The 114,326-nt window shown below is 68.4% G+C and carries 81 protein-coding genes (1 of these 81 cut by a window edge); 44 read left to right on the top strand and 37 right to left on the bottom strand.

Features of this window, described 5'->3' with window-relative positions; genetic code table 11:
• Together ROJ8625_RS16720 and accB are read right to left on the bottom strand one after the other, a co-directional pair.
• Window positions 1-96 (bottom strand): biotin carboxylase N-terminal domain-containing protein (locus ROJ8625_RS16720; RefSeq protein ID WP_143535158.1); only part of this gene is annotated, 96 nt, incomplete at its 3' end.
• Window positions 97-597 (bottom strand): acetyl-CoA carboxylase biotin carboxyl carrier protein, encoded by a 501-nt coding sequence (accB, locus tag ROJ8625_RS16715; RefSeq protein ID WP_085793077.1) that lies wholly within the window; start codon window positions 595-597, stop codon window positions 97-99. It abuts the gene before it with no gap.
• A gap of 313 nt (window positions 598-910) precedes the next feature.
• Between accB and dctP the strand changes: the two genes are divergently transcribed.
• From dctP to ROJ8625_RS16695, 4 genes are all read left to right on the top strand, one after another.
• Window positions 911-1,885 carry a TRAP transporter substrate-binding protein DctP gene (gene dctP, locus ROJ8625_RS16710; RefSeq protein WP_159456792.1) on the top strand — a complete coding sequence of 325 codons (975 nt, stop codon included), beginning with the start codon at window positions 911-913 and terminating at the stop codon, window positions 1,883-1,885.
• 70 nt (window positions 1,886-1,955) lie between these two features.
• Entirely contained in the window at window positions 1,956-2,447 is a 492-nt protein-coding gene (locus ROJ8625_RS16705; protein ID WP_085793065.1) for a TRAP transporter small permease, read from the top strand.
• Window positions 2,440-3,750: a TRAP transporter large permease gene (locus ROJ8625_RS16700; RefSeq protein ID WP_085793064.1), complete on the top strand. Its 1,311-nt coding sequence runs from the start codon at window positions 2,440-2,442 to the stop codon at window positions 3,748-3,750. Before ROJ8625_RS16705 ends, ROJ8625_RS16700 begins: the two co-directional genes overlap by 8 nt.
• Window positions 3,751-3,778: 28 nt before the next feature.
• The gene (locus tag ROJ8625_RS16695; RefSeq protein ID WP_085793063.1) at window positions 3,779-4,393 is read left to right on the top strand and encodes an isochorismatase family protein; all 615 of its coding nucleotides are present in this window, start codon (window positions 3,779-3,781) and stop codon (window positions 4,391-4,393) included.
• Between the two features lie 221 nt (window positions 4,394-4,614).
• On the opposite strand, the gene ROJ8625_RS16690 is transcribed toward ROJ8625_RS16695, so the two are convergent.
• Both ROJ8625_RS16690 and ROJ8625_RS16685 read right to left on the bottom strand, forming a co-directional pair.
• Window positions 4,615-5,598 carry a 3-hydroxyacyl-CoA dehydrogenase family protein gene (locus ROJ8625_RS16690; protein ID WP_085793062.1) on the bottom strand — a complete coding sequence of 328 codons (984 nt, stop codon included), beginning with the start codon at window positions 5,596-5,598 and terminating at the stop codon, window positions 4,615-4,617.
• A gap of 82 nt (window positions 5,599-5,680) precedes the next feature.
• Window positions 5,681-6,472: an IclR family transcriptional regulator gene (locus ROJ8625_RS16685; protein WP_085793061.1), complete on the bottom strand. Its 792-nt coding sequence runs from the start codon at window positions 6,470-6,472 to the stop codon at window positions 5,681-5,683.
• A 474-nt stretch (window positions 6,473-6,946) separates the two neighbouring features.
• Here ROJ8625_RS16685 and ROJ8625_RS16680 point away from each other — a divergent pair, with 474 nt between their 5' ends.
• Window positions 6,947-8,032 carry a histidine kinase dimerization/phosphoacceptor domain -containing protein gene (locus ROJ8625_RS16680; RefSeq protein WP_085793060.1) on the top strand — a complete coding sequence of 362 codons (1,086 nt, stop codon included), beginning with the start codon at window positions 6,947-6,949 and terminating at the stop codon, window positions 8,030-8,032.
• A 653-nt stretch (window positions 8,033-8,685) separates the two neighbouring features.
• On the opposite strand, the gene yghX is transcribed toward ROJ8625_RS16680, so the two are convergent.
• The 6 genes from yghX to ROJ8625_RS16650 form a co-directional block, all read right to left on the bottom strand.
• On the bottom strand, window positions 8,686-9,600 hold the full coding sequence (gene yghX, locus ROJ8625_RS16675) for a YghX family hydrolase (protein ID WP_085793059.1): 915 nt from the start codon (window positions 9,598-9,600) through the stop codon (window positions 8,686-8,688).
• Window positions 9,601-10,182: 582 nt separating this feature from the next.
• Window positions 10,183-11,781, bottom strand: a complete 1,599-nt coding sequence (locus ROJ8625_RS16670) for an FGGY-family carbohydrate kinase (protein ID WP_143535157.1) — start codon at window positions 11,779-11,781, stop codon at window positions 10,183-10,185.
• Window position 11,782: 1 nt separating this feature from the next.
• A complete protein-coding gene (locus tag ROJ8625_RS16665; protein WP_085793057.1) occupies window positions 11,783-12,505 on the bottom strand; it encodes an SDR family oxidoreductase in 723 nt (240 codons plus the stop codon).
• A 13-nt stretch (window positions 12,506-12,518) separates the two neighbouring features.
• Complete coding sequence (locus tag ROJ8625_RS16660) at window positions 12,519-13,754, bottom strand: sugar ABC transporter permease (RefSeq protein WP_085793056.1); 1,236 nt, start codon at window positions 13,752-13,754, stop codon at window positions 12,519-12,521.
• A complete protein-coding gene (locus ROJ8625_RS16655; RefSeq protein ID WP_085793055.1) occupies window positions 13,751-14,560 on the bottom strand; it encodes an ATP-binding cassette domain-containing protein in 810 nt (269 codons plus the stop codon). Before ROJ8625_RS16655 ends, ROJ8625_RS16660 begins: the two co-directional genes overlap by 4 nt.
• Before the next feature lie 73 nt (window positions 14,561-14,633).
• The gene (locus ROJ8625_RS16650; protein WP_085793054.1) at window positions 14,634-15,683 is read right to left on the bottom strand and encodes an ABC transporter substrate-binding protein; all 1,050 of its coding nucleotides are present in this window, start codon (window positions 15,681-15,683) and stop codon (window positions 14,634-14,636) included.
• On the opposite strand from ROJ8625_RS16650, the gene ROJ8625_RS16645 reads away from it, so the two are divergent.
• The gene (locus ROJ8625_RS16645; protein WP_234984299.1) at window positions 15,583-16,815 is read left to right on the top strand and encodes a substrate-binding domain-containing protein; all 1,233 of its coding nucleotides are present in this window, start codon (window positions 15,583-15,585) and stop codon (window positions 16,813-16,815) included. The genes ROJ8625_RS16650 and ROJ8625_RS16645 overlap by 101 nt on opposite strands.
• 30 nt (window positions 16,816-16,845) lie before the next feature.
• Here the strand turns inward: ROJ8625_RS16645 and ROJ8625_RS16640 are convergent, their stop codons facing one another.
• Window positions 16,846-17,025 carry a hypothetical protein gene (locus ROJ8625_RS16640; RefSeq protein ID WP_085793052.1) on the bottom strand — a complete coding sequence of 60 codons (180 nt, stop codon included), beginning with the start codon at window positions 17,023-17,025 and terminating at the stop codon, window positions 16,846-16,848.
• Window positions 17,026-17,061: 36 nt separating this feature from the next.
• Complete coding sequence (locus ROJ8625_RS16635) at window positions 17,062-17,667, bottom strand: exopolysaccharide biosynthesis protein (protein ID WP_085793051.1); 606 nt, start codon at window positions 17,665-17,667, stop codon at window positions 17,062-17,064.
• 491 nt (window positions 17,668-18,158) lie between these two features.
• Here ROJ8625_RS16635 and ROJ8625_RS16630 point away from each other — a divergent pair, with 491 nt between their 5' ends.
• The 4 genes from ROJ8625_RS16630 to ROJ8625_RS16615 all read left to right on the top strand — a co-directional run bounded on the left by ROJ8625_RS16630 (window position 18,159) and on the right by ROJ8625_RS16615 (window position 21,776).
• Window positions 18,159-18,893 (top strand): hypothetical protein, encoded by a 735-nt coding sequence (locus ROJ8625_RS16630; RefSeq protein ID WP_085793050.1) that lies wholly within the window; start codon window positions 18,159-18,161, stop codon window positions 18,891-18,893.
• A 206-nt stretch (window positions 18,894-19,099) separates the two neighbouring features.
• Window positions 19,100-19,516 carry a ribbon-helix-helix domain-containing protein gene (locus ROJ8625_RS16625; protein ID WP_085793049.1) on the top strand — a complete coding sequence of 139 codons (417 nt, stop codon included), beginning with the start codon at window positions 19,100-19,102 and terminating at the stop codon, window positions 19,514-19,516.
• A gap of 29 nt (window positions 19,517-19,545) precedes the next feature.
• Window positions 19,546-20,643 carry an extracellular catalytic domain type 1 short-chain-length polyhydroxyalkanoate depolymerase gene (locus tag ROJ8625_RS16620; RefSeq protein WP_085793048.1) on the top strand — a complete coding sequence of 366 codons (1,098 nt, stop codon included), beginning with the start codon at window positions 19,546-19,548 and terminating at the stop codon, window positions 20,641-20,643.
• A complete protein-coding gene (locus ROJ8625_RS16615) occupies window positions 20,640-21,776 on the top strand; it encodes a C45 family autoproteolytic acyltransferase/hydrolase (protein ID WP_085793047.1) in 1,137 nt (378 codons plus the stop codon). Before ROJ8625_RS16620 ends, ROJ8625_RS16615 begins: the two co-directional genes overlap by 4 nt.
• A 379-nt stretch (window positions 21,777-22,155) precedes the next feature.
• On the opposite strand, the gene ROJ8625_RS16610 is transcribed toward ROJ8625_RS16615, so the two are convergent.
• The gene (locus tag ROJ8625_RS16610; RefSeq protein ID WP_085793046.1) at window positions 22,156-22,584 is read right to left on the bottom strand and encodes a phasin family protein; all 429 of its coding nucleotides are present in this window, start codon (window positions 22,582-22,584) and stop codon (window positions 22,156-22,158) included.
• 276 nt (window positions 22,585-22,860) lie between these two features.
• Window positions 22,861-23,376, bottom strand: a complete 516-nt coding sequence (locus ROJ8625_RS16605) for a DUF421 domain-containing protein (RefSeq protein ID WP_085793045.1) — start codon at window positions 23,374-23,376, stop codon at window positions 22,861-22,863.
• 246 nt (window positions 23,377-23,622) lie between these two features.
• Between ROJ8625_RS16605 and ROJ8625_RS16600 the strand changes: the two genes are divergently transcribed.
• The 6 genes from ROJ8625_RS16600 (at window position 23,623) to ROJ8625_RS16575 (ending at window position 31,127) form a co-directional block, all read left to right on the top strand.
• Window positions 23,623-24,102: a PRC-barrel domain-containing protein gene (locus ROJ8625_RS16600; RefSeq protein ID WP_159456791.1), complete on the top strand. Its 480-nt coding sequence runs from the start codon at window positions 23,623-23,625 to the stop codon at window positions 24,100-24,102.
• Between the two features lie 215 nt (window positions 24,103-24,317).
• Entirely contained in the window at window positions 24,318-25,955 is a 1,638-nt protein-coding gene (locus ROJ8625_RS16595; RefSeq protein ID WP_085793076.1) for an alpha-amylase family glycosyl hydrolase, read from the top strand.
• Window positions 25,952-27,685: an alpha-amylase family glycosyl hydrolase gene (locus ROJ8625_RS16590; RefSeq protein ID WP_085793043.1), complete on the top strand. Its 1,734-nt coding sequence runs from the start codon at window positions 25,952-25,954 to the stop codon at window positions 27,683-27,685. Before ROJ8625_RS16595 ends, ROJ8625_RS16590 begins: the two co-directional genes overlap by 4 nt.
• A 138-nt stretch (window positions 27,686-27,823) precedes the next feature.
• Complete coding sequence (locus ROJ8625_RS16585; protein ID WP_085793042.1) at window positions 27,824-29,890, top strand: catalase; 2,067 nt, start codon at window positions 27,824-27,826, stop codon at window positions 29,888-29,890.
• Window positions 29,887-30,228: a hypothetical protein gene (locus ROJ8625_RS16580; RefSeq protein WP_085793041.1), complete on the top strand. Its 342-nt coding sequence runs from the start codon at window positions 29,887-29,889 to the stop codon at window positions 30,226-30,228. Before ROJ8625_RS16585 ends, ROJ8625_RS16580 begins: the two co-directional genes overlap by 4 nt.
• Window positions 30,229-30,416: 188 nt before the next feature.
• Complete coding sequence (locus ROJ8625_RS16575) at window positions 30,417-31,127, top strand: BON domain-containing protein (RefSeq protein ID WP_234984298.1); 711 nt, start codon at window positions 30,417-30,419, stop codon at window positions 31,125-31,127.
• A 132-nt stretch (window positions 31,128-31,259) separates the two neighbouring features.
• Here the strand turns inward: ROJ8625_RS16575 and ROJ8625_RS16570 are convergent, their stop codons facing one another.
• Window positions 31,260-31,733 (bottom strand): response regulator, encoded by a 474-nt coding sequence (locus tag ROJ8625_RS16570; RefSeq protein ID WP_159456790.1) that lies wholly within the window; start codon window positions 31,731-31,733, stop codon window positions 31,260-31,262.
• Between the two features lie 452 nt (window positions 31,734-32,185).
• Window positions 32,186-32,461 carry a hypothetical protein gene (locus ROJ8625_RS16565; protein ID WP_234984297.1) on the bottom strand — a complete coding sequence of 92 codons (276 nt, stop codon included), beginning with the start codon at window positions 32,459-32,461 and terminating at the stop codon, window positions 32,186-32,188.
• Between the two features lie 304 nt (window positions 32,462-32,765).
• Between ROJ8625_RS16565 and ROJ8625_RS16560 the strand changes: the two genes are divergently transcribed.
• Genes ROJ8625_RS16560 through ROJ8625_RS16505 form a run of 12 tightly spaced genes read left to right on the top strand, consistent with a single transcriptional unit; the run spans window position 32,766 to window position 44,131 of the window.
• Window positions 32,766-33,425, top strand: a complete 660-nt coding sequence (locus ROJ8625_RS16560; protein WP_085793037.1) for a cytochrome c3 family protein — start codon at window positions 32,766-32,768, stop codon at window positions 33,423-33,425.
• Window positions 33,413-36,130, top strand: coding sequence for a 4Fe-4S dicluster domain-containing protein (locus ROJ8625_RS16555; RefSeq protein ID WP_085793036.1), 2,718 nt, complete (start codon window positions 33,413-33,415; stop codon window positions 36,128-36,130). The genes ROJ8625_RS16560 and ROJ8625_RS16555 overlap by 13 nt, the downstream gene beginning before the upstream one ends.
• Window positions 36,127-37,467: an NrfD/PsrC family molybdoenzyme membrane anchor subunit gene (nrfD, locus tag ROJ8625_RS16550; protein WP_200813328.1), complete on the top strand. Its 1,341-nt coding sequence runs from the start codon at window positions 36,127-36,129 to the stop codon at window positions 37,465-37,467. Before ROJ8625_RS16555 ends, nrfD begins: the two co-directional genes overlap by 4 nt.
• On the top strand, window positions 37,464-37,976 hold the full coding sequence (locus ROJ8625_RS16545) for a DUF3341 domain-containing protein (protein ID WP_085793035.1): 513 nt from the start codon (window positions 37,464-37,466) through the stop codon (window positions 37,974-37,976). Before nrfD ends, ROJ8625_RS16545 begins: the two co-directional genes overlap by 4 nt.
• Entirely contained in the window at window positions 37,973-38,512 is a 540-nt protein-coding gene (locus tag ROJ8625_RS16540; protein ID WP_085793034.1) for a c-type cytochrome, read from the top strand. Before ROJ8625_RS16545 ends, ROJ8625_RS16540 begins: the two co-directional genes overlap by 4 nt.
• On the top strand, window positions 38,505-39,503 hold the full coding sequence (locus tag ROJ8625_RS16535) for a hypothetical protein (protein ID WP_085793033.1): 999 nt from the start codon (window positions 38,505-38,507) through the stop codon (window positions 39,501-39,503). The genes ROJ8625_RS16540 and ROJ8625_RS16535 overlap by 8 nt, the downstream gene beginning before the upstream one ends.
• Window positions 39,496-39,825: a hypothetical protein gene (locus ROJ8625_RS16530; RefSeq protein ID WP_085793032.1), complete on the top strand. Its 330-nt coding sequence runs from the start codon at window positions 39,496-39,498 to the stop codon at window positions 39,823-39,825. Before ROJ8625_RS16535 ends, ROJ8625_RS16530 begins: the two co-directional genes overlap by 8 nt.
• Window positions 39,822-40,571: an SCO family protein gene (locus tag ROJ8625_RS16525; RefSeq protein WP_200813327.1), complete on the top strand. Its 750-nt coding sequence runs from the start codon at window positions 39,822-39,824 to the stop codon at window positions 40,569-40,571. The genes ROJ8625_RS16530 and ROJ8625_RS16525 overlap by 4 nt, the downstream gene beginning before the upstream one ends.
• Window positions 40,568-41,509, top strand: a complete 942-nt coding sequence (gene coxB / locus ROJ8625_RS16520) for a cytochrome c oxidase subunit II (RefSeq protein ID WP_085793031.1) — start codon at window positions 40,568-40,570, stop codon at window positions 41,507-41,509. Before ROJ8625_RS16525 ends, coxB begins: the two co-directional genes overlap by 4 nt.
• Entirely contained in the window at window positions 41,506-43,185 is a 1,680-nt protein-coding gene (gene ctaD, locus ROJ8625_RS16515; RefSeq protein WP_085793030.1) for a cytochrome c oxidase subunit I, read from the top strand. The genes coxB and ctaD overlap by 4 nt, the downstream gene beginning before the upstream one ends.
• On the top strand, window positions 43,185-43,811 hold the full coding sequence (locus ROJ8625_RS16510) for a cytochrome c oxidase subunit 3 (RefSeq protein ID WP_085793029.1): 627 nt from the start codon (window positions 43,185-43,187) through the stop codon (window positions 43,809-43,811). Before ctaD ends, ROJ8625_RS16510 begins: the two co-directional genes overlap by 1 nt.
• The gene (locus ROJ8625_RS16505) at window positions 43,811-44,131 is read left to right on the top strand and encodes a cytochrome C oxidase subunit IV family protein (protein WP_085793028.1); all 321 of its coding nucleotides are present in this window, start codon (window positions 43,811-43,813) and stop codon (window positions 44,129-44,131) included. The genes ROJ8625_RS16510 and ROJ8625_RS16505 overlap by 1 nt, the downstream gene beginning before the upstream one ends.
• 138 nt (window positions 44,132-44,269) lie before the next feature.
• Here ROJ8625_RS16505 and ROJ8625_RS16500 read toward each other — a convergent pair whose 3' ends face one another.
• Genes ROJ8625_RS16500 through ROJ8625_RS16490 form a run of 3 tightly spaced genes read right to left on the bottom strand, consistent with a single transcriptional unit; the run spans window position 44,270 to window position 47,921 of the window.
• Window positions 44,270-46,444 (bottom strand): xanthine dehydrogenase family protein molybdopterin-binding subunit, encoded by a 2,175-nt coding sequence (locus ROJ8625_RS16500; RefSeq protein WP_085793027.1) that lies wholly within the window; start codon window positions 46,442-46,444, stop codon window positions 44,270-44,272.
• Entirely contained in the window at window positions 46,441-47,415 is a 975-nt protein-coding gene (locus tag ROJ8625_RS16495) for an FAD binding domain-containing protein (RefSeq protein ID WP_085793026.1), read from the bottom strand. The genes ROJ8625_RS16500 and ROJ8625_RS16495 overlap by 4 nt, the downstream gene beginning before the upstream one ends.
• Window positions 47,412-47,921 (bottom strand): 2Fe-2S iron-sulfur cluster-binding protein, encoded by a 510-nt coding sequence (locus tag ROJ8625_RS16490; protein ID WP_085793025.1) that lies wholly within the window; start codon window positions 47,919-47,921, stop codon window positions 47,412-47,414. Before ROJ8625_RS16490 ends, ROJ8625_RS16495 begins: the two co-directional genes overlap by 4 nt.
• A 217-nt stretch (window positions 47,922-48,138) precedes the next feature.
• Here ROJ8625_RS16490 and ROJ8625_RS16485 point away from each other — a divergent pair, with 217 nt between their 5' ends.
• From ROJ8625_RS16485 to ligD, 7 genes are all read left to right on the top strand, one after another.
• Window positions 48,139-48,333, top strand: coding sequence for a hypothetical protein (locus ROJ8625_RS16485; RefSeq protein ID WP_085793024.1), 195 nt, complete (start codon window positions 48,139-48,141; stop codon window positions 48,331-48,333).
• Between the two features lie 19 nt (window positions 48,334-48,352).
• Window positions 48,353-51,517 (top strand): formate dehydrogenase subunit alpha, encoded by a 3,165-nt coding sequence (locus tag ROJ8625_RS16480; RefSeq protein WP_085793023.1) that lies wholly within the window; start codon window positions 48,353-48,355, stop codon window positions 51,515-51,517.
• Between the two features lie 9 nt (window positions 51,518-51,526).
• Window positions 51,527-52,123 (top strand): formate dehydrogenase FDH3 subunit beta, encoded by a 597-nt coding sequence (gene fdh3B, locus ROJ8625_RS16475; protein WP_085793022.1) that lies wholly within the window; start codon window positions 51,527-51,529, stop codon window positions 52,121-52,123.
• A complete protein-coding gene (locus ROJ8625_RS16470) occupies window positions 52,120-53,361 on the top strand; it encodes a formate dehydrogenase subunit gamma (protein WP_085793021.1) in 1,242 nt (413 codons plus the stop codon). The genes fdh3B and ROJ8625_RS16470 overlap by 4 nt, the downstream gene beginning before the upstream one ends.
• The gene (locus ROJ8625_RS21070; RefSeq protein ID WP_159456789.1) at window positions 53,358-53,522 is read left to right on the top strand and encodes a hypothetical protein; all 165 of its coding nucleotides are present in this window, start codon (window positions 53,358-53,360) and stop codon (window positions 53,520-53,522) included. The genes ROJ8625_RS16470 and ROJ8625_RS21070 overlap by 4 nt, the downstream gene beginning before the upstream one ends.
• 115 nt (window positions 53,523-53,637) lie before the next feature.
• The gene (gene ku / locus ROJ8625_RS16465) at window positions 53,638-54,585 is read left to right on the top strand and encodes a non-homologous end joining protein Ku (RefSeq protein WP_085793020.1); all 948 of its coding nucleotides are present in this window, start codon (window positions 53,638-53,640) and stop codon (window positions 54,583-54,585) included.
• Window positions 54,585-57,023 carry a DNA ligase D gene (gene ligD / locus ROJ8625_RS16460; protein WP_085793019.1) on the top strand — a complete coding sequence of 813 codons (2,439 nt, stop codon included), beginning with the start codon at window positions 54,585-54,587 and terminating at the stop codon, window positions 57,021-57,023. Before ku ends, ligD begins: the two co-directional genes overlap by 1 nt.
• Window positions 57,024-57,197: 174 nt before the next feature.
• On the opposite strand, the gene ROJ8625_RS16455 is transcribed toward ligD, so the two are convergent.
• A complete protein-coding gene (locus tag ROJ8625_RS16455; RefSeq protein ID WP_085793018.1) occupies window positions 57,198-60,317 on the bottom strand; it encodes a CheR family methyltransferase in 3,120 nt (1,039 codons plus the stop codon).
• Window positions 60,318-60,693: 376 nt separating this feature from the next.
• Between ROJ8625_RS16455 and ROJ8625_RS16450 the strand changes: the two genes are divergently transcribed.
• Window positions 60,694-61,542, top strand: coding sequence for an SDR family oxidoreductase (locus ROJ8625_RS16450; protein ID WP_085793017.1), 849 nt, complete (start codon window positions 60,694-60,696; stop codon window positions 61,540-61,542).
• Between the two features lie 32 nt (window positions 61,543-61,574).
• Here the strand turns inward: ROJ8625_RS16450 and ROJ8625_RS16445 are convergent, their stop codons facing one another.
• From ROJ8625_RS16445 to ROJ8625_RS16415, 7 genes are all read right to left on the bottom strand, one after another.
• Window positions 61,575-62,087: a sigma-70 family RNA polymerase sigma factor gene (locus ROJ8625_RS16445; protein ID WP_085793016.1), complete on the bottom strand. Its 513-nt coding sequence runs from the start codon at window positions 62,085-62,087 to the stop codon at window positions 61,575-61,577.
• A 1,212-nt stretch (window positions 62,088-63,299) separates the two neighbouring features.
• The gene (locus ROJ8625_RS16440; RefSeq protein ID WP_085793015.1) at window positions 63,300-64,616 is read right to left on the bottom strand and encodes an arylsulfotransferase family protein; all 1,317 of its coding nucleotides are present in this window, start codon (window positions 64,614-64,616) and stop codon (window positions 63,300-63,302) included.
• Window positions 64,613-66,109 carry a sulfotransferase gene (locus ROJ8625_RS16435; protein WP_085793014.1) on the bottom strand — a complete coding sequence of 499 codons (1,497 nt, stop codon included), beginning with the start codon at window positions 66,107-66,109 and terminating at the stop codon, window positions 64,613-64,615. Before ROJ8625_RS16435 ends, ROJ8625_RS16440 begins: the two co-directional genes overlap by 4 nt.
• The gene (locus ROJ8625_RS16430) at window positions 66,106-66,369 is read right to left on the bottom strand and encodes a hypothetical protein (protein ID WP_143535154.1); all 264 of its coding nucleotides are present in this window, start codon (window positions 66,367-66,369) and stop codon (window positions 66,106-66,108) included. The genes ROJ8625_RS16435 and ROJ8625_RS16430 overlap by 4 nt, the downstream gene beginning before the upstream one ends.
• A gap of 142 nt (window positions 66,370-66,511) precedes the next feature.
• Entirely contained in the window at window positions 66,512-67,702 is a 1,191-nt protein-coding gene (locus tag ROJ8625_RS16425; protein ID WP_159456788.1) for a glycoside hydrolase family 183 protein, read from the bottom strand.
• Window positions 67,703-67,935: 233 nt separating this feature from the next.
• Window positions 67,936-69,471 (bottom strand): protein O-mannosyl-transferase family, encoded by a 1,536-nt coding sequence (locus tag ROJ8625_RS16420; RefSeq protein WP_085793012.1) that lies wholly within the window; start codon window positions 69,469-69,471, stop codon window positions 67,936-67,938.
• A 7-nt stretch (window positions 69,472-69,478) separates the two neighbouring features.
• Entirely contained in the window at window positions 69,479-71,338 is a 1,860-nt protein-coding gene (locus ROJ8625_RS16415) for an AsmA family protein (RefSeq protein ID WP_159456787.1), read from the bottom strand.
• A 428-nt stretch (window positions 71,339-71,766) separates the two neighbouring features.
• Between ROJ8625_RS16415 and ROJ8625_RS16405 the strand changes: the two genes are divergently transcribed.
• From ROJ8625_RS16405 to ROJ8625_RS16385, 5 genes are read left to right on the top strand one after another with little or no spacing between them, the layout of a single operon-like run.
• Window positions 71,767-73,314, top strand: a complete 1,548-nt coding sequence (locus tag ROJ8625_RS16405) for a UbiA family prenyltransferase (RefSeq protein ID WP_085793009.1) — start codon at window positions 71,767-71,769, stop codon at window positions 73,312-73,314.
• Between the two features lies 1 nt (window position 73,315).
• Window positions 73,316-73,753, top strand: a complete 438-nt coding sequence (locus ROJ8625_RS16400; RefSeq protein WP_085793008.1) for a GtrA family protein — start codon at window positions 73,316-73,318, stop codon at window positions 73,751-73,753.
• On the top strand, window positions 73,750-75,075 hold the full coding sequence (locus ROJ8625_RS16395) for an FAD-binding oxidoreductase (RefSeq protein ID WP_085793007.1): 1,326 nt from the start codon (window positions 73,750-73,752) through the stop codon (window positions 75,073-75,075). The genes ROJ8625_RS16400 and ROJ8625_RS16395 overlap by 4 nt, the downstream gene beginning before the upstream one ends.
• On the top strand, window positions 75,072-75,821 hold the full coding sequence (locus tag ROJ8625_RS16390; RefSeq protein WP_085793006.1) for an SDR family oxidoreductase: 750 nt from the start codon (window positions 75,072-75,074) through the stop codon (window positions 75,819-75,821). The genes ROJ8625_RS16395 and ROJ8625_RS16390 overlap by 4 nt, the downstream gene beginning before the upstream one ends.
• A 10-nt stretch (window positions 75,822-75,831) precedes the next feature.
• On the top strand, window positions 75,832-77,418 hold the full coding sequence (locus tag ROJ8625_RS16385) for a hypothetical protein (protein WP_085793005.1): 1,587 nt from the start codon (window positions 75,832-75,834) through the stop codon (window positions 77,416-77,418).
• 43 nt (window positions 77,419-77,461) lie between these two features.
• On the opposite strand, the gene ROJ8625_RS16380 is transcribed toward ROJ8625_RS16385, so the two are convergent.
• Window positions 77,462-77,809, bottom strand: a complete 348-nt coding sequence (locus ROJ8625_RS16380; protein WP_085793004.1) for a hypothetical protein — start codon at window positions 77,807-77,809, stop codon at window positions 77,462-77,464.
• A 208-nt stretch (window positions 77,810-78,017) separates the two neighbouring features.
• Here ROJ8625_RS16380 and ROJ8625_RS16375 point away from each other — a divergent pair, with 208 nt between their 5' ends.
• Window positions 78,018-78,767 (top strand): tellurite resistance TerB family protein, encoded by a 750-nt coding sequence (locus tag ROJ8625_RS16375; protein WP_085793003.1) that lies wholly within the window; start codon window positions 78,018-78,020, stop codon window positions 78,765-78,767.
• A gap of 146 nt (window positions 78,768-78,913) precedes the next feature.
• Here the strand turns inward: ROJ8625_RS16375 and ROJ8625_RS16370 are convergent, their stop codons facing one another.
• The gene (locus ROJ8625_RS16370; protein WP_085793002.1) at window positions 78,914-79,978 is read right to left on the bottom strand and encodes a hypothetical protein; all 1,065 of its coding nucleotides are present in this window, start codon (window positions 79,976-79,978) and stop codon (window positions 78,914-78,916) included.
• Window positions 79,979-80,222: 244 nt separating this feature from the next.
• Here ROJ8625_RS16370 and ROJ8625_RS16365 point away from each other — a divergent pair, with 244 nt between their 5' ends.
• The gene (locus ROJ8625_RS16365) at window positions 80,223-80,621 is read left to right on the top strand and encodes a DUF2177 family protein (RefSeq protein ID WP_085793001.1); all 399 of its coding nucleotides are present in this window, start codon (window positions 80,223-80,225) and stop codon (window positions 80,619-80,621) included.
• Between the two features lie 62 nt (window positions 80,622-80,683).
• The gene (locus ROJ8625_RS16360; protein ID WP_085793000.1) at window positions 80,684-81,886 is read left to right on the top strand and encodes a winged helix-turn-helix domain-containing protein; all 1,203 of its coding nucleotides are present in this window, start codon (window positions 80,684-80,686) and stop codon (window positions 81,884-81,886) included.
• Here the strand turns inward: ROJ8625_RS16360 and ROJ8625_RS16355 are convergent.
• From ROJ8625_RS16355 to ROJ8625_RS21220, 8 genes are all read right to left on the bottom strand, one after another.
• Window positions 81,877-82,095, bottom strand: a complete 219-nt coding sequence (locus tag ROJ8625_RS16355) for a DUF1127 domain-containing protein (RefSeq protein ID WP_085792999.1) — start codon at window positions 82,093-82,095, stop codon at window positions 81,877-81,879. The two genes, ROJ8625_RS16360 and ROJ8625_RS16355, sit on opposite strands and share 10 nt — an antisense overlap.
• Before the next feature lie 405 nt (window positions 82,096-82,500).
• Entirely contained in the window at window positions 82,501-83,091 is a 591-nt protein-coding gene (locus ROJ8625_RS16350; protein WP_085792998.1) for a hypothetical protein, read from the bottom strand.
• Between the two features lie 269 nt (window positions 83,092-83,360).
• Window positions 83,361-84,398: an NAD-dependent epimerase/dehydratase family protein gene (locus ROJ8625_RS16345; protein ID WP_085792997.1), complete on the bottom strand. Its 1,038-nt coding sequence runs from the start codon at window positions 84,396-84,398 to the stop codon at window positions 83,361-83,363.
• Window positions 84,398-85,378: a hypothetical protein gene (locus tag ROJ8625_RS16340; RefSeq protein ID WP_085792996.1), complete on the bottom strand. Its 981-nt coding sequence runs from the start codon at window positions 85,376-85,378 to the stop codon at window positions 84,398-84,400. Before ROJ8625_RS16340 ends, ROJ8625_RS16345 begins: the two co-directional genes overlap by 1 nt.
• Window positions 85,375-86,523 (bottom strand): polysaccharide pyruvyl transferase family protein, encoded by a 1,149-nt coding sequence (locus tag ROJ8625_RS16335; protein ID WP_085792995.1) that lies wholly within the window; start codon window positions 86,521-86,523, stop codon window positions 85,375-85,377. The genes ROJ8625_RS16340 and ROJ8625_RS16335 overlap by 4 nt, the downstream gene beginning before the upstream one ends.
• Window positions 86,523-90,575 (bottom strand): glycosyltransferase, encoded by a 4,053-nt coding sequence (locus ROJ8625_RS16330; protein ID WP_085792994.1) that lies wholly within the window; start codon window positions 90,573-90,575, stop codon window positions 86,523-86,525. The genes ROJ8625_RS16335 and ROJ8625_RS16330 overlap by 1 nt, the downstream gene beginning before the upstream one ends.
• A 109-nt stretch (window positions 90,576-90,684) precedes the next feature.
• Window positions 90,685-112,173 (bottom strand): malectin domain-containing carbohydrate-binding protein, encoded by a 21,489-nt coding sequence (locus ROJ8625_RS16325; RefSeq protein WP_085792993.1) that lies wholly within the window; start codon window positions 112,171-112,173, stop codon window positions 90,685-90,687.
• A gap of 899 nt (window positions 112,174-113,072) precedes the next feature.
• Window positions 113,073-114,326, bottom strand: the 3' portion of a protein-coding gene (locus ROJ8625_RS21220) for a hypothetical protein (RefSeq protein ID WP_085792992.1). Its footprint extends 930 nt past the window's final position; the window shows 1,254 of its 2,184 coding nt (coding positions 931-2,184); its start codon lies beyond the right edge, outside the window; it ends in the stop codon at window positions 113,073-113,075.

Raw genomic sequence — 114,326 nt, 5'->3', positions numbered from 1 at the left:
GGCCGCCACCGTCTCGATCCCGAGCGACCGGCAGGCCCGGATCACCCGGACCGCGATCTCTCCGCGATTGGCGACGAGGACACGGCGCAGGGCCATTCAGGCCTCCGGGCGGACGAGCAGGATCGGCTGGCCGAACTCGACGAAGGCGCCGTCTTCGACAAGGCAGCGTTCGACCGTGCCCCGGCACTCGGCCCGGACGTTGTTGAACACCTTCATGACCTCGATGATGCCCACGGTCGTTTCGTCGTCGACGGCGTCACCGGCGCGCACGAAGGGCGGGGCGCCGGGCTCCGGGGCGACGTAGAAGGTGCCGACGATCGGCGCCTTGACCTCGACCAATCCGTCGGTGCCGCCCGCGGGCGCGGCCGGCGGGGCCGGGGCCTCCGCTGCGGCGGGCGCAGGCGCCGGGGCAGGGGGAGCCGGTGTCGGGCCCGGTTGGGCCGGGGCGGGCGCCGCAGGCTCGGCCGCAATCGGGCGCAGCGGGGCAGACTTGCTGGCCGCGATGCTGACATCGCCCATGCGGATCTCGATACTGTCGAAGGCCGAACCCTCGACGATGGCGAGGATCTGCCGGATCTCGTCGTGGGAAAGCGTCATGCGGGGCTCCTCGCGATCTCGCGTCTCGTCACGAGAGGAAACCGGTCGCGCCGCTGGCGCGCCGAGACCCCGGCTCGGGTGTCCGGGTGTCGTCTCCTCCCGTCGTCAACATAGGCGAACGGGCCCGGCGCGGCCCACCGTATCGGCGGCTGTCGCGGGACTTTTCACATATATGAAAACTTTGCCGCACCCTCCTCGGTGGCCGTCATCGCGCATTGGTCATGAGAACTTAGATCGCTATGCTTTTCGGAAGGCTCGCCGGAGGATCGCGTCCTGCAAGGGCGCGGCGGGGGCCAGAACAGGGAGGACGAACATGAATACATTCACCCGCGCCGCATTCGCGGCGACTGCCGCTCTGTCCCTCGGCACGACGGCGTCGGCACAGGACCTGCGCCTGCTCGCCGGCTGGGATTCCAGCTATGCCGCGGTCGGCGACGTGCTGATGCCGTTCATCGAACGCCTGGAGGAAGAGACGACGGCGGACATAAGCATCAACGTTCTGGGCCCCGAAACCGTGCCGCCGTTCGAGCAGCTCGACCCTGTGTCGCGTGGCCTGTTCGACATGCTCTACACCAACGGCGCCTACCATTTTAACGAGATCGCCGTGGGCATGACGCTCGACGCGATGAACGGCACCACCGAGGACCTTCGCGAGGGCGGCGTCTGGCAGGCGGTCGACGCGCAGTACCAGGAGCTTGGGCTGAAGCTCATCGCGGTGCTCTACGACCTGAACGGCTACCACATCATGCTGAAGGACGAGGTCGGCGAGGACGCGCTCGAAGGCCGCCGCATCCGCGGCACGCCGATCTACCACCCGGTGATCGAGGCCCTCGGCGGCTCGCCCGTGGTCCTGCCGGGCAACGAGATCTACCCGGCGCTCGAGCGCGGCGTCGTCGACGGCGCGGCGTGGCCGACCGTCGGTGCGGTGGCCTACAAGTGGTTCGAGGTCGCGGACTACATGATGCGTCCGACCTTCGGGCAGGTGTCGCACATGGTGCTGATGAACCTCGAAACGTGGAACGGACTCGACGATCAGACCCGGTCGGAGATCGAGGCCGCGGCGCAGAGCTTCGAGCTCGAGGCCAACGGCCTGTTCGACGAACTGGCGGCGTCGGAGCGCGAAACGCTGGAGACCGAGGGCATGACCGTCTCCGAACTCAGCCAGGAGATGGGCGAGATGATCAGCGGCGCCTGGTTCACCGGCACGCTCGACCTCGCGGCGACGCAGAATCCCGAGGCGGTCGAGGAGATCCGCGGTCTCGCCACCGAGGCCGGCGTCGACGGCTGAGCCACCCGACAGACCATAGGCGCGGGGCCGGTCACCGGCCCCGCATCCCATTTCCGAGGGGCATACCCGCATGCGATCCATCCTGCGCATCCAGGACGCGATCACCTGGGCCGGTTTCATGCTCGGCGCGACGGCGCTCGGCGCGATCGTGGTCATCTACACGTTCGAGGTGATCTCGCGCTACGCCTTCGGCGCCCCGACCATGTGGGCCAGCGACTTCGTCTCGTTCCTGCTGTTGATCTCCGTCTTCGCGACGGGCCCGTGGCTCACACGGGAGGGCGGGCACGTCGCGGTGACCATCCTGCCCGACATGATCCCGGCGGCGCGCGACGCGATCCTGCGCGCGGGCTTTTTCGTGTCGGCCCTGGTTTGCCTGTGGGCCGGCTGGATCTGCCTGGGCGAGAACATCTACCTGTTCGAGCGGGGCACCGTGACGCTGACCACAGTGCGCATCCCGAAATGGACGCTGTCGGTGTTCATCACCTACGGTTTCCTGAACTCGGGGCTCTACTTCCTGCGCCTCGCTTTCGCGCCGCCCACGCCGGAGGCGCAGAATGGTTGAGGGTATCGGCGCGGTCCTGACCGGGGTCGCCCTGCTGCTGGTCCTGATGTCCACCGGCCTGCCGGTCTTTGCGGCGTTCCTGTGCATCAACCTCGTCGCGGTCGCGGTCATCATGGGGCCGACCGGCTACGGCATGTTCGCCAGCAGCCTCTACGAGACGACGACGGCACAATCGCTGGTCACAATCCCGCTCTTCATCCTGATGGGCGAGGTGCTGTTCCGATCGAACTCCGTCGAGGTCCTTTTCCGATCAATCGACACGCTGGTGGGGCGCGTGCGCGGGCGCCAGTACGTCCTGTCGATCCTTCTCGCCACGGTGTTCAGCACGCTTTCGGGCGCGGCGATGGGCGTCGCGGCGATGCTCGGGCGGTCGCTGCTGCCTGGCATGGTGTCGCGCGGATACGACGCGCGCATGTCGGCAGGCACGATCCTCGCCGGCGCCAGCCTCGCGCCGCTGATCCCGCCGAGCGTTCTGGTCATCATCATCGGCACGCTCGCCGGCGTGTCGATCGCCGGGCTCCTGATCGCGGGCATTCTGCCGGGGCTCATGTTCGCGGCGATCTTCCTGACCTACTGCTTCGTGCGCACCTGGCTCGACCCGTCGCTCGCCCCCGCTGAAACCGACGACGCGCCGATCCCGACGGCGCGTGAGAAGCTCTGGGCGCTGATCCGCATCGTGCCGTTCTCGATCATCATCCTGATGGTGATGGGCTTGATCCTCATGGGCATCGCGACCCCGACCGAGGCTGGCGCTATGGGCGTCGTCGGCTCGCTGATGACCGCCGCGATCTACCGCAACCTGTCCTTCCGCATGATGGGCGAGGCACTTGCCGCGTCGGTCAAGGTGTCGGCGATGATCCTGTTCATCATGGCCTCGTCGAAGCTCTTCAGCCAACTGCTGGCCTTTACCGGCGGCGCGACGGCGATGACCGAGTGGGTCGTGGGGCTCGACGTGTCGCGCTGGATGATGCTGTTTCTGCTGATGGCGCTGCCGTTCCTGCTGTGCATGTTCGTCGACCAGATCGCGCTGATGCTGATCGTGATCCCGATCTACCTGCCGATCATCGAGCGGCTGCAGTTCGACCCGATCTGGTTCTGGCTGCTGTTTCTCGTGAACATCACCGTGGGCGGCATGACCCCGCCGTTCGGCTATACTCTCTTCGCGCTCAAAAGCGCGTGGGAGGACGCGACGCTGGCCAAGGTGTTCTCGGCCGCGTGGCCGTTCGTTCTGCTCTACATGCTGGGAATGGTGATCCTGGCGTTGTTCCCGGGGCTGACCACCGTTCTGCCCTCGATGCTCTGACCCGACACCGCGCGACAGGAGGCAAGCGATGACCGAACCCGCATCCACCGATGGCTTCGGCAATGACATGGGGTGGGGCGCGCGGCCTCTCCTGCTCGTCATCGACGTCACGCGCGCCTTTACCGAGGCCGATCGCCCGCTCGGGTCGGACGGCACCGCGCTCGTGTCGGCGGTCAACCGGCTGGTCGGTGCGGCGCGATCGGGCGGCGTGCCGATCATGTTCACCCGCGTCGCCTACGACCGGCCGGACCTGTCGGATGCCGGTCTCTGGGCGCGCAAGATCGGAACACTCGGCGATCTCGTGGACGGCGGCGCGGGCGTCGAGATGGATCCACGGCTCGATTGCACCCCGACCGACCCGGTCCTCACCAAGAAATACGCGTCGTGCTTCTTCGGCACGGATCTGGCGAGCCGGCTCACCTCGGCGGGCATCGACACGCTCGTGGTGGCCGGGCTCAGCACAAGCGGTTGCGTGCGGGCCACGGTGGTCGATGCGATCCAGCTAGGGTTCCGGCCCATCGTCGTCGAGGACGCGGTGGCCGACCGGTGGCAGGACGCCCATCGCCAGTCGCTGGCCGACATGGCCGCGAAATACGCGGATCTCACCTCGGTGGACGCGGCTGTGGAACGTCTCGCGTCCTGACTCAGCCATCGACCAAGCCGCGCACCGATGCGGCGCGGTGCGGCAATGCGACAGATTTTCTACAGGGATCTATGGCATCCGGGTCGGGGCTTCGCCGGAGCGATCGACCAACTCCCGCCAAACCGCCGTGCCGGGGGCGGTCCGGCGAAGCGCGGCGGCCTGTGCCGCTATTTCGCGCGGGGCGATGTCACCCCGCACACCGCCGCCGACCCTCAAAAACCCTAACGCACCTTGAGGCGGGTCACCGCGTCACGATCCCTCAGCCAATCGAGCAGGTCCGTCAGCTGGCGGTCGCGTTCCTCGACCACCTCGGCGTTGGGCGCGTCGAAGGTATACCAGCCCTTGCCGGTCATCGCGCCCTGATCGCCGGCGTCCACCAGCGCCCGCAACGCGTCGCGGCCCTTGAAGTTCTCGTCGCCGGTTTGCCGGTAGAGCGAGTACGTCACCGCCAGCGCGGTCGATTTCGGCACGATCAGGTCTTCGGTCAGAAGCGGGCCCCACAGCGCCAGTCGCGGCCCGATGCTCAGCCGGACCGCGGCGTCGATGTCGTCGCGGCTGGCGATGCCCTCGTCCACGAGGCGATAGATCTCGGTCAGCATCGCGAACTGGATCTTGTTGATGAGAAAGCCCGGCCGCTCGGGCGTGGCGACGCCCACGTGGTCGATGCTCTCGGCGAACGCCCGGCCCCAGGCGACAAGCTCCGGCGGCGTCGTCTCGTCGTGGATGATCTCCACGGCCCTGATGATGTGCGCGGGCGTGATGTAGTGGATGCCGAGCACCCGCGCCCTGTGCGTCACCCGCGCCGCGATGTCCGACAGCAGCAGCGAGGACGTGTTCGTCGCCAGAACGACTTCGGGCGGGCAGAGCGTGTCGAGCGTCTCGAACACCGCCTGCTTGGCCTCCAACGCCTCCTGCACGGCCTCGTGCACCATGAAGGCGCCCTCGACCGCCTCGGGTAACTCGGTGGTCGTCGTCACCCGCCCGAGGATCGCATCGACCGTCGCGGCATCGTCCGAGAACGTGGCGGCGATCGGCCGTGCCCGCTCGGCAAAGCTGTCGAGCAGGTCGGAGCGCAGGTCGCACAGCACGGCCTCGTAGCCGTGATGCGCGTACATCGTCGCGATGACGCACCCCATGAAGCCTGCGCCGACAATGCAGATGCGCCCGCCCGGCGGCGGGCCGGTTTCGGCGGTGGTGTCGGTCATGTCGTCTCCTCCCGGCTCGTCACCCTCAGGTTTCCGCGTCGGCCCTGCGTGTCAATCGGAAGCCCCGGGAGCGGGATCGCTTTCACATATGTGAAGCGCTGCCGTGGATCTGGGCGTGGAGGTCGCGGACCAGACCGCGCAACGCATCGATCAGGACCGGGGTCTTATCGATGATGCGTGCCGTCGGCCCGTGTACGCCGACCCCGAGCGGCCGGGCGTGCCCGTCGGGCACCGGGATCAGAACGGCCACCATCGAGGCGTTCCAATGGGCCGTGGGCGCGATCAGGTCGCGGGCATGAAGCACCGACACGTCCGTGTCTTCGTGACGGTCGAGGGTCTGTTCGTAGGATGCCCGGTCGAAGTCGTCCGCCTGCAGCAGCCCCGCCGCCACGGTGCCCTCGTGAACGCGCAGCGCGTCGGACCGGGGCATCCGGCTCAGCAGCAGCCAGCCGATCCCGTTCTGGATCATCAGTCGCCGGTCGCCGGGCCGAATGTGGGAATTGACGCCGTCCGAGCGATGCAACGACATCACGTACTCGATGTGCAACCCGACCGGCGCTCCCAGCACCACCGGCTCGTCGACCCGGTCGCGCAGGCGGTGCATCGCGTCGAGCACGACCGTTTCTTCGTATCCGCCGGTGCCGAGCCAGCGCGTCAGCTGCATCAGCCGGGCCGTTGGCATGTATTCGTGCGTGTCGGGATCGATGTCCATGTAGCCGCGGGCCACCAGCGTGCGCAGCAACCCGGTCATGCTCGAGGGCGGGTAGCCGAGCGCGCGGATCAGAACGCTCATACGCGCGGGGCGGCGGTGGTCGGCGAAAAACTCGAGGATCTCCAGCACGCGCGCCGCCGATTTCACATGGTCGCCCTGCATCGCTCCCCCGGTGTACGTCGAGACCCGCGCGCCGGCCCCGGCCGGCGGCTGCGCCCTTGGGTGTCAGGCGTAGCGCGCGCGCCAGCGCCGGAAAAGCCTGCCGCACGCCTCGGGGGCAGGGCGGGGCGCGAGACTGCCCAGCCGGTGGGCCGGCGGTGTCGTCGCGGACAAGCGACGCATTGGCTCGGTCGCGTCGACCGCGCCGCAGACCGGCCCGAGTCGGCGAAAGCGGAGCCGCAGCGGATGCGAGCCGCATCCGGCCCGCAACGCCCGGGATGTACCGCCTGCCGCCTTCGCTCTAGCCCGCCGCGAACGATGGCCCGAAAGCGCTTTCGCGGGCCCGATTTGACCCGTTTCGAAAATCATGTTTCGACTCCGAGGCGAATAACATGGCATGTCCGGAATGTGTGTTACGCTCGGACCGCCCCCGGCCCAGAGGGCCGCACGCAACTCACCAATGATCGGAGCCCCGTCATGGAGGCTGCACTTCACCCTCGCCAGGATCAGCGGCTGTCTGCGCTGCATTCGTTCGAAGTTCTCGACACGGATCCGGAGCAGGAATTCGACGACATCGTGAAGCTCGCGGCCGCGATCTGCGAAACGCAGATCTCGGTCATCAACTTCATCGATGCCGAGCGACAATGGTTCAAGGCCGAAACGGGACTGGGCGTGCGCGAGACGCCGATCGCGACGTCGATCTGCGCGCATGTCATTCTCGAAGAGGATTTCGTCGAGATCCGCGACACGCTCGAGGATCCGCGGATGCAGGACAACCCGCTGTGCTGCGGAGACCCCGGGCTCCGGTTCTATGCCGGCGCGCTCCTCAAGACCGACGAGGGGCTGCCGCTCGGGACGTTGTGCGTGCTCGATTACGCGCCGCGCGCGCTGACGCCGCTGCAGCGCGATACGCTGCGCGTGCTGGCGCGCCAGGTCATGACGCTGCTCGAAAACCAGAAGGCCGCCCGCATGGCCGACGTGCTGCGCAAGGAGGTCGATCACCGGGTGAAGAACTCGTTGCAGTCGCTGGCATCCTTCGCGCGGCTGCAGCAGAGGGCGTTCGCGTCAGAGGACGCGAAACTCGCGCTGTCGATGATTACCACGCGCGTCGACTCCCTGACGCAGCTGCACGAGCAGCTCTACACCACGAACGCGCACATGACCGTGGAGATGTCGGATTTCCTCAACCGGATCTGCAGCAACCTCGAAGGAATCGCGCCGGCCGGTGTCCGTCTCGAGGTCGCGGCCGAGGAGATCGTCGTGGGGTCCGCGCAGGCGGCGGCGGTGGGCACGTTCGTCAACGAGTTCGTGGCCAATTCCTTCAAGCACGCGTTTCCGGACGGTCGCACGGGTCGCGTGCGGATCGAGATCACCCAGACTGCCGACGACATGATCAGCCTCGTGTGCTCTGACGATGGCGTCGGCCTCCCGCAGGAGGCGGAGCAGTCGCCGCGCGGGCTCGGCATGAAGATCGCCGAGATCGTCTGCATGGAGCTCGACTGCGACATGGACGTGGAGAGCGAGGGCGAAGGCGTCACGACGACGATGGTCTTCGCCGGCTGACGCAGGGCCGTGCGCCTCGGGATCCGGGACCTCTCATTGTTGAGTCGCAAGGGGCCCCGAAGTGACGACAACGCGCATCGGCCTGTTGGTGATCGACACGGCGGACGGGCTGGCGGGTGCGGCAAGTGCAGACGACAGGTGGTCGGCATCGTCCGGCGTCTCGGGGCGGACGCCGCGAACACCGGCAGCTTCCGGACTGCGACGCGCGAAGTCTCCCGGATGCGCAGCACGAAGGGTCCCCTATGGCTCGAGTACGACGCGGCGGGCTTCGCCGCGTGCGATCCGCTCGTCCGTGGCGCCCGTGTGCGGGGATCCGCCCCGCGTCGTGAACATGGCCGGGGACGCGGCGCGTGCGCCTGCGACGGGCAAGCTGCGCGACTGGCGCGAGACGAGCCGGCGGTGCCGCTGCGATTACCTGATCTCGCAGGCCTGCTACGACGGCGACCGGTGCGCGGGTGTGGCGCTGAGCTGCCGTAGCGATCCGCGATGCCTGTTCGACCCGGGCACGCGGACAGTCTCGGACGGTTCGGCGCTGATCGCCACGAGCCTCCTCGATGGGCGTTCATGGACCGCCGGATGCTGGATTTTCCCGGCTGTTGCAGCTTTCCCGATGTCGGAAGTCACGCCCGCCGCGAGGCGGACGCTAAATCTCGTCAGCCTGCGAGGTAGGTCCTGAACCAGGCGACCATGCGTTCTTCGGCGAGCATGGCAGCGGCCTCGTCGTAGCGAGGCGTCGTGTCGTTGTGGAAACCGTGGTTCACACCGGGATAGATATGTGCCTCGTATCGCTTGTCGTTCTCCTCCAGCGACTTCTGGAACTCGGGCCACATCGCATTGATCCGCTGGTCGAGCGCCGCGAGCTGGATCATGAGAGGCGCCTCGATCTGCGCCACCTGGCGGCTCTCCGGCGCGGCACCATAGAAGGGGACCCCCGCCGCCATCTCGGGATACGCAACGGCCAGTTTGTTTACCACGCCACCACCGTAGCAGAAGCCTGTAGCTCCGACCTTGCCGTTGGTATTCTCGAGCGCTTGCAGATACTCGAAACCTGCGAAGAAGTCGTTCAGTAGAGCTTCTTGATCGAGGCTGCGTTGCATTTCGCGGCCCTCGTCGTCGCTACCCGGGTAGCCGCCCAGGGACGACAGGCCATCCGGTCCCATCGCGACGAAGCCCGCCTTGGCAAGGCGCCGCACGACGTCGCGGATATAGGGGTTGAGGCCCCGGTTCTCATGAACGACCAGAACAGCGGCTGGCGGGTTCTCGGTGTCCACCTGGGCCGGCCTGACGAGATACGCCGTGATGTCCCCGGTGCCGTCTGGACTCTGATAGGTGATGTCCTCACCCACGATGTCCGGATCGTTCTCTGCGACCTGCTGGGCGAGAGCATAGTTCGGCGCGAGGGTTCCGAGAATCGCGGCGGCGGTCACTCCGCCCACAGCCCATTTTCCGGCGCGATCGAGAAACTCCCGCTTCGAAATCTTTCCGTGGGCGTAGTAGTCGTAGAGGTCGAGCAGCTCTTGGTCGAAATCCGCCGCAGTGAGACGGCGTGTTGAAATCTGTTCGTTCATGAAAGTGCCTCCCTTGCCGATGCCTACGCGTAGCACAACCATGCGGCGCAGCCGCTCACGTTCTTGTCGATTGCATGGTTCGGCGCCGCACCTCGCTGTGTCGATTGACGCGGACCGAGACTCTCATCGGCGCCGGCAGAGACGATGGGTTCGGCTCCTGACCAATGTCTGGTCCAAGGATGAATTTGCGGCCGACACCGGATCTTTGGTTTTCGATCTTTGTTGAACCGTCCGCACGGGCCGGCGGTAAGGCATGGAACTGGGAACGGCTCCCGAAACGCTTGTGACCGGCCCCAAACCAACCTTCGCATCGATGTCTGACTCCAGCCCTCGACGCCTTCCCCCAAGCGGTCATATACGCAAATCGTTTCTGCCACATGAGCAACACAGGCTAGTCGATCAGCCGCGAGCGAAAGCATGGGAGCCGAGCGCCCTCAGGCGCTCGGCTTCAGCTTGAGCCATGGCACGTAGTTTTCTGGACTTTTCGGTGCGGCAACGATGTCGAGGACGTAGGCAACGTGTTCGTCTCGGCCATGCACTGAACCAGTGGAACCAACTGCCCATACGTGGAGATCGGCACTCCTACTTCGCATCACGCGCAAGCGCCTGCATGTTCTCGAAAACTTCGAAGCGGCGAGCATGGGCCGCCGCCGCGTCTGCGGGGGGCGCGAACCGGTCCGAGAACCGGGTCATCTGCGACATCGCGTCCCGAATGTCGGCGTATCCGCCCGAGGCGACGCTGCCGAGAATGGCGGCTCCCAAGAGGACGGGTTCCTCGGCCGCCGGGATCGCGATCTCGATGCCTGCGGAGCCGGCGAGGAGTTGCCGGACGATCGGGTGGCGTCCGGCGCCACCCGAGAGCACCACGCGTCGGATGCGGATGCCGCGGGTCGCCTGCGCGTCGATGATTTGCCGCAGCCCGTAGCCGATGCCGCAGACACCGGCGACATAGAGCGCCACGAGCCCGTCGACCCCGTCGTCCATGCCGAGCCCCAGGATCACCGCCCGCGTATCCGGGTCGGCGAACGGTGCGCGATTGCCAAGGAATTCCGGCACCACGTGGACCCCATCGGCAAGGGAGACCGCCGATGCGCCAGCCGAGCGCTTGGCAGCTTCTTCAGCGAGCCAGTTTGGCAGCGACATGCCCTTGGCCTCGGCTTTCTTCGCGGCAACGGGGGCGTACGGGTGATGATGCACGAGATGCGCGATCGCCGCGCCTGCGACCGACTGACCGCCTTCGTTCAGCCAAAGACCGGGGACCATCGCCTCGAAATACGGGCCCCAGACGCCGGGCACGAAGACCGGCTCGGCCGTCGAGGTCATCGTGCAGGACGAGGTGCCGAAGACGTAGGCAAGGTTCGCCTCGGGCCCCTCCTCGGGGCCGACCGTGCCGATGCCGCCAGCGTGGGCGTCGATCAAGCCGGCGCCGACGGCCGTGCCCGGAGCCAGACCCAGCGCGTCGGCCGCGTCCGGCGTCAGCCCGGCGGCAAGCCGCGTCCCGGGTCGGACGATGTCGGTGCCGATCCGGGCGAAGTCTTCGTCGGCCAAAACGCCCAGCCCGATGGCCCGAAAGTACTCCGGATCCCAGCGCTCCTCGTGCGCGAGGTAGGTCCATTTGCAGGTCACGGTGCAGCTCGAGCGCGCGATGGCGCCGGTGGCGCGCCAGCCGAGAAAGTCGGTCAGGTCGAAGAATTGCCACGCTGCGTCGAAGACGTCCGGCCGGTTCTCGCGCAACCACAAGAGCTTCGGGGTCTGCATTTCCGGAGAGATGCGGCCGCCGACGTATTTCAGCACGGCGTGATCGCCGGCGTTGATCCGCGCCGCCTGCTCGGTGGCCCGGTGATCCATCCAGACGATCACATCGCGGTCGGGCGCTCCCGGCTCGCCGACCGGGAGCGGTACGCCTCCGTCGCCCGACACCACGAGCGAACAGGTCGCGTCGAAGCCGAGCCCCGCAACATCGGCGGGGTCGATGCCAGCCGCCGCGACCGCGCCGCGGACCGAGGCGCAGCAGGCCGCCCAGATGTCGGCGCTCGATTGCTCGACGATGCCGCCCGGTTCGCGGTGGATGGCGATCTCTGCCGAATGGGCGCCGTGCTGGCCGCCCGCGGCGTCGAAGACGCCGGCGCGGGCGCTTCCGGTGCCGACATCCACGCCGATGAAATACGGTCCCTCCGCCACCTCAGAGCTCCACCGAGTTCGGCAGGATGACGAGATCGCGCACCACCACGCCGCGCGGCCGCGTCAGCATGAAGAGCACGCATTCCGCGACCTCGCGCGGCTGCATGAGCGAACCATTGGCGAGGGCCTCCTCTTTCTTGGCCTCCGGCCAGCTGTCGATCAGTGCCGTCACCACCGGCCCCGGCAGCACGGCGCCCATGCGGATGCCGTGCCTGGACACCTGCTGGCGCGTGGTGTGAAGGAAGGCCTGCACCGCGTACTTGGACGCGGTGTAGATCGGCTCCCATTTTACCGGGATCACGCCGGCGACGGAGGAGGTGAACAGAATGTCACCCGTCCCGCGTTCGATCATTTGCGGGAGCACCGCGTGGACCGAACGGAACGCGGCGTTGACGTTGAGGTTGAGCACCCTGTCCCAGACGTCCGGATCGCCCTCCGCAACGTCACCGCCGACATAGGCGCCGGCATTGGCGTGAAAGATGTCGAGCGGACCTGCCGTCTCCTCGATCCTGCGGCCGAGATCCGACACCTGCGCCGGGTCGAGTAGGTCGAGCTCCAGCGCGAGGGCGTTCGCGCCGAGCTCGTCCGTCAGCTGCGCCAGCTTGTCCGCATCGCGGTCGACGAGCACGACCCGCGCGCCGTTCTCCAAAAGGATCTTCGCGCATTCGAGGCCGATGCCCGACGCCGCGCCGGTGATCGCGGCTGTCTTGTCCTTCAGTTGCATGTCTCTTCTCCTCTCAGGCGCGGCCGTGGCTGGCACGGGATTGCCGCGCGAGGCTGTCGACGATGACGGCGATGGCGAGAACGGCGCCGAGGATCATGTAGCGCAGCGACGAGCTGAGGTTCAGAAGCGTGAGCCCGTTGGAGATCGCCTGGATCACCAGCACGCCCAGAAGAGCCGACCACGCCGACCCGCGCCCTCCGAAGAGAGACGTGCCGCCAATCACCGCGGCCGCGATCGCGTTGAGGTTCACGTCGCCCGTGCCCGCCTGCCGGCTGGCCGAGGCGAGTCGCGAGGCCGCCAGCACGCCGCCGAACGCCGCGAAGGTCGAACACAGCATGAAGGCGTAGATGCGGATCCGCTCGACCTTGATCCCGGCCCGGCGCGCCGCCTCGCGATTGCCGCCGACCGCGAAGATGGAGCGCCCGAACTTGGTCCGCTTGAGCACGTATTCCATGCCTGCGACGAGGGCCATGAAGAACAGGAACATCCATGGCACGCCGCGCCCCTGGTTCAGGTACCACACCGCGCCGAGGATGATCGCGGTCAGGCCCGCGGCCTTGACCACCAGCACGCTCATCGATGGGACCGACAGGTTGGCTTGCGCCCGCTGCGTCCGGGTCTGCAGCCCGAACCAGAAGATCGTCGCACCCGGGATTAGTGCCACGAGATAGGACAGCCAGCCCGGCATCACCATCGTCTGTCCGAACCGGATCACGAAGGACTGGAACGGCAGGTTGATCGAGCCAGACTTGCCGAGCAGGTAGAGCTGCAATCCGAGGAGCGCGAGCAGACCGGCCAGCGTCGAGACGAAGCTCGGCATACCGAAGGTGTTTAGAAGCGTCGCGTAGACGAACCCGGTGATCGCGCCGGCCGCCAGCGCGGCGAGGATCGCGAACGGCCACGGCACCCCGGCATTCACCCAGAGCACGCCGAGGATCGCGGACGCCACGCCCGACATCGACCCGATCGACAGGTCGATCTCGCCGAGCAGCAGGCAGAACACCACGCCGAGCGAAATGAGCCCCACGGCGGCGGCGTCGAACAAGAGGTTGGTCAGGTTGTTGGGCCGCATGAAGACCGGGTTCAGCGAACTGAACACCACCGCGATGACGATGAGCCCCAGGATCACCGGCAAGACGCCCAGATCGCCGGACCGAAGCCGGTCGAGAAAGCCGCGCAGCGCCCCGAGAAGCCCTTCGTCGGCGCGCACGCGGGTATCCGCGCGATCGATTTTCGGTGTTTCGCTCATCTCGCCTCTCCCGCGGCGGTCGTTTCGTCCTGGCGCTTGCCGGCGCGGCGCGAGACGGAGTTGTCGGTCGCGCCGGTGATCGCGGCGACGAGTTCTTCCTGCGTCGCCTCCGGCCCGAACGTGCCGTTGTTGCGACCCAGCCGAAGGACCACGATCCGGTCGGCGACGGCGCGCACGTCTTCCATGTTGTGCGAGATGAGAATGACGCCGTGCCCGCGGTCGCGCACCCGCTCCACGAGGTTCAGCACCTCCGCGGTCTGCGCGACACCAAGCGCGGCGGTAGGCTCGTCCAGCATGATGATTTCGGGGTCGAGCAGCAGAGAGCGGCAGATCGCCACTGTCTGTCGCTGCCCGCCCGAGAGCGACGCGATGGGCTCGCGCACGGAGGGGATGCGCGCGGCCAACTCGCCAAGGAGCTTCCAGGCACGCACCTCCATCTCGACCTCGTTGAGGCGCCAGGCGTTCACTTCCTGCCCCAGGAAGAGGTTCGCGACGACATCAAGGTTCTCGCACAGAGCGAGATCCTGGAAGACGGTCGCGATGCCGAGATCGATGGCGCGGCCCGGCGTGTCGATCGACACTTCAGCCCCGTTGAACTCGATTGTCCCGGACGTCTTCGAATGGACGCCCGAGAGGATCTTCACGAGCGTCGACTTGCCCGCGCCGTTGTCTCCGACGAGCGCGACCACCTCGCCTCGCCGCACTTCGAGGTCGATGCCGTCGAGCGCGGTCACCGCGCCGAAGACCTTCGTGACCCCGGACAGTTTCAGGATCGGGGCGCTGTCCCCGACGGCTTCCGCTGGCATTGATGTATCCTCCTCCCATGCCCCCGCCGGGGCGGCTCCGGGCGGCATGCAGCCGCCCGAAGAAGCGGTCGGGTCACTCGACGATGCCGAGCTCGCGGCAACCGTCCTGGAACTCCGCGGTGCAGACTTCCTCGGGCGTGTTGATGCCGCCGTCGAAAATGATCTCCACGATGTTTTCGCGCGTGACGACCTCGGGCGTGAAGAGCTGCGACGGCGTCTCGTAGAGCGTCGTTTCCGCCTCAGGCGTCTCGCCGCTGATGAAGGTGTAGGCGACCTCCGCCGCGGCCTCGGCCACGATCTCGGACGGCTTGGAGATCGTGTTGTACTGCGTGCCGGCGATGATGCGCTGCAGGGCGGCGATGGTCGCGTCGTTGCCGGTGACCGGCGGGATCGGGTCGGTTCCCGCGGCGCTGAACGCGGCGATCGTGCCGCCGGCGGTGCCGTCGTTCGCCGCCACCACGCCGACGATCTCGTCCCCGAACCGCTGGATCTGGCCAGCGACCCAGCGTTGCGCCTCGGGCGGGGCCCAGTTCGGCGTGTCGAACTCCGCCAGCGTCTCGTAGGCCGAGCCGTCCAGCGCTTCGTCGATGCCGTCACGGATAAGGCCGGCCGCCGCGTCAGTGGGCGAGCCGTTGACCTGCAGCACGCCCGCTCCGTCGGCCACGCCCTCGGCCTGCAGGTGATCGACCAGCGACTGCGCGATGGCGCGGCCGATGCCCACGTTGTCGAACGAGACGTAGAAATCCGCAGGCACGTCCGGGATCGGCCGGTCGTAGGCGATCACGCGCACGTCCTGCGCCTTGGCCTGATTGACGAGCGACGCGGCCGCCGAGCTGTCGACCGGGTCGAGCACGATCGCGCTCGCACCCTGCGCGATCAGCGAATTGAACTGCTGCTGCTGGAGCTGCGCATCGGCGTTGGCGTTCTGGTAGACCACCTCGCAATCGGCGCAGAGCTCCGCCATCGCGTCACGGAAGCCGGGGTAGTCTCGCTCCTCGTAGCGGGTCGAAGCCTGGTCGGGCATGAGAAAGCCGACGGTCTCCTGCTGCGCGGTCGCGGCCGTGCCGAGGGTCGCAGCTGCAAGCGCGGCCACAGAGGCCGCGGCACATGTCTTCTGGATCATCTCTATCCTCCCAAAACGGGCGGTCTCCCAACCGCTGTATCGATTGAGCAAATTGCACAACCGATGTAGCATGTTGCGGCAAGCCTTCTTTTCAGTCAATGCTCAATCGGTGAAGCAAGTGGAGACGTCGGCTCAGGTGTCGGGATCGCAAGGAAAATCTCAGGGGCGGCGCACGACGATCTACGACATCGCGGAGCTCGCCGGCACGTCGCCAAGCGCCGTCAGCGCGATCCTGAATGGGAGCTGGAAGAAGCGTCGAATCGCAGAGACGACGGCGCAGCGCGTGATCGACATCGCCGAAGCCGAGGGCTACGCCCGCAACCTGCAGGCCAGTGCGCTGCGCAGCGACCGGTCGAACGTGATCGGAATGATCATGCCGAAATACGACAACCGATACTTCGGGGCGATTGCGGAACAGTTCGAGGCCAAGGCGCGCGCCCGGGGACTCTTTCCCGTGATAACCTGTACCGAGCGCGATCCCGAGCTCGAGGTCGCCGCCGCGCGCGAGATGATCGGCTACCGGGTGGATTGCATCATCGCAACCGGCGCCACGGATCCGGACCGGATCACCCGCACGGCGGCCGCCGCCGGCATCCGCACGCTCAATCTCGACCTGCCGGGCCGCGAGGCGCCATCCGTGATCTCGGACAATTACAACGGCGCGCGCGAACTTGCGCTCCTGCTGCTCGACAGGATCGGGCCCGCCAGCGGGCCGCTCCTGTTCGTGGGCGGTCGCGGAACGGATCACAACACGGCAGAGCGCATTCGCGGCGTGCGCGATGCCCATGAGGCCCGCGGGTTGGCGTTACCCGAAAGCCACGTGCTGACCTGCGGCTATGCCTCCGACAAGGCGCAGAGTGCTTTGGACACACTCGCCTTCGACGTGCCGGAGGCGCTTTTCGTGAACAGCACGATCTCGCTCGAGGGTGTCGTGCGATGGATGCGCTCCAACGGACAGACCTTGCCGTTCGGTTGCTTCGACTGGGACCCGTTCGCGGCCCTGCTCGAGGAAAACGTCGGCATGGTCAAACAGGACGTCACGGCGTTGGTGTCGACGATCTTCGACAGGCTCGACGAGCCTTCCGGCGAGGCAGATGTGATTCAAATCCCCTGCATTCTCTGCACCGAATAGACAGGTGACAATCATGAGAATTCGCGCTGTTTATCCTCGGAGACGCTGTTTCTCCTCGTCTGTGAGCGGCGCATCATCGAGGTCTCGCACAACTTCCGCCGTCCTTATCGCGCCGCGCAGGCCCAATGCGAGCGCCTGGCGGACATCGATGCCGAGCTCCTCGGCGCGGGCAAGCAGCTCGTCATCCACTTCGACTTCGACTTTCGCCATGTGATACTCCGGTAATGATGATTATGTAAAAAATAATCAATCAACGATCGACGCGCCGCCCATCAGGAATGACAATCCCAATGCCCCCACGCTGCTTAAGGCGAGGAACGCCAGCAGCATCAGCAAGCCATCGCGGAAAAGCAGCCCCAGCCCGAAAAGCGAGATGACGATCATCGGGATCGAGGTGGCGAACGGCACGAATTCGAGCGGCGGCACGGACACCAGGACGCACAATATCGCGATCCCGGCACACCACCGCCCGGTTGCGCCGGCAAGACCGGACAAACGCTCGTGAAGCTGCGCGTCGATCCGCTGCGCGATCGGCTGCAACCATGCCAGAGCGCGTTCCGCCGAGCTTGCGTCGAGCGTACGGCGGCTGATCCAACCCGGCACCCACAGGTGCTCGTGGCCGAGCAGCATCCGCACCGTGATCACTGCGATCGTGAGCCCGAGAAGCGTCGGAAAGCCCGGGATGCCTCCGATCGGCGTCAGCTCCAGTAGCGGCAGCACGGCCAGCGCCGCGCCGTGGCCGCGCTCGTCGAGCGCTCCGACAAGGTCGCCGATCGCCAGCCGTCCCCGGTTGCTTGTTGCGGCACGCATCTCCGTCAGGACGTCGCTCAGCGCACCCTCCCGCTTTCTCATGTGTCGCTCCATGATGTTCGCACTCGCTGCCCGCCTGCCTGTTGGCGACAGGGTGGTCGCAGCTAGAACCGGAAGGCCAAAGCGATGTTCCGGGCCCCGCCAGCGTTTCCAAGTTCCGCGACCGCTGTCAAAGCGCGGATCATCGGCGTTTGGCTGCGTTTCGATCGCGGCACGAGGGTGCCGATTGCCCAGCCCAGCATCAAGCGAACGGCACGCGCAGCGGCCCGTCGCCGGCCTCTGCACGGTTTGGCGCGTGTCCGGCGGCGGCCGCCGGGAACATCCGCTCCGCCGCATTGTTTCGGCCGTGAAAAGGTTTTCTCGTCAAGAGATTAATGAGATGGCGGAGCACGATCCTCGCGGGCGCATCGCTCGGAACAGCGAGACCTATCGGACCGCGTCCCCTTCGGACCCGAAGCTTCGTGGCGATCCGGGCATCCCGGCCTCGGACAACCGGTTTTCGGGAAAGTCGAGGCATCGCGATCCGGCGCTGTATGGGGATCATCGGCGTAGACAAAAAACCTTCGACGGCGTTCAGGAAGGCCGATCTATTCGATGATCCATCCGGCGTTCTTTGGCACGAGCGCCGACCCTATCTCGCCCTGCCCCTCTGCCCATGCGGTGACCCGATGACCTGGTTTTCAGACAACGCACTCCTCGTTCAAACCGTCACGTCAATCGTGACGGCGCTGATATGGCTCGTGTATCTCCAACTGCTGTTGTCGGGTGTCCGGCGACAACGCCGACCCACGCTCAGCATGAACCGCGGGTCCGGCGAGGGCATGGATGCCAAGGTGATCCTCAGCAATCTCGGCTACGAACCGATCTACGTCCAGGACGTGCTCGTGACCATGGATATCGAAGGCGATGGAGAGAGCACCCATTACGTGACGGACAGGCGAGAACTGCCGGAAGAAGAGATGTCCGAAGGCCTGAGCGGGACCACGCAAGGACCGATGACCGCAGGGGACTACATTTCGCTCGGCTCGGTGCGTGGAATCCTCCAGCGCGCGGCGCCGAACTACAACACCGAGCAATTGCCGGGCCTCAACAAGGTGACGTTCACAGTGCTTGGCACCGGGCAGAAACCGGCCGGTGCCAGGAAGACGTACCACGTCATCTCCGATGATCAGTCCATCAAGCATCTGCAGCCCCAATCGCTCGACACCAGGATGCTGTCGCCCCGCCAGTGCAGACGCATCCGTCACAGACAGGGCTCTGACGTGTAGCGCGCCGCGCCTGCGGAACGCCGTATTCGCGTTCCGCCACGGGTCATGAAGGGACCAGCGCTTCGCGGCCGAACCTCGCTTGAGGTCGGCAATGGGACACGGCCGCGCAACCGACTCGAGAATGGATGTTTGTCATCGCGTCGTGACCGGCCTTGCAAATCGGGCGTACACCATCCATTAATATTCCACTTGGATGGAGTAGCGAGATGCCGAAGATCCACCGTCTGCCGGACCGTCACGCGGATACGGAGAAGATCACGCTCAACATCGGTCACGTCGATCTGGGACGGATCGATCTCTTGGTGCGCGAGGGGTTCTACACCAACCGCACCGACTTCATTCGCACCGCGATCCGCAACCAGCTGTCGACGGATGCGCGTGCGGTGGACCAGTCGGTGGAACGGCATCAATTCGAGATGGGCCTGTTCGACGTGACGCGCGCCGATCTCGAAGCCGCGCGGCAGCGGGGCGAGACACTCCACCTTCGCGTCCTCGGGCTCGCCCGCATTGCGGATGACGTTCCGGTCGAGCTTGCGCTCGAAACCATCGGGTCGCTCAGCGTCCTGGGATCTCTGCAAGCCTCAAAGGACATCAAGACGGCCCTCGCGGACCGCATCACCTGACGGGCCGCGCCCCTCACAAGGATACAGACATGAACGATCAATTCGCGACGGCCATGCGCCGGGCGCTCGAGCACACGCGCGCCGGTGATCCCCGCGCCGCGACCACCCTTCTGCAAAGGGCCCTGTCCGGCCGCGACACGACGGAGGCGCCGTGCTGCGGACCTTGTTCCGACGCTGCGGCGGAGAGTCCGCAGGGTCAAGGTCACCGCGTGCCGGAGGATCTCGGGCGCGGCGGCGGCTTCGATTTTTCGTCGCTTCCGGGCCTCGGGGCACGGAGCGACGCGGCGCCCGGGTCGATGCCCCACCGGGCAAGGTCGCCCCGCGCCCCGGTGCCCGACGGCGCCAGAGTCGAGGCGCGGACCTATCGCGGCACTGCGGGCGGTCGATCCTACCGACTCTTCGTGCCGTCGGACCGGGCCCGGCCCAAGGGCGTTCTGGTGATGCTGCATGGCTGCACGCAGACGCCCGAGGACTTCGCGCTCGGCACGCGGATGGACCAGCTGGCGGAGAGGGCCGGGTTCGTCGTCGCCTATCCCGAGCAGACCGGACGCCACAACGCACAATCCTGCTGGAACTGGTTCCGCCCGGAGGACCAGGGCCGAACGCACGGAGAGGCCGCCATCCTGGCAGGCCTCGGGCAGGCCCTGTCGGCCGAGTTCGATTGCCCGGGCCGGGTCTTCGCCGCGGGTCTCTCGGCGGGCGGTGCGATGGCGGCGATCCTCGGCGAAAGCCACCCCGAGGTTTTCGCGGCGGTTGGCGTACATTCTGGCCTTCCTGCCGGGGCGGCCCGGGACATGCCATCGGCCTTCGCGGCGATGCGCGGCGACGTTCATCACGGGCGCCCCGCCGCCGGTCCGGTCATCGTCTTTCACGGCACGGCGGATCGCACCGTGGCGCCCGGAAATGCCGACGCGATCGTCACCGGAAGCGGCATCGAGCAAAGCGAAAGCGGCAACGGCCGTTCGTGGACGCGCCTTGTCACGCAGGACGGCTCGGAGCTCTGGCGCGTGGCGGGGGCTGGCCACGCCTGGTTCGGGGGCGATCCGGCCGGGTCTTATGCCGACCCAACCGGACCGGACGCATCGGCCGAAATGTTGCGCTTCTTCATGGAACGGGGGCGCGCATGACCGCGGACATGACCTTCACCGCCGTGGCCGAGGCGCGCCCCGGCCCCAAGTGGTGCGCGCGCTGGACCCTGTCCTGGCCGGCCTACCGCGCGTGGTTCGAGGCGCGCGGCGGGCGCGAGGGCCCGGACCGGGCCGAGTGCGTGGCCGCCCTCGCCCGGTACATGCCGGAACTGGTGCCCGTGCATCGGCGGCTCGCCATGCTTGCCGGCGGCGACGATCTGGCCGCGCGGTTCCTGTCGACGTGGTGCCCGCCGCCCTACCTCGGCGGATGCTCGGTGGCCGCGATCCCGTCGGACGGCGCCGCGACCCTCGTGCGCAACTACGACCTGTCGCCCGACCTGAACGAGGGTCTGCTCCTGCGGACCGAATGGACCGGTACGCCCGTGATGGGCATGACCGAGTTCCTCTGGGGTCTCTCCGACGGCATCAATGCACACGGTCTCTCCGTGGCCCTTGCCTTCGGGGGAACGCACGCCACCGGCAGGGGCTTCGGGATCTGCACGATCCTGCGCTACGTGCTGGAAACCTGCCGGAGCGTCGCAGAGGCGCGCGCGGTGCTGGCCCGGGTGCCGTCCCACATGGATTACAACCTCGTGCTGGCGGATGCCGCGGGCGAGACGGCCTCGGTCGAGATGCACGCCGGCGGCGGCTGCACGGCACGCGCGCCGTCGATCGCGACGAACCACCAGCTCTCCGCGCCGCTTCCCGACAAGGCGTCGTTCACACGCACGGTCGAGCGGCGCGCATGCCTGTCGCGGCTGGTGTCGGGGGCCGGCCCGCTCGAGGACAAGCTCGGAGCGTTTCTCGCGCCACCGCTCTACCAGACGGATTTCGCCGGTGGCTTCGGCACGCTCTTCACCGCTGTCTACGCACCGCGGGAGGCGCGCATGCGCCTGCTCTGGCCGGACGCCGAGATGTGCCAGAACCTGAGCGATTTCAAAGAGACCACCCGGCACGTGCAGCTGGCGCCTGCACCGCGGGACGCCTCTGGCGCCGAGACGTCCGCCCCCGGGTTCGCCGAGCTCTTGCGGCACGTGCCACCCCGCAACCGCCCGGCGGCGCGGAACTGGCTCGACCGGGCCGAGCGCGGGCAGATCGACTGGGTCGCGTTCGGCATGTTGTTCGCGGCGTAAAGCGCCCGCCTGCCACGGCATGAGGTGGCAGGCTCCGCCGTCACGGGCGTTCCTGCACGCTCGAACGTTGGGTCTGTGCTCGTTTCGCGGATTGTCTGAATGCCCGGTAAGAGACGCACGACGATATCGACAGCGCTTTGGTCCCGTTCGCCGCCATGCTGGCCCGGCACACGGGCCACTGTGCACCGGTCTCGCTCCAAGGACTGGACCGCTGCGTGCGCTCGACGGCATCGAGGTGCGCCACGCCTTTGTGAGGTCCGCCCTCGTCGCACCTCGATATGCGGTTGGCATCGGCTTCTAAGCGGGCTTGCAACGCAAAAAAAGGCGGGCTCTCGCCCGCCTCTCTTCACGTGATCGCAATGTCGCGATCCTGACGCGTTCAGCTCGCCTTGCTGGCGGCCGACTTCGTCGTGTTGGCAGCTTCTTCAGCCTTCGACGCCACTTTCGCGCCCATATCCTGTCCGGCGCTCGAGGCAACATCAACCGACTGCTGACCGGTGTGCTGCGCGATCCCGCCGAGGCTCTGCGCGGTGCGCATGAACAGCTCCATCTGCTTCTGCGCGAAGGTGCTGTAGGCTTTGGCGTATTCCGCCGGGTCGGTCTTGGCCGAGGCCAGTTCGCGCACGTTCGAGAATGCTTCCTGCGCGGTGTCGTTCGCGACATCGCTGGACTTCGATGCGGCATCGACGACGAGCGTCGTCACGCGCGCGTTGTAGTCCGACCAGGTGCCGAGCATGTCCTGGTAGTTCTTCGGATCGAACAGGCTCTGAATGTCGTTTGCGGCGGTGCGGTTGGTCTGTTTTGCCATGATGCGTCTCCTTTCGAGAGCGTCCGGTGAATTCGTCTCTTACACCCGAAAGTAATGCTGCACTGCAGCATTACAAGGGCCTGGGCCATGAATCTGTGGGCCGAAACCATGACCGATACATCGACGGTGCCCGGCACACTTTCGGGCCGTTGCAAGGGCTGTCCAATCGGCCGGGCGCCGGAGAACGGCACCGCGGACCGACCAAGTGCGCCGCGGACCCCCCGAAGCCCACGGGTCAGCCGACCGGGACACAAAGGCCGAGCGCGCAAGCCGCGCCTACCTCGCGGAGGTGCCGACCGAGGCCCTCCCGCGCGTCTCGGTGTCCTTGCCGATGACCGAGAAGGAGCCGTCCGATTCCAGGATGATCGAGGAGACCGCCGAGCGGTCCGCGTATCCCGAGGTTCGCATCACCGTGTCGAGCTCGTCGCGGGTGACGCGCGCCTCGTGCATTGCCTGCGGCAGCGGCTCGCCGTCGCGCAGCAGGAGCCGCGGTTCGGATCGCACCAGCTTGGCGAACCGCCGGCTCTTCACCGAGAGCATCGCCACGCCGTATTGCAAGCCGATCAGGAGCAGAAAGGCCGTCACACCTTCGGCGAGCGCCACGCCCTCGGACAACAGGATCGACGCCAGCACCGACCCGAGCGCCACGGTCACCACGAGGTCGAAGGCGTTGAGCTTGGACAACGTCCGGTTCCCCGTCACTCTCAGGACCGCGACGAGCGCGACGTAGGCCAGCGTGCCCACGACCAGCGTGCGCACGATCCCTTCCCAGCCTTGGTAGAGCATCTCCATCGCGTTCTCGTCCCTGGGGCGACCCGCTTCGTCACGGATTTGCGTCGCCAGACAGATGGCGCGCTGCGACGTGGTCGCCACCCCCGCGCCCGAGCAAAGATGGCGTCGGGGCGCCTGCGCGATGGGCACACACTCGGTGCGCCTCGTCGCCGAGGATGCGTCACGGTTGGACGAAGGAGAGGTTCTGGAACATTGCGCAGGTCCGGCTGTTGCCGACGCTCCGCGAGAAAAAAGGGAGACCTCGAAATGCAGCGTTTCGCAAAATCTCTGATCCTCGCCACCGTGGCAGGCCCCGCCGGCGTGGCCCTGGGCCAAACCGACGAAACCTCGCCCATGGGCCGGAACAGCGGCGTCGTTGCCGAGGAGTTGGGCGAGCGGTTCATCCGTGCCGAGCACATCATCGGGGCGGATATCTACACCCAGTCGATGAACTACGACGAGGCGGAGTGGACCGGTACCGACTACTACGAAGAAGTCGACACGGACTGGGAAGAGGTCGGCGAGGTGTCGGACATCGTGATCTCGAGAGACGGCGAGGTCGTCGGCGTCGTTGCCGAAGTCGGCGGTTGGCTCGACATCGGGGACGCCGACATCGTCATCGACATCGCGGACCTCAAGACCGTCGGTGGCAGCTTCGAGGACGCCTGGGGCGACCTCGCGCTGGTGACGCCCTTGACCGAGGAGCAGCTCGAGTCCCGCCAAGAAGTCGATAGTGGCTGGTGGTGATCTGTCCGGCTCGGTTCGCGCGCGTCTGTCGCGCTGACCGGGCCGCCCTCCCCCTGTCGACACGCGCGACGGCGCGACACGCCGGTGCTGCGGCATCGAGACCGTCGGGCCGCGTGCGCGGGCTCGAGACCGTCGGGCCGCGTGCGCGCCCCGGTGACATGATCCGGAACAGCCGGGCGCGGTTTCGTGTTTTCACCCGCAAAAGCGAGGCAGCGATGACCACCCATGCCGCATGGTGGCAGGGCGCCACCATCTACCAGATCTATCCGCGATCCTTCCTCGACACGACCGGCAACGGTGTCGGCGATCTTCCGGGGATCACCCGAAAGCTCGACTACATCGCCGCGCTGGGAGTCGACGCCATCTGGATCTCGCCCTTCGTGCAATCGCCGATGAAGGATTACGGCTACGACGTCTCGGATTACCGCGCGGTCGACCCGCTCTTCGGCCAGCAGGGCGACGTGCAGGTCCTGTTCGACGAGGCGCACCGGCGCGGCCTTCGCGTACTGATGGATCAGGTGCTGTCGCACACCTCCGACCAGCATCCCTGGTTCCGCGAAAGCCGCGGCTCGCGCGACAATCCGAAGGCCGACTGGTATGTCTGGGCCGATGCCGCGCCGGATGGCGGGCCCCCGAACAATTGGCTGTCGGTCTTCGGCGGCGCGTCGTGGCAATGGTCGCCCTGGCGAAGCCAGTATTACCTGCACAATTTTCTGCGCGAGCAGCCCGATCTCAATTTCCACAACCCCGAGGTTCAGGAGGCGGTGCTGGACGTGTGCCGGTACTGGCTCGACCTCGGGGCCGACGGCTTTCGTCTCGACGTCTGCGCGTTCTACTTTCACGATACCGAATTGCGCGACAACCCGCCCGAGCCGGAGACGCCGCGCGGCGCGCATTTCCAGTTCAACCCCTACAGCTATCAGCGCCACGTGCACGACATCGGCCAGCCGGAGAACCTCGGCTTCTTGGAGCGCCTGCGCGCGCTGACCGACGAATATGAGGACCGCGTCCTGCTGGGCGAAATGCACCAGGAGAACTACGCGCAGCTTCACCGCGAATACACGGCGCCCGGACGCCTGCACCTGGCCTACGGCTACGACCTTCTGGGGGCGGAGCAGCGCGATCCGGCGGTCATCCGAAGATCGGCGGAGAAGCTCGGATACTCCGACACCGACGGCTGGCCGTGCTGGGCGATGGACAACCACGATTTCACCCGCACGCCGACGCGCTGCGGCTGGGAAGACAATCCCGATGCGTCGGTCATGGCGCTGGTGGCCCTGACCTGCCTGCGCGGGGCGGCCTGCCTCTATCAGGGCAGCGAACTGGCGCTGCCGGAGGCCACGCTCGACTACGAAGACTTGCAGGATCCCTACGGCCGCGAGTTCTGGCCGGCCTATGCCGGCCGAGACGGCGCGCGCACACCGATGCCCTGGACCGCCGACCATCCCAATGGGGACTTCAGCCACGAGGCGCCGTGGCTGCCCGTGCCGCCGGCTCATCTGCGTCTGTCGGTTGCCACGCAGGACGCGCAGCCGGGCAGCCCGCTCAACCGGATCCGCCGCTTCCTTGCGTGGCGGCGGGACGAGCCCGCACTGCGCCACGGCGCGATGCGGATGCATGACGGGCCCGAAGGCGTGCTGACCTTCACCCGTGACGACGGCGCCAACCCGGTCTTCTGCGCAATCAATCTCAGCCCCGGCGGGGCCTGCGTGACACCCGGTCACGCGATCAGCGGGGGCGCACTCGAGGGCCACGGCTTCGGCTGTCATGCCGACGAGACGGGCATTCACCTGCCCGCCTGGGGCGCCTGGTTCGGACGCCCGCCGAATAGTGTCGCGGGGGCTGTGCGATGACGACCCGGCACCCTGCAACGCGTGGCGCGGGCCGCGAGGCGCTTATCGCGGAGGCCATGCTGATCCCCTCGCGCCCCGCCGATGCCGAGCGCGACTGGTGGCGCGGCGGCATCTTCTACGAGGTCTACGTGCGGTCGTTCCAGGACAGCGACGGCGACGGCGTCGGCGATCTCCGCGGCGTGATCGACCGGCTCGACTACATCCGCTCTCTCGGTGTCGACGGGGTCTGGCTGTCGCCCTTCTATCCCTCCCCGGGCGAGGATTTCGGGTACGACATAAGCGATTTCCGCAACGTCGATCCGCAGCTCGGCTCGCTCGGCGACGTCATGGAGCTGATCGAGGCGTGCCACGACCGCGATCTGAAGCTGCTCCTGGATTTCATTCCCTGCCACACCTCGGAGGAGCATCACTGGTTCGTCGAAAGCCGCCGTGCCCGCACCGGCCCGCGGGCGGACTGGTATATCTGGGCCGATGCGGCAGAGGATGGAGGTCCGCCCAACAATTGGCTGTCATCCTTCGGCGGAGGCTCCGCCTGGACATGGGAGCCGCGCCGCCAGCAATACTACTACCACCCGTTCCTCCAATGTCAGCCAGCGCTCAACCTGCGCAATCCGGAGGTTCTCGAGGCGGTCATCGACGCGCTGCGCTTCTGGCTCGACCTCGGCGTCGACGGCTTCCGGCTCGATGCGGTGCAGTGCCTCTGCTGGGACGACAAGCTGCGCAACAACCCCCCGAGATACGACGGCGACGACCAGGTCCGCCTTGGCGGCGGGCCGAGCAATCCGTTCGCGCGGCAGCAGCACCTGTTCGACCGCGATCTCCCCGACGCGATCCCGATCATCGAGAGGCTGCGCGAGGCGGTCGATGCCTATTCGCCAAGCCGCGCGCTGATCGGCGAGCTTGCGGATCTCGACAGTTCGCGCTTTGCCGTGAAGTACACCGCCGACGGCAACCGGCTGCACGCGGTCTACGACTTCGACCTGATCAATACCGATCAGACGCTCGAGGAGTGGATGCATCAGCTCGACATTCGGTCGGACTTCATCGGGTCGGGCTGGCTGATGAACAACTTCACCAACCACGACTCGATCCGCGCGGTGTCGAACCTCACCAGCTTTGCCGTGGACGCCGGGCGCACCGGCGAGGCGGCCAAGCTGCTGCTCTTCCTGCAGGCCACGCTGCGCGGCGGGGGTATCGTCTTTCAGGGCGAAGAACTCGGACTGCCGCAGCCGGAGTTGCCCTACGAGGCGCTGCGCGATCCGTGGTCGATCAACCTCTGGCCGGATTTCGTCGGTCGCGACGGGGTCAGAACGCCGATGCCCTGGGACGCACAGGCCGCGCAGGCCGGGTTCTCGACCGGCGCGCCCTGGATGCCGGTGCCGCAGGAGCATCTGCCGTTCGCCGTCTCCCGCCAGGAGGACGACCCCGACAGCGTGCTGTCGTTTTTCCGGGCCTTGATGGCGTGGCGTCGCGAGGTACCGCTTCTGCGCATGGGCTCGGAACGCGCGGGGTCGCGCGCCGCGGTGCCGCTCGTGGTCTTCGACCGCTACGATGCCGACCGCACCCTCACCGTGATCCTGAACTTCTCTCTGGCGGAGCGTTGGTTTGCCGCGGATCCGCCCGCCACCCTGCTCGAGGACGTGCCCGGCTCCCTCGCCGAGATGGGCGAACAGGGCGTTCGCCTCCCCGGCCTCGGCTTCGCCGTCCTGGATCGCGGCCCGCCCGGATAAGGCCGCGGGCCGCAGCGGCAGAGGGTCGTTTCCTTTCCGCCTCTCGCCTCGAGACATCTTCGATGCGCGACCGGGAACAAGTCGGTCGCCCGGCTGTTGCGACGGCCATCCAACAAGCATTGAAGGCGCGAGGCACCCATGGCCGACCAACACGACCGCGAGACCGTCGGCAAGGGCGGAGAGACCCATCAGACTGCCAGTGGCGCTCGCCCCGACCTGACGACCGAACAAGGGGTTCGCGTCGCCGACGATCAGAACTCGCTCAAGGCGGGACGACGCGGCCCGACGCTGATCCAGGATCAACACTTCCGCGAGAAGATCTTTCACTTCGATCACGAGCGCATCCCCGAGCGCGTGGTCCACGCCCGGGGCTACGGCGCGCACGGATTCTTCGAGACCTACGAGTCGCTTTCCGACCTCACCTGCGCCGATCTTTTCCAGCGCGGTGGCGAGCGGACGGAGGCCTTCGTGCGGTTTTCTACCGTGGCCGGCAACAAGGGCTCGCCGGATCTGGCGCGCGACGTGCGCGGCTTCGCCGTGAAGCTCTACACCAAGGAGGGCAACTGGGATCTCGTCGGCAACAACATCCCGGTTTTCTTCATCCAGGACGCCATAAAGTTTCCCGATCTGATCCACGCCGCCAAGCAGGAGCCCGACCGCGGCTTTCCGCAGGCGCAGACGGCGCACAACAATTTCTGGGACTTCATCTCGCTGACCCCGGAATCGATGCACATGGTCATGTGGATCATGTCGGACCGCACGATTCCGCGCAGCTTCCGGTTCATGGAAGGGTTCGGCGTCCACACGTTCCGCCTGGTCGACGCCGAGGGAACCTCGCGCTTCGTCAAGTTCCACTGGAAGCCCAATCAGGGCCTGCAATCGGTGACGTGGAACGAGGCGATGCAGCTGAACGGGGCGGATCCGGACTACCACCGCCGCGATCTCTGGGACGCGATCCAGTCGGGCGACTATCCCGAATGGGAGCTTGGCCTGCAGGTCTTCGACGAGGACTTCGCAGAGCGCTTCGACTTCGATGTGCTCGACGCGACCAAGATCATCCCCGAGAAGGAAGTGCCGGTGCGCCGCGTCGGCCGGCTGGTCCTCGACCGGATGGTCAACAACTTCTTTGCCGAGACCGAGCAGGTCGCCTTCCAGACCGGCAACGTGGTGCCGGGGATCGACTTCACGGACGATCCGCTGCTGCAGGGGCGCAACTTCTCCTATCTCGACACGCAGCTGAAGCGCCTCGGTGGCCCGAACTTCACGCATATCCCCGTGAACGCGCCGCGATGCCCGGTGCACAACTTTCAGCATGACGGGCACATGGCGATGCGGACCCCAAAGGGTCGCGCGAACTACGAGCCGAATTCCTGGAGCGGTGCAGCCGCCGGCCCGCGCGAGACCCCGCGCGGCTACGAGAGCTACCCCCAGCACGTCGAAGGGCCCAAGGTGCGGGAGCGCTCTCCGACCTTTGCCGATCACTACAGCCAGGCGCGCCAATTCTACGTCAGCCAGACGCAGGTGGAGCAGAGCCACATCGTCGATGCGCTGGTCTTCGAGCTCTCCAAGGTCGACGTGCCGGAGATCCGCAACCGCGTGATGGCGCATCTGCGGCATATCGACGAGGAGCTGACCGAGAGCGTGGCCCGAGGTCTCGGCATGGCGGTGCCCGACAAGGCGACGCCCGCGCGGGAGCCGATCACGGACCTGCCGCGCAGTCCGGCGCTCTCCATCCTGGAGAACGGCCCCGAGAGTTTCGCCGGGCGCCGGCTGGGGCTTCTCCTGACGGACGAGGTGGACCGCGCGAAGGTCGATGCGCTTCTGAAGGCGGCCGCCGATGCCTCGGTGACGGTCACCGTCGTGGCGCCGCAGATCGCCGGCGTGGTCGCCGAGGACGGCACCCACATACCGGCGAACGAGAAGATCGACGGCGGTCCGTCTGTCCTGTTCGACGCGGTGGCGATCCTTGCCTCCGACAGCGGCGCTCAAGCGCTCGCGCAGATGCACGAGGCGCGCAAATGGGTCGCCGACGCCTACGCGCACGGCAAGTTCATCTACTACGGCGAGGGGGTCAAACCGTTGCTCGACGCGGCCGGCGTATCGAGCGCACGCAGAGACAGCGGCATGATACCCGCCTCCGAGGTCGCGCCCGGCGACTTTCTGACCGCATGCACGGACCTGCGTGTCTGGGACAGGTCCGCATGACAGGCGACCGTGACCGGCGTGCGCCCACGTCCGACCGGCTGCGCAAGGACATCGATGCGGGGCGCTCCGGCGACAAGGTCGGGTTTCCCGATCCGGCCGCCGCCCCGCTCGGGACCGACGACGAGGCGGCGGGCACCCCGCCCGACGAAGAGCAACTGCGCCGGGCGGCAGAGGCGGAGACAGGCCGGCCGGCCGTCGCGCCGTCCGCTTCGGTGCGCCGCAGACCCATGGCCGGCGGCGACGGGACCGCGCGTCATGGCCGCCGGCCCGGTCTCCGCATCGCTGCGATGGCGGTTTTGGGTCTGATCGCTGTCGCGCTTGTCTGGCTTGCGTCCTGAGCGCTGAACCGGTGCCCGGACCGAGCAAGGCATTTCTTTTGTCGGGCCGGGAACACTCGGCGGGGGGCGTTGTTGCAGGAGCCATGCAGAGACACGCGGGCGGACCACACGATCATGACTCGCACGACCCAAGCGCCGTTCCCCGCCCGCGAAGCCGGGGCAGTCACAGTCGACGAAAGGGCTCTCTCATGTCGCGACGACCAATGTTCAGAGCGTGGAGCGATCAGCACTCCGATCCCGAGACCGAGCGCGGATTTCACGAGCACCGCAGCGGGACCGCGGCGCCGTACGGCGCCGGTCCGCATCACCACGGATCCGCCGCGCCGCACGACTGTCCGCCCCGCCGCCATCCAGACGACGACATCGGCCACGAGCGGGATCTCGAGCGGCTTCGCGAGATCGAGCGAGAGCGCGCCGCGAGGCGGGATCCACGGCTGCCTCCCGATCCCTGGCCCGGCCCCGAGATGCCGTCCGAAACCGTGGCGTGGCCCTGGGCGGACCCGCTCGCGCCCGGCCCCGCCCGGACACATGATCGACCGATGCTGGCCCGGGCGCGCGACGAGATCGCGTCATGGATCGGCGGCGACGCCGCCGCCGAGCGCCGCGCAGAGGATTTTTCCGGCGTCGGCCCGCGCAATTACAAGCGGTCCGACTCGCGCATCGCGGAAGACGTGAACGACGATCTGACCGGGGATCCCACACTCGATGCGTCCGATATCGAGGTGACGGTCAGGGACTGCGAAGTCACGCTCGACGGGCATGTCCGCAGCCGGCGGGACAAGCGCCGCGCAGAAGACTGGGCCGACCACGTCATCGGCGTCGTGCACGTTCAGAATAACCTCAGGATACGGGACTCGTCCGACGGGTCTCAGATGTCCGCTCCGGGCAGTACCCCTTGACCCCAAGTGCTCGGAGATGACCTCCGGTCCGCGTGACACATCCCGCCGGTGTGTGCGTGGGCCGGAGACGTATTTCGCTGACGACGGAGGGCACGGACGGCAGCCGCCGACAAAGAGCGCAGCCGTGACCGCTCAGTTCAGGATCGCGGCGGCGTCGCGCGACAGGACATCCTCGCACTTCATGAACAGCCAGTCCGCAAGTCTTTCGTGCGGCTCCGGTGCCTCTCCGGCGCGAACACACCGGATCGCCTCCTGCAGGGTTCGCTCGACCAGCCTGTCGGCGCCGACCGGATCGGCCACCTGAAGGCGCGACCACGCACGCAACAGCGGCAGCATGCGCGCGACATCGGTCACGAGCGTCTCGTCCGGCGCCGCCATTCGGTCGAATGCCCCCGCAACGTCCGACGCCGCGAGCGGCTTGGAGATGATCTCCGCGTGCCGGAACCGCTCGGGCATGTCGACGTCCTCACGTCGTCCCGTATAGAAAACGAACGGTACTTCGCGCCGCAAAAGAGCATCGGCGACCGGAAAGACCGGGCGGCCCGCGATATCGAGGTCGAGGATCGCCGCCTGCGCCTTGGCGGTGTGCTGCAGCGCGGCGTTCACCGTCAAAGCCGGCCCGAGCACATCGGCGCCCGTTGAACGAAAGAAGGATCCTATTTCCTGGGCTTGGAGAAAGTCGTCTTCAACGACCAGAACCCGACACCCACGCATATCCATCGTTACCACCTGCCCGGAAAGCGCATTTTGCTAGTCACCTTTCATAACGTTCTATTGAACGCGCAGTTCCCTTTCGATGCTCCGGGCACCTCTCGATGCAGCCTCTCGCTCGTGACGCTCGGCCGACACGCAGGCGACGCCGGCTTCCTCGGACCACTGTGTTGAACGCGTCGAATTCAGCTCGACCGGCTGGAGCATTCCGCAGGTCGTGCTGCTGCCGGCTTCACTCGAGAACCCCGAGAGATGCGGGTCTCGCGAAGATCCGTTGATTTCTCGTCACCGGACCCGAGGCCGCGTCCGCCAAGCCCGATCCGACGCCGCGGAGCCGGCGCACGACGTCACTCGTCGGCCTCGTCGTCCGTCGGCGCCGAAGGTGCCTCGCGATCCTGCTCGTTCTTCAGGATGTCGCGGATCTCCTGCACGATCTGTTCCTGCCGGCCGCTCTTGGTGGCCGTCGCATCGGATTGCCCGAGCTCGGTCAGCAGCGACTTCAGGTACTGGTCGCGGTCGCCCGAGGAATAGCCCTGCTCGGCCATGATCTCCTGCAACTCCTCCGGTCCGACAAGCTCTCCGTCTGGGGTGAGAAACCGCGATATGTCGAACATGCGCGTCAAGTCGCCTCCTTTGTCCTGACCGCGCCGGTGCGCCGCGATGAGCGACGTCGGGTCCGCCACACGACGGATACGTGCAGCCCGCGCATGGGCCGGACCTTCGGCGACCGCGCACAGCGGTTTCGGAAGTCCGGGAACATCTCTTGCGCTCGAATGTTCGCGCCGTCGTCGGTGATTTTTCGGAGTGGCGGACGCGCGCGCAAACAGAGGCATCGGACAAGAAACTTCCGATGGGTGAGAAACCCTGCGCTCACGGAACCGTTATCATTCGGGAGCCGCGTCGACCAAAGCCAGGCGGGAGAGCGGGATGAGCCAGATTTTCGGGCCGGGAGCGACCACGGCCGCGCGTCTCGCGCTGCCGTCCCTGGTGATCGTTCCGGCCGTCATCCTGGCGACGCTGATCTTCCTGCGCTGGACCGACTACGCCACAGGCGAAGGCCGCATCGTCGATCAGAATGTGCCGTTCAGCCATCGCCACCACACGGCCGAGATCGGCATCGACTGCCGCTATTGCCATAGCTCGGTGACGCAAAGCGCCAGCGCCGGCCTGCCGCCGACCGAGACCTGCATGACCTGCCACAGTCGTCTCTGGTCCCAAGAGGAGATGCTGCAGCCGGTTCGCGCCAGCTGGGAGAGCGGCGAGCGGCTGCGCTGGAACCGGGTGCATGATCTGGCGGACCACGTCTACTTCAACCACTCGACCCACGTGACGAACGGCGTCGCCTGTACAAGTTGCCACGGCGCCGTGGGCGAGATGCGCCTGATCGGCCAGCAGGAACCGCTCACCATGGGCTGGTGCCTCGACTGCCACCGCGATCCGGGCCCCAACCTCAGCCCGCCGGAGCAGGTCTTCTCACCGATCCCGCCGCGCGAGGCCAAGGTCGACGCCGCCGCGATCCACGTGCTCCTGGAGGATTACGACATCGACAGCTCGACCCTGACGGACTGCACCACATGCCACCGCTAGAGGGCCCGCCGGATCTCTGTGCCGACGACGGCACCGCCGTCGACCGCCGCGGGGCGCTCAAGCTCTTCGCCGCGGGTGCCGCGGCGCTCGCCTCCGGGTGCCGGCGGCAGGAAGAAATGCTGCCCTATCGCGACATGCCCGAATACGGCGCCTCGGGCGACGCGGTGATGTTCGCGACAGCGCTCCCGCTCGCCGGTGCCGCGCGTGGCGTGCTGGTCGAAAGCCACCAGGGCCGGCCCACCAAGGTGCACGGCAATCCCGACCACCCGGCGAGCCGCGGCGGAACGGACGCCTTCGCCGAGGCCGAGCTTCTGGCGCTGTTCGATCCCTCCCGTACCACGAGCCCGGTGGCGGGCGGCACGCCGGTCACGTGGTCCGCGGTCGCCGAGCGCCTGCGCGCCGCCGTGGCAGAGAACGGAACCGCGCTCCTCACCGGCCCGGTCGGCTCGCCCACCCTCGCACGCCAGGTCGGCGCGCTGATGGACGAGACCCCGGGCCTGCGCTGGTTCACCCACCGTGGGGCGGCCCCCGCGCTGGAGGTTCCCGCCGGCCCGGGCCCGCTCGATCGCATGCAGCTCTGGCCGGACTGGGCGTCGCTCGACGCCGTGGTGACGCTCGGGGCCGATCCGCTCGGCCCCGGCCCCGCCCAGGTCGCGATGACCAAGGGATGGTCCGAGGCCCGGCGCGCGCGTCGCGACACCTTCCGGCTCTTCGCCTTCGAGCCGGTTCCGACCCTCACCGGCACCAAGGCGGACCGGCGCACACCCGTGGCGCCCGCCGATCTTTCCGGCGCAGCCCGCGATCTGCGCGATGCGCTCGAGGGCGGCGATGCCCCTGCCCCGATCGCCGAAGCCGCCCGCGCGCTCACCGCGGCCGAGGGCCGCGCCTGTGTCCTGCCCGGTCCGGACCTGCCGCCGGAGACGCTGGCGTTGATCGAGGAAATCAACCGCCGCCTCGCCGCCCCGATGTCGCGCCGCTTGCCCTTCTGGCGCTGGCCCGCGCTCACGCAGGAGGACGCGTCGACGCTGATCCCGGCGCTGCGATCGGGAGAGGTGCGCCGCCTGATCGTGCTCGGCGCGAACCCGGCCTACGACATGGGTCCCGCGTTCGAGGACGCCGCTGCGGACGTCGAGCTGATCCATTTCGGCCTGCGCGAGGACGAGACCGCCAGCCGCGCCGCGCTGCATGCGCCCCTGCACCACCCGCTCGAGGACTGGTCCGACCTCCGCTCGGTGGACGGGACCGCGTCGCTCGTCCAGCCGCTGATCGCGCCGCTGCACGAAACCCGCTCCGCGCACGCCGTCCTCGAGATGCTGCGCGGACGCACCGGCACGGATCCCCGCGCGCTGGTTCAGGAAACCTGGGGCGCCCGCTGGGGCACCGATTTCGACGATCTCTGGGACGGCGCGCTGCGCGCGGGCGTGATCGACGACTTCCCGGTCGAGGATGTCTCGCCGGCCTACGAGCCCGCGCCGGACGAGGCCCCGCAAGGCACCGGCGCCTTCGCCCATGTCGCACAGATCTCGCACGCCGTTCTGACCGGCGAATACGCCCCGAACGGCTGGTTGCAGGAATGTCCCGCACCGCTGACGAAACAGGTCTGGGGCAACGCGGCAAGCCTTTCGCGCGCCGACGCCGGTCGGCTCGGCATCGAGGAGGGCGACACCGTCGCGCTGTCGGGTCGCGGTCAGACCGTCTGGCTCCCCGCAACGATCCTGCCCGGACAGGCCGACGGGGTCGTCGGCACGACGCTCGGTTACGGCCGTCGGCTCGCCGGTCCCATCGGCAGCGGCGTCGGGGCCGACACGGCGCCGCTCGGTCCGCGCATCGACGTGCGGCCGACCGGCAAGAGCGGCCTTCTGGTTCGCACGCAGCGCGAGTTCGGCCAGCACGGTCGCGAGATCCTGCGCAGCGTCACGCACGCGGAGCCCGAGGTGCACAAGGCGCACCATACGACAGAGAGCTTCTACGCCGCGTGGGAGTACGACAGCCCGTCCTGGGGCATGGTGATCGACACAGACGTCTGCTCGGGCTGCAACGCGTGCATGATCGCCTGCCAGTCGGAGAACAACATCCCCGTCGTCGGCGCGGACGAGGTCGCGCGCGGGCGGCACATGCACTGGATCCGGATCGACGCCTACGACCTGCCCGAGGGCACCGGCCGTGGCTTCCAGCCCGTCCCCTGCATGCATTGCGAGAAGGCGCCCTGCGAGCCCGCCTGCCCCGTCGCGGCGTCGGTTCACGACGAGCAGGGGCTCAACGCGCAGGTCTACAACCGCTGCGTCGGCACCCGCTTCTGCCAGGCCAACTGCCCCTACCAGGTGCGCCGCTTCAATTTCTTCGACTATGCCGACAGCCAGGCGCACGCCAACCTCGGCGCCGACCTGCTGCAGGCGATGCGCAACCCGGACGTGAGCGTCCGCGGCCGTGGCGTGATGGAGAAGTGCACCTACTGCGTCCAGCGGATCGAGGCCGCGAACCACGCCGCCTCGCGCGAGGACCGGCCCATCGCGGACGGCGAGGTCGTGACCGCCTGCCAATCCGCCTGCCCGGCGGAGGCGATCACCTTCGGCGACATCACCGACCCCGAGAGCGCCGTCAGCCGCGCCAAGGACAGTCCGCGCCACTACGCGCTTCTCGAGCATCTCGGCACACGGCCCCGCACGACCTACCTCGCCCGCGTCACACCGGAGGAGGAGGCGTGAGCGCCACCGATGCCGTCCTGCCGGACCGCGCGCCCGGCCGCCTGACCGCCGATGTGGCGGACCCGCTGCTTCGGCCGCGCTTCGGGCGCATCTGGTGGGCCTGCCTGATCCTCTGCCTCGGCCTCAGCATTCTGATGGTCGTCAGCCTCGTCGTGCTCGTCGCGGGCGGCGTCGGCATCTGGGGGATCAACACCTCGAACGTCTGGGGGTTCGCGCTCGTCAACTACGTCTGGTGGATCGGCATCGGCAACGCCGGCACGCTGATCTCCGCCATGCTGCTGCTCACGCGCCAGCGCTGGCGCACCTCGATCAATCGCTTCGCCGAGGCGATGACGCTGTTTGCCGCCTGCATCGCCGGCCTCTTCCCGATCTTCCACCTCGGGCGGCCGTGGCTGTTCTACTGGCTGGTGCCCTACCCCAACACGCTCGGGCTGGTGCCGCAGTGGCGCAGCCCGCTGGTCTGGGACTTCTTCGCCATCGCCAGCTACATCCTGTTTTCGCTGATGTTCTGGTACACCGGCGCAATCCCCGATTTCGCCACCCTGCGCGACCGCGCGAAAGGCCGGATCGCGCAGGTCGCCTACGGCATCCTCGCTCTTGGCTGGCGCGGCTCGGCGCGGCATTGGCAGACGTGGCAGAGCTACTACGGCGCGATGGCGGCGATGGGCGTGCCGCTGGTGATCTCGGTGCACTCGGTCGTCGGCATGGACTACGCCGCGGGCATCGCGCCGGGCTGGAACGAGTCGATCTTCCCGCCCTATTTCGTGGTCGGCGCCATGTTCTCGGGCTTTGCCATGGTGGTCGTGCTGGCCGCGATCTTCCGCCGCGCGCTGAACGCGGCCCACCTGATCACCGACCGGCATTTCGATGTCATGGGCAAGATCCTCCTGACCGGATCGCTGATCATGACCGTCAGCTACGCCACCGAGTGGTTCTACGGCTGGTATTCCGGAGAGCACGCCGAGCAGCACGTCGTCGCGACCCAGCTCTGGGGCGACTTCTGGCCGCTCTACTGGGGGATGCTCGCCGGCAATTGTATCATCCCGCAGCTCTACTGGTGGCCGTTCTTCCGGCGCCACCTGCCCTCGACGATCCTCATCGCCATCGCGATCAATATCGGCATGTGGCTCGAGCGGGTGGTCATCACCGTCGTGCCGCCGGCCCGCGGCTACCTGCCGTCGCAATGGTCGTCCTACTGGCCGACGCTCTGGGACTGGGCGCTCTTTGCCGGCACGCTGGGGTTCTTCGGCCTGCTCTTCACGCTCTTCCTGCGTGTCATCCCGGCGGTGTCGATCCACGAGATGAAGGAGCAGGTGGCCGAGGAGGCGCCGACATGACCCACCAGCTTCACCTCGTGTTCACCGAGACCGCACCCCTCGTGGCCGCGGTGAAGGCGCTGCGCGCGGAGGGCGTGACCGGCATGGACGCCCACACCCCCTGGCGCATCGCCGAACTCGAGACGGCGCTCGAGCCCGGCGGTCCGAGCGTCCGTCGTGTGATGCTGATCAGCGGGCTCGTCTGCGCCGCGTCGATCTTCGCGTTCCAGGCCTGGTCGGCGGTCTGGCTGTATCCGCTCAACGCGGGCGGCCGACCGTTGTTCTCGTGGCCCGCCTTCGGCTTCGCCACCTTCGAGACGGGCATCCTGGGCGCCGCCGCGGGCGGCTTCGTGGCGATGATCCGGCGCTGCGGCCTGCCCCGCCTGCACCATCCCTTCTTCATCACGGCCGAGACCGAGCTCGCCACCGACGACCGCTTCTTCCTGACCATTCCGGGCGACACCGCCCCGGACCGGATGCGCCTGTCGCGCCTCGAGGGCCTGCACGAGATCGTGGAGGTGGGCGCATGAGGGTCGCCGTCGCAATCGCCTGCATCGCCGCCATCGCCGGCTGCCGCGAAGAGGACGCCTCGCTCGCCAACCAGCCGAAGCTTGAGGCGTGGGAGACCTCGACCGTGTGGGAGGACAACGCGGCGGCGCGCCCGTGGGTCGCCGGCACCGTACCGCGCAACGCACCCCCCGCCGCGCTGCGCATGGAGCGGCCGGACGTCACGCCCGACCTGCTCGCCCGCGGCCGGGAGCGGTTCGAGATCTTCTGCACGCCCTGCCACGGCTACACCGGCGCGGGCGACGGCCGCGTGGTCGAGCGCGGCTTCCCGCAGCCGCCGTCTCTGCTGAGCGCACGCCTGCGCACGGCTCCGGCAGAGCACTTCGTGCGGGTGATCGGCACCGGCTACGGCGTGATGTTCCCCTACGGCGACCGCGTCGCGCCGTCCGACCGCTGGGCCATCGCCGCGTATATCCGCGCGCTCCAGGCCGCCGAGCCCGACATCGCGCCGGACCACCCCGGCCGAGCGCTCCGTCCGGTGGAGGCTTCGGGTGGCTGAGGCGCGCCGCATACGCCCAGCACGCACCGCGACCGTCGCGGTCGCGGCCGTCGCGATCATCGCCCTGCTCGCGATCCTTGCCCCCGCGGCGATGGCTGGCGGCCTGCTCGTCGCCTGGGTCACGGCGCTGTCGGCGACCACCGGCGCCGGCGTCTGGCTGCTCATCGCGCGGCTGACCGGCGGCGTCTGGCCGGAGGCCGGGGGCACCACCCTGCCCGCCCTCGCCCGTGCGACGCCTCTGGTCGCGCCGTTCGGGGTGCTGGTTTTCCTCGCCGGTCCGCTCCTCTACCCGTGGTGGCAGGGCGCCGAGGGTCTGCGTGGCGAGATCTACCTCGTACCGTGGTCCTTTGCCCTGCGCGGCGCGGCCATCCTCGCGCTCTGGTCGCTGATCGGCTGGCTCGCGCCTCGCAGACCCGCGCCGGTTCCGGCGGCGCTCCTGCTGACCGGCTACGGCATCACCGTCGGCGTCGCCGGGCTCGACTGGATCCTCTCGCGCGATCCGGCGATGCTCTCCACGACCTTCGGGATGCTGCTCGCGGCAATGCAACTCGGCATCGCCCTCGCATTCTGCGCCGCGCTTGGCCTCGACACGCGCCGGGCCAGAGCGGTGGCCGATTGGGGCGGCCTCCTGCTCGCCTGCTGCCTCGGGGCCTTCTACCTCGCCGCGATGCAGTTCCTGGTCAGCTGGTCCGGCAACCTGCCCTTCAAGGCCGCGTGGTATGGCGCGCGCGCCGACGGCCTGGGCACCGCGCTCATCGCGCTGACGGTGATCCTCGGTGTGCTGGTGCCCTTCGCCGCGCTGATCCGCACCGACCGCCGCGGCTCGGACGCGACGCTCCGGCAGGTCGGAACCGTGGTGCTGGCCGCGGCTGTCCTGCACATTCTCTGGCTGGCCGTGCCGGAGGCGCCTCTCCCCGCGCTCCTCGGGGCGGCGGCGATCCTCACCCTGCTTGCTCTCGCGGCCCTGACGTGGAGTGGACGCGATGGATGAGTTGCGCCAGCCCGATTTCCCGGTCCGCTGGGTCGTCGCCACCATCGCCGCTTCGCTCGCGTTGCTCTGCATCGCCGTCGCCGTCGTCTATTTCGGCTACACGGGCGCGCGGCCCGCGTCCTATCCGGCGCCCGATGATTTCGGTGCCCCGCAGCTCGAAACCGCCCCGGTGGCCAATTTCGACGCCTGGCGCGCGGAGCAACGGGCGTTGATGAACGGGGCCGAGGGCCGCACTCCGATCGAAGAGGCAATGCAGATCATCGCCGAGCGTGGCGCGGCGGCCTACGACCCGCTCCCGGCGCCGACGGAGGGTCCGCGATGATCCGCCTCGCTCTTGTTCTCTTCGCCTTCGCCGCGCCCGCTGCCGCGGGCCTCACCAGGGCCGAGTTGGCGCAGGTCCGCGCCGACCCGCCCGAAGGCGCCACGATCGACCTCGGTACCGCCAGGCCAACCGTCCTGATCTTCGCCGACTACGATTGCGGCGCGCTCTGCGATGCGATCCTCGCCCGCACCGCCGCGGCGCTCGCCGGGACCGACCTCGCGCTCGGTCCCGACTATGCGTTGGTGATCGTCGGTATCGACCCGCGCGACGGCCCCGATGCCGCCCGTGCCTTCGTCGCCGGCCAGGCCGCTCCCCTGCCGCCCGAGCGCATCGAGACCCGCACGCCCGACGCGGAAACGCTTGAAGGGCTGACCGACGACCTCGGCTACGCCTACCGCTACGACGAAGAGACCGACCGCTTCGCCCACCCTTCGGCCCGCTACGTGCTGACCGCCGAAGGCCGCGTCGCGCGCGTCCTGCCCGCCTTCCGCGCGGAGCCCGCCGACCTCCGCCGCGCGCTCATCGAGGCGAGCGAGGGCGAGGTCGGCACCGCTTTCGAACGCATTGCCCTCGCCTGCTACGGCTTCGACCCCGTCACGGGGCGCTATTCCCTCTCGATCACCCGCGCGGCGACACTCGGCGGCATCGTCAGCACGCTCCTCGTCGCGGGCGGCGTCCTCATCGCGCTCGGGCGCGAACGCCGGGCCATCTCGCTGCGCCGCGACCGCCGGAAGGAGACGACATGAACTGGTCGATCACTCCCGCCCAGGCCTCCACCCAGGCGGTCGCCTTCGACCAGCTGTTCTGGACGATGGTGGGCTTCTCGCTTTGCGTCGTGACGCTGGTCGGGCTCCTGATCTTCGTCTTCTCGCTGCGCTTCCGCGCCCGAACCGGCGTCCCGCGCAAGACCGTCGCGACCCTCGAGAGCCGGCGGGTCGAGATCTTCTGGACCGCCGCCACCGCCTTCTTCGCGATCTTCTTCTTCTGGTACACGTCGACGGTCAGCCTCGACGCGGTCGAGGCGCCGCCCGACGCGATGGAATACCACGTCGAGGCCAAGCAGTGGATGTGGAAGACCCGCCACCCGTCGGGCGTGCGCGAAATCAACGCGATGCACGTGCCAACCGGGCGCCCGGTCACCGTCTTCCTGAACTCGCAGGACGTGATCCACTCGTTCTACGTGCCCGCGTTCCGCATCAAGAAGGACGTGGTGCCTGGCCGCACCTCGACCGTCTGGTTCGAGGCGACCGAGCCCGGGACCTACCCGCTGTTCTGCACGGAATACTGCGGCACCAACCACGCGGTGATGACCGGCGAGGTCACGGTGATGGAGCCCGCCGCCTATGCCCGCTGGCTCGAGACCCGCGCCGAAGGCGAAACGCTGGCGGCCGAGGGCGCGCGCCTGTTCACCTCCGCCGGCTGCTCGGGCTGCCACGCGGAGGCAAGCGACGTGCACGCGCCGCCCCTCACCGGCCTTTTCGGCCGCGACATTCCGCTCGAGGACGGGCGCACGGTGACGGCGGACGCCGCCTATATCCGCGACGCCATCCTCCTGCCCGAGCGCGACGTCGCCGCGGGATACGCGCCGATCATGCCGAACTTCACCGGCATCCTGGAGGACGGCGAGGTCGAGGCGCTGGTGGCCTACATCCGCACCCTCGCACTGGAAGGAGAGGGCCGATGAGCAGCACCGACGCCGAGGGCTACATCGCGCAGGAGCCCGACTACCTGGGCGCGGGCCATACCGTGCGCTCGTGGCTCCTGACCACCGATCACAAGCGCATCGGCATCCTCTACCTCGTGACGCTTCTGTTCTTCTTCCTGATCGGCGGTGCCGCGGCAACCTTCATCCGGCTCGAACTGGCCACGCCCCCCGGCGACCTCGTGACCGCGGATACCTACAACCGGCTCTTCACGCTGCACGGCGTGATCATGGTCTGGTTCTTCCTGGTGCCGGCGGTGCCGTCGACGCTCGGCAACTTCCTTCTGCCGCTCGCCATCGGCGCGCGTGACATGGCGTTCCCGAAGCTCAATCTGCTAAGCTGGTACATCAACCTCGTCGGCGGGCTTCTGGCACTCGCGGCGCTGCTGCTCGGCGGGGTCGATACCGGCTGGACGTTCTACACCCCCTATTCCTCGCTCTACTCCAACTCCTACGTCACGCTTGCCGCGCTCGGCGTCTTCATCGCCGGCTTTTCGACCATCGCGACCGGGCTGAACTTCATTGTGACGGTGCACACGCAGCGCTGCGAAGGACTGACGTGGATGCGCCTGCCGCTGTTCGTCTGGGCGCTCTACGCCACCTCCATGGTGATCGTTCTGGCCACACCGGCGCTCGCCGTCGCTCTGGCCATGGTGGTGATGGAGCGGGTGTTCGCGCTCGGGCTCTTCGACCCGGCGCAGGGCGGCGATCCGATCCTCTTCCAGCACATCTTCTGGTTCTACTCCCACCCGGCGGTCTACATCATGATCCTCCCGGGCTTCGGCGTGGTGACCGAGGTGCTGACCTGCTTCTCGCGCCGGAAGGTCTTCGGCTACGAGGCGATGGTCTTCGCGATCCTCGGGATCGCGCTCTTCGGCTTCTTCGTGTGGGGGCACCACATGTTCGTGTCGGGCCAGTCGGCCTATGCGAGCCTGATCTTCTCGCTGCTATCCTTCCTCATCGCCATCCCCTCGGCGATCAAGGTCTTCAACTGGTCGGCGACGCTCTATGGCGGGCACATCACCTTCGAGGCCTCGATGCTCTACGCGCTGGGATTCATCGGGCTGTTCACGCTCGGCGGGCTCACCGGTCTCTTCCTCGCGTCGGTGCCAATCGACGTGCACATGCACGACACCTACTTCGTGACCGCGCATTTCCACTACATCATGGTCGGCGGCATGGTGTCGGCGTTCTTCGCCGGCCTGCACTTCTGGTGGCCCAAGATCACCGGACGGATGTATTCCGAGCTCTGGGCCCGGCTCGCGGCCCTGTTGATGTTCCTCGGCTTCAACTTCACCTTCTTCCCGCAGTTCATCCTCGGCTACATGGGGATGCCACGACGCTATCATTCCTATCCCGACGAGTTCGAGATGTGGAACGTGCTGTCCTCGGCCGGCGCGGTGATCCTCGCGGTCGCCTACCTGATGCCCTTCGTCTATCTCGGCCTGTCGGTCTATCGCGGGCGCCGGGCGGGCGACAATCCGTGGCAGGCCCGCGGACTCGAATGGCAGACCGCCTCGCCGCCCCCGCGCGAGAATTTCGGGCCGCTGCCGGTCGTGACGCGAGAGCCCTACGACTACCACCGCTCCGACGAGGAACCGAGCGCGCGCGAGGGCGACCTCGACTTCCCCAACCGCTCGGACACGGAGACCCGCTGATGCCCGAGGCCCTGCACGAACCGTTCCACGACATCGGCAAGCAGCGCAGCGCCGAGGAGGCGGGCATCTGGATCTTTCTCGCGTCCGAAGTGATCTTCTTCGGCGGGCTGTTCCTTGGATACGCCGTCTACCGCCTGCGCCTGCCCGAGGGCTACGGGGCGGCGATGGCCGAGACCAACCTGACGCTCGGCATCGTCAACACCGCGCTGCTTCTGGCCTCGAGCGCCACGATGGCCTTCACCGTCTGGGTCGGTCGCGAGGGGCTGCAGCGGGCGACGGTCACCGGCCTGATCGCGACGCTGGCGCTCGGCACCGCGTTCCTCGCCGTGAAGGGGGTCGAGTATTACGAGGATATCCGCCACCACCTGATCCCGGGCCATCCCGACTTTCCGGTGGACGTGCCGGGAGCGGAGATGTTCTTTTCCTTCTACTGGGCGATGACGGGCCTCCACGGGCTGCACATGGCGATCGGCCTCGGCATCATCGCGTGGACCGTGCACGCCGTCCGTTCCGACCGCATCGCATGGCGCGAGACGGCGCACCTGCACGTCGTCGGTCTCTACTGGAACCTCGTGGACGTCGTCTGGATATTCCTCTTTCCGCTTCTCTACCTCGTGGGGCGTTGATGGCCCGGCGCACGACTTTCAGGCTCGCCGGACGCGCCGTCGGCGCGTTCGTCGCCATGCTGCTCTTGGCCGCCTGTTCCATTGCCGCTGCGCTGTTGCTCGACGGCCTCGCAGCGTCCGTCGTCCCGCTCGGGGTGGCCGTGATCACTGCCGGCTTCGTCGCGATCGCCTTCATGGAGGTCCGCAAGATGGATGCGGTCAGCGCCATTTTCGCCGGCGTCGCGGTGTGCTTTCTCGCCGTCCTGTTCGGCCTCACCTTCACCGATGAACTCACCCGGGCGCATATTCCGGCAGGCTTCGAGGCCCGGACAGGGGACTGAAACGCATTTCGGAACCGACGGCCGGTGCCCGCGCCGGCGGGCGCGACGCGGGTCAGCCGAACCATGAGCACCCCGCGCACCCCGTGCGCGAGGGCCGACAGGGCGCTGCCGGTCGGCCGCGTCCTCCGCGCGGTGCGGCTATTCGAGACCCGCGAGCACCCGGTCCGGCGTCGCCGGGAGATCGCGAACGCGTACGCCGCAGGCGTGGTGGATCGCGTTGATCACCGCCGCGCCCGCACCGCAGATGCCGAGCTCGCCGATCCCCTTGGCCTGCAACGGCCCGGCCCAGGGGTCGCGCTCGTCGAGGAAGTGCACGTCGAGGGGCGGCACGTCGGCGTTCACGGCCATATGGTATTCGGCGAAGTCGCGGTTGACGATGTGCCCGTCGCGGCGGTCGTGGACCATGTTTTCGGTCAGCGCCATGCCGATGCCCCAGGTCATGCCGCCGTGACATTGCGACCGGGCGGTCTTCTCGTTCAGGATGCGCCCGGCTCCGAAGGTGCCGTGCATGCGCCGCACCCGCACCTCGCCGGTCACGTCACTGACCGCGACCTCGGCGAAATGCGCGCCGAACGTCGACTGACGCACGTCCTGGAACGCCTTGCCGCCCGTGACGTGGCCATGCCCCTCCAGCGATGCGCCGTCCAGAAGCTCGACCACCGCGCGGCTGGTGTTGCCGCAGATCGCGGTGCCGTCCTTCAGCGTCAGGTCGCTCTCGGCGCAATTCATCCGCTGCGCGATCGCCTGCCGGATTTCCTGCGCGGCGAGCCATACGGCATTGCCGGTGGTGGCCGCGCCGAAGGATCCGCCCGAGCCGGAGCCCGGCGGATATGTCGTGTCGCCGAGCCGCACATCGACGCGGTCGACGGGCAGCCCCAGTGCCTCGCCGGCGATCTGCGTCAGGATGGCGTAGGTGCCCGTGCCGATATCGGTCATGTCGGTCTCGACCACCGCGCCGTCGGGCGTCAGCGTGATGCGGGCTTCCGCCTCCAACATCATGTTGACGCGGAAGGCCGCCGCCATGCCGGTGCCGATCCACCATTCGCCCTCGCGGCGCGCCCGGGGCGAAGACGGGCGATCCGCCCAGCCGAACCGCGCGGCGCCCTCGTTCAGCGAACGCGCGAGCGTGTGCGACGAGAACGGGAGGCCGCTGTGCGGATCCTTGTCAGGGATATTGCGCAGGCGCAGTTCGACCGGGTCGATCCCGACCTCGCTGGCAAGCTCGTCCATCGCGCATTCGAACGTCGTGACGCCGACCGCCTCGCCCGGCGCGCGGACCGACCCGCTGGCGGGCCGGTTGAGCCGGGCGAGCCGCTCGCCGATCACGCGATGGGCCCCGGCATAGGCGAAATACGTCGCCTGCGACACCGGTTCGGAAAACGCTTCGTCGGGCAGGTTCGACACGAGCGATTCATGCCCGATCCCGGTCAGCCGGCCCCGGTCGTCCGCGGCGAGGCGGATGCGCTGACGCGTCTCCGACCGGCGCGTGACCGTCTCGAACACCTGCCGGCGGTGCTGCACGACCCGGACGGGACGGCCCAGCTCCTGCGCGGCGATGGCGGCCGCAACCGCATCGGCCGAAATGCCGAGCTTCGAGCCGAATCCGCCGCCGACGAACGGCGCCAGCAGGCGGACGTGTTCGGGATCGATCCCGAGGCTGTCGGCCAGTTCGTTCCGGTTGTACTTGAGCATCTGCAACGCCGAGCGGACGGTGAGACGGTCACCCTCCCACCAGGCGACGGCGGCATGCGGCTCCATCGGCGCGCTCGTCATGCTGGGCGTGGTGTAGACGACGTCGAGAGCATGCGCGGCGTCAGCCATTGCCGCGTCGAGATCGCCCATCGTGTCAGGCTCGCCCTCGGCCTCGACGTCGTCCGGATTGACGGGCCCCGCCTCGCCATCGGTGCGCAATCTCAGGCTCTGGGCGGCGTGCTGCGCCGCTTCGGCCGTTTCCGCCACGACCAGCGCCACCGGCTGACCGATGTAGTCGGCCTGGTCGACGCCCTGGACCGGCGCGGCATTGGCGGTGCCCTGCGCGGCGTTCCGGATCATCCGCGGGTCGCGGATCACCGCCAGCACCCCGGCGGTGCCGCGCACCTCATCCTCGTTCAGGACGGTCACGCCGCCGTGTCCCGGCGCTCGCACGAGCATGCCGAAGACGCATCCCTCGGGCAGGTCGTCGGCCGCATAGGTCGCCGCACCCGACACCTTCGCATGCCCGTCCGGACGGTCCTCCGGCGTGCCGAGGATGCCCTGCGCATAGGTTTCGGCGCGATCCTCGCTCTGTCCGTCCACCTTCAGGTCTAGCGTCATTGGGTTGCCTCCTCGAGCACGGCCCGCAACACGCGGCGCGCCATCGGTATCTTGAAATCATCGCCGCCGTGGGACACCGCTCGGCCCAGCAGGACATCGGCGGCCTCGTCGAACAGCGCGCGTGACGGCGCCTCGCCGGTCAGCAGAGTGTCGAAATCCGGATCGCGCCACGGCTTCGTGCCGAGCCCGCCAAACGCCAACGCCGCATGCGCAATGCGGCCGTTTTCCATACGGATCACCGCCGCGACCGACACCAGCGCAAAGGCGTAGGATGCCCGATCGCGCACCTTGCGATAGATCTGTCGGTCGCCCTTGGGCGCCGGCAGCCGCACGCCGGTGATGAGGTCGCCCGCCTCCAACACGGTCTCGCGGTGGGGCGTGTCGCCCGGCAGACGGTAGAAATCGTCCATCTCGTAGCTCTTGGACGTGCCGTCGGCCGCTTCGACCTCGACCGTCGTGTCGAGCGCGCGCAACGCCACGGCCATGTCGCTCGGGTGAAGCGCGATGCAGTGATCCGAGGTCCCGAGGATCGCGTGGTTCCGGGTCTCGCCACCGATGGCGGAGCAGCCCTCGCCGGGCGTGCGCTTGTTGCAGGGCGTATCGGTGTCGTAGAAATACGGGCACCGCGTGCGCTGGAGCAGGTTGCCGCCGGTGGTCGCCTTGTTGCGCAACTGACCGCTCGCACCGGCCAGCAGGGCACGGGACAGCACCGGCCAGTGCTTGCGCACACGCATGTCGGCCGCGAGGTCGCTGTTCGTTGCGGTTGCGCCGATCCGAAGGCCGTCTCCGTCGTCCTCGATCGCATCGAGCCCGAGGCGGGAGATGTCGACCACCGTGTCGGGCGCCATCACCTCGAGCTTCATGAGGTCCAGAAGATTGGTGCCGCCGGACAGAAATGCCGCGTTCGATCCGGCGGCGGCGCTGCGGGCCGCGGCAGGATCCTCGGCGCGGATGTAATCGAAAGGTCTCATGTGTCCCGCTCCGTCTCGGCCGCCTGGCGGATCGCGGCATTGATGCCGGGGTAGCAGGAACACCGGCAGAGGTTGCCGCTCATGCGCTCGGAGAGTTCATCCTGCGAAAGCTCGTATTCGCCGTCGAGCGATGCGCTGATATGACTGGGCCAGCCGGCTTCGATCTCGCCCAGCATGCCGGTCGCGGAGCAGAGCTGTCCGGGGGTGCAGAAGCCGCACTGAAAGCCGTCATGCTCTACGAACGCGGCCTGGAGCGGCGACAGCGTGCCGTTGGACAGACCCTCGACAGTGGTGACCTCGTCGCCTTCGTGCGCGACGGCGAGGCTCAGGCACGAATTGATACGCCGTCCGTTGACCAGCACCGTGCAGGCGCCGCATTGCCCGTGGTCGCACCCTTTCTTGGTTCCGGTCAGGCCGAGATGATCGCGCAGCGCGTCGAGAAGCGACACGCGCGGGTCGAGGTCCAGCGATCGGGACCGCCGGTTGACTGTGAAGCTGAATTTCATGGTGTCTCCGATCGCGTGCGACGTCTGGCTTGCTAGAGGCGGAAACAGGCGGGCCGGCGGGTTGTTCCCGGGAACCGCCGAGGTGCCAGCCGTAAAGCCGGTGCAGGCACACCGCCGCCGGCGCGCGGTTGCGATATGAGCATTCGCAAATTTTTCTGGAACATATCGGCGATGCGGAACTTTCAGTGGCTCCATCACATCTGACGCGGAGGTTCCGATGTCGTCCGATGCCCCGTCGCGCCGCTCCGTCCTGAGCGGCCTCGCGGTCCTGCCAGCCACGGTCGCACCGGCTGTCGCTGCCGCGCACGAAACCAAGCCCGACGCGCTGCGCCCGGACGGACGACCGCGCCACGACCCCGTGATGCGCGATACCGATCACGTCCGGACGTATTACGCGCTCGCCCGCACCTGAAGCCGCGAGGGAGGCCAGCTTGCTCAAACGCCGAACAGCGCCCCGTCCAGCCCGTCCGGCTTTTGCCGCCGCCGACGATCGCGCCGGGCTCGACCGCCGCAGCTTCCTCAAACGGTCCGGCCTGACCATCGGTGGGCTGAGCGCCGTCGGCGGCGCAGGCGGGCTCGTCGCCCAGGCCCAGGAAGATGCTCCCCGCGCCGCGGCCATGCAGACCGCGCGTCACAAGACGGTCTGCCCGTTCTGTTCGGTCGGCTGCTCCATCTGGGCCGAGGTCAAGGACGGCGTGTGGACGGGGCAGGAGCCGGTCTTCGAGAGCCCGATCAATCAGGGCACGCACTGCGCCAAGGGCGCCGCGACGCGCGAGATCGCGCTTGGCGAACGTCGGCTGAAGTATCCGATGAAGCGCGAGAACGGCGAATGGGTGCGTATTTTGTGGGACGAGGCGATCGAGGAAATCGGTGCCGAGCTCATGCGCATCCGCGAAGAGCACGGTCCCGACGCGGTGGAATGGCTGGGATCCGCCAAATTCTCGAACGAGATGGCCTACCTGTTCCGCAAGTTCGCGGCGCTGTGGGGCACCAACAACGTCGACCACCAGGCCCGCATCTGCCACTCAACCACCGTTGCGGGCGTCGCCAACAGCTTCGGCTACGGCGCGATGACCAATTCCTACAACGACATCCGCAAGTCGAAGTCGATCATCATCATCGGCGGCAATCCGGCGGAGGCGCACCCCGTCTCCATGCTGCACGTGCTGAACGGCAAGGAGAACGGCGCCCCGCTCATCGTGGTCGACCCGCGCTTCACGCGCACGGCCGCGCACGCGGACGAGTTCGTCCGCATCCGCCCCGGCGCGGACGTCGGCTTCATGTGGGGTCTGGCCAAGATCATTTTCGACAACGGCTGGGAAGACGAGGGCTTCCTTCGGCAGCGCGTCTACGGCATCGACAAGATCCGCGAGGAGGCGTCCCGCTGGACCGAGGAGGAGGTCGAGCGGGTGTCGGGGATCCCGCCCGAACAGCTTCGCCGCGTCGCACGCACGCTGGCCGAGAACCGGCCGGGCACGCTCATCTGGTGCATGGGTCTGACGCAGTCGACCATCGGCAACAACAAGACGCGCGCTGCATCGGTCCTGCAGCTGATCCTCGGGAACATCGGCCAGTCGGGCGGCGGCGCGAACATCTTCCGCGGCCACGACAACGTGCAAGGCGCGACCGATTTGGGCGTCTCGTGCGACACCCTGCCCGCCTATTACGGGCTCAAGGAGGGCGCGTGGAAGCACTGGGGTCGGGTCTGGGACATCGACTACGACTGGATGCGCGGACGCTTCGCGTCGAAGGAGATGATGGAAGCGCCCGGCATCCCCGTCAGCCGCTGGGCCGACGGCGTGCTCGAAGAGGGCGAGGCGCTGCAACAGCCGGTGCCGCTCAAGGCGGTGTTCTTCTGGGGTCACGCGTCCAACAGCCAGACACGCGGGCCGGACCGGCAGGCGGCCTGGAAGGCCGCCGACCTCGTCGTCGTGGTCGACCCCTACCCGACCCAGACCGCCATCGAGGCCGACCTGCAGGACGGCATGTACCTCCTGCCGTCCGGCACGACGATGGAGATGGCTGGGTCCGTGACCAGCTCGAACCGCTCGATCCAGTGGCGCGAGAAGGTCATCGACCCGGTCTTCGAGGCAAAGGCCGATACCGAGATCCTTTACCGCTTTTCCGAGCGGCTCGGTTTCGCGGACCAGATGTGGAAACACATCGGCGTCGAGAACAATCTTCCCAGCCCCGAGGACACGCTGCGCGAGATCAACCGCGGCACCTGGACCATCGGCTATACGGGACCAAGTCCGGAGCGGCTGAAGACGCACATGGAACAGCAGGACCGCTTCGATTCCATCACCCTGCTCGGCAAGGGCGGCGACGTCGACGGCGACTATTACTGCCTGCCCTGGCCATCCTGGGGCCGCCCCGAACAAGGGCACCCGGGCACGCCGCTGCTTTACGACGTGTCCAAATCCGTGGCCGAGGGCGGCCTGCCCTTCCGCGCCCGCTGGGGCGTGGAGCACGAGGGCGAGAACCTTCTGGCCGAGGACAGCTGGACCGAGGGCTCCGAGATCGAGGACGGCTATCCCGAGATCACCGTCCACATGCTCGAAGCGCTCGGCTGGGCGAACGAACTGACCGACCGCGAAAAGCTGATGATCGTCGCCGTGGCATCGGACCGCTTCCGCTGGGAGATGTTCGAGATGTCCGATCAGGACGTGCAAGACGCGATGACAGCGCTCGAGGACGCGGTGCGCAGCACGGGCGGCACCGGAGGGTCGGGCGGCGGAGACGGCGCCCCGGCCCAGATAGACGGGTCCTGGCAGAACTCGGCCCCCGACGGCGGCGAGCGGTTGCAGCCGGACGATGCGCGTTCCTTCTTCCCCAATTATCCGGACAACGCGCTCACCGCGATCGAGGCGTATCTGCGCGCGAACATCCAGGGCGACCCCACGGATGACATGGCGCTGTCGGAGAAGATCGCGCGCGTGAACTGGAAGACCGACCTGTCAGGCGGGGTGCAGCGCGTCGCCATCGCTCACGGTCTCGCTCCGTTCGGCAACGGCAAGGCCCGCGCCGTCGTCTGGACCTTCCCCGACGAGGTGCCGCTCCATCGCGAACCGCTCTATACCAACCGGCGGGACCTCCTGCCGGAATACCAGACTTTCGAGGATCGGAACGTCTGGCGCCTGCCCTCGCTCTACCGGTCGATTCAGCAGGAGGATTACAGCACCGAGTTTCCGCTCGCGCTCACCTCCGGACGACTGGTCGAATACGAGGGCGGCGGCGATGAAACGCGGTCCAATCCCTGGCTGGCCGAGTTCCAGCAGCAGATGTTCGCGGAGATCAGCCCGCAAGACGCCGGCGATGCCGGCATCGGCAGCGGTGATTGGGTCTGGGTCGCGACGCCCGAGGGCCGCATCCGCGTCAAGGCCCTGATCACCAACCGTGTCGGTCCCGGAACGGTGTTCATGCCGTTCCACTTTGCCGGAATGTGGATGGGGGAGCCTATCCACGATCGCTACCCGGAGGGCGCGAAGCCCTACGTCGTCGGCGAGGCGTCGAACACCGTCCAGACCTACGGATACGATATCGTGACGCAGATGCAGGAGACCAAGGCGACCCTGTGCCGCGTCGAGAAAGCCTGAGGAGGCAGCATGGCCCGAGCGAAGTTTCTCTGCGACGCCGAGCGCTGCATCGAGTGCAATGCCTGCGCGACCGCCTGCAAGAACGAACACGAAGTGCCCTGGGGCCTCGTCCGACGCCGCGTCGTGACCCTCAACGACGGCGAGCCCGGCGAGAAATCCATCGCCACGTCCTGCATGCACTGCACGGACGCACCCTGCGTTTCGGTGTGCCCGACCTCCACGCTCTACCAGACCGATATCGGCATCGTCCTGCACGACAAGGACACCTGCATCGGCTGCGGCTACTGCTTCTACGCCTGCCCTTTCGGCGCGCCGCAGTTCCCCAAATCGACCCTCTTCGGCAGCCGCGGCAAGATGGACAAGTGCACCTATTGCGCCGGCGGCCCTGAAGAGGACCATTCCGAGGCGGAGTACCGCAAGTACGGCACGAACCGCATCGCCGAGGGCAAGCTTCCGATCTGCGCCGAGGTCTGTTCGACGCGCGCGCTCCTCGCGGGCGACGGCGAGACGATCGGCGAGATCTATCGCGAGCGCGTGGTCCATCGCGGCTTCGGCTCGGGGGCCTGGGGCTGGAACACGGCCTATTATCCGGGGGATGCGGGATGAGCGATGCAGCGGGCGGCGTCCGGGGACGCGACTTCACCGGTTACAGAATCGCCGGAGCGCTCTCGGCGCTCCTCTTCCTGGTGCTCCTGGCCTGGCAAATCGTCTTCATGCTGGGGGGTGGCGACACGGTGACCCCCGAGGTCGCCTGGAGCTCCGCCGCGACCGAAGGGCCGGATACGCCCGGAGCGCGCACCGGCGGCGGTACGCTGGTGGCCGAGACACTGACCGCCCGCACGCGCCTGCAGGACGAGCGGTTCCGGACGGGCCCGAGCGCAGAGGGCGACGTGCCGGAACGCGCGCTCGATCCCGGCACGCGGCTGACGACCGCCCCGTTGGAGGACGGCAGCAGCCTTACCGCTGCATGGGCCGTTCCCGACGACGACTCGGCCGCGATGATGCACGAAAGCGGCCGCGTTGAGGGCCGCTCCTCCCTGCCCTACGCCAACGCCGCGCTGTTCGAGCGTCCGTTCGCGCGCGACTGGCGTATCGGCATGTCGGACGTGATCACCCACATGGGCGCGCTGGCGATCCTCGGCATGGCGTTCCTGCTGTCCGCGGTGCTCGCCTTGCGCGGACGCGTGCCGATCCGCCGGGGCAAGAGCGGCAGGACGGTGAAACGTTTCGGATTCCTCGAGCGCGCAACGCACTGGCTGACCGCGATCAGCTTCCTCGGCCTTTCGTTCACGGGCCTCGCCATCGCCTACGGCGAAACGCTGTTCGTGCCGCTCGGCGCGCGCGCCATGGGCACGCTCGGCTGGTGGTCGACCTGGGGTCACGTGCTCTTTGCGCCGACCTTCTTTCTCGGGATTCTGATCATGGCGGTGATGTGGACCGCCAAGAACCTGCCCTCCAGGCTCGACGCGCAGTGGCTCGCACAGGGAGGCGGCTTCTTCTCCGATGACGGCCCCCACCCGCCGGCCCGGAAATTCAACGCCGGGCAGAAGCTGATCTTCTGGTCGGCGATCCTCGGCGGGCTGGTCATGGTCCTGACCGGCGTCACGCTGATGTTCCCGTTCTACTGGCTCGATCTCGGCGGGATGAGCTGGGCCATGCTGATCCATGCGGCCATCGCCGTCCTGCTGATCGCGGTCTTCCTCGCGCACATCTACATCGGCTCGGTGGGCATGCACGGCGCCGTCCACGCGATGTGGAGCGGCCGGGTCGATCGCAACTGGGCCGCCGAGCACCACGATCTCTGGCTCAAGGAAAACGCCTCCGACACGGAGGGAGCACGATGAACGCCTTTCTCTCGGGCACGGCTCTTGTGGCCCTGGGCGCGATCCTGACCTATGTCGCCCTGATCAGCTTCGACGCGTCCACCGCAGAACGCTTCGGCGACGGCTCGGTGGTGCTTCTCGACCACGCGACCTCCTACGAGTCCGACCACACATCGCCCTAGGGGCCGCGTTTCGTCGCGCGCCATGCGCGGGAGGGCACCGGCTTATCTGCGCGATGACGGAAACCAGCGACCGGTTCGGACGTTTCTAGAAAATTAACGATCCGGAGGTCTCGTCATGGCCGCACGCGCCGTCTGGAAGGGGCAGCTGCGCCTTTCGCTCGTCTCCATCGCCATCGAGGTCTACCCGGCCACGACCTCCGGTCCGCGCATTTCCTTTCGCCAGATCCACGAGCCGTCCGGCAAGCGCGTGCGCTACGAAAAGACGGTCAAGGGCGTCGGTCCCGTCGATACCGACGACATCGTCAAAGGGTACGAGACCGACGACGGCGAATACATCCTCATCGACCCCGACGAGATCGACGCGCTAAAGGTCGAGACCTCCAGGACACTGGAACTGGTGCAGTTCGTCGAGACCGGAGAAATTCCGCCGCTCTATTTCGAACGTCCCTACTACATCGTGCCGCAGGACGACCTGGCCGAGGACGCCTACCGCGTGATCCGCGACGCGCTGCGCGCCGAGGGCAAGACCGCACTCTGTCAGATCACGCTTCGCGGCAAGGAACACCTCGCCGCGATCCGCCCGTGCGGCGACGGCCTGCTGCTGGAGACGCTGCGCTACGAGGAAGAGATTCGCGATGCGGACCCGATGTTCAGCCAGATCGAGGATGCCGAGTCCGACGAGGAGATGCGCGACCTCGCGCGAGAGCTGATCGACCGCAAGACGAAGCCCTTCGACGCCGCGGCCTTCTCGGACAGCTATCACCAGGCGCTGAAGGACCTGATCGCGTCCAAGCGCAAGGACAGCTCCAGCGCCCGCGTGGAGGCCGACGAGGATGACGACGGCGACGAGGGCGACAACGTGGTCGACCTCATGAGCGCGTTGAAGAAGAGCGTCGGGGAAAGCGAGAAAGGCGGCTCGGGGTCCAAGGGCAAGGGGCCCAAGTCCGGCGGATCGAAATCGGGGTCGTCTAGATCGGACGGCTCCAAAACCTCTTCGGGCTCTTCGAAATCGAAGTCCAAATCGTCAGGCGGCTCCGGCTCGAAGAAGAAAAAGGCGTCGTGATGTCGGACCGGCTCAAGGATTACAACGCCCGGCGCGACTTCACCAAGACGTCCGAGCCGCGCGGAAGGGCCGGGCCGAAAAAGACCGAGAGTCGCTGGTTTTCCGTGCAGAAGCACGACGCCTCTTCGCTGCACTACGATCTACGACTCGAACACGACGGGGTGCTCCTCTCCTGGGCGATCCCGAAAGGCCCCTCGCCGCGCGTCGGCGACAAGCGTCTGGCGCAGCGTACCGAGGATCACCCGCTCGACTACGGCGATTTCGAGGGCACGATTCCCGAAAAGGAATACGGCGGCGGCACGGTGATGCTGTGGGACCGCGGTTCATGGACACCGCGCGCCGACGTCGAGGACATGCTCGCGGACGGCAACCTCAAGATGGACATCGCCGGAGAGCGCATGCGCGGCGGTTGGGCGCTGGTGCGCTTCAAGAAGGGTGGCGACGACGCGTGGCTGCTGATCAAGGAGAAGGACGCCTATGCCGAAGGCGAAGAGGACGCGCTCACCGGGCGCTTCGGTACCTCTGTCGCAACGGGGCGCGACTTCGAGGAGATCGCGCAAAAGGCAAAGGCGAAACGCATGAAGGAGGCCCGCCCGAACCGCAGCCGCAAGGCGCCGAAGTTCCGCAAGCCGCAACTCGCCACGCTGGTCGAGGATGCGCCCGAGGGCAACGGATGGGTGCACGAGACGAAGTTCGACGGCTACCGCGCGCTCGCGGCGATCGGCAAGGGCGGCGTCACGCTCTGGACCCGGGGCGGAAAGGACTGGACCGAGAAATTCGCCGCACTGGAGGGCGCCTTCGACCCTCTGCCCTGCGACAGCGCGCTGCTCGACGGAGAGGTGATGGCGGCCAAGGTCCGCGGCTCCGCCTTTTCCTCGCTGCAGCGCGCGCTCTCGAATGGCGGCGATCTGGTGTTCTTCTGCTTCGACCTGCTGGAGATCGACGGCGAGGACCTGACCAAGGAGGCGCAAAGCGACCGGCGCGCGCGGCTCGAGGAGCTGTTCCGCGGCGTCCCCGGGGACGGTCATCTCCGGCTTACCGATCAGGTGCGCGGCAACGGCGCCGAGGTCTTCCGGCAGGCCTGCAAGTCGGGCGCCGAAGGGATCGTGTCAAAGAAGATCGACGCGCCCTATCGCGACACGCGCACGAAGGCCTGGCGCAAGGTCAAATGCGTGAACCGCCAGGAGTTCGTCGTGGGCGGTTTCACGCGGTCGGACAAGGACCGGCCGTTCGCCTCGCTTCTGGTCGGCGAGACCGCGGAGGGCGGTCTGCGCTACCGCGGCCGGGTCGGCACGGGATACTCCGAGGAGGATCTCGCGGGGCTCTCCAAAGGGTTCCGGACGCGCAAGACCTCGCCATTCGCTGATGTCCCGGACGCCATTGCCCGGGAAGCCGTCTGGGTCACCCCCGACACCGTGATAGAGGTGGAGTTCACCGAATTCACCGACAGCGGACAGATCCGTCACGGCGCCTACCAGGGAACCCGCACCGACAAGCCGGCCTCCGAGGTGGGTCCGGAACGCCCCGACGACGCAGACGCGACCACGACCATAGCCGGCATCCACATCTCGAGCGCCGATCGCGAGGTCTTCCCCGACTCCGGCTGCACCAAGAGCGATGTCGCACGCCACTACGAGCGCGTGGGCGACAGGCTGGTCGAGATTGCCGGCGACCGGCCGCTGTCGCTTCTGCGCGCGCCGAAGGGCATAGACGGCGACACCTTCTTCCAGAAACACGCCGGCAAGGGCTTCCCCGACGCGATCAAGGAGATCGAGATCGAGGAGAGCGACGGCGAGACCGCCAGCTACATGTATGCCACGCAGCCGGAGGCCTTTGTTGCCGCGGCGCAGATGGGCACGCTGGAATTCCACATGTGGGGCAGCCGCATCGACCGGTTGGAGCGGCCCGACCGGCTCGTCTTCGACCTCGATCCCGATGAGGGGCTCGGCTGGGAAGACGTCCGCTCGGCCGCTATCGATCTGCGCGACCGGCTGGAGGAACTCGGCCTTGCCTCGGGCGTGATGGTCACCGGCGGCAAGGGTGTGCATGTCTGGCTGCCGCTGCGCCGCGACCACGGGTGGGAGCCGGTCAAGACCTTTGCCAAGACGGTGGCGCATGTGCTCGCCGAGGCCGAGCCGAAGCGGTTCACGGCGACGATGTCCAAGCAGAAGCGCAAGGGGCGCATCTTCGTCGACTGGCTGCGCAACGAACGCGGTGCGACGGCCGTCGTGCCCTATTCCGTGCGGGCCCGGCCCGGCGCGCCGGTCGCGGTGCCGGTCACCTGGGACGAGCTGGGAACGCTCGACGGTCCCGATGGCTTCGACATGGGTGCGGTGCGTGAACGCCTAACCGACCCCTGCCCCTATCTCGACGCGGCCTCGGACCTGCAGAGGCTGACCTCGGACGTGGTCGACAAGCTGGAGGCATGGCGGCGCTGAAATCGGGTGCGGCCGGCAGGGCGACACCGGCCCCGGCTTTGGCCACGGACGGCGACAGCGTCCATCTCGACACCAGGGGTGCGTCCTCTGCCGGTTTCAATGTTTGGGCCGACACGGGCCAAGTGACTGGCCCGGCCGAACGATTTCGCGTCGACGATCGCGTTTCCTACGCGGCTAGTGGACCGGCTGTGCGTCCGGAGCCGGTGTCTTCATCGGAAACCGGATCGTCAGATGAAGACCGTCGGGCAGGAAGGTGCGCGACAGTTCTCCCTGCAACTGCTGCTCGACCTGTCCGGCGATGAGTTGCCAGCCGAAACCGTCCTCGTCCGGCGCAGTCACAGGCGGTCCGTCGACCTCGCGCCAGCTCAATTCGAGCCAGCCTGCCTCGTGCGACCACCCGATGTGCACGCGACCCGCGTCGTTCGCCAGCGCGCCGTATTTCGCCGCGTTGGTCGCGAGTTCGTGGACCACGAGGCCCACGGGCAGGGACTTGCGCGCAGACAGGATGACATCGTCCCCCTCGATATCGAAGCGCACCGGATCGTGCGCATAGCATTCCTGCTCGACGAGGTCGCGCAGCGAGATCTCCTGCCACTCCTGCTGTGACAGAAGCTTGTAGGTGCGCGCCATGCCGTGCAGGCGGTGGATCACCGTCTCTCCGAACGCCTCGGGGCCGTCGGTGTTGCGCAGCGTCGCGTTCACCACGCTGATGACGATCGACAGGATGTTCTTCACCCGGTGGTTCAGCTCGTCGATCAGGAGGCGCTGGTTCTCCTCGGCTTCCGCGAGGCTCGTCATGTCGACCAGCGTCAGCACCACGCCGTCGATGTCGTTGTCCTTGTCGCGATAGGGCACGAGCCGTACGAGGTAGTGGTTTGTGCTGCCCTTGGGCACGCAGCGGTCTTCGCGCATTTCGCCGTCGCGCAGCACCTCGTCGAGCTGGTCGCGAAAGTTCGGGACATCGAGCGTGTTGGCCAGGTCGCTCAGGGGCCGACCCACATCGTTCGCGCGCAGCTGGAAGAACGTCCGCGCCGCGGGCGTGAAATTGCGGATCACCAGGTTGACATCAAGGAACACGCTCGCGATCTGCGTCGCCTCGTAGAGGTTGCGCATGTCGTCATGCGCGCGGTCGAGCTCCGCGAGCTTGTTGCTGAGTTCGTTGTTGGTGGTCGACAGCTCCTCGTTGAGGGTCTGCATCTCTTCCTTGGAGGCTTCGAGTTCCTCGTTGGCCGATTGTGCCTCCTCGTTGGCGGAGACGAGTTCCTCGTTCGAGGACTTCAGTTCTTCGAGCGCGGTCTCGTATTCCTCGACGGTCGAATTCATCCGCTCGCGCATCTCGCGCAGTTCGGATTCGTAGGCATCCTGGCCCCGGTCGGCGGGGTCGCCTTTGTCCGCCTTGCGCCCGTCGGGCTCACGCAGCGTGAAGAGCGTCAGATAGACGGTCTCCTCGGCGCGATCCATGCGGATGGGTTCCACGACCAGCCGGATGTCCGTCTCCCCGCCGCCGTCGGCCGCGATCAGGACCGTGTCCCGAGCGGCGAGCAGGCCGCTCTGCATCGACTCGCGCAGCACGGCGTTCAGTTCCTGGCGCAGGTGACGCGGCGCCATGTCCAGCAGATGACGGCTGGGGGCGCCGCGGGGAAACTCCAGAAACCGCCCGATGCGGGCGGAATAGTAGACGATCTCGCCGTGCCGATCGACGACCACGTGCGGCGGGGCGTGTCGCTCGAGCACCTGCGTCTCGACGCGCTGGCGCATCTGGTAGGTGGAGCGCGCAGGGCTGGGCCTCGGCCGCCCGATGCCAAGCTTGCCGAGCCCCGACGAGTCGGCCTGGAACGCGAACGGCACGCCGGGATGCGCGGAGGTGTTCTCTCGGCTGCGAAAGATACGCTGCTGACGGTCGACGGGCGTGAAGAGCTCGTGCTGACGGCTGATGCTCTCGGATGTGCCGAGGAAAAGATAGCCGCCAGGTTTCAGCGCATAGTGGAAGGTGGGGATGACCTGGTCCTGCAACTCTCGGCCGAAATAGATCAGGAGGTTGCGGCATGAAAGAAGGTCCATCCGCGCGAAAGGCGGGTCCGAGATGACGCTGTGCGGCGAGAACACGCAGAGGTCGCGCACCTCCTTGGTGATGACGAACTGCCGCCCCTCGCGCCGGAAAAAGCGCGCGCGGCGCGCCTCGCTGACGGGCGAAACGAACTCCTCGGGATAGCGGCCCGCCCGCGCGACATCGAGCGCGGGCTCGTCGATGTCGGTGGCGAAGATCTGCACGGTCGGACCGTCCGGGCTACGATCCATTTGTTCGCGGAGCAGGATGGCGAGCGAATAGACCTCTTCTCCGGTGGCGCAGCCCGGAACCCAGACGCGCACCATGTCCGCCTGCGTGCGGTCGCGGAAAAGCTCCGGAATGACCTGGGTCTCGAGCGCGTCGAAGGCCTCCGCGTCGCGAAAGAAGCGCGTCACGTTGATCAGCAGGTCGCGGTAGAGCTCCATCACCTCCGAAGGATCAGTGCGCAGCCGCTGCACGTACTCGCCGAGCGTCGGGGCCTCGACGACCTGCGCGCGTCGCGACAAGCGGCGCAGGAAGGTGCGCCGCTTGTAGCCTGAAAAATCCCGGCCGGAATGGCTGCGCAGAAGGTCGAACGCGGTTTCGAGCTCGGAGTCGAGCGCGGTTTCGTCGCCGGCCTCGGCCAGTTCGTCGAAGGTCGACCGGCTGTCGACCAGCCGGCGCAGTGTCTCAGGCATGCTCTCGACGGTGAGCGCGAAGTCGACGAGCCCCGTCGCGATGGCGCTTTTGGGCATGTTCGGGTGACCGGGGCCGTTCGCGGTGTCCGGCGCCTGCGCCATCGTGATGCCGCCGCGTTCCTTGATCGCCTTGGTGCCGAGCGTGCCGTCGGCATTGCTGCCGGACAGCACGATCCCCACCGCGCGGTCGCCCCGATCCTGCGCCAGCGAGGAAAAGAACACGTCGATCGGGTTCTGCCGCGGACCGGACACCGACAGCGGCTCCAGCTCGATCCGTCCGTCGCGCAGCCGCAATAGGCTCGCCTCGGGCATTACGTAGACGCGGCCCTCGGCCAGCATGTCCCCGGCCTCGGCCACCTTGACATCGATGCTGGCCTGCCGGCCAAGCACTTCGTGCAGGTGGCTTTCGTGGTCGGGGTTCAGGTGGGTGATCACCACGAAGGCCATGCCGCGCGGCTTGCCGAGTTGATGGAAAAAGGTTTCGAGCGCCTCGATCCCACCGGCGGAGGCGCCGATGCCGACCACGGTCAGCTCGTCTCGAGAGGTCATTCGTGTTCCAATCGCACCGCGTTGAGGGCCACGGGCGTCGTGGCGGCCGCTTCGGTCTTCCGGGCCAGTCGCGAGTGCATAGGCAGTGTGACCGGTTGACGCGAGCGCGTAAACAGTCGCACCCGGGAAATGTTCCCGGACATCCGAAAACCGCCAGCCCTGTCGTCGCGGCGGGACGCCCGGCCGTTTCGGACGCGCGCCGCGATGCCGGCCTCGGTCGCGGTCGTGTGGCCGTTGACGCACGCGTCGGGATCGGTGCGGGGACCTTCGTTTCGATCGCGCACGCGACACCGTCCGGGCCGAACCGAGCGCCGGGAACATCCCGGGCCCGGCCTTGTTCGCGCAACAGTCGAAACGAGGCCGAGAGGAGGTCAGCATGACCGACAAGACACCGCCGTTCGAAAGCCAGGGCCAGAGCCTGCCCGGAGAGACCGGCGCGATGTCGCCGGAACCCGATCACGGCGAGCAGAGCTATCGTGGCTCCGGCAAGCTCGACGGCATGTCCGCGCTGATCACCGGCGCGGACAGCGGGATCGGCCGCGCGGTCGCGCTCGCCTTCGCGCGAGAAGGGGCCGACATCATGATCTCGTATCTCGAGGAAAAGGAGGATGCCGAGCGGACGCTTGCGCTGGTCGAGGGGGCGGGACGCCGCGGCTTTCTCGCACCGGGCGACGTTCAGGATGCGGAGCATTGCCGCCGGCTCGTGGAGGACACGCACGAGGCGTTCGGGCGGCTCGACATCCTGGTGAACAACGCGGCGCACCAGGCCCATGTCGATGCGCTCGAGGATATTTCGGATGCGGAGTGGGAGACGACGTTCCGCACGAACATCCACTCCATGTTCTTCCTGTGCAAGGCGGCGGTGCCGCGGATGACGCAAGGCGGATCGATCATCAACAGCGCCTCGGTGAACTCCGACCGTCCCAATCCCGGGCTCCTGGCCTACGCGGCCTCCAAGGGGGCGATCCAGAACTTCACAGCCGGGCTGGCGCAGATGCTCGCCCCGCGCGGTATCCGGGTCAATTGCGTGGCGCCGGGGCCGGTCTGGACGCCGCTCATCCCCGCCACGATCCCCGACCACGAGAACTTTGGCGCCAACAAGCCGATGGGGCGCCCGGCGCAGCCTGCGGAATTGGCAAGCGCTTACGTGATGCTGGCCGATCCGGCCTCGAGCTATACCGCGGGCGCGACCATCGCCGTGACCGGCGGCGAGCCGATGATCTGACGTTGGTGCGGGCGTCCGGGCAGGCTACGGGATCACGACCTGTCCGGTGACCCTTCGAGGTCGGCGACGACCATCGCGCGGGCGCGGTTCACGCGGCTCTTCACGGTGCCCATCGTGCAGCCGCAGATCTCGCCGGCGCGCTCGTAGGTCTCTCCCAGCATCACCACGAGGATCAGCATCTCGCGGTAATGCGTGGGCAGGCGGTGGATGGCGGCCAGCATCTCCTGCCCGCGGATCGTCCATTCCTGCGTGGCCGGAGAGGACACCGTGCCCGCGATGCAATCGGCGGACCCCGTGACCTCGCGCCGCGCGCGCTTGATGTTGTTGTAGAACGTGTTGCGCATGATCGCGAAGAGCCAGGCGCGCAGGTTCGTGCCTGCCCTGAACTTGTCGCGGTTGGCGATGGCCTTCTTCAGTGTCTCCTGCACCAGGTCGTCGGCATCGGCATCGTGCCGGGTCAGCGTGCGCGCATAGGCCCGCAGCGCCGGAAGCCACTCCACGGTCAGTTCGACATCGAGAATTTGGCCTTCGTCATGCCTGTGCATGTCCTGCGCCTCCTGTTGCGCTGCGTCGTGACGCGCCGCACGCGATCGGCGGCGCGCCATCCGGTCGGCGCGCACGCCGTACCCGCGCGAGGCAATCGCCGGGCCTCCACGCGCGCTGCAAGGGCAAAGCGTGCATAGCGGCCGCGCGGCTGAATATCTGGCGCGCTGCCGGCGTCACGTCTTGTCGCGAAGAAGCATCTGAAGCTCCCGCGCCAGCTTGAGGAGGTTCTCCGGCGTGTCCTCGGTCTCGATGCGCTCGAGTTGGCGGGACAGGGCCGCGTCCAACGGCTCCGCTCTTGGCGCGCCTTGGACGTTCGGCGAATGGTTCGGTGTCTTCAAATGCCACTCCTAAGGTGCGGGACTGGATGACGCGTACATCGGCGGCCGGTGCGGCCCGCGCGGACGCCGGTCGGCGACCGGATACGTGCATCCCACTGTAAGCCCCAATTCGCTTGATTTGCCAGTTTCGAACGACACGGCCGCCGATGATGCGCCCTGTGCCGGGTGTCTCGTCCGTGCCATGATCGCACCCGGACCCTCTGGCGATACTGCGTCGCATTCGGGTCGCGGTGACGCACGACGGCCGGGCCGCAACCGACGGGATGCCACTCCGAAACGAGTCTCCGGCCCGCGTGCACCGGCGGGATGCGGACACGGGCCGGAGGTCCCCTCCGAGCGAGGACACGGACAAATCGCCCGGAGCGAACGACGTGGACCCTTCGGAAGGGCCGCTCGTTTCGAGGCAACGCGGCACACCGATGCCGTGGCTGGCGTGGCTCCCGCAGCGGGCAGCGTGGCGACGGATATCTGCTGCCGAAGGTCGATCTCTGCCCTCCCGTGTTGCGTCGGCATTCGGCGCTCCTCCCGGTCGGCCTGCGGCCATTTCGGAGGTGTCGATGGGCCCCGTAACAGCGGATCCCCGGCATTGTTCCCGGCACCCGCCGAATTCCTGGCGCACACTCAGTCCAATGGACCGGACTACGAGGCGCTGCGGATCTCGACCTGCAAGCCCGCGTCTCGACGCAGGACGCGCCCCGCACCTTGACCGCACGGAGGACCGGCCCGAACCCCTGTCGCCCGTCACGCCGAGGGCATCCGTATCGCAAGCGCCATCGGTCCGATGTCGAGGTCTTCAATCGCCCTCGCGGCGGAGAAGTCGCCTTTCCAGGTGTCCCCGCTGGGGCCTCAGCGCAAACGACGCGCGCGTCTCGCTTAGTGCCGCGGCGCCGTGTCAGACGAATCCGCAACCTCGCTCGCGCAGCTCGGGACACCGTCCGCGAAGAAGTCCTCCGGGATGTTGCGCGCCTCGGTGACGATCACGTTCGACTCCGCGTCCCAGACCATGTGACGCTCCCACACGAGCTGGCCGGTCGGATCGACCTCGAGCAGACGCCCGCGTTCGGCCTCGGTCAGAAGCAGGTTGCCGTTCGCCAGGACCTGGTGCTTGCCGCGCCGCCACGAGTAGAACGGCACCTCCTCGGAGCCGGTGAAGTCGATGCTCACCTCGCGCGTCTGCGGGTCGACGCGCATGATCCGCGACACCTTCGTGCCGGGGTTGTTGTCGTACACGGTGATGGTTCCGTCGGGCTGGAAATCGGGATCATGCTGCTTGAGCCAAGGTCCGTGCTGCCACCACTTCATCCGGCCCGTCTCGGGGTCGACAACCGCCACGAGGTTTATCTCGCGCAGGCTGATCATCACGTCGCCCGCCTCGAACATCGGGAAGGCATCGGCCATGTCCTCGGTCAGCGGTTCGGCATCGTTCGGGTGGAACGGGTCGTGGCCGTACCGGATTTCGCCGTTGGTGTTGTCGAGCGTGACCGTGCGCAGATCGAGATAGCCCTGCTGGGCGCGGTCGTTCCCGCGCGCGATGGTTCCGCGCAGATCGAGGCTGCGGACCTCCTCGCCGGTGTCCTCGTCGACCCAGACGATCGTCTCGCCGCGCCAGGTGACCATGTTGCCCTGCCCGTCCCGGGTCAGGGTGTGGTGATACCAGTCGATGTTGCTCCACATCGGCTCGCCGCAGGAATCGAGCCGGGTCAGCACCTGCCCGGTGTCGAAGGTCACGGCGATGGAGCCGTCCTCGAAGACCTCCATGCCGTGCAGCATCGTGTTCTGCGGCCGGATGTCGCCATCGAGCTCGGCATAGGGGATCGGCCAGCGATGCACCTCCTCCCCGTCCGGATCGTAGAGCCTGACCGTGTGAAACGTGCCCTCGGGGTCGGTGTTGAGACCGGACACGAGGGTGAAGCCGCCCTGCGCCTTTTGCGGCTGATGCGCGGTGAAGCCACGCTCCGGATCCGGTGTTTCGGTGCCGCCGGGGGGCACCAGGTGGCGGGTCGGCTCGAGCCCGATGTCGTTTCGCCAGTTATCCTTGAGATCCACGTAGGTTCGGTGCGCAAGGCCGAGCTGCGGGGCGGGGAACCAGCTCCACCACGAGGCCACGGTGCCGTAGACGATGCCGAGGACCCCGATGGAGACGGCAAAGACCACCGGGGCCAGGCGGTCCGACAGGGGCGGCTTGCTCATGCGATGACCCTTCTGCGGTGAGATGGGGCCGAGGACGCGAGCGCACGGTCCAAGAGCGCGGCATGCACACCCCGCGCGTGCCCCAGCAGCGGCGGGCTGCCGCCGTCGATCTCGGGCGGCGGGCCGGGTGACCGGAAGATCGTGGCGCGATCGACGACGGCGTCCGTCGCATCGGCGCCGATGGCCTCCGCGAGTGCCGGCAGGGTCTCGTGCGGCGCGGCACACAGCGCGTCGTGGTCGACGAAGACGGCACTCCGCGAGGCCGTCGCCAGCACGTGCTCGTAGGCGTCGATCCAGTAGCGCAGCCAGAAATCCGGGCCGGTCGCCGTCTCGAGATCAGGCGCCGTTCCGCCGAACGCGATCGGCCGCAGCGCCTGTCCGAACTCGAAATGCCCGACGCCTTCCATGTAGCGGCGCCCGAACGGCTCGCGCGTGTGAAGGTCTAGAAAGCGCGCGTGCTGGCGCATCAGTGACGCGACCTGCGCCCGCGGATCCCGGACCGGGATCACGATCGCGGCGTCGGGGCAGATCGTGTCGATGAGCGGCAGGCGCGCGATGTTCGCGTTGTTCTTCGACACGTAGCGGGTCGCGCCGGGCTTCGATGCGACGATCTTGGCCATGTGGGTGCGGAAGGCGCGCGCGAAGGCCGGGTCGTGATCCCGGGCGCTCCATGTCTCGATCCGGTCGGCGTGGTAGTGTCCGGGCCAGAATGCCATCCACAGCATTTCCTCGAACGCCTCCGGGCTGTCGCCCGACACCTCGATCCCGTCGCCATGCGCGCGTTCGGTGCGCGCGGCGGGTTTCTGGATCATCGGCGCGATGCGCCCCCAGAGAAGCGGCGCCAGGGTGAACGGCATGTGCCGGTAGGTCGCCGATGCGAACTCGGGCGTCTCGGCCAGCACGTTCAGCATGATCGTGGTGCCCGCCCGGGGCAGCGAGGTGACGAACACCGGCCGCGCGGCGCGGTCCTCGTCGATCCGGCTGCGATAGAGACGGGTCTCGAGCGCGCCGAGCCGGCGCTGCCGGGCGGGCGAGGCGAAGGCGAAGTTGTGAAGGGCCTGCTCCATCGGGCCGTAGGGCACCTCGCCGGTCTGCGTGGCCGGGGTCTCGCGCTTTCCGCCGATCCGGTCGAGCGCCAGCCAGAGCGCGACGGCACAGAGGGTCGATCCGACGAGGAAGGGCCAGCCCACCGCCGCCGACATGGCCGCGTCGAGACCGTAGAGACCGGCAGCCGCGCCACCCCAGACGATGGCCGCCGCCGCAGCGAACGAGGCCAGGCCGATGCCGGCGATCGCCAGAAAGCGCGCGAAGAGCGACAGGGAGGCGCGCCGGACCCTCCGCTCCTTCTCGATGTCGGAAAGGTCGGGGGTGCTGATGACCTGCAGCGCGTCCTGCGCGGTCGTCACGATCCGGCGCGCGACGGCCTCGGCGCGCAGTATCCTCAGAACGCCGACGAACGCGATCAGCCCCAGCGAAAGGGCCGCGATGATCACTCGCGGCGTCCCTCGCCGCCAGCGCCGGCGGTCCGCGTGTCCTGCCGCTCCGCGCGGTTCCGCATCATGCGCTTCATCGGATACCAGACGAACCCGACGATCGCGAGCAGGACGGCCGCGACCAGCGCGATCAGCGTGCCGATCGCGGTCAGGCCCGCGCCCGGGCCGACATAGGCCTGGGCGGCGACGGGAAGGCAGGCCGCGCCGATCGCGATCGGCAGGGTGGCGAGCCGGAAGGGATTGGACACATGGGGGCGCACGGCAACCTCATAAACGAGCTTGGGTCATGCACGTTATGCCAGAGCTGGCGCCGCGGTTCCCCCACCCCTGCGCGGACAGGCGTCATCGTGCCAGACGCGGGTGCGGGCCGGCAGGTTTCCACTCATTCCCGGGCGGAGGCCCTCACTCCGTGGCGGGCAGAAGGCCCTCGGTCGGCACCTCGTTGGTGGCCATCACGCCAGCCCCGCCCTCGAGCGTCGTCTTCATCAAGAAGACATTGTAGATCGGCTTCCACAGCGACATCGTGAAGTAGAGCGCGTCCCCGATATCGTCGGTGGGCACGATGTAAGGGGCGTAAAGCCCCGGGTAATCGGCCGAGGAGACCACGCGCTGCGCCGCGCTCCACGGTCCGGTTGGCGCCGGGGCGGTGCGCAGCACGATCTCGGCGCGCGCCGGTTCGAAGTAGAGCATCAGCCAGCGCCCGTGCGTTTCGCTCCACGCCACCGACAACTCCCCGGCCGGGGCAGGCACGACGGTCGCCGCGCGCGCGATGTCGGCGCTCCATGCGGCGCCGTCCCAGTAGCTGTAAGCAGCCGGGTCGAGCAGTCCCTCGGGCGCCACGCGGCCGAGCCGCACCGCGCCGTAGCGGCCCTGCGGAATGCCGAAGACGTAGATCATGCCGTCGTGCTCGGCATAGGCCACCTGCTCGAACCCGAGGCCCGCGGCCCAGATCGCGCGGTCGGACTTCGTCCAGGACTGGCCGTGATCGTCCGAGAACGCGAGGCCCGAGCGGCGCACGAACCATTGGTCGTCCGCGCCCCAGAACCGCACCGACATGTAGTGCAGGACCATCCGCCCCGCGACCGAGATGCCGTTCGTCGGGATCACCGTCCATTCGTGGCCGGGGATCTTGGCGGAGCGCACCAGCTCCTTCGCCGTGCCCGTGGCTCCCTTGATCATCGCCGCGAAGGGCAGCCCGCCGGCGGGATCCGGGTCGTCGATCCGCGCCATCGTGTTGCTGCGCCAGTCGCCGCCGTCCGCGCCGTAGGTGTCGCCGAACACCATGTAGAGCGCGCCGTCGTGGCGGAACATGTGGCCCAGGTCGGTGCCGTGCACGTTCCAGCGCGCGGCGGTGTCGTTGTGCGATGCGGCACCGGTCAGCTGGCGCACGATCTCTGTCGCCCCCACCACGGGCGCGCCGGACAGGCGGCTGTCGGGATCGGTCGCCTCGGTCTCGTCCCGCGGCACGTCCGCGCTCACCGCGGTTTCGGCCTTTGCGAGATCCGGCAGGGGGACGTCGAAGATCGGCGGCGCGGCCCCGGCAAGGGTCGCGAGGCTCAGGAAGGTCACGACAAGAGACAACGCGACGCGCACGAGGTCATCCTCTGACAGGGAGGCGGAATCATGCCGAGATGCGAAGCGCCGCATCCCGGCGGGAACTGTCAGCAAAAACAGCCCCGTCAGGGATGCACCGGGCCGGGATTTCGATCAAGTGGAGCGGTCCGAATGTGCCGGAATGTCGCGGCCCGGCCACGTTCGGCAGATCTCCGCTGCCTGAGGTCCGGGCAGTCGGACGCGCGGATGCACGAAGCCCGGGCCGCCGACGGTCACTCGCCCGGACGGCACAGGAACCCCTCGGCCGGCCATGTCGGCGCCGGGGGCTGATCGAGCGGGATCTCGGCACAGCTGAGGTCGGGGCGGCGGTGCTCGACCCAGCGCAGGAACTGGCCGCCGTCGGTGGGAAACACGATGCCGCCCACGACATCGCGGCGTTCGACTTCCTCCTGCGTGCGCCAGGTCACGCGGTATTCGGCCGGTGCCGGGGCGTGCCCCAGAAGCTCGTGATAGAGCGTCACCATGCGCTCGTAATAGGTCATCGACACCAGCGGGTTCTCGACCGGCGACTGCGCCACCGCCGCCTCGAGGGCGGACATCATGCCGTCGAAGGGCGCCTCGCGGGCGCGCAGCTCCGTCGCGACGACGCCCGTGCGCGCCACCGCGAACGCCAGCAGGAGCAGCCCGACGACGACATGCGCGCGCGGCATCGGCGCGAGCCGCCAGCCGATCGCGGCGACCGACGCGACAAGGAGCGGACCGAGCACCGGCAGGTGGAACGCGCGGATGTCGTAGGCGCCGTACCACAGCATGAACGGGACGAAAGCGAACGCCACGCCGAAGGCGAGCGCCAGCCCGCTCCAGCCGGAGTCGCGGCGCCGCCAGCCCAGCACGAGGATGGCGAGACCGGCGAGCATCAGCGGCCCGGAGACGTTGGGATGCGCGTGCGACAGCGTGTCGAGCAGCACCTCGCGCGTTTGCGGCGACGACAGGCCCGACCCGTAGAGATCGCCGAAATAGGTGCCCCGGATATAGTCGATCAGCTCTCCGACCGTGGGCGGCAGGGGCATGTACTCGGAATAGGCCGTGCTCGGCTGGTGCGTGACCCAGTAGAGGTAGAGGTACTGGCACGCTCCGAGCAGCAGGAGGCCCACCATCGCCGCGATGATGCGACCGCGCACGAGCAGGCGGTGGTGCGCGATCATCACCCACAGGCCCACGGGCGCCAGCATCATCATCATCAGGTGGTTGCCGAAGGACAGCGCGTAGACCGCGACCGCGGCGATGAACCAGCGCGGGTCCTTGGTGTCGACGAAGCACAGCAAGAGGTAGGTCACAGACAGGATGAAGCAGAGCGCCAGCGGATAGACCTCTGCCTCGGTCGCCTGCACCGCCATGAGGCCGGCGCTGCCCAGCAGCATCGCGGCGGCGAGGGCGAAGAGCCGGCTTCGGGTCAGCCGAGCGACGATCAGGAACGCCATCGTGTTGGCGATCGCCCCCGGCAGGGACGCCATCGCGAACGTCATCGCCCACCAGGGCTCCACCGGCAGCGACAGCGCGCGCACAACCGTCCCGATCAGCAGGACGAGCGGATAGCCGGGCCCGTGAACGAGGATCGAGGTGTGCCCCAGCGTCTGGAACTTGGCCGAGTCCCCGGCATTCAGCTCTCCGCCCAGCCCCGGAAACTGGCAGACCCCGTAGTAGACCAGCCAGAACGCGAGGACGCCGAGCGCGATCAGGCGGCGGTTGCGCACGCCGCTCGATGCGCCCGCGCGCGACAGGGGGGACGGCGCGGCCTCTACGCCCATTGCCACGTCACTCCGCCTCGCCGGCGGTGGTCCGGGCGAGGTCGGCCGCCACCGTCGGCACCCCGGCCGCGATCACCGGCGACAGGAGCGTGCCGCCGACGCCGAACGGCAGGTCGACCGCCTGTTCGGCCGGCTCGGTCTCTGCCTCGCTGAAAAGGATGGCGTTGCCCTCGACCTCGGCGGCGCCGCTTCGCAGCCCGATCGCGCCGTCCATGTCGATGCGGTATCTGTCGCCGGCGATGGTCAGGCGCGACAGATCGGCGGCGCCCCCGGCAAAGGCGAGCTGCAGGTCGATCGTGTCGAACGGCGTGCGCCCCGCCGACGGGATCAGCGGGCCCTTGTCCTCGGTCATGAACTCGCGCCCCTCGGCCAGCGAGTCGAGGGTCGCGATGACGTTGCCGCCCGACAGGCTGCCCTCCGCGACATGGGCCGAGGCGCTGCCGGTCAGGGAATCGACGAGGTCGCCCAGCGTCCGGCCGGTCGCCTCTGCCCGCGCCACGGCGTCGAGCCGCCCTCCGGGCCTCTGCGGCGTCCCGACGAGCGGATCCGTGGCGAAGCGGGTGACGACCTCCACGGTCTCGTCGAGCGACAGGCCGGCGATCTGGCTCGACAGGTCGAGATGCGCCGCCGCGTCCGAGTCCGCGGCGCTCAGCGTCGCGGCGGTGCGGAACGTGCCGAACGCCTCGCTCGCGCCGTCAAAAAAGAGCGTCGCGGCGCCCTCTCCCACCGACAAGTCCAGCGCCGCCTGCTCGAAGCTGACGCCGGCAGCGGACAGATCCTGGCCCGACAGTTCGAAGTCGACCGCCACCTGCGACAGCCAGTCGGTGCCGATCGGGACGGCGGCCCAGTCGTCGGTCTCCATCGCGACGCGCGCCTCGGCGATGGCCCGTTCGGCGTCGTCCTGAAGCGCGCGCAACCGGGGCAGCAGCGCCTCGTCCGGCGCGACCGCGGCTCGCGCGCGGCCGTCGAGTGACACGCCGCCCACCGAGAAGGTCGCATCCTCGAGGGCGACCGCCGACGGCGTCATCGCGATGCGGCCCTCGGCGTCGATGCGGGTGAGCGACGGCAGGCCGATCCCGGCACCGAGCTTGCGCAACAGCGTCGCCACATCGCCGCTCGCGGCGAGATCGCGCAGCTCTGCCGGCAGCTCGCCCTCCGGGCCCGCCGCCGCGACGTCGAGTGAGATGCGGCCGGGGCTGCCGCCGGATGTCCCGAGCAGGCGCAGATCGTCGAGCGCGAGGTCGGCGTCGACATGCAATGCCCCGGCATCGAACCGCGCGGCGATGGCGACGCCGCCCGCCGTTTCCGCCCCTGCGACGCGCAGGTCGAGCCCGGTCAGGATCACCTGCCGCGCGCTGCCGTCGTCGTAGTGGATCGTGCCCTCCGTCACCTCGAGCGCCTTGCCCGGATCGCCGATCCCGAACGCCGCCGCGGCGCGGGCCTGCGACGATTGCAGGCGGGTGCGCCCGGTCAGCGTGATATCGGGGCGCACGATTCGCGGCCGCACGATCTCGACCCGGCCGGCCAGAAGCGGCGCGAGCCGCAGCGTCGCCTCGATGGCTTCGGCCCGCCCGCTCCATCGCGCGGGATCGGCTCCGGTCGGCACGAATTCGGGGCCCGCGATCCGCAGGCGACCGCCGGGATGCAGCGACACGCCATCGTGCCGGCCGATCGTGACCGCGCCGTCGCTCAGCTCTGCGAAATGGGCGTCGAGCTGCGCGCGCACGACCCTCTCGGGGATGGCCGACGGCAACGTAAGGTAAACCGCGACACCGCCGGCCACGACGACCGACGCCGCGACGAGACCGGCGATCACCCGTCGGCGCATCCGATGAACGGCGTGTGTGCCACCACGCGGTGTCTTCATGTCTTCCAACCGTTTCGCGCTGGCCGTGCCGGACAGCGGGACACCCCCGCGACCGGACAACCGCATGCGACCGGAACCCGTAACATCACCGTAGTGGAGCCGGCGCACGGGGTCCCGATCATGACACTGAACGAGATGGGGCCGCCCGCCGATAATCCAGAGCCGCGGGCGCGGAATCCTGCCGTCAAGGACGCAGCGGCGGGCCGTATCATCGGAATCTTGCCGGTCGCCGACGAGACTGGCGCGTTCTTGCCGCACGGCAGCGAGCTCCGGGAACCCGACTTCCAATAGCGAGGTTTGAGGGCATGTTTTGGCGCGAGCAACTCTGACCTGCGCCGGTCCCGACGATGCTGCCCGCGCCGTGTGGCGCCCGTCGGCGGTACCGGGGCGGCCGATCTGCCCGTTGACCCGAGAGGAGCACAACGAGAATGACGTCGGACCCGAACGTGACACGTGCCGTGCCCGCCGCGGCCGAGCCAGCGCACCGCCCCTTCGACAAGTCCACCGGCACGCCGGCCGGCGTCGTTCGCCTTCCGGCCGAGGCCATCGATCTCGCCTCCGCGCCCGCCGTGCCGCTCGTGATCGATCTCGACGGCACGCTGCTGCGCTCGGACCTCCTGGTCGAGACATCGCTGCGGCACGTGGCGAGCGCGCCGATGAAGGCCCCGGCCCTGCTGCGCGCCGCGCGGCACGGCAAGGCCGCACTGAAGGCGCACCTCGCAGACGCGGTGCGCGTCGATCCCGCCACCCTGCCCTACGACCGCGACGTGCTCGCGCTGGCGCGCCGGGCGCGGCTGGCCGGGCGGCCCGTCTACCTCGCCTCGGGATCGCACGCGCGGTTCGTCTCCGCCATCGCGGAGCACCTCGATGTATTCGACGGCTGGCTCGCCACGGAGGGCGACACCAACCTGACTGGCCCGGCCAAGGCGGCCCGGCTGCGCGAGCGTTTCGGGGCGGGCGGGTTCGACTACATCGGCAACGAGGCCGCGGACCTGCCGGTCTGGCAGGCCGCGCGACGCGCCTTCGCCGTTCGGACGTCGCGCCGGGTGACCGCGCGGATGGGCGAGGTCTCGGGCGATGCCACGCTGATCGACCAGCCGTCCCCCGGCCTGTCGGTCTGGGCCCGGCAGTTCCGGGTCCATCAATACGCCAAGAACGTGCTCGTTTTCGTGCCGATGATCGCCGGGCACGCGCTCACATTCGAGAATGTCGCCCTCGCGAGCCTCGCCGCGCTCGCGTTCTGCATGGCGGCGTCGGCCTGCTACATCCTGAACGATCTCGTGGACCTGCAGGAGGATCGGGCGCATCACTCAAAGTGCAATCGTCCGCTGGCACGCGGCGACCTGTCGGTCGCGCACGCGGTCGCGGCGATCCCGCTGCTGCTGCTGTCGGCGACGGCGGTCTCGCTCGCCATTTCGCCGGCCTTCGCGCTGGTGCTGGCGATCTACTTCGCGACCACGACCGCCTACAGTTTCGTGCTGAAGCGCATCCTGCTGATCGACGTGCTGACGCTCGCCGGGCTCTACACGATCCGGATGCTCGGCGGTGCGGTCGCCGTGGGCATCGCGATGTCCTCGTGGCTCGTGGTGTTCTCGCTGTCGATCTTCGTGTCGCTGGCGCTGATGAAGCGCTTCACCGAGCTTGCCGCGCTCGTCGATGCCAACAAGCCCTCGCCCACCAACCGCGACTACGAAACGCTCGATCTCGGGATGCTCGCGGCGCTGTCGGCGGCGGCGGGGTTCAACGCGGTCACGGTGCTCGCGCTCTATGTTTCGGGCAGCTCGGTCAGCACGCTCTACAGCCGGCCGGAGCTTCTGCTGCTGGTGTGCCCGATCCTGACCTACTGGATCGGCCGGGCGCTGATCCTGGCGCAGCGGCGGCAGATGGCCGACGACCCGGTGCTCTTCGCGATCAAGGATCCGCAGAGCCGGATCACGGGCATCGCGATGCTCGGCGTCTTCATCGCCGCGATCTGAGATGGCCCGCCGGTCGATCCCACACCGCGGACTGCGCGACGCGCATCCGTTCGTGCGCTACGCGGCGGCGGCCGCCATCTGCGTCGCGACAAACCTCGCGGCGCAGGAGGCGGTCGTGCAGGCGGCACCAGGCGCGCCCCTGATGGTGTCGATCGTGATCGGCACCGGCGTGGGCTTCCTCGTGAAGCACGTCATCGACAAGACCTGGACCTTCCGCGAGCCCTACATCACCCCGGCCGCGGAGGCGCGGCGGATCACGCTGTCGGGCCTCTTCAGCGTTCTGACCACGGTGATCTTCTGGGGGTTCGAGCTGGGGTTCTACGTGATCTGGGGCACGGATGCCGCCAAGTATACGGGCGCTGTCCTGGGCCTCGGCATCGGCTACGTGGTGAAATACATGCTGGACCGCCGCATGGTGTTTCGCGAGGCGACGGTATGAAGGACCTCAGCGGGTGGGGCCGCTATCCCCGGCTCTTCGGGCCGCTGACGACCGCGCGGACGGCCGCGTCTGCGGCGCGGCTGACCGCGGCCGCGCCAGGCGTCGTGGCGCGAGGATTGGGACGGGCCTACGGCGACGCGGCCATCGGACGCGAGCACACGCTCGCCCCCGCCGGTCTCGACCGGCTGCAGGGGTTCAATCCCGACACCGGGCTCCTGCAGGCCGAGGCCGGAGTCAGCCTGAACGACATCCTGACCAACCTCGTCCCGCGCGGGTTCTTCCCCCCGGTCGTGCCGGGCACGCGGTTCGTGACCGTCGGCGGCATGATCGCCTCGGACGTGCACGGCAAGAACCAGCACAACGACGGAACCTTCGGCGAGCACGTGGAGGCGTTGAGCCTCGCGCTGCCGGACGGGCGCACGATCCGCTGCGCCCGCGACGAAAACCCGGAGCTGTTTCACGCCACGATCGGCGGGATGGGCCTCACCGGCACGATCCTCGATGCGTCGTTCCGCCTGCGCCGGGTCGAAACCGGCTGGATTCGCCAGACCACCAGCGTCGCCGAAAACCTGTCCGAGGCCATCGCTCTTCTCGGCCGGACGTCCGGCGCGACCTACACCGTCGCGTGGATCGACGTGCTGGCGCGCGGCGCCGCGCTCGGCCGCTCACTCATCCTCGAGGGCGAGCATGCCGCGCGCGACGAGCTCGGGCCACGGCAGGCGCAGTTTCCGCCTGCGCGCACCGGCCGCGTGGGTGTGCCCTTCGACATGCCCGGCGGGCTTCTGAACGCTAGGACCGTGTCGGCGTTCAACGCGCTTTACTACCGCAAGGGCGCGCGGCGGGCGGGACGGACGACGCTCGTGCCGTGGGACAGCTACTTCTTCCCGCTCGACGGCATCGCCCGGTGGAACCGCATCTACGGGCCGCGCGGCTTCGTCCAGCATCAATGCGTGATCCCCGAAGCGCGGGCCGAAGCGGTGCTGTCGGCCATTCTGGACCGGCTGTCGCAAACCGGCACGGGGTCGTTCCTCGCGGTGCTGAAGCGGCTGCGCGCCGGAACGGGCCTCATGTCCTTCCCGATGGACGGGCTGACGCTCGCGCTCGACATTCCGGTAAGCGAACGGGGGCTCGCGCTCCTGGCCGAGATCGACGGGCTCGTGTCCGCCGCGGGCGGACGTCTCTACCTGGCCAAGGACGCCTGCCAATCGCGTGACACCTTCGAGGCCGGCTATCCCAACATCGCCGCGTTTCGCGAGGTGCGCCGCGACGCCGGCGCCCTCGGGCACATGTCCTCCAAGCAATCGGAAAGGCTCGGGTTATGAGCGACGCACCGGCGAAATCGGTCCTCGTCGTGGGCGGCACCTCGGATATCGGGCGGGCCGTGGCCTCGGCCTATGCCGCAAGGGGCTGGCACGTCACGCTCGCCGCGCGGGATGCCGAGGCGGCCGCGCGCGAAGCCGCCGATCTGAACGCGCGCCACGACACTTCGCGGATCGAGACCCGCACCATCGACATCCTCGATACAGACGCGTTTCCCGGCTTCCTCGACGCTCTGCCCGCCCTGCCCGACACCGTCGTCTGCGTCGTCGGCGCGATGGGAGAGCAGGCCCGCGCCGAGCGTGATCCGGACCACGCCGCCGAGGTGCTGCGCACCAACTTCGAGGGCCCCGCGCTGCTGCTCGAAGCCGTGGCCGGCCGCTTCGCGACGCGGGGGCGCGGGCTCATCGTCGGCATCAGCTCCGTCGCCGGGGACCGCGGGCGCGCCACCAACTACGTGTACGGCGCGGGCAAGGCCGGGTTCACCGCCTACCTGTCGGGTCTGCGCAACCGCCTCGCCAAGGGCGGCGTGCACGTCGCGACCGTCAAGCCCGGCTTCGTGCGCACACGAATGACCGAGGGCATGGACCTGCCCGGCCCGTTGACCGCCACCCCCGCCACGGTGGCCGAGCGCATCGTCGCACTCGAGGAGCGCCCGCGCGACGTGGTCTACGTCCTGCGCCGGTGGCGGCTGGTGATGCTGATCATCCGCGCCATTCCCGAGGCGATCTTCAAGAAGCTCAAGCTGTGAGGATCGTGGCATGAGCACCGTCACCCGGCCGATTCCGCTGGCGGTGCTCCTGACCACGGCGCTGTGCTGTGCGTTGCTGATCCTGCCCGGGGTCACGGTGTCGTCGATGTACTTCAACGACCTTCTGATCTTTCTCGACGGCGGCTACCGGGTGGTTCACGGACAGGTGCCGAACATCGATTTCAGCACCGCGCTCGGGCCGCTCTCGTTCTACATTCCCGGCGCCGGCTACTGGCTGTCGGGATCGCTCGGCCTCGCCATGCCGGTGGGCATGTCGCTTCTCATGCTGGTCACCGCGCCGATCGCCATCCACGTGATCGGCTCGCGCATGCGGCCCCTGATCGGCGTGCCGGTGGCGATCTTCGTCATGCTGCTCCTCGCGACGCCCATGAACACCGGAGAGGCGTTCAGCCGCGTGTCCTTCGCGATGTACTACAACCGGATCGGCTGGGCGCTGCTGGCATTGCTGCTGATCCTCTTTCTGCGGCCGGAGCGGCCGACCCGCCACCAGACGGCACTGGACGCGGCAGCGGCGGCGGCGCTCGCGCTTCTGGCCGGCTACACCAAGGCGACATACGGCGTGGTGGCGGCCGGGTTCCTCTTGATGCTGCTGCAACCCGGCGGGCGACGCTTTGCGATTCTGGCGATCCTCGGCGGGCTGGTCGGTGTCGCGCTGGCCGAACTGGTCTGGGGCGGCACGCGCATTCATATCGGGGACCTGATCGTCGCGACGCAGACGAGCGGCGGCCGATCGGTCATGTCCTACGTGCGCTCGGCGCTCGAGACCTCGGGCGAATACGTCGTCTTCCTCGCGTTCGCGGCGGTCGCGCTCTGGGTGCGCCCGAGCGTCACCGATGCCCTGTTCTACGGCTTCTGCATCGCGGCGGGGCTGATGCTGCTCAGCCAGAACTTCCAGACCGAAGGGATCGTCAGCCTCCTCGTCGGCGCCGCCGTCGCGGCCGAGACCCTCGCCCGCAGCGCGCGGCCCGGGATGGGCCCGTTCGCGGAGGCGGTCACGCGCGGTGCGCCGCTCGCTGCAATCCTTTTGCTTCTGCCCATCGGCGTGTCCTCGGCCGGGGCGCTCGGCCTGCACGCCGCCGCGGCGGCGACCCGCTCCGGCGTCGCGCTCGAGACGCCCAACGGCAGGGGCCTGCGCGTGATGAACACCACCAGTGCCGGGCAATTCGCCTTCTACGCGCGCTACGCGGAGTCGCTCGACGCCGGCGCGCGGTTACTCCGGACGCTCGAGGTCGCGCCGCGCCGGGTGCTGGTCTTCGACTTCGTCAGTCCGTTTTCGTCGCTCCTCGGGATCGCTCCGCCCGACGGCGGCCCGGCGTGGATGCACAACGGCCGCAACTTCGACGCGGAGAACCACTTTCCCGCCGAAGAGGTCATGGGCGGCGTCGATGTCGTGATGGTCCCCAAGCGCCCCGTCGCCGGGGGGACCACGAAGCTGATGCTGGAGATCTACGGCGCGCATCTCGAGGACAACTTCCGCCGCGCGACGGACACCGAGCTGTGGACGGTCTACCTGCGGCGCGAGGCGCGACCCACCGCACCGCGGATGAGCCGCGCCGACATCCCGGCGGCGCGGTAGGCGCCGGGCCGGCCCGCCGCCCTGCACCGCAAGCGCCCGGCGCTCACTCCTCCACGAGGTCGAGCGCGTCGCCGTCGAGGATCTCGCCGGTCCCGGCGCTCTCGCCGTCCTTCATCCATTCCAGCGTCGTGCCGTCGATCGTGGCCTGGTAGCAGCCGTAGTCGGTCTCGGGGTAGCACACGCCCTCGTCCGTGATCTCGTAGGTGCCGGACGTGCTCGTGTCGTAATATGTCCCGTCTTCGGCGAAGAAGCTGGAATAGCCGCCGCCGCCCATGTCCCCCTGGAACGTGTTGCCGACCAATGCGTCGCGCAGTTCGTCCTGCGTGGCGGCCAAAGCGGGCAGAGCGACCGACGCGGCGGCCGCGATGAGTGCAATCTTCGTAGCGTGCATGTGCGTCTCCCATTCAACCCTCCGGAACGTGGAGCCGGGGCCCGCGCCGGCAATGCCTACGCGGATCACGAGCCTTTGCCCCCCCGCCCGGCAGACGTCCGCCGCCCGACCGGGACTCCGGAACGGCTTGCGGCGTTCGACGTTCGATTTCGAGGGGGCCGGGTGTCGGCACCCGGTGAAAGCGGCCACGGGCCCGGAGGAGACGATCATGAGCATGAAGCGCATTCTCGGTACGATGCTGGCCACGCGGATGGCCGGTCGCGGCCGGCGCCGGGGGGCCCTCGGCTCGGCCTCGGCGCTCGGTCTTCTCGGGTCGCGGCGCCGCATCGGACGCAGCGGCATGGGCTCCAAGCTCGGCCTCGCGGCGCTCGGTTACATGGCCTACCAGGCCTACCAGTCGCACCAGAAGAGCCAGGGCACGCAGACGCAGCATGCCGGGCACACGTCCTCGCACGGAACCTCGGGCGGCGGTCTCCTCGACAAGGTCAAGGACGCCGCGAACGAAATCCTCGGCGGGGGCAGCGCGTCGCAAGCGTCGTCGACGGCCACGGCGCAGACCGCGGAACCGGACGCGCAGGATCTCAAGGCGAGCGAAGAGGCCGCCGAGCGCTTCAGCGAAGACGAGGCGCTTCTGATGATCCGTGCGATGATCACCGCCGCCTATGCCGACGGATCGCTGTCGCAGGACGAACGTGCCCGCATCGTTCAGGCCATCGACGACGCCGATGCAACGGCGGACGAGCGCGCGACCATGGAACGCGAGATCGCGAATCCCAAGCCGCTCGACGACCTGCTGGCGCAGGTGAACGACGACGAGACCGCCGAGGAGTTCTACTTCGCCTCGCGCGCGGCCATCGACGGCGACAGCGAAGGCGACCGGCACTATCTGCGCACCCTGCAGCAGCGCCTGAACCTGTCGCAGGAGCAGGTGGACGAGGCGGACGCCATCGCGTCCTGAGCACCGGCCCGGGCAGCGCTTCGGGAAAGCTCCGCCGCTGCCCGGTGATGCCGTTGGCCAAAGCGCGCCCTGGTCGGGACGAGATTGGCCGTGGCGGCGCGATCACCGGATGCGCACGTGCCGGTGACACACAACGGCAGTCGACCTCAATGCAGGTTCGTCTTGCCCTTCTGCTCCTGTTCGCGCGTCTGGCGCAGGAATTCCTGCGGATCGACGGTGTTCATCACGTGCTCGCACGCCGCCTCGAAGTCGGCCTCGGGCTCTGACGCGGCGACCTCTGTGGCCATCGTCTCGAACTCCTGCAAGCCGATGCTGTCGCGCTTGAGCAGGACCGCACGGGTGTTCTCGTGCGTCTCGCGATCGACGATCAGAAAGCGCACGGTGTCTGACCGCTTCATTCGGTCGTAGGTCTCGCTCGGGAACGCGTGCAGATCGACGAACTGCTCCTGCGTGAAGCCGTGAGTGGTGTCGGGCCCCACCTGCCAGAGCCAGTATCCGACGCTGCCGTGCGGCGTCGGCACGATGCCGGACACGAGCCCCACGACGAAATCCGTCGCCTCGCCCGCGGCGGCGGCGAGATCGCGGTCGCACGCGCAAAGGATCACCGTCTCCAGTCCCGATTGCGTCACCATCTCGTGGAAGAACACCGCCTGCGGCAGCTCGACCAACTCTTCGCCGTCGTCTTCGGCCTCGGCGCTGTCGGGGTCGACCATGCGCGCGATCACGCTGTCCGGTGCGAACTTGCCCTTCTCGATGTCGTCCTCGATGAACGCCGCGGCGTGCTGGATCCCCTGCCGCACGAGGTCGAGATGCGCGTTCGGATCGGTGGTGGTGGTCGACGAGATGCCGAGGAACCGGGCATTGTAGACCGGCGTGTCGTCCGGCTGCGAGGCGCTTCGGAACACGCCGAGGGCGATCAGGTTGTGCCCCGCCTGCAGTGCCGTGTTCACCGTCTCGGTGTCGGCGACGAGGTGAACGAGGGAGTCGGCGACGAGTTCTTCGAAGCTCGATCCGTTCTCGGCCTTGCGCTCGCGCAGCTGGTCCCAGTTGTCCTGCCCGAAAAGCGTTCCGATCACCTGCACGTAGTCGTCGCCTTCGGGTGTGTCGAAGACCTTGGGCATGCCCTCGAACGCTTCGCGCCGGATGCTGAAGCTCGTGAAATCGGTTTCCCCGAACACGTGGATGATGAGGCGGTCGTCGAGATCGGACATGGCGCGGTCGCAGCCTTGGATGGGAATTCACTGAACACGGAACGTCCGGGAGGTCATCGTGATCCCTCGGGCGCGGATTTCCCGGACAATCCTGTGTTTGCGCCCGGTGAACACGCGGGCGCGGGCGCCGTCAACCGACGTGGCCGTGTCAGGAGGATCGCACCCGCCCGGATGCGGAAATCACAACCCTCAGAACCGAACCGCCTCCGAATGCGTATCCGTAGAGGTATCACCCGGAGGCATCATGCAGATTGCGGCGCTCTACGTCATCACGTCCCTCATATTCCTGGCGGCCGACGCCGTCATGCTGAGGGCGGTGATGAAACCCCTGTTCACCAAACATCTCGGCGATGCCGTCCTCGACTCGCCCCGGCTCGGCGCCGCGGTCGGGTTCTATCTCGTCTACATCGCGATACTGCTGTATTTCGTCTCGGTCCCGGCCCTGCGCGACGACGCGCCGATGCAGGCGCTTCTGAACGGGGCGCTGATCGGCGTGATCGGCTACGGGACCTATGAGATGACGTCCTACGCCGTCATGCGGGACTGGTCTCTCGAGCAGGTGGCGGCCGACCTGACATGGGGCACGGTCCTGACGGCCGTCTCGGCATGGCTCGGGGTGCTGATCACGCGCGCCATCTTCTAGAACAGCCCGCACCCCGGAGGACCCGCTTGCGCGGCTGGGGCAAGGCCTTACCGTCGCGCGTCATGGCGCGACCGCTCATCACAAACCGGCAGGCCCGGCGCCTGTTCCTGGACCGGCACCGGCTGTTGCGGCCGGGCGCGGGGCCGTGCCGGCTCGACGATCTTGAGGAGATCCTGCACGATCTGGGCTTCGTGCAGGTGGACAGCGTGAACACGCTCGCGCGCGCGCATGACCTCATCCTGTGGTCCCGCCGCGGCCAGTATCGCCCGCGGACCCTGCAGACGCTGGTGTCGCAGCGCCGGTCCGCGTTCGAGCACTGGACGCACGATGCCGCGGTCATCCCGATGCCGTTCTACCCGATGTGGCGACTGAAGTTCGAGCGCGACGAGGCCCGCATGCGCCGGCGCTGGCCGGCATGGCAGCGCGAGGGCTGGCACGACGAGCTCGACACCGTGCTGCGGCACATCGCGGATCACGGCCCGGCCTCGTCGCTCGATGTCGGGGGCGACGAGAAGAAGAACTCGTCGGGCTGGTGGGACTGGCACCCGTCGAAGACCGCGCTGGAGTTTCTCTGGCGCTCCGGGCGGCTTGCGGTCTGTCACCGGCAGGGCTTTCGCAAGCACTACGATCTGGCGGAGCGCGTGATCCCGCCCGAATACCTGAACCAGCGGCGGACGGATTCCGAAATCGTGGACTGGGCGATGAGTGCGGCACTCGACCGGCTCGGCTTCGGCACCAGCGGCGAGCTTGCCGCGTTCTTCGAGATCGTGACCCGCGACGAGGCCAAGGCGTGGTGTGCCGGGGCGCTGTCGGACGGCCGTATCGTCGAAGTGGATCTGGAGCTTGCGGACGGCAGCACGCGCCGCAGCGTCACGACCGAGGCGCTTCTCGACACGCTGCCCGACCTGCCCGAGCCGTCGGGGCGCGTGCGCCTGCTGTCACCGTTCGATCCGGTACTGCGCGACAGGGCGCGGGCCGAGCGGCTGTTCGGCTTTCACTACCGGATCGAGATCTTCGTGCCCGAAGAAAAACGGCGCTACGGCTACTACGTGTTCCCGATCCTGCAGGGCGACCGGGTGATCGGACGGCTCGACGCCAGGCGCGCCGGACGAGTCCTCGAGGTGCGGGCCTTCTGGCCCGAATCGGGCGTGCGGATCGGCAAGGCGCGGGCGCAGGGCCTCGCGACCGAAATCGAGCGGGTCGCGCGCCTTGCCGGATCGGAGACCACGGAGTTCGCGGCCGATTGGCTCCGGGCTCAGACGTAGAACATGTCACGGAAGACGTGATGCGCGATCTCTTCGCGCTTCAGGCCGCGCTTTTCGAGTTCCCGGTCGCTGAGCTTGGACAGCTCCTGCACACGATGGGCGCGGTGGTTGGATTCGCCCACCATCACGAGGAAACCGAACACGCGCTTGAACACGCCGCGGCGTTCGGTGCGGTGCTCGGGCATGGAATTGATGTAGGTTGCGGTCATGTCGGCACTCCTGTGTCGGATTGGCGCGGTTGGCGCGCCTGCTGTTGAGCCTGAAATGGTTGCTGCAGCGCGGCGTAACCACCCACGATCGGGCATCACCGCATCCCGCCGCATGCATGGCTTGGCGAAAACCGATGGCGTGGCAGTGCGTTGGCTTCGGTCTTCCCGCCCGCGATCCGGATCGTGCGGGCCCGTGGGCGGCCCCTCGTGCCAATTCCCGGCGTGCGGAAAATGCCCGCTGCGAGAGCGGCGCAGCGATCAAGGCATGCCGCGGATCGCGCACCGCTCCGGGTCGCCCGGGCTGAGCCGAGCGCCGTTCGTCGCGGCGCGGGGGGCCCCGCGTGGCGCATTCGTTTGCGGGTGTGGCGCAGGCGTCGCCGTGATGCGCACGACGCCTGCCGCGGGTCAGTAGCCTTCGGGCTGACCGACCACGAACATCGAGCCGTCCGCCTGGATGCGGGCGATCTTGCGCGCCAGTTCGACCTGCCGCCACGAGCGCACGAGGTAGATCGACGCGCCGACGATCACGAGGACCGACACCGCGGCGCTCGACAAGGTGGTGACCAGCGCGCCCGACAGGATGCCTTCGAGAAGCCAGGCGAAGATCGTGTAGGTCATGCCGGCAACGATCAGCGCGGCGCAGCCCACCTTGATCCAGTTGGTGAAGATAGCGGCCTCGACCGGTGCGGGCGCCCAGCGGTCGGCATCGGCCACGCGCCGCCACGACAGCGGGCCGGTCAGCCGGCTCTGCGTGCCGGCGCGCACCCGCATGATGCTCCAGCGTTCCTGGCCGTGCCGGATCCCGTTGAACGCGAGGATCTCGATCACGTCCTCTTCACGGAGGACGATCTCGTCCCCGGTGTGAAGGCGCTCGAAACCCCACTCGCGGCCGGTGTATCGCAGTTCTTCGAATTCGGTGATTCCCGTGACACCGCCGAGCGCGGCGACGTCCTGGGTCCTGTCGGGCACGCCGACGATTTCGACATCTTGCTCCATGTCACTGCTCGTTTCTCTCGGTTTCCGCGGTCTTCGGTGGGAAGACCCTGCCTCATGGATGTGTGCGCCGCCCTGTCGGCGGTCACGTCTGTTGGGCCGGCCGGAGCCGGTCGAAAACAAGGCTACCACGGTGCGCGCCCAACGTCCCGCGCAGCCTTCGCATGATCGGGTTACGATTTTGCGAATGGCGAAGTGCCGCCGATGACGCGCGCGGGATAGCGCCCGGGCGCGTCCCGGTGAGCGTGCACTTCGACGTCCCGCGTCGTGCCCTACGACGCGCTGCGCCGGACGGCGGCCGTCGCGGCCCCGGAACCGCGCCGCCCGGGGCGCAAAGGCGCCAGGCGCGGCAGGCGCTCGGCCGTACCGAACACCGGCTGCAGGCGCGCGAACGGCAATTCGGCCGCCACGACCGCCGCCAGCCCGTCGGACAACTCCTTGCGCGGCGACCAGCCAAGCACCGAGCGCGCGCGCGTGATGTCGAGAACGCTGTGCGGCACGTCCGTCACCCGCCCCGGCACGTTGCGTTTCGGCAAGGCGTGCCCGAGGACGCGCTCGATCATCGCGATCACTTCGGTCACGGAATGCGCGCGGCCCGACCCGATGTTCAGCGTGCTCTGCGGCGCGCCCCGGTCGAGCACCGCCTCGATCGCCGCGATCACGTCGCCGATCCAGACGTAGTCGCGCCGGGCCGAGCCATCGCCGAGGATGTCGATCGGCGCGCCGGTCCGGCACCGGCCGAGGATTGCGGGCACGAGCCCCTGCCCGCTCCGCACCATCTGGCCGGGGCCGTAGACGTTCGACAGGCGCAGGATGGTGTAATCGGTCCCATGCTCGTAGCCGAACATCTCGATGTATTTCTCGAGCGTCAGCTTCGACAGGCCGTAGGAATTGATCGGCCGGGGCAGCGCGCTCTCGGGCGTCGGCACCGGAACGTCGGGGCCATAAATCGCGCCGCCCGAGGACAGGAAGATCAGCCGCGGGACACTGCGGGCGGTCAGACGTTCGAGGAACCCGATCCCGGGCAGGATGCCGGCCTGCACGTCCTCGCGCACCGCCGCGTTGCCCTGGGCCGGGCGGGCATTCGCGACAAGGTTGATCGCCGTGTCGAGACCGTCGAACGTCGGCTCGAGCGCTTCGGCGTCCCCGAGATCGGCAACGACCATCTCGCAGCGGCCGTCGAACTCGCGGCGGAACCCGTCCGGAATGCTGCGCGACACAGCCCGCACGCGCAGGCCGCGCGACACGAGGCGGCGGACGAGGTGCCGCCCGATGAAGCCCGTCGCGCCGTAGATGCCGATGATGCCCATCACGCGCCCCCCGCCCCGGCCGCGCGCACCTGCGGCGCCGCCGGGGCCGGCAGGATGTGGCGCGGAGTCGTGCCGATCGGCGACAGGCCGAAGCGCCGCTCCAGCGCCCGGTTGCCGGACCGGTAGACCCCTAGGAGCCGTGCGCGGTCGTCGCGCCGCAGGAGCGCGTGCGACCCGCTGAGATCGTCGCCCGCCTCGAGTCGCGCGGCGAGCGCATCGACGAGCGCCTGCGCCGCCTCGGGCCCGCGGGCGCGCAGCGTGCGCCGGATATGGGCGAAATGCCGGTTGGCGACGTTGCGGTTGGTCGCGTGCCCGGGAAGCGTCACTCCCTGTTCGGGCACGCCGACGACGTCCAGGAAATCGCGGCAGGCATCGCCGCCGCGCAGCGCCTCCGGCGTATAGAGACGCAGCGTCAGGCGCGCGGGCCGCAGCCCTTCCTCGATCCGCTGGACGAGTCCCTGCGCATCGAGGATCCGGCCGTAGCCTTCCTCGGCCAGGAACCGGTGCAACCCAGCGGCGCGGCCGAGATCGGGATCGAGCAGACGCTCCGAGCGACGGCGCAGCAGGATCTTGTTGCGCTGGTTGTAGAGCGCCTCGGCAAACCGGTCCTGCGGCCGCAGGTAAAGCACGACGTGGACAGCGAAGCCCTCGAGGAACGCCCCGAGCGGTCCGAAATCGCGCTGGCGCGAGAACTCCTCCGCCGACAGGATCGGCACGCTCTCGGACCGCAAGAGCGTCTTTCGCAGGTCCTGAAGCGCCTCTGGGCACAGGCGCGCGAACTCGCTGGGATAGTCCGCAAAGCTGCCGGCGATGCAGTTGTGCCGGAACGGCCCGGCTCCCACGGCACCGCCCGCACCGTCCGGAAGCGCGGGATAGACATGTCCTGCACGCGCGAGCGCCGGGCCCGCGCCGTTCAGCATCAGCTGGATGCCGCTCGTGCCCGTCTTCTGAAGACCCGCATGCAGGACGAGCGGTTTCATTGCGCGGCCATGAGCGTCTGTGGGTGAATGCGCGGCGCCAGTTCGTTCGCCTCGAAGAAGGTGTCGAATTCGTCGAAATACGACTGGTGGTCGGTCTCCTGCATCGTCTCGATCGCGCGGCCGCGCAGCCGCTCGAGGTCGAGCGGGCGGGCGATGTCGATCTCGCTCTCGAGCACGAAAGGGATGCCCATCGCCTCGGCCAGCTCGACCGTGCGGGCGTCGTGCGCGATCAGCATCGACGGCGTGCCCGCCAGAAGCCCCGCGATCGTGGCGTGGATGCGCGTGCCGAGCAGGAAGGACTTGCTGCGCGCGAAGTCCATCCACGAGCCGAAATGGAAGAACGCGCGCCCGTGCGCGCGCAGGTAGAGGCCGATGGACCAGCGGTCGGCGTCGTAGACAGTCTCGACCGCGGCCATGGCCTTCTCGGGCACGCCCGAGGCGTCCGCCATGCCCGGCAGGAAGTACATGTCGGCAAGCTCCGACTGCAGCACGAGGTCGATCCCAGAGCGGAACGCGTGCCGGTAGAGGTGCCGCGACACCGGGCTCGACGCGTCGTTGAAATGGTGCCGCGTGCCGTGCAGCGCCACGTCCGACAGCTGCAGCCCGCCCGACAGCGTGGCGCGGCGCAGCTGCACGCCCGGCCGCCCGAGCGGCAGGAAGGACGGGCAGCCCGTCACCGCGGCGTTGCGGATGCCGTAGTGGTTCAGGACGGAGCGCGAGAATTCCCCGCGCACCGAGATCAGCGTCGCCCGCTCGGCCAGGAGCTCGATCAGCCGTTTCGTCCCGGGCTTCAGCACCGGCATGGTGAAGGTCAGGTCCGACTGCGCGCCGAGCCCGAGTGCGAAGACCGGCAGGTCCGTTGCCTCGAGCCGGTCGCACAGCTCGCCGAGATCTGCGCGACCGTTCAGCCAGTTCGCGGCAACGAGCACGATGCTGTCGGCGCCTGAGACGGCCGCCTCGCTCGGCAGGTCGGCATCGAACGACACGCGGCGGCACCCCTCGAACAGCGTCGCGACGGCGCTCGAGAAGATCAGGTTGCCGCAATTGTTGCCGGTAAAGGCGAGCGTCTGGCGCAACCCGGCATGGCGGGGCGGCGTGCCGTAACCGGCGCCGACGACGAGCGGAGTGAAATACGATTGGGTCATCAAATGGCCTTTCCGATCGAAGGGTATCCGGGAGACTCGGTGTCGGCCGGACGCCGCGCGGCGAGGATCGCGCGGTATTCGGCCGCGTAGCGGTCCACCATCTCGGTTTCGGTGAACCAGCGCCGGTAGCGCGCGCGGGCGGCGCGCCCGAGGTCGGCGCGCAGGTGCGCGTCGCCGGCGAGATCGGTGCAGGCGGCGACGAACCCGGTCGCGACATCGCCGTCGGCCGGGATCGGGACAACGCAGCCCGCGGCCCCCTGCCCCGTGCCGACCATCCAGGCGATGTCGCCGATGTCGGTGGCGACCACCGGCTTGCCGAGCGCCATCGCCTCGATCACCGCGAGCGGCAGCGACTCGCCCGAGAACGTGCTGGGCAGCAGCGCGATGTCGCAGGCCGCGAGATAGGGCATCGCGTCGCGCACGTGACCGCAGAGATGCACGTGCGGCCGCGCCTCCGCCGCCAGCCGATCGGCCTCGGGCCCGCTGCCGACGAGAAGGAGGTCCGCCGCCAGGCCCGCGGCGTTGAGCCGGGCCGTCATGTCCGCGGCGAGCGCCCAGCCCTTTTCGGGGATGGCGCGGCTTGCGAGGCAGAACACCACCGCATCGTCCCGCAGCCCGAGGTCGGCGCGGCTGCGCGGCGCGGCGACGTGGTCGGACACCCCGTTCACGATGCGCCCGACCGGGCCTTCCGGTGCCCCGTGCGCGTCGAAGATGCGACGGTTCGCGTCGGCGACGCAGACCCAGCGGTCCACCCGTCCCCGCATCCGCGCGAAGGCGGCGGCGAAGTCGGTGTCGATGGCCGGGTCGCGATCCAGCGTCGCGTGACAGCCATGCATCGTGACCAGCCAGCCGAGATCCGGCAGTGCCCCGATCTGGGCCTCCACGAACCGGTCGGCCCACCAGATCGACGAGTGCACCACCTCGATCCCGAAGCGGTGGCACAGCGACTCGAGCGGCGCACGCCCGACATCCTCCGGACCGAAGAGCGCCACGGTCGGGTCGATCCGCGCGACCACGTCCGCGTGGTCGGCCACGTGGCCGACGTTGTAGAGCACCGCGCGCCCGCCCCGCGACGCCCACGCGTTGGCAAGGCGGATCGTGAACAACTGTCCGCCCCCGGGCGACAGGTCGGGCGTGACGAAGAGCATCGCCGGCAGGCGCTCGGCCCGCGCGGCCGCCGGCACCGGGGGCGCCGGGAGCCGGGCGACCCCGAAACGGTCGGCATCGGCGCGGTGGAACGCCTCGGCCCGCGCGCGCACCGCCTCCGGCAAGGGCCAGGTCTCCTCGATGAAGGCGCGGGTGCGCGCCATCTCGGCGAAATAGCGGGGCGAGCCCTCCACCTCGGCCGTCACCGTCCCGCCGTGGCGCCGGTGGAAGTTGAGTGGCGCGTGCGCGTAGGCCAGCAGCCCGCCGCGCAGCGCCCGGAGATAGAACAGCCAGTCGCCGCAGATGCGCATCCCGGTGACGGCCTCGCGGAACGCGGGCTCGATCTCGAAGCGGCGTAGGATCACGGCGCTCGCGTTCGGGATGCAATTGGCGATCCCGAGCCCCGAGATCACCTCCTCGCGGTCCGTTGCGGTATAGGACGCGGCCCAGCGGTCGGGCGCGATCCGGTCGAGATAGAGCGCGGCATAGTCGCCGAGCGGCGCGCCGTCGGCATCGACGGGAACCGACCGCGCATGGGCGAGAAAGACGTTCCGGTCCTCCATCCGCGGCAGCAGCGTGCGCAGGAACTCGGGCGCGCAGGTGTCGTCCGCCTCCGCGATCCAGACGAGCGGGCTGCGCGCCATCTCCATCCCGCGGATCCATTGTGCGAAGGGCGATCCCGTGTTCTCGGCGTTGACCACGACGCGCGCGTCGGGCCGCCGCGCCGCGAGGTCGTGCAGCAGCGCCGCCGAGCCGTCGGTGGACGCATCGTCGAGCAGGAGCAGCTCGAAATCCTGCAGGCTCTGCGCCTCGATCGACGCGAGCCGCTCGGCGAGGAAGGCGCCGCAATTGTAGTTGGGCACCACGATGCTGACCCCGGGCGCCGCGCCCATCGTCGTCCGGATTCGCGAGAAGAGATGCGGACAGGCCGTCTCGGCGGTGTAGCGGCGGCGCACGATGTCGATGCCGGCCGCACCCTCGCGGTGGCGCCGGTCCGCGTCGCCGATGTAGTCGAGCGTCGCGTGCGCCATGGCGGCGACGTCCATGAACGGAACCGCGCTGCCGCAGCCTTGCGCGACCAGCTCGGGCGCGCCGCCCGCCTCATCGAAGCACAGGACCGGCGTGCCGGCCCCCGCAGCCATCAGGCAGACGAGCGGGAAGGCATCCTCGACCGAGGTCAGCAGGAACACGTCCGCCGCCGTGAGGTGGTCCTGCACGTCCGGGCAGTAGCCGGTAAACGTCACGTGGTCCGCGATCCCCCGGTCGCGGACGAGCGCCTCGCACGCTTCCTGGTCCGGGCCGCCGCCGACCCAGACGAACTGCACGGGCCCCGGCGCGCGCGACAGGACCTCGGCCGCGACCTCGACGAAGACCTCGGGCGACTTGCGCCAGTGGAGCATCCCGCAGCCCGCCACGATGTGCGCGTCCTGCGGCAGACCCAGCCTGTCGCGTGCGGCGCGGCGCGCGTCGGGCCCGCCCTCGGGCGCAGCCGTGACGAAGGCGTGCTGAACCGTGATGCGCTCGGACGGGACCGCGCAGTCGCCGCGAAGCGCCTCGGCCACCGCGTCGCTGCCCGCGATCACCGTGTCGACGCGCCCGCGCAGGAGCGCGACCGCCGCGGGATGCGACGCGAGCACGCGCGGCAGCTCGTGGATGTACGCGATCGTCGGCGTATCCCGGCCCCAGTGTGCCAGCACGCCGAGGCTGGCGATCGAGTTCATCACGAGGCCGCGCACCGCGCCGCCGCAGAACGCATCGAGGGCGGCTTCGGCGGTCTCCTCCGGGGCTCCGGACAAAACGAAGGTCGGCGCGATGGCCTCGAACTCGTGCAGAAGGCCGCCGCCCTCCATGCAGACGATGCGCACGTCGTAGAGCGTGCGGTCCGTGATCCAGCGCGCCATGCTCTGCACGAGCTTCTGCGCTCCGCCGACGCCCGCGTCATGGCTGACGAGGACGATCGTGCCCTTGGAGGCGGCCGGCGCGTCGCCGGGCTCGGGGGCCGCCACGGGGCCCGGCGCGGGCCGCGCGGCCGGGGCCGGATGGCGCCCTTCGGCGCGGCCCGCGGTCATGAAATGCACGAAGGGCGGGATCGCCGCCTCGGCCACGTCCGCGTTGCGCCGCAGGTAGTCCGGCCCGTCGAAGGCGCTGCCCGAGACCCGCCCTTCGGTCCAGCCGAAGAAGGCGTAGTGCAGGCACGGATCGATGCCGCCCGCCGCGACGTCGGGGTAGCGGAACAGGTAGCCGAGGAAATCGAAGTAGGGGTTCGGGTTCGCCCCCTCGAAGCGCCCCCGGGTGAGGAAATGGTCGAGGCAGGCGTCATCGTCGGCGTCCGGCAGCACGGTGTCGCGGTAGTGCTCGGCGTCGAAGAGGCCGTGCGCGGTGTAGAGATGCCGCAGCACACCCTCCATCGTGTCGGCGGCGTTCAGCTCTGCCGGTCCGCCGGGCAGAGCTGCCGTCCACGCGCGGACCGCCGGCAGGTTCTGAGCCTCGGCCGCGGCATAATCCGCCAGCCGGCGCGCGGCGGCGCGCTGAAACCGGTGCCGCGACAGGTGCTGGCCGACGAGCGCTGCGACGCCGGCCAGCCCCTCCCGCGCCAGAAGTCCGCGTGCCTTGCGTGAGTGATGACCGATCCGGCTGGGCACGCGGAGATAGAGGCGCAGCAGCGCGACCGAGAAGCTCGCCTCGCGCCGCTCGCGCAAGGCGCGCAAGGCCGCGCCGCCGACGGCTCCGAGGCGATCGCGGATCGCGGTGCGGTCGCCGTCCCGGTCGCGATCGGGGCGTGCGGCTCGGATCGGGCGCTGCTGCGCCGCCGAACGGCCGAGCGGCAGGGCCAGCGCCGGCCAGAGGGATGCCGGCCATGCACGGCCCGTCCCTCGGCACGGAATGTCCGGCCCCTGCGCCGTCATTGACGTCGCGGATCCGACCGCAGGCCGGGCGGCCCGGACGCCGAAGCGCCCCGGGCCGGTGCGGGCCCCCGGATCACAGGGGCGCCGCAAGGGGCGGGATGGCCGCGCATCAGAGCGCGTCCCACTCGATCACGAGTTCGGCCGGGCTGCCGCCCTCGAACGAGGACATCTTCCGGATGCCCGCCTCGTCGGTGATGACGAAGACGAGGTCGTCGCTGCTGGACAGACCGCCCGCCTTGTCGGTCAGGAACGCTTCGAGCATCTCGGTGAAGTCCGCGCTCTCGAACGTCTCGCCCCCGCCGGGCACGTCGCTGTCCACCCAGTCCGTCACGAAGTCGAACTGGTCGCGAGTGAGCGGCGCGTTGGCCTGGCTGAAGGTTTCGGTCGAGACCGAGTCCTCCAGCGCGATGGCCGCCTCGATCGTGCCGCTGCTGCCGCCGCTCGCCCGGTTGGTGAACTCGAGATAGGCGCCCGTGATGGTCACGCTCTCGAGGAACTCGAGATCGAGACCGGTGAAGCGCAGCCCGATGTCCCGGCCGCTGTCGCCAAGTTCCAGATCGGTCTTGGTGACGTTGACCGCACCGCCGCCGGCGTTCTGGTCGGTGTCGTCGCTGCCCGACGCGATGGTCGCCGTGATCGTGCCGCCGGTCGGCTGCTCGGTCACGTTCAGCGTGAAGGTGTCGCTGGCGACGTTGGCGTCGTCATCGGTGGCCGAGACCGTGATCTGATAGGTCCCGATCGACAAGCCGTCGCCGATGGAGACCACGCCGGTCCCGGGATCGATGCTGACACCCGACGGCGCGCCGTTGAGCGAGAAGGTCAGCGGATCGAGGTCGAGATCCTCGAACGCGTCGCCTGCATCGATCGTGGTGCCGTTGCCCACGACCACCGACAGATCGTCGATCGGGTCGACGACGGTGGGCAGGGTGTCGCCCGTGGTCACGAAGGGCGAGTTCGCCGATCCGTTCCCCGGGCTCGATCCGCCCGCCTTCTCCAGCACGAAGCTGTCGAGGTGGAAGCCCTGGCTGCGGCCGTCGATCTGGATCGTGTAGAGCCCCGGCTCCGAGATCTGGAGCTGCGCGTTCGGGTTGCCCGGCACGCCGTCGATCCCGGTCGCGTTGCCCCACGAGCCGTTGTTGGGCCCGCCGAAGAGCTTCACGAAGCCGTCCGCCGTCGGTTCGGCCTCGTTGCCGTTGAGAACGAGGAACTCCTCGATGTCGCCGACGCCCGGATCCTCGGCGTGCTTGAAGTTGAGCCAGATGTCGTTCTGCTGGTCGCTCGCCTCCGTGCCGTCGCGGCTGGCGCGAAGAACGAAGTTGTAGGTCCCCGTCTCTCCTTCCGGCACGAAGATCGTGTATTCCAGCATCTCGTTGCCGCCGACCTGGTTGTCGATCCCGGTCGAGGTGTTGCTGCCGAAGAGGTAGTAGCCCTCGCCCTGGAACCCGGACTGACGGCCCTCGCTGTCGGGGGCGTCGAGGAAGGACCACTTGCCGCCCGGGTTGGTGCCCGCATCCTCGATCTGGATCTTGAAGTAGGCGGCGTTGCCCGAGCCGAGAAGCTGGTAGTAGCCCTCGGGCGCCGGGGTGACCGGATCGCCGACGACCGGACCACCCACGTTCTCGAGGTAGATCGGCCGCGATGTCGGTCCGAGCGGCAGCTCCTGCCCGCCGGCCTCGATCTTGGTGGCGACGAAGGCGATCGGCTGCACGTCGTCCCCGGCAAAGCTGCCCGAGCCCACGTTGTTGTTGATCGGATCGTCGTAGTCGAAGAGCGTCGAGGCGTCGAAGGTGCCGCCCGCGCCGATCGTGACCTCGACGCTCTGGACGTCGAAGGCGTTGTTGGCCTCGAAGGCGTAGCGTTCGAGCCGCGCGTTCACGATGTCGGCGATCCCGTTCGACTGCTCCACCACCGGGTTGAAGCCCTTGGAGAGCGTGATCCGGACCACGTCGCCCGGATCCCCCGAGACGATCACGCTGGGCACGGTGCCGCCGTAGGTGCCGGCCCCGCCCGGGTTGACCCCGTTGACCGTGAGGCCCGGCGCAGTGGCGGTCGGCGCCTCGGTCGCGATCGCGTGCGATCCGGCCGAGCTGCCGTCGGACGCGAGCGATCCGCTCGCGGTCGAGCCGTCGTCGAACAGGACCGTGAAGGTCGACCCGATGAGCTCGTGGCCCGAGATGCCGCCCACGTCCCAGCTCAGGATCGCGGAGCCGTCGATGTCGCCCTTGTCCATCCCGGCGACGGAGTTGGGATCCATGTCGCCCGAGAAACCGACGGTCTCGGTGCTGTTGAACCCGCCGTCGTTCGCCGGATTGAACTTGACCATCGCGCCCTTGAAGCCGCCGTTGCTGGCGCCGCCGGCGCCGCCCGTATTCGGGATCGGATCGATGCCGGGCAGGAAGTAGCCCGTGCCGGTGATGTACGCCCCGGTGTCGCCGTCGCTGTCGATCGCCCAGTTCTTGAAGGCCCCGTCGCCGCCCTGCCCGTCCGGATCGAACACGCTGTCGGGATAGAGCGCGCCCTCGACGTCGATGAAGATCGCCGAGATCGTCTTGTCGCCGGTATTGGTGACCTCGAACGAGCTGCCGCCGAAGTTGGAGGCCTGCACGTTGTTGTTGCCGGTCATGATCGAAAGGTAGGCCGAGCCGATTTCGCCACCGGTGTAGCTGGCGGACGTGACAAGGTCGGACTGCGACGCGAAGGCCTCGAGCGCACCGGTCGGATCGACCGGATCCGGCGGACCCTCGACCTCGCCGGAGAAGCTGGCGATCTCGATACCGTTGACGATCGGGTTGTCGACCAGGTCCTGCAGGAAGTCGATGTCGAGCGTCCCGTCGCTGACCGTGACGTTGTACTTCAGCTCCGTTGCATCCTGACCGCCGCCCAGAAGCGCGGGGTCGATGTTGTCGAGCACGCCGAAGGTCTGGCCCTCGATCGCCACGTCGAACACCCGGTTACCCGGCGCCGTGTTGCCGTCAAAGAGCTCGGCCAGGTGCAGGGTCACGGTGTAGTTGCCGTTTCCGGCGAGATCCGACACCGGGATGTCGTAGCCGAACGGCAGATCGCTCGACCGCGCGGTGTTCATCACCGCCACGGGCACGTCGCCCGGGATGGTGGCGGGGTCGCCGGCGAAGCCGAAAGCGTCGCCGCGATCCTCGGTGACCACGAGGTAGGGCGAGTTCGCCGCGCCCTCCCCGTCGGCCTGCCAGACCACGCCGCCGTCGATCGCCGCGACCTCGGGTCCGAAGGCGTTGATGCGCAGCAGCGCCGGTCCTTCTTCGCCGTCGCCGCCGCCGGTCGAACCGCCGCCGATCTCGATCTGGGCCCCGACCGTCACTTCGGCGTTGCCGTTGCTCGCCGCGTCGGCGATCGCGCCGTCCTGCAGCGTGACCCCGACCTGGGTGTCGTCGACCCATCCGCCGTCCGGCGCCGCGACCGAGTAGCTCGCGACTCCGGCCTCGTAGCCATCGAAGGTGATCGCCGCCGGAACCTCGAACCCGCCGATCGAGAAGGCGAGATCGCCCGCGTCGAAGGTTTCGGGGTCCACGTCGTCCGGATCGGCCAGCGTCACCTCGACGCCGAGCGGACCGTCCGCCGTCTCCGGGTTCACGATCGCGAGGGTCGCGCTCGGCGGCGTCAGGTCGATATCCGGGAGCTTGACCAGTTCGAAGGCGTTGAGAATCGGGTTCTGGATGCCCTCGACGGTGTCCTTGAGAACGCCGAGGTTCAGCACCCCGTCGGTGACCTCGACCGTGGTCGTCAGGACGCCCACGTCGGCACCGTAGGCCGTGCCCGGATCGACGTTGTCGAACGCCGCCGGCACGCTGCCCTCGACCGAGAAGTCGAAGACCCGGAAGCCGCCGGACTGTCCGCCCGAGAACAGCTCCGCCACGTAGAGGTTCACCTGGTAGGTGCCGTTCTCGACGGGCACGTCGTAGGAGAACGAGGCGTCGCTCGACCGCGCGGTGTCGAGCACCGCCTCCGGGACGTCCTCCGGGATCGCCGCGGCGCTGCCGCTGTAGCCGGCCGCGGGTGCGTCGCCCCGGTTGTTCGTCGTCGTCAGGAACTCCGACGGCGCGGCCTCCGTGTCGGCGAGCCAGTTCGGCCCCCCGTCGGTCGCCTGCACCTCGGGACCGAAGGCGTTGACGCGCAGCACGACCTCGGGGGCAGGGGTGCCGTCCTCCGTCGTGACCGCAACGCTCAGGCTCTCGGTCGCTTCCTCGGCGGTGCCGAGCGTGGCGTCGTCGAGCACCACCGACACGTCGAGCACACCGTTCGTCGCCGCGTCGAGGACGGTACCGGCCCGGAGCACGAGCTGTCCGCCCACGATCTCGAAGAGGCTGGCATCGGCCCCCGTGAGGGTGAGCGTGTTGGTCCCCAGCGCGTCGTCCGTGACGACGATGTCGGCGACGGCGATCGGCGCGCTGGTGTCGGTGTCCTCGGTCAGCGACGCGAGGATCGGCGTGACGGTCAGACCAGGCGCCTCGTTCACGTCCGCGACGGTCACCTCGACGGTGCCGGTGGCCGTGCCGTTGGCGTTCGTGGCCTCGACGACGACCTCGTAGACGTTGTCGGTGTCGCCGTCCCCGGGCGCCTCGAAGTCCGGCGCCGCGAGGAAGGTGAGCGCGCCGGTGTCGTCGATTGAGAAGAGCGCGTTGTCGCCCTCCCCGTCCACGAGCGCGAACGATGTCGCGCCCGGCGCGTCAATCACGCCCGCCGCGGCGGCGTTCTCGTCCGCCGCCAGCGCCGTGGTGGTCAGGCGCGGCGCGGGATCGTCCGCCGGAGTCAGCTCGATCAGGTCGACCCGGCCAAGCTCTCCGCCGCCCGCGGTCACCTCGACCGTGAGGTCACCCGCGGTGAACACGGTGTCGAAGCTGATCTCGCGGATGTTGCCGCGCTGGATCGACGTGCCGGTCGGCCCGCCGAACACCGGCGTGCCTTCCTCGAAGGCCCAGGTGCCGATCTCCTCGCCGCCGACGAGGATCCGGCCGATGCTCGATCCGTCGGTCTCGTCGAAATAGCGCACGGTCACGGTGTAGAAGCCCGTCGCGCCGACCGCCGTGGTGTCGGTGGTCACCGACACGGTGCTGTTCTGCGGCGCACGGATGTCCCGCCCGCCAGACGCGGTCGAGATGTTCTCGGCCACGAAGCCGCTGTCGGCGAGGCCGGTGAAGTCCTCGGCCTCGATCACGATCGGCTCGCGCAGGTCCGGCGTGTCGCCCACGGCCAGCGTGAAGGTCTGCGTCGCCGTCTCGCCCTCCGCATCGGTCGCGGTGACGGTGATGTCGAGCGACTGGTTGGCGAGCGCGGTGCCCGAGAAGGTGCCGGTGGCCGGGTCGAAGGTGATCCAGTCCGGCAGCGCGCCGCCGCCGGCAAGGGTCGCCGACAGGGTCAGCGTTTCGCCCGGCACGACGCCGAGGTCGGCATCGGTGAACGCGTCCGCGGGAACGGCGACAGAGATCGCCGCGCCGCCGTCGAGGTCGACATCGGCGAGCGGTGCGCCCGCCTCCGGCGCCTGGTTCACGTTCTCGATCACCAGCGTCACGATGTCGGTCGCCGACAGCGCGCCGTCATCGGTGGCGATCACCTCGACCGACACGGTGCCCACGTCGTCCGGCCCGGGCGAGCCCGACAGGACGCCGAGTTCGGGGTCGATGGACAGCCACGCGGGCGCCCCCTCGCCGAGCGAATAGGTCAGCGTGTCACCGTCCGGGTCGGAGAAGATCGCCTGCGTCTCGAGGATCTGGCCCTCGTCGAGGGTGATCGTGCCGAGCGGCAGGTCCACCACCGGCGCGGCGTTGTCGTCGACGAAGGTGATCGCGAAGGTCGCGGTGGAGGTGATGCCGGAATTGTCCGGCCCGTCCGTCGCCGCGACCGTCACCTCGAAGGTGCCGAAGCTGTCCGGCGTGCCGACGAGCGCGCCGTTCTCGACCGACAGCCACTCCGGGCCCGAGACGAGCGTGAAGGTGAGCGGATCTTCCTCAGGGTCGCTGAAGGCGTCGCCGAGGTCGATGGAGATCGGGTCGAGCGCGGCGAAGGTGCCGCCCTCGAAGCCCGGCTCGGCCACCGGGGCGAAGTTCGCGCCGCTGACCGGGATCAGCGTGATCCCGTCGATCCGCGCGAACTCGCCGCCCTCGGCATCCGCCTCGAGCCGCAGGATCACGCCCTCGCCGACCTCGAGACCGGAGAACACGCGCGCCCGCAGGCTCGCCGCCTGCGCCGCGTTGCCGCCGGTCGTGTCGTCGAAGAGCCAGGCGCCCAGTTCCTCGAACGTCGCGCCGCCGTCCGTCGACGCGAGAAGCCGCGCCGCGCTGACGCCGTCGTTCTCGTCGAAGTAGTCGACCCGCACGTTGTAGAGACCCGCGGTGATCTGGTCGTCGAAGGTGTAGCTGGCGCTGCCCGACGTGTTGCCGAGCAGGCGGATGCCCGCGTCGCCGGACGCCGCCGGCTGCGTCTCCACGAAGAAGCCGCTTTCGAGGTCGAAGTCCTCCGCCTCGATGCTCACTTCCTCGCCGCCGGCGGAATAGACCACGTTCAGCACGAGGTCGGTGCTGATCGTCTCGGTGCCGTCGGTCACGGTCACGGTCATCTGGTAGGGTCCGGTCGCCGGGGCGGGGCCCGACAGCAGACCGCTCGCATCGACGGACAGGCCCTCCGGTGCTCCCGTGAGCGAGTAGCTCAGAGTGTCGCCGTCCGGATCGGAGAAGAACGCCGACAGGTCGATCTCGACGCTGGAGTCGTTGACCACCTGCGCCGGGATGCCCGGAGTCTCGGGCGCGTCGTTCTCGCCGGTCACGGAGATCACGAGGCTGTCCGTGATCGTGGTGTTGCCGTCGCTGACCGCGAACTCGACAGTGATGTCGCCGGTTTCGGTGTCGTCCGGCGGGGTGCCGACAAGGCGCCCGTCCACGATGCTGAGCCAGTCCGGCCCCGACAGCACGCTCAGCGTGAGAGGCTGCTCTTCGGGATCGACGTAGTACTCCGCGAAGTCGAGGTCGTAGGGCGTGCCCTCGGTCGCGCTCTGCGGCGGGATCTCGAACGCCGCAAACGGCGGCAGGTTGTCGGGATCGCCCTCCTCCGGCACGAACTCGATGTAGTCGACGCGGCCGAGCTCTCCGGCGTCGCCGGTGACCGTCAGCGTCAGCGATCCGCCCGCGATCTCGAAGGAGTCGAAGCTGCGCACGCGGATGTTCTGCGCCTGGCCGCCGTTGCCGCTGGTCGCGTCGTCGTTCCACACCCAGCTTTCGCTGCGATCGCCGATGGTCACGGTCGCGGTGCTCTCGCCGTCGTTCTCGTCGAAATAGGCGATGCGGATCGCGTAGGTGCCGGGCTCGAGCGCCGCGAGGTCGAAGGTGGCGGTGCCGGTGTCGTTCTCGGTCACCCGGATCACCTGGCCGTCGGCCGCGCCGAGGCTCTGGGCGAAGAAGGCGCCCGAGAGGGTCAGGTCCTCGGCCTGCACGCGGATCGGCCCGCTGGTCACCACGTCCTCGACGGTCACGTCGAAGGTCGTGCTGACGCTGGACGTGCCGTCGCTCGCGGTCACGGTGACCGGGCCGCCGAGGTCGCCGTCCGCCGGCGTGCCAGACAGGATGCCGGTCGCCGGATCGATGGACAGCCACGCCGGCGCGGCGGGATCGAGCGTGTAGGTGAGCTCGGGCGTGTCGGCGTCGTCGAACACCCCGTTCAGGTCGAGTTCGAAGGCCATGCCCTCGGGCACGGTGGCGTCCTCGGGCGCCGCGACCACGATCGGCGGCAGATCCTCGCCCGTATCGATCGGCGTGAACTCGACGTAGTCGATCCGCGCGAATTCGCCCTGCTCGCGCAGCGAGCTCAGCGTCAGGGTGGAGTCCGAGTCCACCGTCACCGCGGCAAAGGTGATCGTCCGCGCGCTGCCGGCTGCGGCCCCGTTCGACGTCGTGTCGGCGTCGAAGATCCAGGTCTCGCTGCGCTCGTCGATGGTCAGCGTCGCCTGCGCGGTGCCGTCGTTCTCGTCGAAGTAACCGACGGTCACGTTGTACATGCCGGGCACGACGAGCCCGTCGAGCGCGATGCCCGCGGTACCGGCGGTCCGGGTGAAGATCAGCGCGTCTTCGCTCGCGACGCCGTTGCCCTCGGTTTCGTAGCCGCCCGCGTTGGTCAGGTCCTCGGCCTCGATACGCACGGTCGCCGGCGGTTCGGCCGGCGCGACGCCGATGACGAGGTTGCCGTCCTCCTCGGTGACGACGAGGTCCTCCTCGTCGTAGTCCTCGACGAGGGTCACGGTGCTGTCGGCCTCCCCGTCGTCGTCGGTGTCGATGCCGAGCACGGTCGAGCCGCGCTCCACGCTGACGATGCTCGCGCCCGCGCCGCCCTCGACGACGATGCGGTCGTCGCTCTCGAAGCCCGCGATGGTCGTGCCGTCGAGTTCCGCACCGGTGCCGGTGACGCTGTCGCTGCCACCGCTGGTGAGGTCCACCTCGTCCTCGGCGCCGGAGCCGACACCGATCGCGTTGTCGCCGGCGTTGCCCGCGACCTTGACCGTGCCCGTGCCGGTCGCGTCGAAGTTCTCGACCGCGTCGGGCAGCTGGTAGGCGGCGCCGGTCGCGCCGACATCCTCGGACCCGGTATAGACCACGGTGTCGATCTCGTTGGTGCCACCGTCGGCGCCGGGCAGGTCGCCCGGCGCGTCTGCGACCTGCTCGCGCTCGGTCACGTCGCCCACCGCGAGAGTGAGCGCGGCGCTGCCGTCGGGCGTGACGCCCACCTCGGCATCGTCCACGGTCACGGTCACGTCGAGCTGCGTCGCGCTCTCGAAGTCGAGCACCGCGGTTTCGCTCAGGAACAGCTCCGTCCCGCGGATCTCGAACAGGCCGGCATCGGCCCCGTCGAGCGCGAGGTCGGCGGTGCCGAGCGCGTCGTCGGCGACCACGATGTCGGCGATCTTCACGCCGCCGGTCAGGTCCGCATCCTCCGCGATCTCCGCGAGCGCGTTCTCGAGCGTCACGGTCGGCGCCTCGTTCACGTCGTCGACCGGGAGGGTCAGATCGGCCGATCCGGTCCCTGCCCCGTCCGTCGCGGTCACGCCGACCGACAGGCTCGCCGCCGTCTCGAAGTCGAGCACGGTGCCCGCCACGAGGTGCAGCTCGGGCCCGGCGGTGCCGTCCACGATGGTGAACAGACCGGCGTCGTCGCCGGTGACCGACAGCGCGACCGCGCTCAGCCCGTCATCGGTCACCACGATATCGGCGATCTTGACCGACTGCGTGGTGTCCGCGTCTTCCGGCAGACTCGCGACCACGGTCTCGAGCGCGACCGTCGGCGGCACGTCCGCCGGCGGCTCGCCCAGGGCGGTGACCTCGAGATAGTCGTAGGCGACGTCGAAGACCTGCCCCGAAGTCGTGGAGGTCTGGATCGTGCCGGCGCCGAGCGGCGCCCCGTCGAGCACCAGCTGCGCGAGCGTGCCTTCGAGTTCGATCGTGCCGATCGTAAGCGCGTCGACCTCCGGGATCGGGTCGCCGGCGGAGTCGAGGAAGGTCACCGTGGCCGTGGACATCGCCACCGGCGTGCCGGACGTGTCGTCGATGTAGACGTCGAGCACGATCCGCACGTCCGCGATGTCCGCGGCACCGAAGTCGAAGCCGTCCGGCATCGGCGTGACGATGTCGCTCGGCGCGCCGCCGCCCGCGTTGTCCTGGACGATCTGCAGCTCGGGCCCGGTCCGTCCGAAGACCGCCTTGACCATTGTGTTCTGGTCGACACCGATCACGACGCCCGCACCCTGGAAGTCCACGGGCCCCTGCACGCCCGGGCTCGTCGGGTCGAAGTCGGGCAGCGCGAAGGTCGTTTCGACGCGCAGGCCCTCGGCCGCCGAATAGGCAGCGACGAAGGCGTTTTCCTGCGTGTTGTTGCCGCCGAAGTGATCGCCGGGGCCGGCCACCACGTTGAGCGTGCCGCCCGACACCTCAGCGGTGTCGAGGTTGATCTCGGGCGTGTCGGGCTTGTTCGGGCTCCACAGGGACCCGGTGAACCCGGCCTCGAACGGCGTGATCGGATCGTCGCCCTCGGCGCCGAAGTCGAAGCGCACGACCTGCCCGTTGACGAGCGCGGTGCCCGCGTCGGTCGCGTCGTAGACGAAGGTCTCGTCGGTGTTGAGAACGCCGTCGCCGTCGATGTCGTCGTCGTCCGCGTTCAGCACGCCGTCGCCGTCCAGATCGCCCTCCGGGCTCGCATCCTGCGGCGGCGGGGGCACGTCGTTGTCGGTCAGCGTGACGATGCCCTCTGCATCATCGATGACAACGGTTCTGGTCGGCGCGACAGCGGCGTCGATCACGACGCTGAACGCCTCGTCGCCTTCGACGTCGGTGTCCCCGAGAAGCGGGATGTCGACCGTTATCGTGCCGGTTCCACCCGCGGGGATCACGGCCGTGCCGCCAGTGACCGCGGTGTAATCGGTGCCCGCGGTCGCGGTGCCGTCGACGGTCGAATACGTGACCGTCACGTCCTCCGCGTCGTCGCCTGTCCGCGTGAACGTCACGGTGGCGACGCCGGCATCCTCGTCGACGGACACGTCACCCACGGCGACCGTGGCTGTATCCGCATCGTCGTTGTCGATCGTCACGACGATCTCGTCGGTGGCGCCCTCCGTTGTTTCGAGCGTGGTGTCGAGCGAGATCGAGAACGTCTCGTTCGGCTCGACCTCGGCGTCGCCCGCCACCTCGACGGTGACGGTCTGGGTCAGCGCGCCGCCCGGCGTGAAGGTGAGCGTTTGCGAGGTCGCTCCGCCTGCGAAGGCAACGTCGCCGGGAACGGTCGCCGGGACGGTGGCCCCGCCGCCGAGGACCGACGTCAGGTTCACGGTCACGTCGACATCCGACACGGGTGCCTGGCTCAGCGTCACCGTGTACTCGACGGTCGTCGTGCCGCTGTCGCCCTCGGTCACGTTGGCCGCGCCGGTGAGAGCCACTGTCGGGTCACCGACCGGTGCATCGTTGGACACCGCGCGCAGATAGTCGAATTCGGCCGTGAAGCTGTCCGGCGCGATGATGTTGCTGGTATCGACGGCGAGCGCCACGCCGCCGGTTCCGCCGGTCGCCGGGTTCTCGCCGTTGAGAGCCGCCAGCAGGTTCGGCGGCGGGGCGGACGCGGCGAGCGTGCCACCCCCGATCTCGGCGCCGCTTTCGTCGAGGAACGTCACCTCGGGCGTGATCGTACCGGCCGTCCGGTCGAAGGTCATGGACAGCACGACATCGGCGATGTCCGCGAGACCCAGGCCCTCGTCGAGCAGCGTTCCGATCAACGTGTTGGTTTCGGACGTCGATCCGGCATTCTCCTGCGCGACCTGCACGTTCACGCCGCTCCCCGTCACGATGAAGAGCATCTTGTAGAAGTCGCTCTGCGTGCCGGTCCCGATGTTGAACCCGATCAGCGAGAACGGCTGCGTGGACGCGTCGAACGGGTTCGCGAACTTGGTCGTGAACGTCACGCTGTTCTGGCCGGAGACGTCGAGCATCGTCTGGTAGTTGTCCTGGCCCGAATTGTTGCCGCCGATATCGCCCGTCGTGGTCTGGATGACGAGATTGCCCCCCGAGACTTCCGCGGTATCCGTGGTCAGGCTGCCGTAGGGGTCGTCGGGGTCGTCGAAGGGCCCGAACGAGCTGTTGCCCGGCACGATCTGGACACCGGTAAGGCCCGACGACCCGTCGAGCGGGTCCGTCGTGTCGGTGTCGAAATCGAGCGAGATCGTCTGACCGCCCAGAAGGACATTGTCCATTCCGTTCGCGGCGTCGTACGCCGCCGGGTCGAGGTTGTTGAGCAGCCCGTCCGCGTCCACGTCGGTCGGATCGGTCGCGACTTCCGGGACCACCGAGACCGAGAAGGTCGCGCTTGCATCGACGGCGGCCCCGACATCGGGGTCGTCCACCAGCACGGTCACGTCGAGGCTCGGGTTGTTGACCGCGTCGAGCGCGACATTCGCCTGCAGGAACAACTCGCGTCCCACGATCTCGAACAGGTTCGCATCATCGCCGCCGAGGCTCAGCACGTTCGTGCCGAGCGGGTCGTCGACCACCGTTATGTTGGCGACCTTGATCGGCGCGCTGGTGTCGGTGACCTCCTCGAGCGTTCCGACCACCGTCGACACCACCACGCCACGCGGCGCGTCGTTCACCGTATCGGCCTCGAGCGTGTTGCTGGCGACGTAAATCTCGCCGTTGCGCTTGTTGAGAACCCACAGTTCGCCGTCCGGCCCCTCGCCAAAGCGCACGTCGGTGCGGAAGCTTCCGACGATGTCCTTGAAGTTGCCCTGGACGATGGGCGTGGTGGTCGGATCGCCGTCATGGTCGAGCAGGATCGTCAACTCGGACGGTGTCGCGAAGGTCAGCGCGTCGGGATCCTGTCCCGGCTCGAGTGTGATCGTCTGCGACAGCAGATCGTCGAGCGAGACATGGAAGAAGCGGCCGTTTTCGGCGAAGTCCGCGAAGATGAACTCGCCGTCGAGCTCCGAGCCGTTCTGGATCACGTGACCGCCGGTCAGCGCGGCGCCGATGTCGCCCGCAAAGCCGATATCCTCGCCGGAGTCGAACGGGTCGTGAGCGATGAAGGTCACGGGATAGGTAAAGCCGAAATCGGCTTCGTCCGCCGGCAGGGGCAGCACGCCGGTCGTGTTGCCGCCCTCCTGGGTCACGATGAACGGACCGCTTCGCGTCGGCCAGCCGTAGTTCCCGCCAGCCTCGATCAGGTTCACTTCCTCGAAGTTGTCGAACCCGACGCTCGTGGTGAGGATCACGGTGTCGCCGCTGCCATCCGTCGCGAAGGTGATGGTGCCGGGGTTGCGGAAGCCGAGCGCGTAGACGGCGTCGTTCATCGTCGCATCGCCGACGAACGGGTTGTCGGCGGGCACGCCGTAGGAGTCGCCGTTCGTCTGCTCCGTCGGATCGACGCGCAGGATCTTGCCCAGTCCGTCGTTGTTCTGGGACGCGTTCGCGCCCTGCGACAGGTAGTTCCAGGTGCCGTCGCCGGTCGCCACGTAGAGCAGGCCGTAGTCGTCGTCGCCGGGTTCGGCGTGCGGGTTGAACTCGATCTGGCGGATCGGGTGGTTGAAGCCGGACCCGACATTGCCGATGCGGAACACCTCCCGGTAGCTGTCGGGGTCGATCAGACCGGTCGACTCGTCGATCGTCCATTCGATCACGACCGAGTCGTAGTTCAGCGCGTTCCCGTCGACATCGCTGAGATAGGGGTGGCCCGTCGTGTCGGAGGGCCGCTCCTCGGACAGCGAGGTGTAGAGCTTTCCGTTGGTCTCGAAATCAGGGTGGAAGGCAATGCCACGGAGACCCTGCTGGACGATCGCACCGCCGGAATTGGTCAGCGCGCGCCCGTCGGCCGCGCCATCGGCATAGGCGGCGCCAATGTCGAAGAACACCTCGACCGTGCGCCCTCCGGCGCCGTCGGCCACCAGCTCGTAGATCACGCTGCTGTTGGTCTGCGTGCCTTCGGTCGACACGAAGATCCGCTCTCCGACCGTGTCGAAGGAGTTCATCCGCGGGGCGGCGCCGTTCGCCTCGTTGGGCAGATCCGCGACCTTCGTCAGCACGAGCGACTTGCCCGACGGCGAGATCTCTGGGGCGATCTCGTCGGCATTGACGTAGTCGTTCGGGTACGGATTGTCCGGATGCTGTGTCGATTGCGGCTGCTCGTGCGAGCGCACCACCGTCAGGCTGACGGTTGCCTCGTCCGTCGTCTCGCCGTTGGTCGAAACGTAGGTGAACGTATCCGTCCCGACGTAATCCGGGTCCGGCGAGTAGTAGAGTTCGCCGTCCACGAGCTGCACACTGCCGTGCTGGGCCTGACCGACGCTCTCGATCGAGATGACACCGCCCTCGGTGTCGCTGTCGTTCAGAAGCACCGCGAGCGGCACCGCGACGGAGTCCTCCGGCAGGCGGAAGGTGTCGTCGCTCGCCGTGACCTCGACCGGGTCCACGATGTCAGGCACCGCCTGGTAGAGCGCGAGCGCGTTGATCTTGGCGTTCTCGATCACGCCGACGCCGGTGACGGTCAGCGTGCCGGTGCCCTCGCCCTCGTCGGGGATCGTCACCTGCACGTCGAGGTCGTAGGCCGCCTCGATGCCGACCTCCTCGACGAGATTCAGGTCGTCCGCGACCAGCTCGCCGTTCACGAAGAGGTCGAACTCGCGCTCGCCCGCCGTGCTGTTGGGCAGGTTCGCGAAGATCTCGGCCAGCTTGAAGGTCAGGATGTAATCGCCCGCCGGGATATCGGTGCGGGTGAACACCAGGTCGGCGCCGTCTCCGTAGAACTCGCTTTCGTAGACCGAGTCGTCGGCGTTGTCGACGCCGTCGCCGGTGAAGTCGACCTTGTCGGCGCTGTTCGGCTGGTACGCGGCGGCCCCCGGCCACTCGGACGCGATCGCGGCGTCGTAGACGTTGCCGGCGGTATCGGTGATCTGCCCGTCGTTGCCCGCGTTGATGCCCCAGACGAAGTCGCCCTTCACCAGCGACGGGCCGGTGTCGGGGGCCTCCGTAACCAGCTCCAGCGTCGCGGTCGAGATGTCGCCGCCCTGGTTGAGCCAGATCGTGTAGGTGCCCGCCGGGAGCGGGCCCGAAAAGCCCGTCCCGTCGCCGAAGGTGGTGCCCTGCTCGTCGCCATCCCCCAGCTCGTCGAGCATGTTGCCGTCCTGGCTGATGGCGGGATTCACGATGTCGCCGGTATTGTAGACGTAGCCGCCCAGCAGCCCCTCGGCGCCGTCGAAGGTGACGGGGTCGACGGCGATGACGCTGCCGTCGTCGAGACCGATGAAGGCCTGCGGCGTGCCGGATTCGGCGGTCTGCCAGTCGCGCAGCACGATGCCCGAGAGCTGCTGGCCCTCGGCCACGGTGAAGGTGATGTAGTCGCGCTCGCGCCCGCCGGGAGCGGAGTCGCCCTGCTGGCTCGCCACGACCGTCGTGATGCCCTCGGCGAGTGTCCCGATATCGGTGGGCGCGGTGCCGTCGTCGGCAAAGTCGCCGCCCGCGACCGGCGTGCCGTTCACGCTGTCGACCGGGCCGTCGTTCGCGGCGATGGTCGTCGCGACGCTGGCCGCGCCGCCCGGCGTGATGCCGATGCCGGACACGGTCACGGCAAAGCCCTCGGCCAGTTCCGGCAGGGTGTCGTCGGCCACGTCGACGCTAAAGCTCTGCGTCAGCGCGCCGCCCGGCGCGAAGGTGAGCGTGAGCTGCGTGCCGCCGGCGGCGAGCTCGGCATCCGCGGGCAGGCTCGCGGGGTCGATGCCCGCGCCGGTCACGTCCACGGTGACGCTGACCTCTTCGGACGGATCGGCGCTCAGCACGACCTCGTAGGTGGCGGCGTCGCCCTCGGCCACCGTCTCGGGGCCGGTGAGCGTCGCGGTCGCGACGTCGTCCGACGCCTCGAATTGCGGCGAGGTCACGCGCAGGAAGTCCCAGGTCGCCTCGAAGCTGTCGAGCGGCTGGTTGTAGTCTGTGGAGGTGACGCCGACCACGCTGGTGCCGTCGGCGATCGCCGCCGCGATGGCGGGTTCGAGCTGCACCGGCGGCGCGGTCAGGAAGCCCGGCGTCTCGGTCGGCCGGGTGCCGCCGAGGACGGCGCCGGTGGCGTCGAAGAAGGTGGCGTATTGCGCCACGGTGCCGGCGGCCTTGTCGATCGCGAGGCTCAGCTCGACCGTAGCGATATCGGACAGCACGAACGGCGCCGCCGCGGCCAGCGAGATCGGGCCCGGCGAGCCGTCGGAGTTGGTGATCTGCAGCGTCTGCGCGTTGCTCGTGGGCAGCTCGGTCTGCGACCAGATCTGTGTCGCGGTGCCGCTGTTGCCGCCAAAGATCAGCTTCTGGAACTGGCCGGGATCCTGCTGCGTGGCGGGATCGCCCTGCGCGATGAGGATGCCGAGCTGCGCATAGTTCGGGATCACCTCGCCGGTGACACCTTGCGCGGCCAGGGTGGCCGGGAACGGGTTGTCGAAGCGGGTGGTGACGAAGATGTCGTTGAGCTCGGGATCGCTGAGGTCCAGCGTCTTGACGAAGTCGTTCTTGGACGCGTCGCCGGGCCCTTGGGACAGGTCGCCGTTCGACGTGTCGATGACGAGCTTGCCGCCGGCCACGGTGACGTCGCGCGCCTCTCCTCCGGCAAGCGGCGAGGTGTCGAGCGCCGTCGCTCCGCCGAGCAGGGCGTCGAACCCGCCCTCAGCGATCGGATCGCCCGCGGTCTCGAAGTCGAGATCGAGGAGCGTGCCACCCGCCGGCACCTGCAGATCGCTGTCGCTCGGCGCGATGCTGATGGTCGCGGCGCCGACGCCGATCTGGCCGCTCGACACGGCGTCGATGGTCACGGCGATGGTTTCCGCGCCCTCGGTCTCTTCGTCGTCGACGATCGGGACCGTCACGGTCGCGGTGGCCTGCCCCACGGCGAAGACCACCGGATCGGGCGTGCCCGCCCCGAAATCGGCGGCGTCGGCGGTGCCGGCGCTCAGGGTGTAGTCGACCGTGATCTCTTCGGACAGATCGCCGGTGCGCGAGAAGGTCAGGACCGCGTCCTCGCCCTCGGCGACCGACACGTCCGCGACCGAGATGGTGGCCGGCGCGGCGGGATCGACCGCCTCGTAGACCACGATGGCCGAATAGCCGGGCTGGCCGGCGGTCACGTCGTCCACCAGCACCTGGATCGTGCCGTCGGTCACGGTCACCGTCTGCGTCAGGACCGACGGCGTGTCGGCACCGCGGCCCTCTCCGGCCGGATCGTAATCGTCGCCGAAGACGACGCCGTTGACCGTGAAGTCGCCGACGCGTTGGCCCGCCGCGTTCTCGCCGTTCGCATCGCCGTGGAACAGCTCGGCGAAGTGCAGCTCTACGACGTAGACGCCGTTGGCGAATCCGTCATAGGTCGAGGTCCAGCTCGCCGCCGCGGAATCGCGGTATGTGTGGTAGGCCGATCCGTCGAGGTCGATGCCCCCGGCGTTGGAGCCGGTATCGCCGAACTTGCCGTCGATGTTGGCGTTCTGGTTGGGCTTCGGCGAGGTGTGATAGGCGTCGCTGTCGGCCTCGAACACGACCGGGTTGCCGAAGGCGTCGGTGATGATGGTGTCGGTCAGCGCGCCGCCATAGGCGTTGTCGTCGTCCTCCTGGCTCACCGGATCGAACGCCAGGTCGCCCGACTGCGCGAGCGTGGTGCCGAGGTTGATCGCGCGAACGACCGTGCCGCGCTCCAGATCGTCGAGGTTCTTCTGCACGACGAACCCGCCCGAGCCGGCCTCGCTGCCGTTGCCCGCGGCGTCGCTGAAGGCGCCGGCCGCGACCGAGATCTCGCCCACGGTGCCGTCTTCCCACGCGCCGCCCGCCGCTGCGATCTCGTAGGTCAGGGTGGCGGTGGTGTCGCCGTCCGACAGGGTGACGCCGGTATAGGTGATGCTGTCGACGTCCACGCCGGTGACGGTGAGTTCAGAGCCGTCGAGCCCGCTGAAATCGTCGGCGTCGAAACCGCCCGCATCGCTCAGCACGACGGTCGCGGTGCGCTCGCCGTCCTGCACGTTCTGCGGGTTCTCGAGGCTGATCTCCTCGATCACCGGTGCGGTCGTGTCGGCGGGCGCGAAGCCGCCGCCGACGCTCCAGACCGCGAGACCGGACAGCTTCGCCTGGTCGATGTCCTCGGGATCCTGCGAGAAGTTGATATCGAGAACGCCATCGGTCACCTCGACCACGACCGATCGGATCAGCTGCTGGCCGGCGCCGCCGGCCTCGGCCTGAACGTCGAGGTTGCTGATGACCTCGGTGCCCTCGAGCTCCACGTCGAAGGTGCGGAAGCCGGTCCCGGTGTTGTCCGCGCCGCCGCCGTGGAAGCCGTGGTAGATCTCGGCAAAGACCATATCGACGAGGTACGTGCCGTTGGGCACCTCGATGGTGTAGCCGAAATCGCCCGCGTTCGAGCGCTCGGACGCGAGGATGGAATCGAGATCGGTGTCCGGGAAGTCGAACGACGACGCGGTCGCGTTGGTATACGCCTTGTTGTTGCCGGTGGTCTCGAAGCCCGGCCCGGAGGACGAGCCGCCGCCGTCACCGATGAAGGTCAGCTCGGTGTCGCGCAGGGTGCCGGTGAAGCTTTCGCCGCCGGTCCCGCCGGCGTTGATCGCGACGACGGGAACGAGCGGCTCGCGCGCCGTGATGCGCACGCCTTCCGCGGTGTCGACGAAGTCGAAGGTCGCCTCGCCGTCGGCGGGATCGAACCCGTCGAAGAAGTCGCCGTCGAAGGTCAGCGTCTGACCGTTGATCGTCAGGATCGCGGAGCCCGCCGCATACTCGACATCGGTGATGTCCTGGCTCGACAGGTCCTCGATCAGCACCGAGTCCTCGGTCGAGAAGTCGGTGATCGTGTCGCCGCCCAGATTGGCGAGCGTGCCGCGCACCTCGTCCGCGCCTGCGCCCGTGGTGATCGTGTTCGTGCCCGCGCCGACGGTGACCACGTTGTCGCTGTCGTTGCCGGTCACGGCCACGTCGGCGCCGGTGGCCGACAGGTCGATGTTCTCGACCGTGGGATCGAGCAGGATGTCGGCCGCCGGCCCGGTGTAGCGCACGGTATCGGTGCCGGGAGTGCCGGGCGCTTCGGCCTCGGACTCGGTCGCGGCATTGATCTCGTTGCCGAAGCCCTCGACGCGGATGACGTCGAAATCGACCGCGGTGAAGAACGTACCCGCGTCCTTCTCGGCGACGATGCCGACCGACGCGCCCGAGGGCAGCGTCGTGTCGCCGTCGCTGATCTCGTGCGTGCCGTCGAGCACGTCGCGCAGCACGCCCTCGGGGATCGTCGCGCCGGGCAGGTCGATCTCGGTATAGCCCGCCTGGCCGTCGAAGCCGTAGCGCGCGTTCAGCTCGTAGCTGCCGCCGATATCCGCGACCTCGATCTGCAGCGTCACCTTCTTCTGGTTCGCCGCGGCGCCGGTCTCCAGCGCCGTGGTCAGCGCGGGATCGGTCACGGTCTGCAGGACGGTATAGGAATCCTCTTCCTCGATCCCGATCTCGAGCCCGAGCTGCCCGCCGCCGATATCGCCGAAGACAAGCCGGACAAAGTTGGACTGCGTGCCGTCGCCGAGCATGAGGCCGGTGACGCGACCGCCGCCGGGCTGATCGGCCCACCAGTTGAAGACCTCGACCTCGGCGATCATGCGCTGGACGTCGGAGTCGAGCCGCACGCCGGTCTGCAGGCCGTCGCGCAGGGAGTTCGCGCCGTCGAGCGCGGTGCCGTCCTGCACCGACTTGATCTGCAGCAGCGGCGCGTTGCCGCCGGGAATGATGTTGCCGGCGTTGTCGAAGAGGCCGTTCTCCTGAACGTCAGGCGGGAAGCCGTCGCCGCGGTCGGTGACGCCGTCGTTGTTGTCGTCGAAGGTGCCGGTGCGCGCGTCGCGGTTCGGCGTCACGCCGTCGAGCGCGGCGCCCAACAGGCCGGTATCGCCCACGGTGCCGGAGAACTCGGGCGTCGCGGCCAGGTCCACTTGGCTAAAGTTGATGACGATCGACTGCCCGGCGCCGAGCGCCAGCCCGTTGTCCGCGTCGAAGTCGAACGGATCGTTGATGTGGTCGACGCCGTCGAGGTCGTTGTCGGTCGGGTCCGCGGGCTCCTGCCCGGCGTAGTTGTTGACGCCGAGCAGCGCGTTGTCCTCGGCGTTGCCGGGCTGGAAGATCTCGATGACCGGACCGTTCTGCTTGTAGATCGCCGCCCACATCGAGCCGCGGAACGCGGTCTCGCCGCCGAACGGGACGAGGTCGTCGCCGATCGAGGCGAGGCCGAGCGGCGCGCCGCCCGACTCGAGGAACTGTCGATCGTCCGCGATGGTCCGGCCCTGCGTCGTGGTGGTCTGCACGATGCCGTCGCCGTCGCGGCCGATGATGTAGAACTGGCCCTGGTTGAGGCTGGCCGCGACGATCGCGCCGACCATGCCGGTCTGCCCGGCCTCCTCGAAGATCGTCGAGGTGTATTCGGCCAGACCGTTGATCGAGCCCTTGCCGGTGTCGATGGCGCCATCGGTGTAGCCCGCCTCGAGGTAGTTGCCCTCGACCGGGTTCAGCGCGTTGACGATCTCGTCGATGTCGGCCGGCAGGCCGATCGGACCGTTCGGATCCTCGACCAGCGAATACTCCCCGGCCGCGGTCGGAATGGTGTAGTTCTCGACGAAGGTGTCCGCGTAGGTGACGCCGGGATCGACCGCGACGACGAACTCGGCGATGAACTGATCGGTGTAGCCGATGCTCTGCAGCCACGCGACGACCTCGAGGAAGTCGCTCGCACCGCCGCCCTTGTCGGCGTTCGACACCATGAGCTTGGCGCCCTGCACGCCCGAGTTGGGCGAGTAGAGCAGACCGGCGCGCGCGCCCTCGGCCCGCGTCGGGTTGGGATGGCCGCCGTAGACGAGCGTCAGCTCGCCCAGGTCGGGATGATCCCACGTATAGGTCGTGGCACCGCCAAGACCGGCCGAGAGTTCGCGCGCGCCGAGATCGTCCGAGCGCGTGACCTCGTGCAGCTGGTCCCAGTTCTGCGGGTCGAAGTTGCCCTCGATCTCGTCGTTGTCCTCGACGAAGAGGTTGGTGGCGATGAAGCCGGTCGGCACGCCGCTTTCGGGCTCGGTGGCGTTGGTGTCTCCGTCCTCATCCTCGCCCGCCGGGCGGCCGCCCCAGTTGTTGTTGGCGCCGTTGTCGTAGGTCCAGACGCGACCGTCCTCGGTCACCTCGACGTCGTAGGGATTGCGATAGCCTGCGGAATAGATCTGCACCGGGCTGTCCGCCAGCAGCTTGGCGCTGTTGAGGCCGTCGTTGCCGCCGAACGGATCGTTCGCGTCGTCGCGCGTCGGGTCGTCGAGCGTCGGCAGGTCGTAAACGTACTGGCGGCCCGACCCGTCGGTCAGGACCGTCATGCCGTTCAACTCGGTAATGTCCACCTCGAGGATCGCGCCCGACAGGGGCTGCTCCTGCTGTCCGGCAAAGTTGTTGGACGGCGCGCCCGTGTTGGCGTTGCCGCCGCTGGCCACGATCGCGCGTTCCGACACCAGCTGCCCGTTCTCGAAGACCTGGATGATCTCGAGCCCGTTGGTGGCGTGGTTCTCCTCCGACCGGGCGAGGCCGCGCACCATGTCCACCGCGTCCCAGCCGTCCTCGGTCTGGCGCAGGCGGGTGATGACGCCGGAGTTCGTGTCGAGGTTCGCGTCGTTGCCGCCCGACCCCGCGCCGATGCGGCTGTCCGAGGAGGTCACCCAGATGTCGACCGCCGGCACCCCGTCGAAGAGCACCGGATCGCCGTTCTCGTCGTGCTGCTGCACCACGTCGATCCCGGTCACCTGGCGGTTCTGGCTGCCATTCGTGGTGCCGTCGTCGTTGTAGTTCTGGATCGCCTTGACCTGGTTCAGCGTCTCGGACGCGGTCACGTAGAACTGCGCGGTGGGATCCGAGTCGCCGGGATCCTTGTCGCCGAACGCGACCGTCAGGATCTTCACGTCGCCATCGACCTCGGTGACGTAAAGCCGGCCATCCGGGCCCCACACCAATGCGGTTGGGCTGTTGATGTTCGCTTGGCCGTTGAGATCGAGTTCGCTCTGGGTGAAATCATTCGTAACAGGCATTGCAAGAGCTCCAGGCAAAGCAGTATTGTTGCCTGCAGGGACACGCGCAGGCGGTACGGAATTACGGATCGCTGTTCGGCACTCGCAGCCGTAGTGACGCCCGAAATCGGACGTCGCCCTAAGGCGCTGGAATCGCTACGAGACACACCGGTCTGGTGGCGGCGCCCTCGTGAATCGGACGCAACCTGATCGCAATAAAATTTGCTCCGGCGCTTATGGCGCGCCGCTGTCGCAAGTCGTCTGACCAGCAGGGCTGGCCTGTGAACAACTCGATCTCTTGCCGTTAACCATTCGGTAACGACTCGATCCTGTCCGGCAACTGAAAAGTGGCTCACTTACGCGTCATCTGGCCGCAATGCCGCCGCTGGCGTGTCAAAATCGCGCCTTATTCTCGTCTAGATTGCTGAGATGCTCGGATCTGCACCGCGGATTGAAATGATTCGATGCGAATAAATATTCCAAAGCGCCCGAGTCGTGCTCGGGGCGACGACTGATTCGCCGCTATGTCTAATATCTATTGACGACGAAATGGCTCTGAATTGTTCTCCACCCCACAACCATAGGAAGAACTCTTTTTATACAACTCTCGTCGAATTGCGCGCGCGACGGTGTGGTTTCCATCGAACGACCCCGCTCCCCCGATCCGTGCGACCGTGACGCGGGCCGAACATCGGGCAATTGCGATCCAGCGCGGGCCGGGTTGCGCCGTCTTGGCCTTGCAAAAAAGGGCTCTCGGCGGCGGCGGCCGGTCGCCTGAAGACCGCGCACACCCTGCCAGACGCCTGGTCCCGTCGGTCCGATCTGACTATTGTTGCTATTTTGAGAACAATTGAATGCATTCGGCTTCATTGTGCAATTGAATATGAAATCCGCGAGGGGTCCGAGGTCCGTCATTCGCCCTACCCCGGGGTCGTGAGGAAGGCGCACGAGCCGGTGTCGGTATTGTTGGCCTCGTTCGACTCGGCAATGGCCATCATCGAGTCGGCCTCGATTCGGAATCGGCACGCCTCGCCCTCCGAGTCGCCGAAGCAGCCGTCGGGGATCGGGAAGTCGTCCACGTCGGTCTGACCGGGCGCGAGGTCGGGCGTCCCGGTGACCGGGTCCGCCAGGACGGGCGGCGGCAGCTCCCCGTTCCGCCCGAAGATGACCCGGATGTTCGACGGTCCGCCGGCGGCCACGTCGCCCTGGTTGCGCACCCGGACACGAACGTGCGTCGCTTGGCTCAGGTCCTCCGGAGCCAGGCAGTAGGCATTGTTGCCGAATACGCCGTCGTCCTCGAAGGTCGGCTCGGGCAGGAGATCCGGCCCCTTGGCCGGCGGCGGCGGCGGGGGCACGCGCCGCTCGCGGATCTGCTCCACGTCGATCGTCGGCGCGGCTGCGGCGATCCCGCCACCGTTGCCGCCGTCGCCCCCATCGCCGCCGTCCCCACCGTTGCCACCGCCACCGCCGCAGCAGCCGCCGCAGCACCCACAACAGCCGCCGTAGCAGCAGCCGCCCCCGCAGGACCGGTCACGACACGAAGCCGACGGGTTGCGCAGGTCGTCCGGGCCCCCGGCGCCCGGCCCGCTGCCGGCCCCCGCCAGCGGCAGGCCGGAGGTCGAATAGACGGCCGTCACGTCGAGGCTCCTGGGGCTGGTGATGACCACGAAGCCCTCGAAATAGGGCGACGGGGCCTGCCCGCCGAAGGCTTCCGCGATCAGCAGGTCGCAGTTCGTCTCGAGCGCGCGCAACGGATCGAGCGTGTCGAACCCGAGGCCATAGGTCTCGCCCTGGATCTGCTTGTCGGGCGGGAAGCTCACCGCCAGCCGCTTGTCGAAGCGCACCGTCTCGAGATCCGGATTGAGCACGTTGACCGTGGTGCCGTAGACGCCCGCGCGCAGCCGCAGGTCCTCCGCGTCCTCCTGCCGCCCGCAGACGACCTTGGCCGCGTAGCGGAACCACGGCTCCTCCGCATCGTCCGGATCGCCGTCACCGTCGAGGTCCGTGCCGTCGACGCGCATCGCGACATAGGTGGCGTTGTTGGCCTCGAACCCCTCGACGATATCGTCGGTCTCGTCGACGATCACGCCGAGGTATCCGTCGCCCTGCGGAAGATCGATCGGAAGCTCCACCGTAAACCGCCGCGTGTCGGGGTCGTTGCGCACGAAGTCGAG

This window comes from Roseivivax jejudonensis, assembly GCF_900172265.1.
GTDB lineage: Bacteria > Pseudomonadota > Alphaproteobacteria > Rhodobacterales > Rhodobacteraceae > Roseivivax > Roseivivax jejudonensis.
This window is presented reverse-complemented; position numbering and strand designations above follow the sequence as displayed.

Bases quoted from the DNA above. Each gene is read 5' to 3' on its own strand.
- accB (WP_085793077.1), bottom strand. From the start codon at position 597: ATGACGCTTTCCCACGACGAGATCCGGCAGATCCTCGCCATCGTCGAG.
- dctP (WP_159456792.1), top strand. From the start codon at position 911: ATGAATACATTCACCCGCGCCGCATTCGCGGCGACTGCCGCTCTGTCC.
- ROJ8625_RS16705 (WP_085793065.1), top strand. From the start codon at position 1,956: ATGCGATCCATCCTGCGCATCCAGGACGCGATCACCTGGGCCGGTTTC.
- ROJ8625_RS16700 (WP_085793064.1), top strand. From the start codon at position 2,440: ATGGTTGAGGGTATCGGCGCGGTCCTGACCGGGGTCGCCCTGCTGCTG.
- ROJ8625_RS16695 (WP_085793063.1), top strand. From the start codon at position 3,779: ATGACCGAACCCGCATCCACCGATGGCTTCGGCAATGACATGGGGTGG.
- ROJ8625_RS16690 (WP_085793062.1), bottom strand. From the start codon at position 5,598: ATGACCGACACCACCGCCGAAACCGGCCCGCCGCCGGGCGGGCGCATC.
- ROJ8625_RS16685 (WP_085793061.1), bottom strand. From the start codon at position 6,472: ATGCAGGGCGACCATGTGAAATCGGCGGCGCGCGTGCTGGAGATCCTC.
- ROJ8625_RS16680 (WP_085793060.1), top strand. From the start codon at position 6,947: ATGGAGGCTGCACTTCACCCTCGCCAGGATCAGCGGCTGTCTGCGCTG.
- yghX (WP_085793059.1), bottom strand. From the start codon at position 9,600: ATGAACGAACAGATTTCAACACGCCGTCTCACTGCGGCGGATTTCGAC.
- ROJ8625_RS16665 (WP_085793057.1), bottom strand. From the start codon at position 12,505: ATGCAACTGAAGGACAAGACAGCCGCGATCACCGGCGCGGCGTCGGGC.
- ROJ8625_RS16660 (WP_085793056.1), bottom strand. From the start codon at position 13,754: ATGAGCGAAACACCGAAAATCGATCGCGCGGATACCCGCGTGCGCGCC.
- ROJ8625_RS16655 (WP_085793055.1), bottom strand. From the start codon at position 14,560: ATGCCAGCGGAAGCCGTCGGGGACAGCGCCCCGATCCTGAAACTGTCC.
- ROJ8625_RS16645 (WP_234984299.1), top strand. From the start codon at position 15,583: ATGAGAAAGCCGACGGTCTCCTGCTGCGCGGTCGCGGCCGTGCCGAGG.
- ROJ8625_RS16650 (WP_085793054.1), bottom strand. From the start codon at position 15,683: ATGATCCAGAAGACATGTGCCGCGGCCTCTGTGGCCGCGCTTGCAGCT.
- ROJ8625_RS16640 (WP_085793052.1), bottom strand. From the start codon at position 17,025: ATGGCGAAAGTCGAAGTCGAAGTGGATGACGAGCTGCTTGCCCGCGCC.
- ROJ8625_RS16635 (WP_085793051.1), bottom strand. From the start codon at position 17,667: ATGAGAAAGCGGGAGGGTGCGCTGAGCGACGTCCTGACGGAGATGCGT.
- ROJ8625_RS16630 (WP_085793050.1), top strand. From the start codon at position 18,159: ATGGGGATCATCGGCGTAGACAAAAAACCTTCGACGGCGTTCAGGAAG.
- ROJ8625_RS16625 (WP_085793049.1), top strand. From the start codon at position 19,100: ATGCCGAAGATCCACCGTCTGCCGGACCGTCACGCGGATACGGAGAAG.
- ROJ8625_RS16620 (WP_085793048.1), top strand. From the start codon at position 19,546: ATGAACGATCAATTCGCGACGGCCATGCGCCGGGCGCTCGAGCACACG.
- ROJ8625_RS16615 (WP_085793047.1), top strand. From the start codon at position 20,640: ATGACCGCGGACATGACCTTCACCGCCGTGGCCGAGGCGCGCCCCGGC.
- ROJ8625_RS16610 (WP_085793046.1), bottom strand. From the start codon at position 22,584: ATGGCAAAACAGACCAACCGCACCGCCGCAAACGACATTCAGAGCCTG.
- ROJ8625_RS16605 (WP_085793045.1), bottom strand. From the start codon at position 23,376: ATGGAGATGCTCTACCAAGGCTGGGAAGGGATCGTGCGCACGCTGGTC.
- ROJ8625_RS16600 (WP_159456791.1), top strand. From the start codon at position 23,623: ATGCAGCGTTTCGCAAAATCTCTGATCCTCGCCACCGTGGCAGGCCCC.
- ROJ8625_RS16595 (WP_085793076.1), top strand. From the start codon at position 24,318: ATGACCACCCATGCCGCATGGTGGCAGGGCGCCACCATCTACCAGATC.
- ROJ8625_RS16590 (WP_085793043.1), top strand. From the start codon at position 25,952: ATGACGACCCGGCACCCTGCAACGCGTGGCGCGGGCCGCGAGGCGCTT.
- ROJ8625_RS16585 (WP_085793042.1), top strand. From the start codon at position 27,824: ATGGCCGACCAACACGACCGCGAGACCGTCGGCAAGGGCGGAGAGACC.
- ROJ8625_RS16580 (WP_085793041.1), top strand. From the start codon at position 29,887: ATGACAGGCGACCGTGACCGGCGTGCGCCCACGTCCGACCGGCTGCGC.
- ROJ8625_RS16575 (WP_234984298.1), top strand. From the start codon at position 30,417: ATGTCGCGACGACCAATGTTCAGAGCGTGGAGCGATCAGCACTCCGAT.
- ROJ8625_RS16560 (WP_085793037.1), top strand. From the start codon at position 32,766: ATGAGCCAGATTTTCGGGCCGGGAGCGACCACGGCCGCGCGTCTCGCG.
- ROJ8625_RS16555 (WP_085793036.1), top strand. From the start codon at position 33,413: ATGCCACCGCTAGAGGGCCCGCCGGATCTCTGTGCCGACGACGGCACC.
- ROJ8625_RS16545 (WP_085793035.1), top strand. From the start codon at position 37,464: ATGACCCACCAGCTTCACCTCGTGTTCACCGAGACCGCACCCCTCGTG.
- ROJ8625_RS16540 (WP_085793034.1), top strand. From the start codon at position 37,973: ATGAGGGTCGCCGTCGCAATCGCCTGCATCGCCGCCATCGCCGGCTGC.
- ROJ8625_RS16530 (WP_085793032.1), top strand. From the start codon at position 39,496: ATGGATGAGTTGCGCCAGCCCGATTTCCCGGTCCGCTGGGTCGTCGCC.
- ROJ8625_RS16525 (WP_200813327.1), top strand. From the start codon at position 39,822: ATGATCCGCCTCGCTCTTGTTCTCTTCGCCTTCGCCGCGCCCGCTGCC.
- coxB (WP_085793031.1), top strand. From the start codon at position 40,568: ATGAACTGGTCGATCACTCCCGCCCAGGCCTCCACCCAGGCGGTCGCC.
- ctaD (WP_085793030.1), top strand. From the start codon at position 41,506: ATGAGCAGCACCGACGCCGAGGGCTACATCGCGCAGGAGCCCGACTAC.
- ROJ8625_RS16510 (WP_085793029.1), top strand. From the start codon at position 43,185: ATGCCCGAGGCCCTGCACGAACCGTTCCACGACATCGGCAAGCAGCGC.
- ROJ8625_RS16505 (WP_085793028.1), top strand. From the start codon at position 43,811: ATGGCCCGGCGCACGACTTTCAGGCTCGCCGGACGCGCCGTCGGCGCG.
- ROJ8625_RS16500 (WP_085793027.1), bottom strand. From the start codon at position 46,444: ATGACGCTAGACCTGAAGGTGGACGGACAGAGCGAGGATCGCGCCGAA.
- ROJ8625_RS16495 (WP_085793026.1), bottom strand. From the start codon at position 47,415: ATGAGACCTTTCGATTACATCCGCGCCGAGGATCCTGCCGCGGCCCGC.
- ROJ8625_RS16490 (WP_085793025.1), bottom strand. From the start codon at position 47,921: ATGAAATTCAGCTTCACAGTCAACCGGCGGTCCCGATCGCTGGACCTC.
- ROJ8625_RS16485 (WP_085793024.1), top strand. From the start codon at position 48,139: ATGTCGTCCGATGCCCCGTCGCGCCGCTCCGTCCTGAGCGGCCTCGCG.
- fdh3B (WP_085793022.1), top strand. From the start codon at position 51,527: ATGGCCCGAGCGAAGTTTCTCTGCGACGCCGAGCGCTGCATCGAGTGC.
- ROJ8625_RS16470 (WP_085793021.1), top strand. From the start codon at position 52,120: ATGAGCGATGCAGCGGGCGGCGTCCGGGGACGCGACTTCACCGGTTAC.
- ROJ8625_RS21070 (WP_159456789.1), top strand. From the start codon at position 53,358: ATGAACGCCTTTCTCTCGGGCACGGCTCTTGTGGCCCTGGGCGCGATC.
- ku (WP_085793020.1), top strand. From the start codon at position 53,638: ATGGCCGCACGCGCCGTCTGGAAGGGGCAGCTGCGCCTTTCGCTCGTC.
- ligD (WP_085793019.1), top strand. From the start codon at position 54,585: ATGTCGGACCGGCTCAAGGATTACAACGCCCGGCGCGACTTCACCAAG.
- ROJ8625_RS16455 (WP_085793018.1), bottom strand. From the start codon at position 60,317: ATGACCTCTCGAGACGAGCTGACCGTGGTCGGCATCGGCGCCTCCGCC.
- ROJ8625_RS16450 (WP_085793017.1), top strand. From the start codon at position 60,694: ATGACCGACAAGACACCGCCGTTCGAAAGCCAGGGCCAGAGCCTGCCC.
- ROJ8625_RS16445 (WP_085793016.1), bottom strand. From the start codon at position 62,087: ATGCACAGGCATGACGAAGGCCAAATTCTCGATGTCGAACTGACCGTG.
- ROJ8625_RS16440 (WP_085793015.1), bottom strand. From the start codon at position 64,616: ATGAGCAAGCCGCCCCTGTCGGACCGCCTGGCCCCGGTGGTCTTTGCC.
- ROJ8625_RS16420 (WP_085793012.1), bottom strand. From the start codon at position 69,471: ATGGGCGTAGAGGCCGCGCCGTCCCCCCTGTCGCGCGCGGGCGCATCG.
- ROJ8625_RS16415 (WP_159456787.1), bottom strand. From the start codon at position 71,338: ATGAAGACACCGCGTGGTGGCACACACGCCGTTCATCGGATGCGCCGA.
- ROJ8625_RS16405 (WP_085793009.1), top strand. From the start codon at position 71,767: ATGACGTCGGACCCGAACGTGACACGTGCCGTGCCCGCCGCGGCCGAG.
- ROJ8625_RS16400 (WP_085793008.1), top strand. From the start codon at position 73,316: ATGGCCCGCCGGTCGATCCCACACCGCGGACTGCGCGACGCGCATCCG.
- ROJ8625_RS16395 (WP_085793007.1), top strand. From the start codon at position 73,750: ATGAAGGACCTCAGCGGGTGGGGCCGCTATCCCCGGCTCTTCGGGCCG.
- ROJ8625_RS16390 (WP_085793006.1), top strand. From the start codon at position 75,072: ATGAGCGACGCACCGGCGAAATCGGTCCTCGTCGTGGGCGGCACCTCG.
- ROJ8625_RS16385 (WP_085793005.1), top strand. From the start codon at position 75,832: ATGAGCACCGTCACCCGGCCGATTCCGCTGGCGGTGCTCCTGACCACG.
- ROJ8625_RS16380 (WP_085793004.1), bottom strand. From the start codon at position 77,809: ATGCACGCTACGAAGATTGCACTCATCGCGGCCGCCGCGTCGGTCGCT.
- ROJ8625_RS16375 (WP_085793003.1), top strand. From the start codon at position 78,018: ATGAGCATGAAGCGCATTCTCGGTACGATGCTGGCCACGCGGATGGCC.
- ROJ8625_RS16370 (WP_085793002.1), bottom strand. From the start codon at position 79,978: ATGTCCGATCTCGACGACCGCCTCATCATCCACGTGTTCGGGGAAACC.
- ROJ8625_RS16365 (WP_085793001.1), top strand. From the start codon at position 80,223: ATGCAGATTGCGGCGCTCTACGTCATCACGTCCCTCATATTCCTGGCG.
- ROJ8625_RS16360 (WP_085793000.1), top strand. From the start codon at position 80,684: ATGGCGCGACCGCTCATCACAAACCGGCAGGCCCGGCGCCTGTTCCTG.
- ROJ8625_RS16355 (WP_085792999.1), bottom strand. From the start codon at position 82,095: ATGACCGCAACCTACATCAATTCCATGCCCGAGCACCGCACCGAACGC.
- ROJ8625_RS16350 (WP_085792998.1), bottom strand. From the start codon at position 83,091: ATGGAGCAAGATGTCGAAATCGTCGGCGTGCCCGACAGGACCCAGGAC.
- ROJ8625_RS16345 (WP_085792997.1), bottom strand. From the start codon at position 84,398: ATGGGCATCATCGGCATCTACGGCGCGACGGGCTTCATCGGGCGGCAC.
- ROJ8625_RS16340 (WP_085792996.1), bottom strand. From the start codon at position 85,378: ATGAAACCGCTCGTCCTGCATGCGGGTCTTCAGAAGACGGGCACGAGC.
- ROJ8625_RS16335 (WP_085792995.1), bottom strand. From the start codon at position 86,523: ATGACCCAATCGTATTTCACTCCGCTCGTCGTCGGCGCCGGTTACGGC.
- ROJ8625_RS16330 (WP_085792994.1), bottom strand. From the start codon at position 90,575: ATGACGGCGCAGGGGCCGGACATTCCGTGCCGAGGGACGGGCCGTGCA.
- ROJ8625_RS16325 (WP_085792993.1), bottom strand. From the start codon at position 112,173: ATGCCTGTTACGAATGATTTCACCCAGAGCGAACTCGATCTCAACGGC.